Raw genomic sequence first — 115,343 nt, forward strand, 5'->3', positions numbered from 1 at the left:
AACGGCCTTCGCCAATCAGATTACCTAGCGTGGGAGTCGGCGGCTGAATCCCCATGCCAAGAAAACCTACCGAGGCTTCCAGCACAATCAGACGCGGAATATCCAGCGTCAGTAGCACCACCAGCGGGGTTAGCAGGTTGGGCAGAATGTGGCGCAACAGGATGCGCAGCGGCGAGAATCCCATCGCCTTCGCCGCCTGAATGTATTCCAGCTCGCGGATTTCCAGCGTTTTGGCGCGGGCCACGCGCGCATAAATCGCCCAGCTGGTCACTCCCATAATGACGATGATGTTGGTGGTGGAGGTTCCCATCAGCGCAATCACCAGCAAAATCAGCAGAATAAACGGCACTGCCAGCTGAATATCGATCAGGCGCATAATCAGGGCATCGACCCAGCCACCGGCGTAACCGGCAATCATGCCGAGCGCGACACCCGCCACGGCACCGATTGCGGCGGCCAGCACCACTACCATCAATGAAAGGCGGGTACCTGCCAGAATGCGTGATAATAAATCGCGTCCCAGCTGATCGGTACCCAGCCAGTGACCGGCGCTACCGGGTGGCAGAAACATATCGGCCAGCTGATTGGTTAAGGGATCAGGCAGCGGCAGCCAGGGAGCGATCAACGCAGCCACAATCACCACCAACAGCAGCACGCTGCCGATCAGGGCGTCACCGTAGAACATACGGCGTGGGCGACGTTGTAAGGCTGCCGCTGGCGTAATCATTTCAGCCTCAGATCGTACAGCGGGATACGTGCATCGACGCGCCCTTTAAACGTCAGCTTATCGCTGTGCGCATACAGGGTGTCTTCGCGATAGAGCGGAATCAGCGGTTGCTGTTCGGCGACACGCTGCTGAATCTGCTCAAGCAGTTTTTTGCGTTTATCGGCATCCACTGTCTGGCGACTCTGATCCAGCAACTTATCCAGCTCAGGATCGTTGACGGTGGAGTAAGGTTCGCCGCTGTGCAGAATCGGGAACAACGCGGCATCGGCATCCAGCGTCTGGGTCGAACCCCAGGCGAGCATATACATCGGTGCCTGTTTCTGAGCGGCGACCTGCTGGGTATAGACCGACCACTCTGGCACTTCCAGCTGCGCTTTTACGCCAATGGCGCTGAGATCCTGCACGATAGCCTGTGCGACATCGGCGCTGGCGATATAGCGACGCGGAGCCTGGAAGCGCAGGGTAAAGCCATTCGGATACCCCGCCTGTGCCAGCAGCGTTTTAGCTTTCGCCACATCCTGCACCGTGGCCGGTACAGCCAGATAACCAAAGTCATTGGCACCGGCCATGGTTCCAGTTGGCGTGCCGTAACCGTGCAGCAACTGCTGGGTGTAAGCCTGACGATTCAGCGCCAGCGACAGCGCCTGACGGACGCGCACGTCGTTGAGCGGTTTTTCGCTGTTTTTCAGACCGAGATAGATGGTCAGTCCGCCGCCTTTCACCTGCTCAAGTTGTACGCCCGGCCGGTTCTTCAGTGCCGGGACCAGGTCAGCCGGAACACTTTCCACCAGCTGGACTTCACCGGTCAGCAGCGCGGTAATACGCGAGGTGGCTTCCGGGATCGGACGCCAGGTGACGCGATCAATCGAAGGCTTGCCACGCCAGTATGCATCGTTGGCGACCATCACCACTTTTTCATCCGGGATGAAGGTATCAAGCTTATAGGCTCCGCTGCCTACCGGCTTGCGGGCAAATTCGCTGGCACCCACTTTTTTCACGTAACCGGGTGGGACGATATAAGCCGGATAACGACTCATACGCGTTGGCAGCAACGGATCCGGGCCGTTAGTATGGATCAGCACCTGATAATCGTTGACCACCTCGACCGATTTGATGGTGCGAATGTAGGAGATGGTCGGGGCATGGTTGGCCGGGTCCAGAATGCGGTCGATGGAGAACTTAACCGCCGCGGCATTCACCGGCTCGCCATCGGTAAAATTCACCCCTTTACGCAGGTTAAATTGCCAGGTGGTATCATTGATGGCTTTCCAGTCGGTTGCCAGACCCGGTTGCAGCGACATGTCGTCGGCACGACGGACCAGGGTATCGAAGATGTTATCCACCAGGGTGGCGGCTTCTTTGAGAAAACCGGGGTCCATCGCCGTCGCTGACGCGGGTTGGGCAATGGTCAGTTCTGCTGCCTGCAGGGTGGTGGGCAACAGGGCAAACAACAATGCTGTAGTAGCAAACTTCACTGCAGGTAGTCTCATAAACTTCATCCCAAAATGCATTCGGTAACGTAGTGAAAAGAGTGGTGCTGCCAGGAATCTGTGCTTCGCTTGTTTTGTAATACATGATATATCCTATAGCGAGCATTGATGGCAACAAAACATTTAAACTTCTTACCATTTGCGCAATCCGGGAAAGGGCAAAACGCATGATTGAAATGGAAAAAGCACAACGGCTAAGCCTTACCGCCCAGGTTGAAGCCACCCTGCGTAGCGCCCTGATTGTCGGCAAACTGAAGCCCGGCGCCCGCCTTGTGACCCGGGATCTGGCCGCGCAGCTGGGGACCAGCATCACCCCGGTACGTGAGGCATTGTTACGCCTGGTGTCTGCCGGCGCGCTGAACGCCACTCCGGCAGCGGCGTTTCTGGTACCGGAGATGCCGTTGTCGCGTTATCAGGAAATCACGCTGATACGTAAGCAGCTGGAAGGGTTGGCAGTGAAGATAGCGGTGCCAAATATCACAAAAAAGCAGCTCACCGAACTGAAAAAACTCTGTAATCGCTTTATGCAGGCCAAGCTAAACGGGGAAGTGGAGGCCGCGCTGGAGGCTAACCGGGCGTTTCGTTTTACCTTGTATGGTTACGCGCAGATGCCGACGTTAGTCGCGTTAATTGAACAGCTCTGGGTGCAGATTGGCCCCTGCCTGAATTACCTTTATCCGCAATCAACTGAGATGGTGAAAGGCCACAACTACGATCGCTTGCTGGAAGCGATTCAGGCGCAGGATATTGCGGCGGCTGAACAGGTGGTGTTAAAGGCGATCGATGATGGTACGGCGATTTTACTGAAGAAGTATTTTGTTTGACTGGTTTAGCCAGCAAATTGAATAAACTTTTCCGCCTCTCCGGAAGGGAGTAAATAAGACTCCCCGGGATTTTTTTGTGAGGTGATGACCAGGCTTCGTAACCTGTCATTACCCATCAACCTTCTACTGCATCCTCAATCAGTATTTTCAGCCTGCATATGAGTTTTGCCCGACCGGGCATCGACCCCATCTCGCTTTTTAAGAATGTTCCTGGAATTTATCAGATCCAGTTAAAAATATTGAAACAAAAATACGTTAAGGTTACTTATTAATCACGAAAATTATCTCAAACCTCCTGAGGGAATATAAAATGGCAATAGATACTTTTTTAAAGGTTGAAGGTGTAACCGGCGAGTCAAACGATTCAAATCATAAAAACTGGACAGATGTACTGTCATTTACCTGGGGTGCATCCCAGCAAGGTAATATGGCGGTGGGCGGTGGCGGCGGGAGTGGCAAGGTCAATTACCGCGATTTGCAAATCCAGGCACTTATCGATAAATCAACACCCTCCATTTTAAAATTCTGTTCCAGCGGTAAGCACGTTAATAAAGTTGAAATTTCCATATGTAAAGCGGGCGGCTCTCAGGTGGAATATTCCCGCATCGTATTGGAAGAGGTGCTGGTGACGCTGGTCGAGTTTGCCGGTGTCGGTCACACTGACACGATTGTTGTTAACTATCGATTCCAGGCGGCGAAAGTGACGCTGCATTATTGGGAACAGACCGAGCAAGGCACCAAAGGTGCTGAAACTCAATCCGGTTGGGATATAAAACAAAATAAAGAAATATAATTTAACCACGAGGAGATGCTATGGCAGACCCAACGCTGGAAGTCGAGTCCGTATTAAGGGGTAGCCTGCTCAGTGAGGACGACCTGCGAATTATTCTCACTTTTGTTAATGAACTGGATAGCGAAACCCTGGCACAGTTCGAAAGTGACACTGACTCGGGTATCATGAACGAATTCATGAAATTACAGCTCGCCAGTCAGCGCCGGATCGCAGAGGAAGATTATGCACCGCATCGGGATGAGGAGGAGAGAATAGGCCTGAGGAATATGGCTGGTAGCACCCTGGATAATAATCAGGACGTTTTCCAGAATTATTCAACCTCAGTCAAGGGATACGGCGGCAATGTGTATGACGATACACAAAAAAGTAATTATTCCATGGCTGCCCAGGTTGTGTCTGTCATCGGTGCTTTCTCGGGAGCAGGTTCCCTTTTTGCTACAACGGCCGCCGCTCAGGCTGGCGAAGCGCTGATGAGCAATATCTATGTGCGTTATACGCTGGGAGCCATTGGTGTACTGGGAATTTCAGGCGGCTGCGCGCTGGCGGTGCGTAACTTACTCTCTGATCGCCAGGTCGCAACCAATAAAAAATTGCTGGACGCCATGAAGAAAATGGCGAAAGCCAGAGTCAAGCTCACGACATTTTTTAATGAGACTCGCGTTAAAATCCTCAAGGATGAAGAGAAGGCAAAGAAAAGTGCTTTACTCTATATGAACCGTCGGCCAGTTAATCTTGCTGGCGCAGGGAATGTTCAGGCGCGGATGGAAAAGTTATTTTCTAATGTGTTATTAACCGACACATCACCATTGACGGCGAAGATATTGCTGAAAAGCAATGACTATTATGTCTCTTTGAATGATGACAGTAATCACCCAACGACTATTTCCAAAGATGACCTGAAGCTGATGGGTGAAATTGCAGGTATGTTTTAAATGGGGTCAGAGGGCCAGGCGTATATTTTGCTACGGTTGGCCCTCTGATTCATCGTCTGCTACGCAATGCTAATCAATATGTCAGGGAACTAACTTCCCCAGCGACTGCGCAGATAATTTACCGCCTCCTGTGTCTGCGGCTGGTTAAGATAGTTTTCCCGGAACAGAATCGTGCCACTAATCTGTGGTACTGATTCATTCAAATCGAGTTGTTTTTTCAGCTCCGGCACACCGCCATTCACTGTCCAGTCAGGTTCATTTTTTGACGGTTCACCCACTTTGTAGAAGGCGACGCCAATGTAAAGCCGGGTATGGGTGGGTTTCACCACATTTGCCCACCAGTTTGCCAGCACATCATAACGGGCAGCCTGTCGGGAGAAGGGCCAGTAAATTTGCGGGGCGATATAATCCAGCAACCCCATCTGTACCCACTGGCGGGTATCGGCATAAGCCTCATCATAGGCCGCTGCACCACGCGTGTCAGACCCCGCAGGATCATGGGAAATATTGCGCCACACACCGGCCGGGCTGACACCGAATTCCACACCGGGCTTTAGCTGTTTGATAGTACGCGATACCTGCTCAATCAATTGCTGGGTATTGTGTCGCCGCCAATCCGCTTTGGTCGCAAATCCCTGACCATACTTTCTGAAGGTCTGGCTGTCGTAAAGGGTGGAGCCAGCCGATTCCGCATAGAAATAGTCATCAAACTGCACGCCATCAACCGGATAACGGGAAACCACTTCGGCGACGATGCTGGTGATCCAGTCCCTGACCTCCGGGATACCCGGGTCCAGCACAAAACGGTCGCCTGCGGTGCGGATCCAGTCACGGTGCAGGACAAATACGCTGGCGGGATTAAGTGACAGTGTCGCGTTGAGCTCCGCTACGGTTGAGGGTTTGGTATTGACGGAGACCCGATAGGGATTGAACCACGCGTGGACTTTCATACCACGCTTGTGCGCTTCATCCAGCATAAACTGCAGCGGGTCATAGCCAGGATCGGCACCTATTTTTCCGGTCAGCATATCTGACCACGGCAAAATCTTTGATGGCCACAGCGCTGTGCCATCGGGTTTCACCTGGAAGAAAACGGTATTGATGCCAAGGCTTTTTAGCTTATCCAGCTTGTCCGTCAGCGCCTGCTGTTGTTGGCTGATGCGACTGGCAGCACTGCTGGCATTGACGGAAGCGACGGGTGGCCAGTCGAGACGGGAGACCGTCGCCAGCCAGACGCCACGCACCGGTTCCTGACTCGCTACGGGGTGCTGTGCTGGCAGAGGCTGTTTCGCTACCGGAGGAAACGGGGTAACCAGCGATTTAGGGGGTTCGGAGGAACAACTGGCCAGCAAAAGTGCGGTGGCGACCACGCCGCCGAACCTGTTAATGAGAGAGGCGATGATAAGCTCCAGTGCTTTGCGTTAATCGCGCGAAGAGGAACATTCTCTGACTCTGCGAATGAAAGTCAAGATGACTTACCCGCAATAGTTTCTACCAAACGTTATGTTATTCTTGATGCAAACTGATGCTTAAAGCCACGGGTTGGCGGGCCATGGCTTTAAGCGTTTGACAGGATCCTGCAGGGCAATCATTGAAAATGGTGGCAGAGAAAACAGGTATCTCTCGTGCGACTTATTCTCGTCTGAAAAGCGTACCAATTAAGTTGGTAGCTTTACTTACCGCAAGTATCTCTGTCCACATAAAAACTAATGCAAATGCGTGCTAAAGTAGCATTGTTATTTATGGAATTAACGGAAAATATCAGTTCAATAACTGATGACTGCTACCAAATGGAAGGGGAATAAGGATGAGTATAAGAAGCGAAATTATTGATGGTAACCTGGCACAAAGAAGTTCATACGGGTTGATATATACGGAAGTATTGGGCTGGGTGGATCTCGGACATGCGCAGGGTACAGATATTCGAAATTTGTGGGCGATAATGCTGCGCGGCGAATCCCAAAACACACCAACTTATGATGTTACATATAAACAATCCATGATTGGCCTTAAACGTCGTCTGACGATCGGTAAATCAATTACCTGGCGTCTCAAAAAAGGTCTGTCATATCATCAAAAGCAAAGCATTGCTCTTGCCATGATGATGACAGTAGCCCGAAGATTTGAGGGGCTTCAGGGCTCTTTCCCTTTTAGCTGGGCTACCGATAGCGGATTCAGTGGTGAAGATCTGGTATCAGACCTGCTCGGTTTTTACCGGGTTATGTCGTGTATGAACAATGTGTTTGGCTACCTGAAACCGGTAAGCAAGGATGAGGCTTTAAAGCGGTGGGACCATTACGGAAAAATAGGTTCGTGGAAAAATGAAACTTTCAAACCGCTGCTATTCCCTGACCCAGCCTATTCTCCCAACGGCAGGCCATACTTTGGGCAATTACCAAACTTCATGAAAACTGTCATGCCTTATAACAGTTGGACATCTGAAGATGTCGGTATTGTTGACCCTAATCGGGGTTTTATCCATTTTGGCAGGGGAGAACCACGTACATGAAAAAATCACTAAAAATTATGCTGGCCGTTCTGGTTGTCTGTGTAATTGGTCTTTTTTATGGCTTGCAATATCTTAGTATGGAATTCGCTGACGGTGCTGATTACACGGAGCAGGATAAGAGGGAGTATAATTTTTATACTCCGGAATTGCTAAAAAACATACCCCGCATTAGCAACGTCTACAGTTTCCATTACAGCAATGTGTCCGGCCCCAATCCCGCACTGATTTATCAGGCGAGTTTTTCCGGTACAACGGATACAAGCAAAATTGACACTTACCTGGAAAAAAACGGGTATAAAAAAACAGGAATGTGCAATACAAACGGAGATTGCTGGATTGGCAAAGATCCCAACATAACAGTATCGGTGGGTTTTGAGGAAAACCCGAACACCATTCGTGTCGAGATGGTAGATAAGACGGGATACAATTGACGATATTTGGCAAGGAATAGCGAAAGACCCAACTAAGTGTGGTTTTTACATCATTGGACCTCGAATATTGAATTGAACATCAGATTTCATAGGGTCTCCAATTGCTATACACCGAACCATGTTCATATCTATGCCGGTATCCGGATACTGATCGCACAAGAATCAACATCACGCCTGGTAATGACGTTAGCATAGAGAGACTTATCATCAGGAAAAAAACCATGGACCACCCAGATAATCTTGCGTTATTCGCCCCCGCGGCCCATCTCACCGGCCTCTTTTTGCCAGACCTGGAGATGTTGCAGGTTCTGCACCGTACCTGGCCGCAGACCATTCCGTTTGAAAATATTGACGCGCTGCTGAGTCGCCCGGTGAGTATCGAGGTGGCGGATATCGCGGAAAAAATGTTGATTAAGCGCCGTGGCGGCTACTGTTTTGAACACAATCCACGGTTTCGGGCCGTGGCTTGCTTATAAGATGTTATTCAAAGGGAGAAACAGCGTTCTTTCCTGTGAGGTTGAAGCTTTAAATCCATGATGAAGGTAAAAACTTTTTGCCCCTTCTGTAAGTGCATGAACCATGATAGCTCGCACTCCAATATTTTCCGCCACACGATATGAGCGTAAAATTGCGTCATGAAGCAGGTCAGCACCTAGTCCCTTGCCATGAAACGAGGTATCCACCCCTAAACGTGCCAGGATAATGATGGGGATTGGGTCGGGCATGTTGCGACGAAGGCTTCCGGTTGCCGTTGCATGATTCACGCTGCCGGTAGCAAGTGAATAAAATCCAACAACCTCTTTGCTATTCGATCTGCAAACCACAAATGTTCTTGCTGCTCCCATCGCCTGATTTTTTAATCCACGTTGCCTGAGCCATTCATCGAGAACTATTTCTCCACAATGGAACTCCGCGAGTTGGTGGGTTGAGTCAAGTGGGGCAGGGATCGTTATCTGTCCCATTGTGGTTTTCTGGCCAGCAGTTTATCCAGCGCCGGATTAGTTGTTACCGGGGCATCAAGCATGTCGATAAACTCAGCATATTGTTCATCGTTAAGATTAAACACGCGGTGATCAAGAATAACGTTTTCCGCTGCGTGACAGGCCATTTCCAGAATGAAGTCGGTTCGTGATTTATGAAGCAGTTCAGCAGCGGCATCGATTAACGCCCGCTGAGATTCTTTAGCCCGAATATTGAGCTGAACATCAGATTTCATAGGGTTTCCTTTTGTATAGCAATTGCTTTACAAACATCATACTCGCCTTGTAAAGCAATTGCTATACACCGAACCATGTTCATATTTATGCCAGCACCGGATACTGATCGCACAAGAATCAACATCACGCCTGGTAATGACGTTAGCATAGAGAGACTTATCATCAGGAAAAAAACCATGAACCACCCAGATAATCTTGCGTTATTCGCCCGCGCGGCCCATCTCTCCGGCCCCTTTTTGCCGGACCTGGAGACGTTGCAGGTTCTGCACCGTGCCTGGCCGCAGACCATTCCGTTTGAAAATATTGATGCGCTGCTGAGTCGCCCGGTGAGTATCGAGGTGGCGGATATCGCGGAAAAAATGTTGATTAAGCGCCGTGGCGGCTACTGCTTTGAACACAATCTCCTTTTCAGACAGATTTTGCAGCAGGTGGGTTTTGCCGTGACGCCACATCTGGCGCGGGTGGTCTGGGGGCTGGAGCAGCCGGAAGTCCGGCCACAGACCCATATGTTGCTGCTCGTCACGCTGAACGGTGATAAATACCTTGCCGATGTCGGATTTGGCGGCGTCAGCCTGACTGCACCGCTGCGGCTGGAAGAGGGCGAGCAACAGGGGATGTTGCTGGAGCGGACTGGTGACCAGTGGCTGCTTTCGCTGGGCGATGACGCTGGTAAAAAACTGATGTACGTGTTCGACGAACGCCCATGTGAGTTACCCGATATCCTGGTTGCCAGCCATTTTGTCGCGACGCATGAAAGCTCGCTATTTCGCCATAACCTGGTGATGGCCGGACTGCGTAACGGTGAGCAGTACAATCTGTTCAATCAGCATCTCACTATCCACGGACGTGAGAAGACCGAACAGCAGACGCAGACATTTGAGGAATTTGCGCGTGTTGTCAGCCAGTTTTTTAGTCGCCCGGATGTGGTGGGTCATGAAGACATGCAGGCCATTTTCGCCAAAGTGGGTTTAGCTCAGTAGCCCGGCCCCGACATTCACCGATAACCCCAGAATCGCCAGATTGAAAACAAACGAAACCACCGACTGGAGCAACGCGATTTGTCGTATGTCGGTGGTTCCGGTCGCCACATCGGCGGTTTGTGCCGCCACGGCGATAGTGAAGGAGAAATAGAGGAAATCCCAGTAACCCGGTTCCTGTGGCTTTTCCGGGAAGATCATCGGCGTGACGTCTTTACTGCGGCGCAGGTAGTGATGATGAGCGTAATGCATAGCAAAGGCGGTGGGCAGCAAGGCCCAGGAGACCACCAGCGTGGCGCCAGTCAGCAGCAGATGCATCAGCCGGGGTGTCCCGGAGAGATGTTTGAGCGAGGGCAGTTCAAGCAGGATCGCCAGAATACTGACCATGCATCCGAGAATCACCAATCCCAGCACCAGCCCCGCGCTTTCATCCTGCATTCTGGCGATATGCGGAATATCTTCTACCCCGGTGCGTAACATGCGCAACCACATAAAAAACAGATAGAGCCATGCCAGCACATTCCAGCTAATCAGCAGCCGCTGCAGATAGCCTGATTGGGCGGGAAGGGCAAAAAAGCACACCACGCCAGCAAGGATAGCCATCAGCAAACGCGAGCGGGCGTGATAATAAGTTCTGAAAGAAAAAGTCATGATGTGAGTGACTTAGCGGTGGAACGATAGAATAACTGTAGACGCCAGCGGCAGTTTCCTCCTCCCGCTGCGTGACATCATCATTTCCCGGCCTGTAACGCTGCCAGGCTTTGCTCCAGCAACTCCTCACCCCTTGCCAGCTGGCGGATATATTGCGTCTCCAGCATCAGCCAGTAGCGGTCACTACAGGTCTCACGTCGGTGACCACACAACAGCTGCATCCCCGGAAAGGCCCCGCCGTGATAACTCAGGTCCGGATGGTAATCATCGCTGGCGCGGTAACGCAACCGATGCCAGAGGGCAATGGCGGTATGCAGGCTCCCTGGGTGATGGGGTGAGGCACATTCCTGTTGCAAAGCATCGAACCATCTTGCCCAGGATTGCAGGGAAAACGCCGGATCGACCGCACTTTGCAACTGCGCCAGCGCATCGCTCATCTGTTGCAGATAATGTTGCGGGTCCAGCGGTAGCGCATCCTCATTAAGCAGCTGCTGCAACCAGTGGTAATGAATCTGTGCATCACGCAGCAACAGGTCTTCATCCACTTTATCCTGTGTATCTTCTTCCGTATGCCACCACCAGCCACCACCGCTGCCAGGGGACAGGGTGGTGCGCACCTGCGGGGTTTCGCGCAAGGCGAAGTGCAGCGGGATGCTGACTCCCCAGAAAGATTGATCGGCCCCTTTGCCGAGCGGCGTAATGCGCTCAGCCGCTTTTCCGGTCACGGCATACACCGCCTGATTCAGCCATGCGGGCGATTCGGCACCGCTGGCATTGATCACCAGTTCAACGCCATCGACACAACCCGGCGAATCAACATTGATATGCGCCACGGCATGACGCAGCAGTTCGGTGCGATGGCTATCGGCATACCATGCCGAGCCGCCATAACGTGCATTCGAATGCCCCGGCCACCAGGCAATGCGCAGACCGCGCTTTAGCGGCTGCGGATAGCGGGAAAACGCCAAAGCCATCGCCAGACATAACGCATTACCCGTAGCATTGTCGGTGAGGCCCTGGTGCCATGAGTCGTAGTGTGACGAGAGCAACACAAACTCATCGCTTTCACCGGGAATGTCCACCACTGGCAGTGAACAGCGTGCAACATGCTCACGCACTTCCGTGGTGATCCTCGCCCGCAGCGGCTGCTGCTGTAACAGGCCCAGCAGCATCTGCCCTTGATGCTGATTGATGGAGATGACCGGGAGGGTGGGATAACGCACCGCATCATCCGGCACCGGTGAACCCCAGATCGGCCCGACGGTCTCCTCATGCAGCGCGGTTTCCGCGGATCCCCAGATATGAATCAGTCCCGCTGCGCCCGCCTGCATCAGCCGCTGCACATAATCTTCAAAGCCCTGGTCGGCCACCACCAGTTTGCCGCGTACTGATGCGGCCCAGGTGGCAGCCGCCGCATCGGTGACAAATGACATCGACTGGCGATCATAGAACAGCTCTGCTTCGCAGCCCTGCGGGCAGCTGGCAGAGAAAGAGCGGGTTTTGGCCTGAAACTGCATGGCAGGAAAGGCCGGCAGGCTCAGGCTGGCGGAGAGAGGATCGCTCAGCAACAGCGTACAGCTTTCACGCGTGAAGGGGATACCGTGCAGCTTCAGCAGCGAGCACAGTACCTCTGCACTTTGCTCGGCATCTTCACTGCCGGAAAGTCGGTGCAGATCGGCAAATGCATCCAGCAATTGCCGCATGATGGTCTGCCACTCACTGGGCTGCATTCACTGGCTCCGTGCGCGTGACTTTCATCTCCAGATCGCCGAAGTAATGCTGTTTCACTTTTTCCCAGGTGCCATCGGCCATCACTTTAGCCAGCCCGGCGTTGAGGAGTTTCTGTATCTTTTCATCACCTTTGCGTACACCGTAAGCCGAGCCAATGCTGAACAGCAGGTCATCACGCACTTCCGGGCCGATCAGCGCAAAGTCTTTGCCTTCCGGTTTGTTGAGGAAGCCGTAGGTGACCGCCACACCGGGGCTGAGCGCACCATCGAGACGCCCTGCGGCCAGATCCTGATAGATCACATCCTGATCGGGGTACATCACGATATCCACCCCTTTAGGTGCCCAGTATTTATTGGCGTACATCTCCTGGATTGAGCCCTGTTGTACAGCGATGCGCTTGCCCTGCAACGAGGTGGCATCGGGTTGCAAGTTACTGCCTTTATGCGCGACCAGTTTGGTGGGGATATGGTAGATAAAATCGCTGAAATCAATCGATTTCTGACGTTTCGCTGTGGCTCCCAGGGGGGAGATAAAATCCACTTTGCGCGCCATCAATGATGGAATCTCGGCATCAAAACTGCTCACCACATACTCACACTTCACCTGTACCGCTTTACATACCGCGTTGGTGATATCGATTTCAAAACCGGTCGGAGTACCTGATGCATCACGATACTGGAACGGGGGATAGCTCAGGTCCGCGCCGACGCGCAGCGTTTCACCGGCCGACCATGCCTGCGCACTCAGCGCCATCGTCATCAGCGTTAACAGGGTTACAGCAGACTTCATTGGGATTCTCCAGCAGGATAGTGAACAGAACGCCAGGCGGTGAATTCATCACGAACCGCCTGCAAGGCCGCAGGGTCGAGCAAATCGAGTGCCGTCATCGCCATGGCTTTGGCGGCATTCAGCATGGCTTCCATGCCCGCATCCGAACCGGCTGCGGCTGCAAATTCCGGCGTATGTGGCACCACATCGCCAATACGCAGGTAAGGGTGGATGGCGGCGGTGATCTGGCTGACATTGCCGATATCCGATGAACCCACGCCGCCACGCTCCGGTGGCGCTTCGGCAGTCAGTCCCAGCTGTTCCAGGTTGCGCTGGAATAGCCCGGCCAGCGCCAGATTGTTATTGCGTTCGGCATAGGTCAGCCCTTCTTCAATTTCCAGCCGTGCTCCGCTCATCGCTGCCGCCGCTTCGGCCGCCGCAAACACTTTCTGCCGGACAATGTGCAGACCACTCATGGTGGCAGCGCGCAGCAGAAATTTCGCTTCCGCATAGGCCGGGACGATATTAGTTGCGCTGCCGCCGTGGGTGATGATGCCGTGCACACGGACATCGTCGGTAAAGAACTGACGCAGTGCGTTCACCCCAACGAAGGTCTGAATCACCCCATCCAGCGCACTGATACCCAGATGCGGAGCCGAGGCGGCATGTGCCGCTTTACCATAAAACTTAAACACCGCATCCACGCAGGCCAGCGCGCCGCGCGTCACCATGTTTTTCTCGCGGGGGTGGAACATCATCACGGCGTCTGCTCTGTCAAACAACCTGGCATTGGCCATGATGATTTTGCCGCCGCCTTCTTCTTCGGCCGGGGTGCCCATCACTTCCAGGCTGCCGTGGGTCAGCGTACCGCTGTTCACCAGCGCCAGCGCGGCGGCTACCGAGGCACTGCCGATCAGGTTATGGCCACAGGCGTGGCCCAGTTCGGCCAGGGCGTCATATTCCGCCAGCAGCACCAGGCGGGGGCCGGGATGACCGGTGTCGTAACGAGCACAAAAGGCAGTGTCCAGTCCGGCCAGCGGTTGCGTCAGTGCAAAGCCAGCGGCCGCCAGCGGTGCCTGAAGCCGTTGTGCCGCACGATGTTCCTGGAAACTTAGCTCCGGATCGCCGTGAATCTCACGCGCCAGCGCGCTCATCGCATCGCGAATCGCTTCTACAGCATAAATAATTTTTTGCTTTTGCTCGGTCATGGTGCAGTGCAGACTCCATAGGTGCCAAATTGGTGCATCTAATTTATTGAATTAAATCCTGTTATTCAGATATACCCCGCTTTGTCATAAAAGCCCAATTGAGCTTTTTTATTACTTGCGTCATCAAGACAAAAATTATTTTATGGATGAGTGAAAACAGGAAAGCAGAGATGAACGAAAAAGACTGGCTGATCATTTTTACCGTCTGGCAGCACCAGAACATCACGCGTGCGGCGCAGCAGCTGTATACCTCACAACCCGCACTGAGTTATCGGCTGAAGCAGATTGAGCGCAAACTTAATGTGCAATTGTTCGAGGAGAGCGGTCGCAGCCTGATTTTCAGCGCCCAGGGGCGTTATCTGGCGCAGCACGCCGGTAAGATGTTGCAGGAATCGCAACAGCTGCGGCAGACCCTGCACAGCCTCAGCCAGCCACGCCAGGGGGAATTGCGCCTTGGCGTCACCAGCAACTTTGCTGCCTATCGTTTGCCCGAAATTCTGGCGCGCTTCAGCGAGCAGCACAGCGGTATCCGCGTCAATCTGGTCAGTGGTTTAAGTGAAGAGATGTATCAAAAATTACAGCGTGATGAAGTGCATGCCGCGCTGGTGAAAGATGATTATCACTGGCGTGATGGTAAGCGGCTGGTGGACATCGATGATTACTGGCTGGTCAGCCAGCAGCCACTCGACCTGCGATTATTGCCGCAGCTGCCGCAGATACGTATCAATCATGGCGGCCATATCACTCATCTGATTGAGCGCTGGTGGAACGCCAATTTCACCCTGGCACCGCGCGTGGCGATGCAGGTGGATAAGCTGGAGGTCTGTCTGGCGATGGTGGAGCGCGGCCTCGGTTATGCCATTGTATCGAGCTACCAGCCCCTGTCAGAACGGCTGTGGTGCCAGCCGTTGCAGGTGGCGGGGGAGACGCTGAAAAGCCGCACCTGGCTGCTGTATCAGCACGCCAGTCACGATGCCTCGGTGATCATGCCTTTCGTCGAGATGTTTGCTGATTTAAACCTCTGAAGCCCTCAGAGGTTGCCAATCTTACCGGTCAGCTCCAGCCCGATGGGATGCTGATGGTCTGCCAGCCATTGCAGCAGTGACATAAAATCCGCCTTGTAGCCATCATTGCTGCAAATATCATCTTCGGATGCTCGCCAGACTTGCTGAAGTAAGCTGGCAAGACGGTCTTTTGCATCTTCCTGGTCTTGCCTGTGCCAGACGGCATCTGCTGCTTCCGGCAGCTGAAGCAAAAGATGTAATCCCTCAATCCGCAAGGCTTCAGCCGCCGGGGTCCCCAGCCAGCGAGCTACCGTAGTGAGATATGTCACATCAGCTTTGTCAGCCTCGCAGTGCCCGCGAATATTGTTCCATACCAGCGGTGCGAAGTCGGCGCAGTCACGCGTCCAGCAATCAAGCAGTGAACCTTTTATTCCGCTTAACGATTGCCAGATATCATGATGGCTTCCCCATTTTTTATCCTCGGGCAGGACCACAACCATGTTGTTGTACCGGTCAATTAACAGCGCAAGTTTATCCCGCGATAATTGGTCAGTGAGACCGTGCCTGTAAAGATCTGACAGAAAATAGTCGCACCAGGATGCACAGGACAGGGGAAGACTTAACAGTAGCCCCCAGCAGTACTCGGGCTGTTCATCAGGCTTCAGCTGTAAACAGGCTAAAGCTATCTGATTGATCAGGTCGATGTCAGCGGATGGCAGATAGGCCGCATCTGACGATCGTTTTTCTGGCAGCGCGTTGATTAAATCAATACGGGATTTAAGCGCGTTAAACAGAAAGTTGATTCTGTAACGTCGCTCAGCCTTGGGGAGCGCGTCGTCCAGAGAACAGGTGGTTTTGTTAGCATCCCAAATCAGTTCGAAATCCAGACCTCGGTTGTAACCCGATCGATTAAAATCGTCATCGTAAGCTGCGAGGTAAGCAGAGGTATCCATATCTCGCCAGTCCGCAGTTGGGCATTCCAGCTTGCCTTCGACGAACGCGGCAAGAATATCGTGGAACCAGAGATTTACGTTGTCGTCCTCAGCGGTGAAAAAAGCCTCATCGGGTGCGGAAGGTAAATATTGTATCCATCTTCTGCGTTCAATACGGCTGCGAAGCCATGCTGATTCATAAAACAGCCTGCGCAGCCTAAATATGTCCTGATAAAATTCAGGTCCTAAACGCGTGGCTGCTTCTGACAATTGCTTAACGGCTTCGTTGTGGAATGAGAATGCCATCCGTGCCACCAGAAGGCGCAGACCTGCATCATCCTGATCCGCTTGCCATAATGCCATCGCAGCCTGTGCAGCCGAGACATCCCAGCTCCAGTCAGACCCATTGGTATGGGTGTGAATAGCATTGAGAGGAGGGGGAGAACGAACCAGTTCCAGCAAGGTATCCCGACACCAGGCCAGCAAAGAGGCATCGGGTTTGCTCTGTTCACCGTAATAGCAGAGGATAACGGCAATCCCTCCCGCCAGGGCATTAGCCGATGCAGAGATTTCTACGAAATCCGCTGTTTCGACATGATATTCACTGGACATATCCTCTCGCCATAACGGTTCGACAAATGATTTCAGATGTTCAGCAATGACTAAAATATCTGATTCATCTAAGTTTCTGATGTTTCTACGTATCGTCTGGCATTGAAATGTGAACCGGGTCAGTTCACCAAAACGCTCAAGTGACCGGTATTCTGCGGGCATCTCACGTTGTTTTAGCGCTGCCACTCTTTTCCAGTACACCTGTCCATCGTCCTCTTTTCCCTTTTGGTAATGTGCAGCCGTAAAATAATCGATAAGATCGGTATACATCTCCCGTTCTTCCCCCGCGGGCATGTTCTCCACCTTTTTTTGCCATTGCGCTGTTTTGCCATCAAGACAAGCGCGGACTTTCTCGTTCTCAAGGTATAAAAACAAGGCCAGGGGATGCTGTAGCTTTACATTACGGTGCGGCAGATGATTAAAATCACGCTGATTTTTTATCTGACCCGCGTTCATATAAATCGAGGGAATATCAAGATGAGCGCGTCCCCGGAACTCGGTGCGTAGCGTCCAGTTAAACAGTTCCGGTAAGGTCAATAACGGCATCAGCGCATCAGTAAATAACGCCGTGCGCTTTTTACCCACATCAATGAGTATCTGCAAAAAGGGCACTGACTCTGCGCTGTGCCATACCGCGCGCAGGAAAGGCTCTACGTCTTCATTATTATCCATTTTATCGTAGAGAAATTTTTCCAGCGCCATCAGCGCGGTGGTCATAACGCATTCCGGTGATGGATCACCTAAATAGGCTGACCAACCCAGGATGCGGCCATTTCCCCACAGTGTTTTACGGACGCCAAACAGTTCGACATCAAGTTTCAGTGAGGTATTGAGACCAAAAAGCGTTGAATCAGTGTCTGCGTTATTTTCTCCTGCGCGTCTGCTACACCAGCGATGGGCCAGGGTATTCACCAGACGGCTAATCAACACCAGACCTTCTTCAAAATTGATCTCAAGAAACAGGCGGAAGGGGCCATTTCCCCAGTACGGACTGGTGTTCTGATAATCATGTATCAGGTCATATCGCCATTCATCGTTCCTGCCACTGCGCTGCAGCTTTTCCTGTTCAGAGACATAAAGGCAGGCCAGTACTACTTCCCGGGCAACGGCTGGCCGGGAAACTATCAGCGGTAACAATGACACGCCATCCATAACCACGTAACGGAAATCATCATCTACCGGATTACGGGGGCCATCTTCAAGCGCTGTCAACTCCATGGCTTCATCTGAATAAGGTAACAGAAGGGTAAATTGCCTGTCGTTACGCAGTGCGGTAGTGCGTTCGGCAAGAAACAGCGCCAGCTGCGCCGTTTTATCCGGCAATTCGTGCGCGGCCGAGAGTGCGACGGTGAACATGGCGCGTTTGTCAGAGGATGTCAGCTTCCGCTGTTCGATTGCATAACATCCCAGCCGTAATGCCAGCTCACTGATTTCCTGACGCAGCATGCCGCCATGTTGGGTGAACTGTAGCCACATGCTGGTGATGCGAGTGACCTGCGAGGGGGCAAGTGGAACCACGCGTTCAGCGTGTTCATATAAGAAAGACAGCACCGGTGGCCACCAGAGTGGCACGGGCAGACGGAAGCGGGCAGCAACCTGATTGTCGTCGAGGTTCATACGGCGTCCTGCCGCAACTATCATTGGATCCGGTTGCGTGGCAAAGGCCAGGAAGCGGGTCAGTAATCGTTCCAGCAGCGGTTCTTTCTCATCAAGGAGAAGTTCCGCCACCACCGTGAGATTGGCTGATGCGTTGCTGCTGAAAAAAAGCGATTCCAGCAATAAGTCGGCCGCCGATTCGCCCGCCGCCGCTTTTAATTGCCGCAACAGTTTTTGCCATTCACGGTGCGTGCCTGCGCCTTCCAGTAGATCGCAACCCAGCAGGCGGACAGCCCGGTGCCATAAAGGCGAGGATAAGCGGGGGGTTAAGAAGGCGATCAACTCTCTGCCCTGAGACTTAAGCATTGCCAGCCTTGCCCAGTCGCCAAACAGGTCATGGGCAAAAACCACGCTGCGGTTATTTTCAACTGCCAGCAACTGATGAATCACCACCTCATCAAGGCTGGTGGCATCGTTTAGCACATCGTCAGTCACGGAAACCGCCGAACAAAGCGAATCAGCCATTTTGGCTGCCAGATTCATTAACAGACGACTGCGCCCCTGAGCGCGCTGGCCATAGGTAATCTCGGTATCCCAAAACCATGCAGCAACCTGGCTTTCGCCGAGCAGGGCATCACACGTGACGGGATTGCCGTTCTCACTATTTCGCGCTATCAGGTCAAGTATCTTCAGGTTCTGGCAAATTGAGGTCAGGCGGGGATCGTGAATGATATGTTCCACTGCCGGGATAACCTTCAGCAGCTCGGCTAACTCAGTCTGATCGGGGGCGGGGCACTGAATGATTTTCCAGCCGGAGATGTCCACGCGTGCCTTTCGCAACTTAGCTGAGACCCCCTCCCAGTCAGAGGTCTGGCAGGTAATGATAAACTGGCATGCCAGTTGAGGTTGTTCTGTGGTGAGCCTGTCTCTTAAATCGGCAATCATGGCAATGGTCTCATTGCCATGAAAACGGGCAACACCATCAATGACAACCGTCACCGGGCCCTGATGCGCTTTTAACAGGGATGCCAGCGGCTGCCTGATGCCGATATCACGTTGCAGTGCAGACAGATCCGACCGTTCCAGCCAGGAACCGCCAATCCACAACGTCAATCCACCGGCATCTTCCAGCATTTGCGTATGTCGACTGACCAGCGCCGATTTACCCGCGCCGGAACTGCCCAGCAACACCACCGTTCTGCTTTCCCCCAGCGCATCCTGGAGAGACTGCAGCGCTGGCTGGCGTGGCATCTGATAACGGTTGATATCCATACAAATTCGGCGGCGGGCAAGCCGTGAAAATTCGGCGATACTTTTCCAGTCCGCGTCTTCATTGGGCAACAGGGTTGATACCGACTCTTCAAGGCGGTTCAGTTTTTCTCCCTGTTGTTCCACCGTTTCACTGAGCAACGATTGCCAGCTGTTAAGGTGAACCAGTCCAACTTGTGTCGCCCAGCTCTGCAATGACGTTGCGATACTGGTGACAAATTGCGTGAGCAGTGCCTGGGTTAAACATCGGCTGGTCACGTCAGCTTTTGATGCGGCCAGCAGAACCTGATACGTCAACGCTCTGGCAAGTTCCGATGCCGGGAGGTCCTGAGTGTCAGCACGGGACGCCAGCGTGCTTTCCAGGGTGTCCATGCTGGCAGCCACACCCTCGATACCCAGTTTCCAGGAGACCGCGAGAAAAAAGCGCTCCCACTCGTCTTGTTCATCCAGCCAGCATATTGCCTGCTGAACGTCTCTGGCGTGCCGGGCCTCGGCCGTTATCTTTTCATCATTTTCACCGGGAAGGGAGGTGGATAAATGACGAATAAACAGGGCGCGTACCGCGGATGTCAGCCTGGATATGTCCTGCGTTTGCTCCGACGCCTCACGGCTGGCAAGGTTTTGCCAGACGGGAATGACCTCGATTTCGAAGTCCAGTTGCTGGCCAGCGCCGGTCTGGCGAATGCCAGTGGTGGCAGCCGTCCGTTGCTTCAACAGTTGGGATGTGGCAGCAAACAGTAATGTCACCTCGCGGCCATGACTGCGATGGAAGTGCCAGGAAACCAGAAAATTAAAAATGGATGCCCACACTTCATCTGAACGGATATTGATTGCCTCTGCCAGATCTTTAAGTTGTGTTTCGCTTACTTCATGAATACAACCGTCTTCCCCGATCAGGAAGCGATCAACATCTTCCCGTCCTTCAACCACCAGCACTTCATTCTCCGCCAGGTTTAACCATTCATGGACAGCGTAGAGCATCTGGGTCAGATATCCCCTGATACTGGCATGCGCGGAACGATCCAGCGTGCCTTGTATGGTTGCAATTGGCCCTGATGGTGGTTGAGTTGTGTTCGAATCTGATGGGTTCAAAGCAGGTCATTCCATGTTGCATTGACAGGACAGAAGGGGGGAGCCATTCGGCTCCCGTCCCGATAAATAGTCACACATCCAGACGATGGATGACATTAACAAATTCGTGCACGCCGCGGTTGATTTCGCGCAGGCTGCGCGAGAGATCGCTGATTTTATCCTGCTCGGTCACCACAAAATGTTTGACCTCATCCAGCTGTTGATACATTTGCTGGATCAGGCGCGCATTCTCTTCCACCACTTCGGTGATTTTTTTCGTGGCTGTTGAGGTGGAAGCCGCCAGCCGTCGCACTTCACCCGCGACCACGCTAAAACCGCGACCGGCTTCGCCAGCCCGTGCCGATTCAATCGCTGCGTTCAACGCCAGAATATTGGTTTGCGAGGCAATCAGGTTAATCGACTCCACCACTTCACTGATGCTTTTGGCGGAGGCGTTCAGCTGTGCACCGATCTCGGTAGCGGCATTTACCTGCTGTGCCACCAAGCCCGAATTACGGACGGTCTCATCCAGCACTTCATTGGCATTGTGGGTGATTTGCGAGGTTTGTTCCGAAGTGGTCACCGCGATATCCGCCACGCGTTTTGCGGCTTCAACGCGGCTGGTAATGTCCGACGCAATCTTGATGACCTTGTAAACCTTGCCATCGGCGTCATAGACAGGATTGTAGCTGGCTTCGAGCCAGATACGTTCTCCGCTGGCAGTTTTGCGCTCAAAGCGACCGACAAAATGCTGGCCTTTACTGATTTTTTGCCAGAAGTCAGGGTTCTCACGGTAAAAATTGTCGTAGCAGAAGATGCGATGATGTTTGCCGATAATCGCGGGCAGCTGATAACCCATGTGGGTGAGGAAATTGTCGTTAGCGCCGATGATATGCCCGTCGGGAGTAAACTCAATCACCGCCATTGAACGATCCAGCGCGGTGATGACGGCTTCTTTGTGCTCCAGCTCCTGATGCCGCGCGGTAATGTCAGTGGCGACTTTAATCACCTTGTAGACTTTGCCTTTATCATCGCTGACCGGGAAGTAGGTGGCGCTGAGATAGAACCGTTGCTGCTGCTTATTAAAGCGTTCAAAAATACCGTTGACCGACTCGCCTGTGGCCAGTGTCTGCCAGAAGCTGCGGTATTCCGGCGACTGGCTGTAAACCGGACTACAGAAAATCCGGTGATGTTTACCCTGTATTTCACTCAGGGTGTAGCCGGTAACCTCAAGAAACTGCGGGTTGGCGCTAAGTATTTCGCCATCAGGCAAAAACTCAATCCATGCCACATGCTGTTTGATCGCATTAATATCCTTCACTATGTTGCCATCTTTGGAGAAATGCAGCGCAAGGCTCAATTTTTTTACACCAAACATAAGACACCCCAGGAGGTTATCGCTATTCCGTTGAATAAGACATGTGCAGTGCCTTCTCTGGCTACGCTGACAAGGGCGTAACCTTCATGGCTTGCTGCATGATTTTTCCCTGCCGGACATGACGGATGCCTCTTCTGCACATCGCTGTGCAGGCCGGGATATGGTTGTCCTACCTACCTGGTGTTTTTCAAAGCGAGCTAAAACAGACCTGTAAAAGTCTATGCTGTGATCACTATCGGCAGAGGCGGGAAGAAGTTGAGTAAAGATTGAGAGATCGTCGTCAAAAATTTAAGATCTCATGCGTTCGACAGGTCCACATCCAGCAATGGCTGATCGTTGCGCTCATTAACCAGTTGGACCAGCCCATGGTCGTCCAGTGCATCGAGCATTTTTTCATAAAGCTCAGCAGGTACACAATAAAATGCGGGTTGATTGCGGTTCAGTATCGCCACCGGAAAGCCATCTCCGGCACTGACTGTTGCTATAGGATTTTTCTTTAGCTCACTGATGCAGGCACAGATATCACTCAGAATAATATGCGGCATACGGCCTCTCTTATGATTATTTAAGTGGTCTTTAATAGTATTGAACCCAAAATTTGTTAAATAGTCACGGATTTGAAAGAATGCCCTCCCTGGTTAGTTACAACAAACTTTTATGTACATAAAAAAACACACTAAAAATTAAACACTGTGCCCCTGATTGTTCAGTAAGAAACATGTCGAATCAGAGAGTTACAGTTTTTCCGCTTACCTCCTTAACCTGTTTATTCACCATTTGGATTGCGGTCGCTATTCTGAGATCCCGAGTAGTATCTCATTTCCTGTGGACTGAACTTAAATGCGTAAAATCTCGATCCTGGTCATCACTTTGAGCCTGCTGATGTCCGTGACTTCCCAGGCACAGGCAAAAGGATGTCTCAAAGGGGCAGCCGTCGGTGCTGCGGTAGGGCACCTCAAACATCATGCCGTTATTGGCGCAGCCGTTGGATGTGTTGTCGGCCATCATATGGCAAACAAGCAGCAGAAAAGCGCTGAACAAAAATAGCCGGGAAGGAGGTAGCGAACATTGTTCGCTACCTTTTGCGATTTAAGCGCGAACCACAGCGGTGATATCTGCTGAGTTAACTCTCTTAACGCCAGCGGCCTGCATTTTATCCCAGGCGTCAGCGAGAGAACCGTCCAGATCAATCCCTTTCGTTGCATCTTCAATGACGCTGACGTTAAAGCCTTTTTTAACCGCATCCATTGCAGTCCAGCCGACACAAAAGTCTGTCGCCACACCCACCACATAAAGTTCGCTGATCCCGCGCTCATTCAGATAGCCTGCAAGTCCTGTTGGCGTACTGTGATCGGCTTCTTCAAAGGCAGAATAGCTGTCCAGCTCTATGTTGTAGCCTTTACGAATCACTAATTGTGCTTTGTCCGTTTTTACCTGCTTGCTGATTTCAGCCCCTGAGCTGCCCTGCACGCAATGATCGGGCCATAAAACCTGCGGACCATAGCTGGTTTCAATAACATCGAGCGGTTTTTTCCCTTCGTGACTGCTGGCAAAAGAGATATGTCCTGCCGGATGCCAGTCCTGAGTTACAATAATATTATCAAACTTATCATACAGGCTATTTATGACTGGAATAATCACGTCGCTATCCTGAACCGCAAGCGCACCGCCAGGAAGGAAATCATTCTGCATATCAACAATGATCAATGCTCTTTTGCTACTCATTTTATTTCCTCTCAATGATGTCTTGTTACTCTCACCACTTTTCGCAAAAACACTCCCCGTTGCAGCCAGTGCCGTTGCTCCTAAGGAAGCTACGATTAATTTTCTTCTCGATATATTATGCATTTTATTCCCTTAATTTATAATGAATGATTTATTTTTACGCCATCCGTGCCTTTGGTATTGGCACGGCAATGAATACAACCCATTAGCTGTAACAACATTATTTTATGAGCAGCCATTGGGGGAGTGAAGTTCGTTTGCAATAATTTACGGCCAACAAGATGAGCCGTGATAATCATTAAGTCATTCCTTAATAAAATAAAGAACCCTCTTATTTTTTCACCGCCGTGTCCGGGGGAATCATTACCCTGTCGATACTGAAAACTTATTTTAGATCTCTTTTTATGCGGCCATCTCAATATCCGCAGGCAGCGTTGATCGCTCATACCGGAATGATACGCCAGCGTCACCGAGGGTGGTGAGCCACTGAGGTAAGGGCCTGATGACATCAGAGTCAATTATCATCCTGTTTTATCGGCTTTTCATGTCCACTAATTATCAGGCTTTACTGCTTTTTTCAATCGTACACGTATTGTATACTTTCCAGTAAATGTCTTGACGGTGAGTACCAAGTGACCTCAGTAAAACAAGCCTCTGCAGAAAAGTTAGGCGAAGTGGCCTATCAGATGCTTCGCCGTATGATCCTGGAAAAAACCCTCCGTAGCGGCGGGGCGGTAGTTGAAGGTCGACTGGTTGAAGAACTTAATATTTCCCGGACACCGCTGCGTGAAGCGTTGTTGCGACTCGAAGGTGAAGGGTTGCTGGTCAGATCAAGCGCACGTTCCTATTCCGTCCGCTTCATTAGCGCGCAGGAATATTTTCAAATCATGAAAGTCCGCGAACTGCTGGAAACCGAAGCGATTGCGCTGTCCATCAACAAAATTGATGCCGGAGTGATTGATCAACTGGCTGATCAGGTTCAGTCGTTATCTGCTGGTCAGCCCGAGCAAGCCTACTGGGAGGTTGATGATACCGTACATACCCTCTTTGCTCAGCATTCAGGCAATGCCGTACTGGCGCGGATGATTGAACAGGCCCGCACTCAGAGCCGGATGTTTGAACTGATCACCCCCTTTAACCGCATCGAAGAAGACCGTGAAGAACATATGGCAATCCTGCGAGCCTGGCAAAGCGGAGATGCCACAGCGGCCAGCCAGGCAGTGAGAACCCACCTCAGAAACCTGTCGACATTCGTGATGAAAAGGATCACCGAAGGCAACTAGCCGCGCGAGGGTCTGCGGCGGACGCATACCCTCGCCACGGGGATTACTTGATCTGCCCCGGGCAGCAGGGGCACCCCTCCACATGTAACGGATTACGGACCTCCGCGCCCGGTTTACTGCGCAGTAACACCGGCTGGAAGCTCAGCTTCCTTTCAGCATGTTGCGAGCAGACCGGACAGGGTGCCGGTTGATCGCGTTCCGCCACCGAGCGACGCAATTCAAACGTGCCGCAGTCCGGGCAATGATAGTCATAGTAAGGCATCACGTTCTCCTACCACTTACCCACTTCACCACGTTGAATGAAACGTCCCTGGCCGGTTTTGCCCACCCACTGGTCATCATTAACCAGCAGCTCACCACGTAATAAAACCTTCTTCACTTTGCCCTGAACCTGATGTCCTTCGAACAGCGTGAAGTCAACGTCGCTATGCTGTGTCGCAGCACTGATGGTGTGCTTTTCATTCGGATCGAAGATGACGATATCGGCATCGCTGCCCACCGCGATGGTGCCTTTTTGCGGGAAAAGACCGAAAAGCTTGGCCGGGGCCGTGGACATCAGCTCCACAAAGCGGTTCAGCGAGATACGACCACTGCGCACGCCGCCGTCATACACCACGGTCATACGCGTCTCGACACCGGGCACGCCGTTAGGGATTTTGGAGAAATCATTCGCGCCCAGCGGCTTCTGATTAATTTTTCCTAAGTGACCTTCTTTCATGCAGTAGGGGCAATGGTCGGTGGAGATCAATTGCAGGTCATCAGTTTTCAGTGCTGTCCACAGGGCGTTTTGTGCTTCTTTGGATCGCAACGGCGGGCTCATAACAAAACGCGCGCCATCAAAGCTGTCGGACTCATCGCTATCAGCGTAAGAAGACTCATCAAAGAACAGGTAATGCGGGCAGGTTTCGGCAAACACCGGGATGCCCAGGTCACGCGCTTCCACCACATGTTTAAGCGCTTCTTTTGCTGACAAATGCACAAAGTAGACCGGAGCTTCGGCCAGCTCTGCCAGTTTGATACCACGGTGGGTCGCTTCACCTTCCAGCAAGGCGGGACGCGTCAGGGCATGGTGGCGGGGGGAGGTGTGGCCCTGAGCCAGCGCTTCCTGAATTAACAATTCAACGATGGTGCCGTTTTCCGCATGCAGCGCGACCATGCCGCCATGCTGTCCCACCATGCGCATGGCCTGGAAAATGGCAGCATCGTCTGACATCACCGTACCCGGATAGGCCATAAACATTTTGAAGCTGGAAACACCTTCATGACGGATGGCATAGCGCATATCTTCCAGCACCTGTTTGTCCACCTCGGTGATGATGACGTGAAAGCCATAATCAATGCTGGCGACGTTGTCAGCTTTCGATTGTGCGCGTTCGATGGCCTGCAACGGGCTGGTACCATGATTTTGCAAAGCAAAATCGATAATGGTGGTGGTACCGCCAAATGCTGCCGAGCGGGTGCCTGATTTAAAGTTATCGGCGGTCACGGAAGGGCCAAAGGTATTTTCCATATGGGTATGGCAGTCGACACCACCGGGAAACAGCAGCATCCCGCTGGCTTCAATGATCTGGCAGTTTGCACCGGGTTGCAGGTTCAGCCCGATGCTGACTATCTTTTCATTCTCAATAAGAATGTCGGCGTGATAATCGTCGACAGCAGTGATAATGCGCCCACCGCGAATCAGGGTACTCGTCATGTTGTTCTCCGCTTGCAATCAGGAAATGGCAGTAAAGGATTGTGCAAAAGCCAGCGCCTTCGCTAACCGCTGGCGCTGCGCGTCATCAACGGCAGGCACGGGCGGGCGGGGCATGGCGTGGGGAAGATGCCCGGCAATATGCAGACAGGCTTTCAACCGCGCATTGGCATGGGTACCGGGCCAGGTGCCGTAAATCTCCTTCGCCAATGGATAAACAAACTGGTGCAATCGTTGCGCTTCAGCGAGGTTCTGTTCCTGCATCGCGTTGTACAGCGCCACCACCAGTTCCGGGACGACCGCCGCCAAGCTCACCAGGCTGCCATCGGTGCCCAGCGCAAAGCAGGTCAGCAGATGCTCATCACCCGAAGCCATCACTGCGACGTGCGGGGCAACCTCGCGGACCAGGCGCAGATTCGCCTCATAGGTGGCGGTTTCCCAGCTGCCTTCTTTCACCGCAACCACGTCAGGTAAACAGACCAATTGCTGCAGCAGGCTCGGTGGATAAGCCATGCCGCCGCTGCTCACCCCCGATTGATACAGCATCATCGGTAAGGCGGCGTTTTGGTTGGCGATCCGGTGGTGATTGAGTACCGTTTTATCGTCGGTAGAGAGCGTCCAGGAATAGGGGGGGAACAGCAGAATGGCGTCGGCCCCTGCGGCTTTCGCATCATCGGCCTGAGCCTGAGCATCGTAACTGTCCTCCGCATTCAGACCCGCTACCAGCAGGGTGTCTGGCGGGCACACCTGACGTGCCAGTGTCACCACCCGGCGTTTTTCCGCACGTGACAGCGCGAAGTTTTCGCCCGCATGCCCGTTAATCAACAGTCCGCGAATCCCTTCCACCTGAGAAACCTGGCGCAAATGCGCAATCAGGCTTGCTTCATCAATGTATTTGCCCGTCTCATCCATCGGACAGACCGTCGCCGCATACACACCCTGGTAATGGTGTAACTCTTTCATTTTGTTATTAGCCTCTGGAAAAGGAAGCGACCGCGTTGTTTTCAATGGATAGCAGTCGTGAGGGGTCGAAAAGGGGCATTTCCGGTTGCTGGCCTAAAATCTGCTGAGCCAGCAACTTGCCCATATAAGGGCCGCTGGTATAGCCGGAGTGGACGCATCCGATAACGTAGAGATCCGGGTGTTGCGGCACTGGCCCAATCATCGGCATCGCATCCGCGGTTTCGGACTCAAGACCGAGCCAGATACGGGCGACGCGGGCGGAGGCCAGCGCCGGCACTGCATGCTGTCCCAGCCGCAGGTTACCGATCAGGTTCTCGGGAATCGTTTCTCTGCCGCCCAGTTCACGTGAACCGATGCCCTGCCAGCCACCGCCAATCACCACGGTGCCATTGGCAAACTGCTTCATGGAGAGCAGGCCATTGGCGATGCTCAGGACCGAACGCATCACCGGCGGCATTCTTTCGGTGACAATCAGTTGGTTGATCAGCGTTTTCACCGGAATAGTCATGCCGACCATCTTCAGCATCGGCTCCAGCCAGACACCACCCGCCAGCACCAGCCGGGAGGACTCAACAGACTGACTACGATCTTCGCTTGCAATGCGATAACCCGCGCTTTGTCGTTCAATATGTCCAACCGGGAATTGTTCCATGATGGTCACTCCGGCTGCGCGTAATGCCGCATGAAACGCACGGCCAGTCAGATAGGCGCTGGCGAAACCGTCTATTTCACAGAAGGCTGCCGCCTTGATGGAGCCATTGATACCTGGATCGATCCTCATCGCCGCCTGCGGGGAGATTATCGAGATATCTGCGCCATATTCACGCCGCGCGGCGGCACGTTCTTCCAGGATTGCCACTTCGGCATCGGTAAAGGCGAGAGATAAACCGGGCGCATGGGTCGCCAGTACGCCCTGTCCCAGCCAGGTTTCTGGCTGCATCCACATTTCCCAGGCCTTTATGGCGTAGGGCACCAGTGCCGCGCGGGTCATGTGCAGCGTTAAGGTCCCGGCATTAACGCCGGATGCGCTGCGGCACAGGGCATTGCGTTCCAGAACCACCACGCGCATCCCGGCTTTGGCCAGAAACAGCGCGGTGGAGCAGCCCATAACGCCGCCACCCACGATGCACACATCAAAGCGTGATGAAGCGTTAAGTACACTCACAGGGGGGCCGCCTTGGGAATTGGAATGTCTGCATAGTCGTAGTCACCGGTCATATCGCTGATGGTGAGAGGACGAAGAGGAGTACGGGGAGAGAAGATCCCGACAGATTCACGCGAAACACCCTGTTTGTTTGCCAGCAGTTCGGCAGCAATGTCACCACAGGTGCGCCCCTGGCAGGGTCCCATGCCACAGCGCGTCCAGGCTTTTAGCTGGTTAACCTCCCGCGCACCAGCCTCGCAGGCCTGTTCAATTTCCGCCCGCGTCACGTCTTCACAGCGGCACACCACGGTATCCTGCGGGATGCTCTCAACATGTCCTTCACGCAGCGCCATCATCGCGGCCATCTTCTGCCCGAAACGGGCGGCATGCTGCCAGGCTTTGGTCAGGTTCTCTGCTTCAGGTGCGGGCATCGTTTCACCGCGAATGATGGCCACGCAGGCCAATCCGACCCGCTTACCTGATTCAACGGCCGCAGCGGCACCGCGAATACCGGCGCTGTCACCGGCCACAAACAGCCGTTCACGGCTGGTCTGGCCATTCTCATCCGTCCGGGCAATCCAGCCTCCCGCTTCGCGGGAATAATCATGCTTTGCATGCAGCAGACGCGTAATGTCGGAGGAGGGCGTCAGGCCATGACCCACGGCAACACAATCCACCAGAATCCGTTTAGTCGGGCCAGCGATGGGCCGCGCCGAAGCATCGCACGGAGCGAGTTCAGCCAGTAACTGATCGCCTTGCGCACTGACCTTCACCAGGGTATGGCGTGAGTAAATGGGGACTCTGGCGCGCAAAATCGGCAGGCCATAACTCAGGCTTTGTTTGAAAATGGCCGGGCGGGCCAGCAACGTAGCGGCTGTGCTGCACCACTCGCCCCGCGACGCAATATCCACAATCCCCATCACCTTGCCGCCTGCTTTGAGGGTATTACCCGCCACCGCCACCAGCAAAGGCCCACATCCGGCGACCAGGGTGGTGTTACCCGGCAAGGTGCGCTGCGATTTGAGTAAAATCGTGGCGGCGGCCAGGCCAATGACCCCCGGCAGAGTCCAGCCCTCGAAGGGGACAACACGTTCGGTGGTGCCATTCGCCACCAGCAGCACCGTCGTGGTGCAGGACATCGAACCGTCCGGCCCGAGCGCATCAACACGATAATCGCCGGTTACCGCCCACACGGTATGCCCTAAAAAGAGGCACACGTTGCTCCGTGATAGTTCATCACGCAGGGTTTCACCGGCCCTGAATTCTGCGCCGTCCATTTTTGCGTCTGGCATGATCGGTGCGCGATAAACCTGGCCACCGGCAGCGGAATTTTCATCGAACAGCGCGACACGCAGTCCTTTCGCTGATGCCAGCAGTGCGGCAGAAACACCCGCTGGACCGGCACCCAGGACGATCAGGTCATAATGATTCATAAGGATCGATATCCGGTACAGAGTGAACAATCAGATCAGCACTGGCCTCAGTTTTGCAAGCTAATACCCGCTTACCCTCCACCATGACCAGGCACTCCTGACACGACCCCATCAGGCAAAACATGCCTCTGGGTTGATGTTGGTGAGGACTGAAGCGCAACGTTTTGACGCCACTCGAAAAAAGTGCGGCGGCAATACTCTGGCCCGCTAATGCCATATATCCCTGATTGTCAAAAACGAAACGGACGTTTTTCCCCGAAGTGTGCTGCATAAAAGTCACCCTTTTTGGTCGACAACTGCTCATTGAGACTTGACAAGATGGAAGGCATGGTATCGTATACCAATCGTATATGTAAAGCATACGAAGTTTATATCGTTGGTAATTTGCCAACACCAGGGTAAGCAATCAGACGACACGGGGATTTAAATAATGAGTAAAATGAGTATGTTGGGAAAGATGGTCATCGCGAGTTGTATTGCCAGCGCGCTATTTGGTGCCGCAACAGCTAACGCCAGATCGCTGGATGAAATCATGAAATCCAAAACGCTGATCGTCGGCGTGAATCCAAATCTCCCACCGTTAGGGGTGTATGACGATAAAAATCAGATCTCAGGTTTTGATGCGACCGTAGCGAAAAAAATTGCCGATTCAATGGGCGTGAAACTGGAACTGGTTGCGGTAGGATCGAATGACCGTGTGCCATTTATCATGTCAGACAAGATTGATGCGGTGATGGGCGGGATGACCCGTAATGATGATCGCATGAAGGTGGTAGATTTCACTGATCCGGTCAACACCGAAGTTCTGGGCATTCTCACTACCGATAAAAAGCCATACAAAAAATGGCAGGATCTGAATGATCCGTCCGTGAAACTGGTGCAGGTGCGCGGCACCACGCCAATCAAATACATCCAGGACAATATTCCCAAGGCACAGTTGTTAATCCTCGATAACTACCCGGATGCCGTTCGCGCCATTGCCCAGGGCCGTGCCGATGCGCTGATTGACGTGCTCGATTTCATGCTGGATTACACCAAAAAATACCCCACCAAATGGCACGTCGTGGATGATCCGATTGAGGTGGATTACGACTGTATCGCCGTCAGCAAAGGCAACACAGCGCTGCGCGAGAAGTTAAATACCGAGATCGCCTCGCTGCATAAATCAGGCTTTATCGGCACCAGCTGGAAGAAATGGTTCGGTCACGCCATGTTGCATGATCCCACCGCCTCGCCAACGAAATACTGATTTTCGTTCTGACTAAATCGGGCGCCCGGAAGGTCAGGGCGCCCATGTGTGATTGAGCATTGTTCTGATGAACCTGAATTTTTTCCCTATTCTTGATCAGCTGCCTTACCTGTTAGGCGGAGCCTGGATTAGCCTGCAACTGGCAGTGCTGGCTTTCGCCTTTGGTATGGTTATTGCGATGATTTGTACCAGCATCCTGCGCTATGGCCCCAGACTGGCAGGCAAATTTATTAACGCGTATGTGATTTTTGCCACCAATACCCCTCAGCTGGTGCAGATCTATTTTCTGTTTTTTGCTCTGCCCGAAGTCGGTATTTTGCTTTCGCCCTTCACGGCGGTGCTGATCGGTGCCACTTTCAACGCCGGTGCCTATTTGTGTGAAATCCAGCGAGCAGGTTTCGATTCTGTACGCCGCATGGAAATCGAAGCTGCAGAAGTTCTGGGATTCTCACGTATCCAGATCATCCGTTACGTCATTCTTCCGCACGTGATCAAGGTGATGTTTCGCCCCCTTTCGAACCAGTTCATTGTTATGACTCTGGGTACCTCGATGGCTTCAATGTTTGGCGTCGAAGAACTCACCGGTCGCACCTATAACCTGAGTTCACAAACTTATTTGTCGGTGGAATCCTTCTCCGTGGCTGCCGTTATTTATATCGCTATCACCATCCTCGCCACCTTTGCTCTGGCCATTATGGGACGATTTCTGTTTCGCGCCAGGACGGGGGTATTTTGATGAGTTACTTCGACTGGTCGGAAATTACAGGGTTGTTCTCATATTACAACCTGTTGTTGTTATTGCAGGGGCTGGGGATCACGCTGGCGCTGTCGGCGTTTGGTTGCCTGATTGGTTTTCTTGCGGGCTTCGTGCTGGCAGTGACCATCAATACCAAAGCGCCGCTGCTGTCACCGCTGCGCGGAGTGGTACATGTTTATTTCTTTATTTTCCGGCGCATTCCCTTTCTGGTGACGTTATTTCTGGTGTTTTTTATCAGCCAATATTCCGGGCTGCGTTTTTCCACCTTCACCGTGGCGTTGATCAGCGTATGCATTATCGCCGCTGCCTACTTAGGGGAGATCATCCGCAGTGGATTGGAATCCGTACATCATAACCAGTGGGAAGCGGCGGTAACGCTGAATTTTTCCTATTTACAGACATTGCGTTACGTGATCATTCCGCAATCCCTGACGGTGGTGATTCCGCCAACCTTCAGTTTCTTCGTTATGTACATCAAAGACACGACGCTTGCCTCGCAGATTGGTGTGATGGAACTCACCTCCGCCAGCAAAATCCTTTCTGATAAAGGTTACTCGGCCACGCTGGTCTATGCCGTTGTCCTCATGCTTTATTTCATTGTGTCTTATCCGTTATCGCGTCTCGGTAAGCGTCTGGAGAGAAAAATTGCCACAGCTCGACATCATTAATTTAAAAGCCGCCTATAACGACCAGCCCGTGCTGGAAAATGTCACTTTATCGGTGGAGAAGGGCGACATCGTCAGCCTGATCGGACCTTCTGGTTCTGGCAAAAGTACCTTGCTGCGCGTGCTGATGGGATTGCTGCTACCGAAAGAAGGGCAGGTTTTGCTGGAAAACAGCGCGGTGAATTACACCAATAAAAACGAGTTACGTCAGCTGCGAGAGTCCATTGCTATCGTCTTCCAGCAATACAACCTGTTCCAGAATATGACAGTGCTGGAAAACGTGATGATCACACCCACCAAAATTAAAGGCTGGTCAAAAAAGGAAGTGGAGCAGGATGCACGGCGTCTGCTGGAACGAGTGGGGCTGTCACATCGCATCAATGCTTATCCTGATCAGCTCTCCGGCGGACAACAGCAACGTGTGGCGATTGCCCGCGCACTGGCGCTAAAGCCGACCATTCTGTTGCTGGATGAAGTTACGGCGGCACTTGACCCTGAGATGGTCAACGAGGTGCTGGATACTATCCGCGAGCTGGCCTCTGAAGGGATCACCATGTTTATCGTTTCTCATGAGATGAGTTTTGTCCGTGAGGTGTCGTCGAAGGTGGTGTTTATGGCAGATGGCCAGGTGGTGGAAACAGGTTCACCACAACAGGTGTTTGATGCCCCGACTCATGAGCGTACCCGCCAGTTTGTCAGCAAAATATTACGTCACTAACAGCAGGAATTTTCTTTGAACAAGCAAGTTTTCGGCCAGATAAATCCCCCGCAGCGCCTGTTAATGGGGCCAGGCCCAATTAATGCTGATCCCCGCGTATTACGGGCGATGTCAGCACAACTGATTGGGCAGTACGACCCGGCGATGACGGCATATATGAACGAAGTCATGATGTTGTATCGTTCCGTGTTCCGCACCACAAACCCCTGGACCTTGTTGGTTGATGGGACTTCACGTGCGGGCATTGAGGCGATTCTGGTGTCGGCCATTCGGCCAGGAGATAAAGTTCTGGTGCCGGTTTTCGGTCGCTTTGGGCATTTATTGTGTGAAATTGCCCGTCGTTGCCAGGCGGAGGTCCATACCATTGAAACGCCATGGGGTACGGTGTTTACCCCAGACCAGATCGAAGATGCCATCAAGCGCGTCCGGCCAGCCATGTTGTTAACCGTGCATGGCGATACATCGACCACCATGCGACAACCGCTGGAAGAGTTGGGGGCAATTTGTCAGCGTTATGGCGTGCTGTTTTATACCGATGCCACTGCCACCCTTGGCGGCAATGCCCTCGAAACAGATGCATGGGGTTTAGATGCTGTTTCCGCCGGGATGCAAAAATGCCTCGGCGGATCCGCCGGCACCTCGCCGGTGACACTGAGTGAGCCGATGGCCGACTACATCCAGCGACGTCGTCACGTTGAAGAAGGCATTCGCGATACCCGACATCATGATGGCGACGAACCCATCATCTCTTCCAATTATTTCGATCTCGCCATGATCATGGATTACTGGGGGAGTGAACGGCTTAACCACCATACCGAGGCGACATCAGCGCTGTATGGTGCGCGTGAGTGCGCCCGCCTGATTGTGCAGGAAGGCCTTGATGCAGGTATCGCCCGACATGCACTGCATGGCAATGCGTTACGTGCCGGAGTTGAAGCGATGGGGCTGGAAGTGTTCGGTGATCCTCAGCATAAAATGAATAATGTGATGGGTATTAACATTCCTGATTGCCTGCATGACCAGCAAATCCGTGAATGTATGCTTAACGATTTTGGCATCGAAATCGGCACCTCATTCGGCCCATTAAAAGGCAAAATGTGGCGTATCGGCACCATGGGCTACAACGCGCGCAAGGACTGCGTACTGCAAACCCTCGCGGCACTGGAAGCGACCATCAACCGTTATGGCTATAAAACTGTGCAGGGGAAAGCCATGGAAGCCGCGTGGAATATATATTCCTGATTAACTGACCAGTAGCGGCGCGATTTATCGCGCGGGTTTTCCATCATCAGGGCTGGAAGATGCGCGATAAATCGCGCCGCTACGGGAGACATGCTTTCAGGTATGTTGTGCTGACCTGTCAGGAGCTATATACAATGTTTTAATGGCGCTGACATCAGTATCCTGCTGAGCATGCCACAGATCATAGCCTGATTGCATCGCAAGCCAGTGTCGGGCAGTGCCAATTCCGGCAGCTTCGAGCTTCACAGCCATTTCAGGGCTTATCGCCGTCTCTCCACGCAAAACACGTGAAAGGGTTGAGGGTGCAACACCCAGCGCACGTGCAGCTGTATTAATTGATAACGCTAAATCTTCCAATGACTCAGCGATAATGCCGCCAGGATGTGGAGGGTTAAACATAGTCATCAGTGGTAATCCTCTAGATCTAAAATGTATGCGTCACCGTCCTTGAATTCGAACGTGATTCGCCAGTTTGCTCGAACGGTAACTGAATATGTTCCTTTTCGGTTCCCCGTCAGTGGGTGAAACTTATACTGAGAAAAAGCTGCGATCTCATCCAGTGTATCGGCGTTATCGATTACATAAAGACGTTGCCGTATCCGTTCCACATCTTTCTTATCGCTTAATACTCCTTTTGGATTGCCTGTCATAAAAAGTTGTTGTAATCCCTTATGTTTCCAAGTTTTTATCACTTCTCTTTTCCTGATTTTTTGCACGATGTTATTATAAATAATCATTGCGTGATGCGCAACGAGCAATGATTTCGATAAAGAGTACGCTGCAGGAAATCATGCAGGCAGCTGCAATCGCCGGGGTTTTCGCGCCGTTACGGGAGAGGTGGTATTCCGGAATGAATGGGATAGTTAATTTAACATAATTCACGTTACGCGTATTTTTATAACATTTTGATTTTTATATAAAAACACCTCATGGTTGAGCTTTCAGGCAATCGTGAGTGCGTTGCGTTGGCAGACCAGATTACGTGTGTTGACTGGAGAGTCAGAAAAGTGACAAAGAAAGGAACAGTCACCGCTTCGGAGCTTTCAGATATAAGAGCTAAAGCCAGAGCACTCATTGGCTAAGCCATTCCTGAGTGCTTTGTTTTCTTTAAGGCGGGTTCATCTTACATTTAACGCCATGCCTTGTGACCTCTGTCAATTTCGATGGCTGTGCACAAGTTGTATTGGCTCTTCATATTTTCCGGTAACTTTTTCGCGATGAAGCATTGAGTCAACAACGTTTCCCTGCACGGCAATCTGTGAGACGAGTTCGTCAAAAGATGTTGAACTGACAATGGGATCTTTCATGTAATTGATGTAGATGTAGCTTTTGTTGCCATCACCTTTAACATAAAGTATTGAATCCCTTTTTATCAGGTACTTACAACCTCCAACTGCATTAATGCAAAGCATAAGATCAAATCCAAAGGAAACGAAAGGTAAGATTATTCCTAATCCCACGAGCGGGATATGATCTCGCATAATCTTTTCGTTTTCTTTAAATAATGACACTGATGGAAAGGCTAACAGGTTCGATTCCGCTCAGTGACAGAGTCGAACCCGGATGTGAAGCCAATCAGCCGAGAGCAATGCCGGTCAGCGGCCCAAAGCTGGCGATAAGCTTAAGCGGTTGATCTGAATTCAGTTTGTATTGCCATAAATTGCCGCCCAGGTCGGTAATCCAAATCACCTCACGATGATGATCTAACGCCAACCCAATACCTTCGTCTAAACCCGTAGCAAGGATACGATGATGGCTAAACTCGCCATTGTGTACCGACGCACAGTTTAACGTGTTTCCCCCTTTCAGATTGTCTCCTCTGTCAGTCCAATACATCAGGTTATTGCTAAAATCGTATTCCAGATCAATCGGTTCCGGTAAATTTTCCATTACCGGCTTGATATCCTGACGTGTAGATGCCGTTTTTCCTGCAGGGAGAGTGAGCGATGCACGCATAATGCGCCCCTTCCCACCTTTTGAAGGCCCTTTTTGGGTCCAGTAGAGAAAACCCTGTTTTGAATCAATAGCGATTCCCACACAATGGCGCGTATAGTCTCTGGCATCCTGAGGAAAAACACCGGTCTGAATGAGTACCGACGGATCTGAACCCTCTTCTTTCGAGCGAAAAACACGCATCCCCTCGCGATCGCACCAGTAAAGATACCCATTTTCACTATCATGGATAAGTTGCTTACCCGTCACGAAAAGCCCATTTTCTACTAAGCGTTTACGGTCAGAACCGTCCAGGTTCGCGCTCTCAACACTGCCATCTGCCTGGAAAAATTCCAGGGTTTCAGGCTCCTTGTTCTCCCCCATATTTGTCCAATAAATCTTCTTATTTTTCACATCAACGGCAATACCATCTGGATGAGATCGCAGGCCTGAAATGATCGAAACACGCTCCCCGGTTTCAGGATTAAACCTAATGATGCTGCCATCAAGCGGTTGTAATAGATAAAGATTACTGGTGTTCATAACATCCTCTTCATAATTCATGCTGTAACCATGACCCAGGTTCCGCTTTCATCCCGGCGCTCAAATACTTTATAAGCATCAGTCGGCGAAAAATAAGTGCAAAGTGTGTCAACAGCATTTACCCAACCAATACCAGCTCCCTGACGCAGGAAAGTGTCCAGCGAGGGTGAAACGAAGAGAGTATCAAAAGTTGACCTGACTCCACATGGCCGATGTTATGACCAGAGAGCGACACGGCGCAGTAGAAAAATTAGGCTATGCTTGTTTACGGTAGTCCCACACATAAACGTAAAACTCTGGGGCTGTGGCACAGACACTGTAATGCATTGTTCTTATGGCATTTTCAGTCAGTATAAGGTTCTAATACATGTCGCCATTCACAACGTTGTCTTGTATTCCTTCGCGACCACGCCAGACCTCTCTCTGCACTAAGGGAAGGTACCCTGTCACTTTTCCTGCCTTATTTTGTCTTAATTTTCTCGTGCTGCGTTCTGACAACCATAATTAAATCGGACATCAAAATGCTTAAGACAATAAACCAGTACCTGGTACTTTCTTTATTGGTTATGGCTTTCATGAGCCAGGCCAGCGAGATAAATCTCTATTCTGTCAATACCGGTTCCTTTGTTTACCATCTGACGGGAAATCATGGGCAATACACCGAGAACTTCGAAAACAATTTCTTCTCTGTCGAACGCAAACTTTCTGAAGACTCAAAATACAGTATTCTCATCGGAACGATGAAAAACAGCTTCGATGACCGCTGTCTGGCGATGGGTGTGAGGAGAGACTGGAAAGACTGGGATAATGGCTGGGTTTTCAAAGGGGTATATGGCTATACCGGCGAGTTTTTCTTCGATGCATTCAAAAACTGTGGCGATCACGGTTCCTATCATGATTTCAAAAAGGCCACCGGGATCGGCTTCTCTCCCTATATCTATCATGGCTTTCAATACAATTTCACCAGTTATTTCGGTATCGAAACCGGCATCATTATCCCCAGCGTGTTTGTCATCACTGTGCAGTGGAGTTTCAGATAAAATAAACTCAGGAGGCGTCATTCCATCTGCGCCACCATCACTTCTTAAAAATTGTGACCTACCCCTCATACCTTTCCTTCTGCCTCGAAAAAATTATTGATAATAAAAACAAAATAATAGGAATACATAAACATCCATTAAATATGACAACTGTCACAAATTCATAATCAGGTCACTATTTTCCAGAAAAGGTTTCTTTTTTACTATATCTGCACTCAGGCAAACGGTGAAAGATACCGCCCACGAGGGAGATACCGATCCCAGGATTACGCTTCAGGAGTCAAAATGGTCATGGACATCACCTGGCAATGCGAACTGAACGAGGGGATCCACGCCAGACCCGCCGGACATATCGCACGCCTGTGCAACAGCTTCCAGGCCGACATTGTGTGGCAAAACACCCGAACACAGCTGGAAGCGAACGCAAAAAGTGCGCTCTCTCTGGTCGCCACCGATACATTGCTGGACGATAACTGCCGGATCACGTTGAGCGGACCTGATGCACCAGCCGCCGCGGCCGCGCTCCAGGGGTTGCTCTATCGCCTGTCGGCGTTCAACCTCGAACAGGAGTCCGGGAACGGGTTAGTCGCCGGTTCCCTTCCCCGCTGTTTACACGAGTTACATCCTCAGTATCTTTGCGGAATTCGCATCAGTGCGGGAATTGCGGTCGCCAAACCCTTCTTTATGACAGGCGTGACCTTTACTGAGTTGCTGGTGCGCAGCCCCGCAGCCCCTTTCAATCCGGAAAGCGAAAAACAGCGTCTGACCAAAGGGTTGGACGATCTGCGCATCGCCAAAATGGCCGCGCTGGATAAAGCTGACGGTATTGAATACGACCTGATTGAAGCGCACTTATCCTTTATTACCGATAGTGCCTTTCAGGAAAGGATGATCGGTTATCTTGATGACCACACCAATGCGTGGTCGGCTATCGTCAGGTCAGCTATAGATTTCAGCGCCATACTCGAACGATCCTCCAGCCATTACATTCAGGAAAGAACCCTGGATCTGCTGGATATCGCGACCCAGTTGCTGACCGGGATCTATGGCGAACAGTCACTGGCCCAAAACCTTCTGCTGCCAGATGTACCGGTGATTGTTTTCGCCAGTTCGCTCACCCCAAGCCAGTTTCTGGCTATCAACAAAACGCACCTTGCCGGGCTGGTATTGTCATCAACCGGGGCGACATCACATACGGCGATTCTGGCACGCTCACTGGGCATCCCTGCTCTTGCCGATATTGATTTTGCCACCCTCACCCTTTCCCCCCGGCAGGATATCGTTCTCGATGGTGATCAGGGCATCCTGGTTACCGCGCTGGATGAAAAAATCCGCCGCTATTACCGCCATGAAATGAATGTACAACAGCAGATGCGGCAAAAGTTGCAGGAATTTGCCCTGCTTCCCTCCGTCACGGCTGACGGGCATCACATCAGCATCGCCGCCAACAGCGCCAGCGTCGAAGAAGCACAAACGGCTTTTGCTAACGGGGCGGAAGGTATTGGTCTGTTTCGTAGCGAAATGGCGTTTATGGCGCGGCAAACCCCGCCCGACTACCCGGAACTGGAGGCGCTTTATCACTCGGTGGTAACCCTCGCGGCGGGAAAAACCGTGGTATTTCGCACCTTTGATATCGGCGGCGATAAACCCGTGGCCTGGCTGGCTTCCGGCAGAGAGGATAACCCCGCGCTGGGTTATCGCGCCGTGCGCAGCTATCCGCAACACCGCCAGCTGTTTGCCATGCAGCTAAAAGCCATCCTTAGCGCTTCCGCTCACGGGAAGGCCAAAATTCTGCTGCCGATGATCGCACGCATTGAAGAAGTGCTCTGGTGCCGGGAAGTATTGGCATCCGTCAAACAGGAAATGCGCAATGAAGGACTTCCTTTCGATCATGAGATCGAATTGGGGATCATGCTTGAGGTTCCTGCCGTGCTGTTTGCCATCGCGGGCATGGCCGAACAGGTCGATTTCTTCAGCCTTGGCAGTAACGATCTGGCGCAGTATTTTTTTGCTGCTGACCGGGGTAATCCGCGGGTCAGCGAAGTGTATGACAACTATGCCCCGGCTTTTTTACGTGCTATGCATCAGGCCGTCACTGACGTTCACCGCGCAGGCAAACGCATCGCCCTTTGTGGTGAGCTCGCGACGGATGACGCTCTGCTCCCGCTATTAGTGGGTATGGGGTTTGATGAACTGAGCATGAGCGCCAGCGCCATTCCCGCCGTAAAACATGCGTTGAAATCGTTAAACTTCACGCATTGTCAGGCGCTGGCGCGACAGATAAGTCTGACTCACTACTCTGCACAGGCCGCCGCGCTGCTGCAATCCGCGGCAACGAAATCCCACACTGGCAAGCCATTGCTGACACCGGAAACCATTCTGTGGGAACTGGATGCGGCAGATAAAAACGAAGTGATCAAAAAAATGGTCGACAATCTCTGGCTGCACCAGCGCACCGACTGTCGGGACAAGTTGTGTCAGGATATCTGGGCCAGAGAGCTCCCCTTTCCTACCGTTGCCGGTTCCGGTTTTGCCATCCCTCACGCACGCACGGATGCCATCCATGATTCCACCATCAGCGTCGCCACGCTCCGGCAACCGGTATCCTGGGGCGGCGTACCCGTGAATAAAGTCTTTATGCTGACGATCAGCCAGGCAGCGGCGGAAAACGAACATATGAAATATTTTTCAACGCTGGCACGGATGCTGATGAATGAAGAGTTTGTCGCCAAAGCACAGAGTGTTGCTACACCCGAAGCGCTCTGTGACCTGATAATCAGAGCCTTATCTTGCGAGTAGCCGAATTATGTTATGAGGCGGGTATGTTAAAACTATTAAAAAATACCAAACGTCATTTTATGACCGGTGTGTCCTACATGATCCCCTTTGTGGTCGCTGGCGGGGTTTTGCTGGCACTGGCGGTGATGTTCAACGGCCAGGCGGCAGTGCCCGATCACGGGTTTCTCAAAGCGATGTCGCAGATCGGCCTTGCGGGATTGACCCTGTTTATTCCGATTCTGGCTGGTTTTATCGCCTACTCGATGGTGGATAAGCCCGGCATTGCCCCCGGAGCCATTGGCGGCCTGATGGCATATCAGATGGGTGCCGGGTTTTTAGGCGGAATGCTGGCGGGTATCATTGCCGGGCTGATTGTCTGGTGCCTGTTAAATATCATTGCCTGGCTGAAAATCCCCCATTTTATCAGGATGGTACTGCCGATCTTCATCATCCCGCTGGCCGGGACTTTCCTCACCGGGATGGCAGTATATTACATCATTGGTGACCCGGTTGCCGGGCTGATGAAATGGCTGAGCGTCTGGCTGGGCAATATGCAGGGGGCTTCTTTTATCATTCTCGGTACGGTGCTGGGTGGCATGATCGCCGTCGATATGGGCGGTCCGATGAACAAAACCGCTTTTTTCTTTGCCGTCGCGCTTATCTCCACCAATCCACAATTGATGGCGGCTGTCGCTGCCGCCGATTGCACCCCACCGCTCGGGCTGGCGCTCGCCACCTTCATGTTCAAAGGCATTTTTAATGATGTCGAACGGGAAGCGGGTAAACCGGCAGTCATCATGGGTTTTATGGGGATCACCGAAGGGGCGATCCCTTTTGCCGCCGCCGATCCCTTACGCGTAATCCCGGCGATTATGCTCGGCAGCGCGGTCGCGGCGGTGCTCTCGCTGTGGTTTGGCGCGACCAATGCTGCGCCCTGGGGCGGACTGATCGTCCTGCCGGTGGTGAGCAATCATCTGGGATACATCGTCGCGGTAGCCGCCGGAACCTTAACCACCGCCATCGCGGTTAAGGTACTGAAAAGCGTCGTCAAACCGCAGCCATAAGGAAGGCAGATTATGAGCGCATTTATACAATCGATTTTGAGCGAATTCAGCATCCAGTGCTCCACCACAGAAAGCGTGCTGGTCGCCAATGGCAACGCGCTGGCCCCCATCATGGCTTACCATCTGCATGTGCCACGTATTGAGCTGACAGTAAAAGGAACGCTCACCATGCTGCTCCCCAAAGGGGAAGATAAGATCGTCAAATGCCAGCGTCCGGTGGGCACCGTGACCTATATTCCTGCCGATAGCTGGAACTCGCCGTTGTGGGGGGAGCCGGTGATCTGCATGTCCATTGTCTTCTGGAAGCAGGATGTCGGGTTCAGCATCAGCAACTGGGACGGGACGCAGTTCAAAGAGGTGGAGAAATTTAACCTGCAAAACTCCATCAGCTCGGTGCGTGATCGCCTGCTTGAACTGGCGGAGATCCTGGCCAGGACGCAAAACCACACCAGCGAAACCTTTGCCCATATTGTCTATGCGCTGCTGAATGATCTGTTGTACCAAATCACCGACGGTATGAATAATCACAAACAACCGCTCTCCCTGCTTGATGAAATCAAAAGCCATATCGATAGCCACTACCAGACAGATATTAGCCGGGAGAGCGTTGCCGAGACTTTCAACATCTCAGCGGGCTATCTGTCGCGCCTTTTTTCCCGTGAGTCAGACGTAAAATTTAATGAATACCTCAAATTAGCCCGGATCTCACGTTCGAAAACGTTGCTGACAAACACCAACCTGAAAATCAATGAAGTCTCAGAGAAGTGTGGTTTTGCTGATACCAACTATTTCTGCAAGGTGTTCCGGGATATCAATGACTGTACGCCGCTTGAGTACCGGCGTAAGAACAAGGGAGTAAGTTTATAATGGCCCGAACAGCAAGAGATGAAGTACAGCCTTTTACCAGCGAACGCAACCTGCATATCGTGGCAGTGACCGCCTGCGCCACCGGCGTGGCACATACTTATATGGCCGCCGAGCAGCTGGAAAAGCTGGCGAAAACCTACAATTTTTCAATCAAAATAGAAACTCAGGGCGTACTGGGATTAAAAAATCCGATCACTGAGAAAAATATCCTCGACGCCGAGCTGGTCATTATTGCCTCTGATATCACCATCGATAATGCATTGCGCTTTGAGGGTTGCCGCATCCTGAACATCTGCATCAACTCCCTGCTGCTGAAACCGGCTGAGGTGGTGTCAGCCATCCGTAAATCACTCAGTCTGCCCAGAGGCAACGTGATCGAGCTTTAGCAATGCATCAATCTCCGCAATCCTCCCACCGCCGTGACGTTCGAGAAATTCAAGCACGCGCCACGGCGAGGCATTAAGAATCCGCTCGGCGGTCAGTGAGCCGTCTTCATATTGCCTGCGCCACTTGAAGATCTGATTAGCATTGATACCATGCAGCCGCGCGACGTGAGACACGGTCATGCCCGGCTCCATAGTCTGCTGAATAATGGCAGTTTTTTCCTGCGGAGTACGGCGCCGACGCCGTTCCGGTCCTGATAACACTTCAACCATCTTATTATTCTGACTGGTGTTAAACATAGTTCCAAGACTATCTCTTATTTTAAGAGAGTCGAAGTGTCTGGTGATCTAAGGGGCTAATCTAAAAAGTAGATAAGCTATCAAAAGATAAAGTAGTGGTACTTGATGATTAATTTTATCAATTAATTCGAAAATCATATTTGGCTTCAACACCTGTACCAGGAAGTTTTGCAGAACATTCCCATGATGGTACAGGCATGAAGTTCGTTAATCATATAACCATTTACCAGCTTTAGCACTTTCTGCAAGCATCATCAGGGTAAGTGGTTTGTGTGGGTCTGGTTCCTTCGAACCTAAGAACTCTGGATTGAAGTAGTCGAGTACTTCAAAGTTCGCACGGTCAACATTCCAACGTTTGAAATACTCATCAATCAGTTCTACGTTATCTTCATAAACGAGTTTCAGATCATCCCTGATACTAATATCAAGGGTGATCTCTTTCTTTGGTCCAAAGAGGAAGTACTTTTTCGTGTTATACCCTTCGTCTATAAAGTTGATGATCTCTTGTTCGTAATCTCTCATCAGAAGTACGTCCACTGTATGCGATCTTTTGGTAAGGCGATCTTGTTGTATGTGTATTTAATGTCGTCCTGAATCTGATAGATCGTCATGAATGAAAGAACCCAACCAAGCCAGGGAACATTACGACCAACGAAACGCCCCAGGTTGTTAGTACTCGTCCATTTGAGAGAAGCGATTGATTTACCAGTGAGAGTAGGAAGACGATAGCCGCGTGGTAGTTGATAGTTCAACCATTTACTTAGGTATTTGGAGGCAATAGAAGTGCCTGGCGTTGCATTGCCGGGTTTTGCTCTGGTTCCAAGTATTGGTTGTCCTGAGATGATTAGAGAGGCATCTACTACTGAGATTTCAAGGTAGTCACTAACCACTACGACAGTGATGGCCCACCATAGTTGTTGTGGTGTCAAATTAGTCATACCACCGTAGAAGTAAGTCCCTTTGAGGGCTTCTGTCGTATCCATAGCTACAATCCTTCGTTGCTCATTGAGTGACCGATCATAACTGATGAGATGGGATAGTACAAAAATATTAATGAATTGCCGATGACAAACGATGGTAGCTATATAGTTTACGCCTCAATTACACAAGCCATTATAAATCAATAAATTACCTGGTGTGTATAAAAGTCTTTCGGGTTGCCGGGATGGCTAATGATATGCACCTTGCCGCTGGCAATCACCGCGATCATCGCATCGGTATGCGTGACGATATCCACCGGGGCGAACACCCGCTTGTGGAACCCGGCAATATTCTCCTTCAGTGGTTAACCCTGAGAGAAAAATCGGCACCGCGCTGAGGCGTCACCGCAAGGTCGAGGTAATGGCTGATGCTGGCGTAAGTCTCGATATCATGGACGCTCGCCTGGGGTGTCAGGACCTCCACCACCACACTCCCCGCCGCGCTGGCTGCGCGCAAACCCGCCTCAGAATCCTCAAAAACGATGCAATCGGACGGGGAGACATTGAGTTTCTGCGCACCTAGCAGAAAAGGCTCCGGATGGGGTTTACCATGCTGAATATCCTCACTGGTCACCAGCACGCCAGGGAAGGGAAAACCGACCTGGTGAATACGTGCAGAAGCGACCCGCAACGAGCCAGAGGTGACAATTCCCCAGGGAACATGCAGTGCGTTGAGCCGGGTGAGGAATTCGGCTGCGCCAGCAACCGGGGTAATCCCCTCGGTGTTGCGGGCTTCATAATCTTCCAGCGCCAGGAACTCCTGCCCGATAGCCACCTCGCTGGCCTGTGGCATAAAATGGCGCAGCGTGCTGATGGCCGGTTTACCGTGCAGGAAATTGCGTACCTCCAGAGCGTTAAAACCTTTTCTATTCGCCCAGTCGCTCCACGACGCTTCGACGAAATCAAGTGAGTTGACTAAGGTCCCATCCAAATCAAATAACAGCCCACGAAAATACATATTATTCACCATCAGGGGAATTAAAGAGATATGTCTATTATTTACCCCTCTATCCGCCAGCCATGAAAGAGTAAAAATGAAGCTTTAATAGCAATTACGGCACCACCTCAGGCAACAACAATTAATTTATGACCACGCTCACAAAACAAAAACAGGACGCCTTTTTTCAAGTAAAGGGCACATTTTTTCTATTCAATCTCTCGGTGAAACGCGGAAGGATATAAAACATCAAATGCAGGACGTCACATCGACCTGGCAAAATTAATCAGCGTTGTACTTAGCGATTTATTGGGAGTGGTTATGTCAGAATTAATAAGCTATCAATGTGAGCTTAAGGACGGAATTCATGCCAGACCGGCAGGCCACATCGAGCGTCTTTGTAATTACTTTCAATCTACTGTACGCTGGAAAAATATCCGTACCGGCCTCGAAGGCAGTGCAAAGAGTGCCCTTTCGATTGTCGCAACCGATACTTTATTAAATGATTGCTGTGAAATTACCCTCAGCGGTGATGATGCACGTGACGCCGCAAATCAGCTGTCGGCTTTACTGGAAAAACTGCCTTCCTATGAAGTGACGCAGGAAGAGGAATCCGCAGCGCCAGCAGGTTATCTGCCGCGTTCCCTGCGGGAAACACAGCTGAGTTTTATCCAGGGATCACGCATCAGCGGCGGTGTGGCGATTGCCAAACCGGTGGTTATCCAGAGCCTGACATTGCAGGAGATACTGGCACGCACTCCGGCACAGGAACGCACCGCTGCACAGGAAAAAGAGGCGGTGATTACCGGCCTGGAATCGCTGAAAAAAGAAAAGATTGCTGCTCTGGAGACGAGCAGCGGTGTCGAGCACGATATTATTCAGGCGCATTTATCGATTATCACCGATGCCACTTTCCAGAGCGCCATCACTGGCTTTATTGATAACGACAACAATGCATGGTCAGCGATTACACTTGCCGCTATAGAGTTCTGTGAAATACTTAACCGCTCATCGAGCAAATATATCAGAGAAAGAACCCTCGATGTCCTGGATATTACCAGCCAATTATTAATCACCCTGTATGGCGCTAACGCGTTACCACAAAATAACCTGGTACTGACAACGCCGTCGATTATTCTGGCCGACAACCTGACGCCGAGCAAATTTCTTGGCATCAACAAAAACTGGCTGGCTGGCCTGGTATTATCCTCGACAGGTAAAACCTCGCATACTGCGATCCTCGCGCGTTCACTGGGTATTCCCACGCTGACAGATATCAACTTTTCCACGCTGAACCTTGATCCGCAGCAGGATATTATTATTGACGGTAATCCGGGCATTCTGATCACCGCCCCGGATGAGCGGGTGCTGCGTTATTACCGTCATGAGATTGCCGTACAACAGCAAATGCAGCAGCAGATGCTGGCAAATGTCCACCAACCCGCCGTCACCGCAGACGGACACGGCATCGAGATTGCCGCCAATATCGCCAGCCTGGCAGAAGCGGTTGCCGCGTTTGACAATGGCGCAGAAGGCATCGGTCTGTTTCGCACCGAAATGTCGTTTATGGACCGCGCAACCCCGCCTGATTATGCCGAGCTGGCCACGCTTTACACCGATGTCATGAAGTGCGCAGCGGGCAAACCGGTCATCTTTCGTACCTTCGATATCGGCGGCGATAAACCGGTGGACTACCTGAATATCGGTGACGAAGAGAATCCCTTTCTTGGCTTCCGCGCGGTACGTACCTATCGGCTTTACCGGGATCTGTTTGCCATGCAGCTGAAGGCGATCCTCACCGCTTCTGCGCATGGACCGGCCAAAATCATGATTCCGATGATCTCGAACGTCGATGAGGTTATCTGGTGTCGTGAGGTGCTGGCTGCGGTGATGCAGGAGATGGATAACGCCGGGTTGCCTTATAACGATGGCATCGAATTAGGCGTGATGCTGGAAGTGCCTTCGGTTATCTTCGCCATCCCTGAAATCGCCGCCTGTGCCGACTTTTTCAGCGTCGGCAGCAATGATCTGACGCAGTACTTTTTTGCCGCTGACCGGGGTAATTCCCGGGTTGCCGAGGTGTATGACAACTACGCCCCGTCTTTCCTGCGTGCCATGCAATTTGCCGCCGAAGAGGTACATCGTGCCGGTAAATGGATTGGCATCTGCGGTGAACTGGGAGCCAGCCAGGACTTCCTGCCACTTTTTACCGGAATGGGCTTTGACGAACTCAGCATGAGCGGTACCGCCATTCCGGGCGTCAAACACGCGTTACGCGAGCTGAACTTCACGAAATGCCAGCAGCTGGCGCAGCATGCCGTCACGCTCAAACGTTCCGCTGAGGTCAAAGCGACGTTGCAAGCACCCGATGTCAAACAGGTCAGCAGCAAACCGATCCTGGCACCGGAATTTATTCTCTGCGGCTTGCAGGCCAGTGATAAAAATGAGGTCATCAAAATGATGTCCGATAATCTCTGGCTGCACCATCGCACCAATAACCGGGAACCATTATGTGACGATATCTGGGCAAGGGAAGACGCCTTCTCCACCGCCGTTGGCTATGGTTTCGCCATTCCGCACACCAAATCTGATCATATCCGTTATTCGACCATCAGCATGGCCACCCTTGCTAAACCCATTATCTGGGGTGACCAGCAAGTTGAGACGGTCTTTATGCTGACGGTGAATAAATCTGCCGACCCTAATCAACATATGAAGTATTTCTCCATCCTTGCCAGAAAACTTATGCAGGAGGAATTTCGCAATGAAATAAAACACGCCGATAACGTCAGCGTACTCTACAACCTGATGACCAAAACATTAGATGTATAAAGTCAGGATTACGCAATAACACTTGAAATAATCAGCCAAACAAATAAAAGACCAGGAGTCAGTAATGAAAATCGTCGGAGTCGCAGCATGCATTACAGGCATCGCGCATACCTACATGGCGCAGGAAGCCATTGAACAGGAATGCAAAAAAAGAGGTTATGACGTAAAAGTCGAGACCCAGGGCGGCATGGGAATTGAAAATGAATTAAGCGAAGAAGAAATCGCCGAAGCCGATGTGGTGATTCTGGCGGTCGCCATCGGTATTGAAGGCGTGGAGCGCTTTGAAGAAAAAGAGGACGCTGGCCGGATTATTTCATTAAACCCGGCTGAGGTTATTCGTAATCCGGCGGCGATCATTAATAAAGCCGAACAGCTTGCACAATAATCCTGCGTAAAATTGTATTTATTTTTCGCAGAAACCCGCGTGCATTACAACGTTAAATAAATTTCTGTGACCTCCGTCATTTCTGTGTACAGGCCATTACGCCTGCGGATTTATTCGGCCATAGCACTGAGATCGCGGCGATCGGGAGGAATAAAAATGTCGGATACGATGAAAACCATTAAGGATGATTTAGTCAAAGCATTCAGCACCGGGGTGTCTTATATGATGCCTGTGGTGGTGGTCGGCGGGATCTGTCTGGCGCTGTCGCTGGTGGGTGGAGAACCCACGCCAGGCAAAGGCATTGTCGTCACCAATCCATTCCTGCTAAACCTTGGCGCTATCGGCAGCGCCGGGCTGGGCATGATGATCCCGGTGCTCGCCGCTTATATTGCCTATTCCATTGCCGGCAAACCGGGTCTGACCCCGGGCGTAGTCACCGGATTTATGGCCGCCACCCCGCTCGGCGAAGCGCATGTGGTCACCGGATTTCTCGGTGCAATGCTGCTCGGCATCCTGAGCGGCTACGTAGCGAAATGGGTTAAGACCTGGAAAGTCGGCAAAGTGCTGATGCCGGTAATGCCGATCCTGATTATCCCTATCGTGACCAGCTGCCTGGTCGGCATGCTTTATTTGTACGTGCTGATTGGCCCCATCGGTATGGCGATGAAATGGCTGGTGGCGATGCTGTCGAATATGCAGGGCGGCAGCGGCCTGGTGCTGGGTTTAATCCTCGGAGCAATGGCTGCCTTTGATATGGGCGGACCGGTGAATAAAACCGCGACGGCATTTACCCTGGCGCTGATGGCCGAAGGGATTTATGGCCCGAACGGTGCCTATCGTATCGCCTGTGCCATTCCGCCGCTGGGCATTGCGCTTTCAACGTTTATTTCGCGCCGTAAATGGGCTGAAGATGAAAGACGCATGGGCACCTCTGCGGCGTTTATGGGCTTAATTGGTATCACCGAAGGTGCTATTCCCTTTGCAGTTAAAAACCTCAAAACCGTTCTTCCCTCAATTATTATCGGCAGCGCCGTGGGTGCCGGTCTGGCGATGATTCATGGTGTGGAATCGATGGTCCCGCACGGAGGCTTAATTGCCATCGCTGGCGTGAATAAAGGCGCGATGTGGTACGTCATTGATATGGCCATCGGCGTCATTATTACCGCCGTGTGCCTGCATATTCTGCGACCCAATATTAGCGAAGTCGTTAAAAAAGAACCCGCTAAAAAACCTGTCACTTCCGATTTAAATAAAGCGTAAGGAGTTATTATGAAAAATACCATGAAACAGTACGTCGATTATATTGTTAACGGTGGAAAATCAACGATGCTGGGTATCGGCCCCATGTCACCTGCGCTTATTCAGGCGTGCTTTGAACTGGGTAAAGAAAAAGATCTGCCATTGATGTTTATTGCCAGCCGTAATCAGGTCGATGCCGATGAATTTGGTGCGGGTTATGTCAATAACTGGGATCAGTTCCGCTTTGCGGCAGATTTAAAAGCGATGGCAGAAAAAGTCGGTTTTGATGGCGACTATTTCCTCTGCCGTGACCACGGCGGCCCATGGCAGCGTGACAAAGAACGTAAAGACCATATTCCGGAAGCAGAAGCCATGGAACTGGCGCGCCGCTCCTATCAGATTGATATGGATGCCGGTTTCGACCTGCTGCACATTGACCCCACCAAAGACCCGTATGTCGTGGGGAAAGTGATTGATATCGAGCTGGTTCTGAGCCGCACGGTTGAACTGATTCGCTTCTGTGAAGAATACCGTAAGGCCAACAACCTGAAAGAGTTTTTCTATGAAGTCGGCACTGAAGAAACCAATGGCGGCCTGACCGATATCAGCGCTTATGAAGGCTTTATTGTTGAACTCAATAAACGCCTGCTGGCCGCAGACCTGCCAAAACCGTTATTTATCGTCGGCCAGACCGGTACGCTGACTCGCCTGACAAAAAATGTCGGACATTTCAACGAAACACAATCGGCTGAACTCTCGGCGATCAGTACCCGCTACGGTGTGGGTTTGAAAGAGCATAACGGTGACTATCTGCCGGATGACATCCTGCTGAAACACCCGGGCCTGGGGATCACCGCGATGAACGTTGCCCCGGCGTATGGCACCATCGAAACCCGTGCCTATCTCAAACTGGCCGAAGTTGAAAAAGATCTGGCTGCCAAAGGTTTTATCCAGACCGCTTCTAATCTTAAAAGTGTGCTGACCCGTGAGTGCGTGCTGAGCCACAAATGGGAAAAATGGATGACCGATGAGCATAAAAACAAGTCAGAAGAACAGATCTTTAATGAGCCGGAATTGCTGAAAGAGATTCTTGAACTCAGCGGCCATTATAATTATGAAAAACCGGATGTCGTCAAAGAGATGAAAACCCTGTTCGCCAACTTGCGTTCATTTGGCGTGGAGCCTGAGCGTTACGTGGTGAACAAAATTAAGGACATAATCCAGAATGAAGCAGAATGCTTCAATATGCCGGGTCTGACCTCACGCGTCGCTCACGCAAAATAATCTTTTGATGCGATTAACCGGGAGCGGGATGCTCCCGGTTATCCGGATAAACCCATTACCGAGGTAAAAAGAGTGAACCAGCTTGAGCAATTGAAGCAGCAGACCATTATTGTCGCTGACAGTGGGGATATTGATAGCATTCTGGCTTATCAACCCGAAGATGCCACCACCAACCCGTCATTAATTTATAAAGCAGCGCAGCTGCCGCAATATCAACAGCTGATAACAGATGCGGTCACGGCGGTAAAGATGCGTCAGGCTGGCAAAGACGTTCTCCCTTCCGCTATCGCCGATTATCTGGCTGTCAGCATTGGTGCACTGATCCTGCAAAGCGTGCCGGGGCGTATTTCAACCGAAGTTGATGCCCGCCTTTCTTTTGACACCGAAGCCAGCATTCATAAAGCGCGGGAAATCATCGCCCTCTATGAAGAAAAAGGTGTCACTAAAGATCGCGTGCTGATCAAGCTGGCTGCCACCTGGCAGGGAATTCGTGCCGCCGAGGTGCTGGAAAAAGAAGGCATCAATTGTAATCTGACGCTGCTGTTTTCCTTCGCCCAGGCCAGAGCCTGTGCCGATGCCGGGGTGTTTCTGATTTCGCCTTTTGTCGGCCGGATCTATGACTGGTACAAAAAGAACAACGCAGACACCGTCATGACCATCGATAACGATCCTGGGGTTGAATCAGTGCGCAATATCTACCAATTCTACAAAATGCACGGTTATAAAACGGTGGTGATGGGAGCCAGCTTCCGCACCCCGCAACAGGTGCTGGCGCTGAACGGTTGCGATCGCCTGACTGTCTCGCCAAATCTGCTGGCGCAGCTGCAGCAAAGTGAAGCCAGTGTGCCTGCCCCGCTTGCCTGCGAGGGAACTCAGCAACCCAAACCCGCTGTCATCAGCGAAGCCGAATTTTACTGGGCACACAATCAGGATGCGATGGCAGTCGAAAAACTCGCCGAAGGGATTCGTCTGTTTGCCATTGACCAAAATAGTCTTGAGGCGTTGCTTACTCAGTATCTTTAATGGCAAGTCTAACGCATCGGGTAACACCTGCCCTCGGGAGATACCGGACAGGTGTTTCCCCGTGATGTTAACTATTACAACACCCTTTGCAGCCACCGCATCCCGCACTATTCCCCGGTGCGGGTGTATTGAGACGGTGTTCTTTGATCCGTTTACCCCATTTACGCAGTAACGTAATAAGCACCACATTCACCACGATGACGCTGAACAGGCAGGTTGCGCTATAGGCCGGATGCTCATTAAAGGTCACGCTTTGATAAAACAGGGTGGCGATAGAAAACGCCACATTCAGACCCCAGAAGAACGAGAACAGCATCCAGTTTCTGCCGGCTTCACGCGCGATCGCGCCCATGACCGAGACACAAGGCACATACAGCAGCACGAAAATCAGGTAGCTGTAGGCGGCAAACACGCTGCCAAATTTCGCGCTCATCACCCCCATCTGCCCGGCAGCCATCTCACCATCCCCTTTGCTGGCTTCAATCGGGTTGGCTAACGCCCCCAGACTGACCGCGGCTTTCAACCCTTCCCAGGTAGTAGTCAGCGAGCCTGTCAGTTCCGAAAGCAGATTAAATTCCTCAGGGTTGAACCCACCACTTTGCACATCTTCACCGGTGTACAGGCTATTAAGCGTCCCTACCACCACCTCTTTTGCCATGATGCCTGTCACCAGCCCCACGGTGGCCTGCCAGTTATCATCCGTGACCCCAATGGGTTGGAGAATCGGAGTAATCACTTTGCTGGTCGCTGCCAGCGCAGAGCCATTAATGTTATTCACCGTATTGCCGCTAAAGGAGAAGCTGCTCAGTACCCCGATAATCATACTGACGAGGATAATCACCCGACCTGCGCGGATAATAAACATTTTCAGGCGTTGCCAGGTCTGAATCAGCAGGCTTTTAAGGTGGGGGCGATGATAAACCGGCAGCTCCATAATGAAGGGAGAGGCTTCGCCGCGCAGCAACGTATGTTTCAGCATCAACCCGGTGATGATCGCCACCACAATACCCAGCACATATAACGAGAACACGAGACTGGCACTGTGGGCACCAAAAAATGCCGCCGCAAACACGGCGAAGATGGCGAGACGCGCACCACAGGACATAAAGGGAGCGATCAAGACCGTAATCAGACGTTCACGCGGTGTATCCAGCGTGCGCGCCCCCATCACTGAGGGCACATTACAGCCAAAGCCGACAATCAGTGGCACAAAGGATTTACCCGGTAACCCCAGCGCCTGCATCAGGCGGTCCATCACGAAAGCCGCCCGCGCCATGTAACCGGAATCCTCCAGAAATGACAGGAACAGATACATCAGGCCAATCTGCGGAATAATCGGCAGCACCGTATTGATACCCGCACCAATCCCCTGCGCGAGAAATACCGTCAGCCAGTCGGGGAAATGGCAGGTGTAGCCGAGCCATTGCGTACCGTGGATAAACAAAGCCACCGAACCGCTATCAAACACCGGTTGCAACGCGGCACCGATATTGATCGACAGTACAAACATCAGGTACATCACGCCGAGGAATATCGGGATCCCTGCCCAGCGGTTAAGCACCACTTTATCGATCAGACCGGTAAGCCGACCAGGTGCAGACTGATGGATATTGCTGACGGTAGCGCAGAGGTGAGTGATGGCGCGAAAACGATAATCGGCAATCACCATTCCCGGATCGCCACCGGCTTCTTTGCTGATCTCCGGCAAATGTGGCACCACGCCCGGACAGATTTTCTGGCTATTAAGATCACCTTCCAGCAGCTGCAATGCCAGCCAGTATTGCTTTTGAGCCGGGATAGCCGTTGGCATCATGGTGCGCAGCCGGGTGACCATGGTTTCAACCTCAGCCGGATATGCCACCCATTTCATCGGCGCACGGTGATGGTGACTGTCAATGGTCTCCTTGAGACGGGCAATCCCTGCGCCACGGGTTGACGTCAGGGATACCACCGGACATCCCAGTTGGCTGGAAAGCGCATCAATATCAATGCTGATATTCTGACTGGCAGCAATATCCTGCATATTCAGCGCGATAATGCAGGGAACGCCTAACTCCAGCAGTTGCACTGTCAGAAACAGGTTACTTTCCAGATTCGACGCATCGACGACATTGATCACCAAATCGGCCTGGTCGTTAAACAGGTACTGGCAGGCAATACTTTCATCAATCGAGGTATCCGCCGAAATGGTGGTGAGCGAGCGAGTACCCGGCAAATCAATCAGATGCACATCTGATGACGCGGTAAAAAACTGCCCTTCTTTGCGCTCGACCGTCACTCCCGCCCAGTTACCCACCCGTTGCCGTGCACCGGTAAGCTGGTTGAATAAGGTGGTTTTGCCGGTATTAGGGTTACCGATCAAACCAATGACTAACTTTTTCATGCGGTCATTTCCTCAAGGAGGATGGCCGCAAGATCCTGCTGCCGCACCGCGAGGCTGATGCGCCGCGTGCGAATTTGCACCGGATCCCCCATCGGCGCCACGCGGATAACTTCAATCAGCGCTCCGGGGATCATTCCCATCGCCAGTAGTTTTTGCCGCCAGGCAGGATTAATCGGGCTTTTATAGCCTGCAATCCGATAAACGCGGTTCGTTTTAATGTGCATATCATCAGCCAGCTCGGTAACAAGGAGCTGACGATTATATAAATGATAACCATTCCCACTTTTGATCCAGGATCAGGTTGTAGCGAACAATCAGCCTTTAACTTCAATGGCGGGTTAACAATGGGCAATTTCTCAGGAAAAGCGAATATCACCGTCCAGCTCTGAAATTATCAGACAATTCAGAGATGTTCATAAAGAATATATGACAAGTACCGATGCCGGGATTTGTCATGTTAATTTTACAACTTAAAAGTATGTTGTAATTATAAACTATCTGCACCAGACATCGTATCAGATCACAGCTTCCGGTTATCGGGAGTGGTAACCTGGAACAACGGGATGAAACAGCGCTTTCCCGGTAAAGTTTTACATTCTGCCACGCACAAATTACCCATTCGTTTATCTGTGCCACTGGTCACTCAAAACAAGGAGGCTTTATTATGCCTATAGATGGAATTAAAGGATCTGGACCAAGCCATGCATCCACCTCAAATATTGCAACCGACGAAGAGATTACCCAACTGACAAAACTCATCGAAGAAATCTCCGCCAATAATCGGCTGAGAATATCGAGTATGAATATACTCGAAGATATGGCTGGGGGTGACGAAGTTGATGGCGTATATGAACATGCCCCCCCGGTTGAGGTTGCGGACTTTGGCAAAACCATAGAACACGTTAACGAGATAATTAACGAGAAAATCAAACAACGCCGGGACACCGGACGGCCAGATCCCTTTTTTATCCTGGCATTTGATTTTGATGACACTATTAAAGAACAGGAATGGGGTTTTTGTCCGGTTGAAAAAAAACCTGCCATGATACAGTCAGTGGTGGGTTATAAGAACAGGGATGCCTCTCATATTGCTGATGAGTTTTCCAGCCTCGCGCAAAGAGCCATCTGTACATGCGTCATTTCCAGCCGCGGTGGTACTGCGGCAGATCGTCATAAACTATGGACGTTTCTGGACGAGACAGGTTTTGCGAAATCACTCAGCAAAGATCTTTTCCTTACTCAGGAAAAGAGCAGTCTGGAATATGAAGTCAAACCTGATTTTATCGACGGTTATCATCATATTCCCGGTGCATATCTGAATGCGGCTTTCGGTGGTGGTGTCATTCTGGAAAGAACTGGCGGATTCAAAGGAGGCGTAATTTCGGATATTGTCGCCGCCAATAGTCAGAAAAGAAATATTGATGAGGAAAATGTGATTGTCATCTTTATTGATGACAGAAAAGAACAACATGACAGTGTTGCCAGTACAGTGGCAGCCACCCCGCAAAAGTATGAATGTGTTTTGGTTAAAGTAACGCCACCGGCGGGAACGAGGTACTAAGGATACTCAGCACCTGGCCTGAATCCTCTGGTCAGGTGTTGTTCAGAAAGGTATAGGTAGTACAGGTGGGCGAAGAACTTTCACCCGCGAATGCAGCCAAATCTCTACAACTCACCGCGCTTTCTAGCCGTGCACTCCAAGCCGCATCGCCCAGTTTGTCAGCTCTACCGCGCTGTGCGCTTGCAGTTTGCGCATCAGGTTTAACCGGTGAGTCTCAACGGTTTTTATCGTAATAATGAGCTTTTCCGCAATATCGCGATTACGGTTGCCTTCAGCGATAAGTTTCAGGATTTGTCTTTCACGCGTCGTCAGCTTTTGCTGCCCCTCAGGCGAAGGCGCTTCGGTGATCTGCTGCTGATTGAGCGCAGGATCGAGGAACGTACGTCCCAGCGCCGCCATCTGTAATGCCGTGAGCAGGATCTGCTGCGAACTTTTCTTGAGGATGTAGGCGATAGCCCCTGCCTCCAGAGCGGCCCGTGCGCGGTGTTCAGCACTTTCCGCAGTCAGAACAATGATAATCATCTCTGGCCAGCGCTGTTTCAACTGACGAATTACTTCATTACCACTCATGCCCGGCAAACCTAAATCCACCAGAGCAATATCCGGCGTCAAACGCTGACAGGCAGCATAAGCTTCAAGTCCGTCGGCTACTGCGCCAACTACCTGATAATCCGGCAAAGATGAGAGCAGCAGTTTTATGCCATCACTGAGGAAGGAATGATCCTCAATCAGCAAAATTCGCTTTGGGTTGATATTGGTATTCATCAGTTAAAATTCATAAAAAGTGGTTGACATCCCTATGGTAAAACCCGCCTTTCACAAAAAAAACTAACCGAAAATAGGGGGAACTGGTCATTAAGTCAGATTCAGGAATCAGATTAATGACGTCATTTTTTCTGAGCGCTCCCACCCTTACACGATTAAGATCAGGTGATCACCGGATACTGTGATCACCATTAAACGAAGAAGATGACATCCGCTAAATACAGTTTAATGGAGTAATGATGTCAGCAATTCGGTTTATTATCACACACGATATCGTTACCCTGGAGAACCAGGGTGAACGTTATTCAATACCTGCTAACAGCCTAATTGTTACCGATAATCATGCTCGCCTGGTAAATAAAAGTTCTGCAGTCCTGATGGATTTTCATAGTTCCTCGTTGCAGCAACTTTATACCGAAGTTGAACAGTTGCTGGCGAAGAAGAACGGATCACAATTCACCCTTGAGAAGGTCAAAGTGGTTCGGGCGGAGGAAAAGGTCATTGATTTGTTAATTTCTTTATCTCAGCTCTCAGCCAGCAATTTTTTGCAATTTTGTTATGTTTACTGCCTCAATATGGAAAGGGATTATTTTTCCGATTTGTTACGGCAAGGTGTTTCCGGGCGAATGGATTTTTGTGAGTACATTGAGAATAGCTTCCTTGAGCAATTATCAGTGGCTGAGCTGGCGGAAAATTTTGATTTACCATTACGAAAGTTTAATCAGCTGTTTCAGGATACCTATGGTAAACCAGCAAAACGCTGGCTACTTGAACGTCGTCTTGAACATGCACGAGAACTATTAATTAATACTCCGATGCGCATCATTGATATCGCACTGGAATGTGGTTTTTCTAATCACGCGCATTTTACCGATACTTTTCGCCGTCATTTTTCCTGCAATCCAAGCCAGGTACGACAGCGAAAATCCAATTCCGGCGAAGCGCCCCAACCCATTGAGGATTAAATGTGGATATTGAAGCGGTCACTAACCAGCTGTCACAATTGGTAGAACAGGCTGGGAATGATGTGCAGTCCAAAATTACGGCTGCCGATATGAATGATCCCGGGCAAATGCTGAAAGCACAGTTTGCTATTCAGCAATACTCGACGTTTGTCAGCTATGAGAGTGCCATTATGAAAGCCGTAAAAGATATGCTTTCGGGGATTATTCAGAAAATATGATTACCCTGGAAACATCCTTACGTCGCCTGATTGTTGAAATCGGCCTGGTTGCAGTCAATCACGGCTTTCAGCACCAGGCCAAATGTATTCTCTCAGCCTTACCGAACTTAACGGATAACGCGCACGCGAAGAATATTATCACCGCCACGCTGCAAATTGGTCTGGGTGATAGCCCGGCGGCAATGCAAACAATTAAAGGCGATATTTCTGACGAGGCTGCGTTATTACGCCGTCTGGTCGTCAGTTCATCCCGTTAACTTATCGTTTTAAAATGGAGTCAATTCATGGAAATCAACGCAATCAACCTCGAAGCACTGTCTGCTGCACAAACTGAAGTCCAGGCCGTTCCCGCCGTACCTGAAGCCGCAGACGTTGAGGCTTTTACCCGTTCACTGTTCGGTAAAACCAACCTGACTCCGGAAGAGATCGCCACTGCCGCAGTGCAGGAAAAGTCGCTGGTGATTGGTGATGCTGTCAGTGATGTGCGTTACACCATCGATGCTATCAACGATCCGGCCACCATGCGCACCGTCGCTTCGGCATTATCCAAACAGACTCTGGAAGTGGATTTTATCGCAAAGGTGGCAGGTTCACTGGCGCAAGGCATTAACAAGCTGTCGAGCATGCAATGATTGGTTCCGTTAAACGTTATGGCGGCCTGCTGCTACTGGTTTTATGCCTGAGCGGCTGCAAAGTCGAACTTTACAGTGGCCTGACCGAAACTGAAGCCAACCAGATGCTGGCGCTGCTGATGCTGCGCAACATTGACAGCGACAAACAGGTCATTAAAGAAGGCAACGTAGCGCTGCGGGTGGAAAAAGATCAGTTCTCTGACGCGGTAGAAGTGCTGCGTCAGCATGGTCTCCCGGCACGTAAAACGGATGATATGAACGATATCTTCCCTTCCGGGCAACTGGTGACATCGCCGGTGCAGGAACAGGCCAAGATCAATTACCTGAAAGAGCAGCTACTGGAGAAAATGCTGCGCACCATGGATGGCGTCGTCAGCGCCCAGGTTTCGATCGCCGAAAGTATCAGCAACAACCGACGTGAAGTGCCGGTTCCCTCTGCCTCGGTATTCATCAAATATACCCCAGGCGTGAATATGAATAACCGCGAGGCTGATATCCGTAGCCTGATTCAGAAAGGTGTGCCGAATCTGCGTGCGGAAAATATCTCCGTGGTACTCCAGGTGACGGATTACCGTTATCAACCGCCGAAACCGGCAGCAGAACCCTTCCAGTTGAAAAAATGGGCACCCTGGCTCGGCGTAGCCTTCACCCTGCTGGCGGGTAGCATCATTGGTGGTGTGGTGTGGTGGCGACGCAGGACGAACAAACCATGTGCATAACGGTCAGCGCGTCGTTGCAGCGCTTGCATCAGCTGGCCTGGCAGCCAGGCCAGTGGATGGATAGCGAGTGGTGGCAGAGTATGTCACTTCAGCCCTGGCAGGAGAGTTATCGCCGCCATCCAGCACTTCGCCCCGCGCTGGATGCGCTGATCGTCAGCCGTCGCGGTTTTCCGTTACAGGCGCTTCCCGCCAGTCTGACGCCGCTGCAGGAACAGTTACTGGCCCTGGAATCACGTCTGCCCCGTCTGTGCATGGCGCTTGGCTTGCTGGCGTTATCCTGTCCGGATTATCTGCTAATGGGAGATTACCGGCGGCAGCTCAGCAGCGTGCTGGGCACGCATGGTTGCGACCTGTTGCTGGCGCTCGGCGGGTTTCCTGACCAGCAATCACCCACACTCACCCCCGAAGAACTGGCAGCCAAGGCGCTGGCGCGTGGTATCGCGTGGTTACGTCATTCCGCTGGGGATTGTGTCGTCTGCCAGACTCTGGCCATTACTTTACCCCCCGAACCCGAACTGGCGGTGCCTGAACTTGGCCCGGCGTTTCCCTGGTTGTTACGGATAGGACGCTTTTTATGAGCAGACTACGCATCAAAGTTGAGTCATTACCCCTGTCCGCCCCTGCTGGACTGCTGATCAGAGCGAATGAACTGGCGCAATACCAGGAGGCGCAGGATATCATCCAGCAAGCCCACGAGCAGGCTGCGCGCATAAAACAGGAAGCCGATGACCTGTTATGCCGCATCCAGCAACAGCGTGATGAAGCTTGTGAAGCAGCACGCGAAGAAGGGCTGGTACAGTTAAAAGAAGAAGAGGCTAACTGGCGACAACAGGCCGTTGCTGAGACGGTGCAATGGCTGCTTGACGAGCATGAACTGGAGTGCAACGTCATCAGACGGCTGGAGCCGCGACTGCGTTCGATGATGACCCAGGTTTTTAAACAATTTTACCAACAGCAGGATGGCTCACGCTTATTAATGGACCGCCTGCGTAGCGCGATTGATTCCCTGCTGACCGAAGACAGCGCGACGCTTCATGTCTGTCCTGCACAGTGGGATACCCTGCAGCATGCTTTTGCCGCATGGCCTGGCCTGAAGGTGAAAAGCAATCCTGAGTTGACGATCGGCCAGGCGACGTTAAGCAGCCCCATGGTCACATTACAGCTTGATTTAGAAGAACAGCTCAATGCCATGCTGTCCTGTCTCAATAAAGATGAAACCGAGGTAGATGATGATTATCAAGATTGATGGCAGCCAACGCCCGCAAGCCCCCGTCATTCAACCACAGCCGAAGTTTAACCCACTACAGGATGCTAACCGGGCCGCCAAAGCGGTGTACCAGGTTTCAACCCCTCAGTCGGCACTGGCGATGGCACAAGCCGAGCTGGCGGCCAGTATGAATCAGGACACGCCGACGATCTTCCCCGGCCAGGATATTTTATCTGAAGCCCAGGAGAATATTAGCCTGGTGGCCGGGCGCATGCAGCGTAATCAAACCGGGCGAGCGGCGCCAGGTGAAACGGATCGTTCACGTCCCCGTGCCATGCTTCAACGTCTGGCGAAGCAGGTCAGCGAAGTTAATCCTGAAAAAATGCATCAATATATGCTCGCGGTGGGTCAGATTGAAGATCTTGATGATCTGCTCGATTCATTTAAACGCCATCAATACGACCCTGGGGAGATTGCGCTGATTCTGGGCCATATGCTGAATGAAGCTGGCATCACCACCAAACGCCGCAGCCAGCTTGAGAAGATGCTGAATGAGCAGATGGACGATGAAGACTGGATGTTGAAGCTCTTTGGCTGCCTCGAATTTGGTGCCATCAATCGCAGCGGACTTAGCGAATTACGCCGGTTGTATCAACGGGCCAGTGACTATAAAACCGGGTTAAATTACTGGTTTTCTCAGTTCCGCAAATTACGCGATAGAAAACGTAAACTGAAAACGTTAATTCGCGCATTGTCGTTTGAATTAGCCGCTGATAACAATGTTGAGGATATTCATCTGGCGGCAGTCATTAATGACCTGAAACGCATTCTGCAGTTTTTAACCGTAGAAGACCACAGCCAGCAAATGGCAGATGAGCTGGCATTCCCCGATCTGACTGCCGATGTCGTTATGGATGAACTCATAGAGATCGCCCAGCAAGCCTGGATCTATGAAGGCTGGCTGGGTGAACGTGCGACAAAGCTTTTGCCGGAAGACCAGCCCCAGTACGGCTATGCGCGTCGCATGTTTGAGCTGGTCAGGATGTTGCCTGAAGCATGCTGGGAAGATTCTGAACAGCGTGAAGGCGTGATTAACGCATTTGATGCCTATAAAAACCAACTCGCAATACAAGAAGAAGAAGGTCAAGAGTAAAATAAAGCGGGTCTCAACTCGACACCCTCTGATTAAAGAGGGTGTATGAATGAATGAGGAAATAATTAACTCATACCGTTCTTCTCATACGTAAATCATTCCATATCATGTGGGCAGTCGCTGGCGCTGCCCACATTTTCAACAAAAAATCAGAACGTTGATTAACTCATCGCCATAACATAATGCTCTGAAACCATCCCGTATTAAAAGTTAAGGACTATTATGATTTCAGGTGCTACAGGTGCGGAAATTGCCAATGGGGTAAAACCAAATGAGACGGCGACAATGTCAGCCAGCAGTAATCTGTTCTCATCCCATGTTACCACTATAAACCAGACAACCACTCCCTCGCCGCAGTCAGCGGCACCTGCCACTCCGGTTATGAGCAGCAAATTATACGCATTATATGAAGAGGCCAAAAAAGGATGTATCCACAGTTATCTGGCTTATGCTGAGTATCTTTTCGCCAATCATATTCAACCCGATCGAAGGTTACGTCATTTAGATCAGGTACATCTCCCCACGATGGTTGCCACTGTTAACCGGTTATATCCGGGGATAAATCTTCATTTTGGTGACATTGATCAAATACACGAACTGATTATGAACAATCAGGAAGGCAACCAACGCTTTCGCTTCCTGAAAAAACAAATGCCGAGGCATTTTAGCTTCTTTGATATTTGTATAAGACCCGGCTTACCGGTCAGGATTACCGGCATTGATGCAGCAGGTATGCCAACGGCGAACCTGATTTGTAGTGAGATGGCAATACCCTGTCAATCCTTCGATTACGAAATAAAAACTCAGAAATCGCCAGAAGACTGTACTATTTTTTCCTTAGAATTTGCCATTCAATGCCACATAAATGAAAAAGCATTTGATCTTACAGTGGATAATATTATCACCCACCATTTCAGGGAGAAGAACAGCTATAACACGAATAAAATAAAGAACTCATGGACCAGTTTGCCTGCTGATTTCTATATTCATACCCAGGCAAGAAGTACCCTGAAAGACACTTGCCTTGAACATAAGTATGTTGAAAGTATAAAAATGACGCTTTCCGCATGGCAGGAAAAACATCTGCGTCCGCTGACAACTTCCCTGACTTCGATTGATGCCCCTAAATATTATAATTCGTCTATCGAGGAACGACGCCTTGAACTTATCAGGATGATAATTCCCCAATAACAGCAGAAATATCTGCATAGCCATGACGCCCTTTCGGAGGCGTGTTATTACGCCTCCCGCCATATTGAGAGGAAATAATTCAGGTCCTCACCTGATGCCTTTAATCCTCCCCTCCGCACAAAATAGCCCCATGTTTTTTAACCCTACCGAGTTCCTATGAAACTGCCTGATGCACTTGCCGCCCTGGATTGGGTCCGGGTGCAGGAATCGCGGAGCGATCGCCTGTTACTGGAGATTTCGGGAAAAAAAGCCTGGTGCGCCAGTTATCCCCAGGGGGTGTGTCTGGCGATCGATACCGGCGTGGAAAGCGGCGATATCGATTGGCTGCATTCCATGTGTCTGTGGTTCGCCGCGGAACGTAACTGTGCCGATGATGCGTTACTGATCGAACAGGAAAACCTGGTGCTGATACGACGTTATGACGCCGACCTGGACGGCACGCTCTGGGAAGCATCGTTGCAGCAGCAACTCATGGTCGTCGACTGGCTGATTCAAAACCACTCTTCAACCGAATTACCGGCCCGATTTTAATGAGGCAGAGAACGATGAAAATTCTGTCAGTTTTGACCTTAACGCTGGCTTCTGCGCTATGCAGCCCAACCCTGCAGGCAAGTATTCCCTGGCAGGGTAATGAGCCGTTTTTTCTCTCCAGTCGGGGGAGCAAGTTAGCGGATATCCTGCGTGATTTTGGTGCCCATTACGCTATCCCCGTGGTGGTGAGCAAACAGATCACCGATCCCTTTATCGGCGTGATCGCCAGTAAACCTCCGGCACAGGTGCTGGATCAGCTGGCGCGCCTGCATAACCTGGCCTGGTATTACGATGGTCAGGCCATTTATGTCTACAAATCCAGTGAAGTGGGCCGTCGCCTGCTCACGCCAACTTATCTGCCCATCAACACCCTGGTGCGTCAGTTAAAGGAGAGTGGATTACTGGATAAACGCCAGTGTCAGGTGCGCGCCATTCCGGGTTCCAATGCATTGCAGGCTGAAGGCGTGCCCATTTGCCTCGAACGGGTTGAAGCACTGGCGAAACGGGTTGATGAGCAGAAGTTAACGCAGGATCAAAACCAGGAAGAGATTCGTCGCTTCCCGCTGAAATATGCCAACGCGGCAGACAGCAGCTATACCTATCGCGGACAGCAGGTCATCATTCCTGGCATGGTGTCGATGCTGAAAGAAATGGCCCAGGGACGTACCCTGCCGCTGGAAGAAAGCCAGGCGCTGGAGCAACAAACCGATCGCGCCCTGCCGATGTTTTCGGCGGATGTACAACAAAACGCGGTGATTGTACGCGACCGCCGCATCAATCTGCCGATCTATCAAAAGTTGATCGCAGATTTTGACCGCAAACCGACGCTGATTGAAATTTCGGTGATGATTATGGACGTCAATACTCAGGAATTGAGCAAGCTGGGTATTGACTGGTCAGTCGCTACGCAAATTGGTGGCGGCAAAGTCAGTTTCAACAACGGTGGTCAGCCGGCATCAAATAATTTTTCGTCGATTATCTCGAACACCGGCAATTTCATGATTCAGCTCAACGCGTTGCAGGAGAATGCCAAAGCGCAGGTGTTGTCTCGTCCTTCTGTGGTCACGCTGGAGAATACCGAGGCAGTGCTGGATCGCAGTGTCACCTTCCATACCAAATTGCTGACGGAAAATGTCGCCAAGCTGGAATCCATCACCACCGGTTCGATTTTACGTGTGACGCCGCGCGTCATCGAAGAAAACGGATACAAGGAAATGATGCTGAAGCTGGTTATCCAGGATGGCCGCCAGCTTAGCGCCATCAGTGAGCAGGAACCGTTGCCACAGACACTGAATTCAGAGGTCTCAACCCAGACCTTATTGCGGGCCGGACAAAGTTTACTGCTGGGTGGTTTTATTCAGGATGAACAAAGCGAAGGTGAGCGCAAAATTCCGTTGCTGGGTGACATTCCCTTTATCGGTAAACTTTTCACCACTACCCAGAAAAATAACCGCAGCACGGTACGCCTGTTTTTAATTAAGGCCGAACCTTCATTGCAGCGTTGATGCCGGAGTAAAAATGGAGTTTTTATTTAAACTCAAATGGTTAAATGGCCCACTGGCGGGACGCGAGCTGAACCTGCCCGCCGGTGAAACAACTATCGGCGGTGATGATCCGGATATTGCCCTGCCGCTGGAAGATGGCGTTCAGGCAGTAATCACCACCAGCACCGATGGAGTGACACTGTCACCGGGTGTTCCGGTTTGGGTCGAAGGGATCATCCGGGACACCGAACAGCCGCTACCACTGGCTCAGGTGATCGATATGGCGGGACTGGGTTTTATCCTGGGAGAACCCGAAAGCGAACTTCCTTCGGTGCCATTGCCCGCACGCATCGAGCCACAGTCAGAAGAAAAGCCGCGCAAGAGCTGGCGTTTCTGGACCGGATGCGCACTGGCTTTCGCGTTACCTGTTGCACTGGGTATCAGCATTCACCATTTTGCACCGGATCCTCCACCAGCTTTCAATGTTCAGCACTGGCTGGAGGAAACCTTGCAGGCAAGCGAATTCGCCGGGCTGGAAGCGCATATGGACGAATACGGTAAGGTCAAACTGACCGGGATCACCGCGCATGCCAAAGACACCGCACATCTGCGCCAGCTGTTAAGCCAGCACCATTTACTGGTACAGGATGAAAGCATGGCTGCCGACAGTCTGCGTCTGATGGTTCGTCAGCTACTGGCTACCTATGGTTATCAGGATGCCGAGGTGGTGAGCGGCCATACCCTGGATAGCATTGAAATACATGGCAATATCCAGGCGGATGCTAACTGGCAGGCCACAACGGCACGTCTTAACCAGATCAGGGCGCTGGGCAGCTGGCGTGTGATCAACGATCAGGAAGAGTTGTTTCAGGCTCTGCTTGAGACCTTGCAACAGCAGAAGCTAATGGAAGGGCTGAGTATCGCGGTGGTCGGCAAAGACCTGATGGTAAATGGGCAGCTGTCGCAAAAGCAGGAAAAAAAGGTCGTCGCCGTGCTGGATGCGTTCAACAACGAAAAACAACCGCGACTGCGTGCCAAATTCCTCAACATCCCGACACAAACCAGAACCGCAGATATTCTGCCGTCGGCAGTGGTCAGCGTCGGTGGCAGCAGCAGTTCCGCCTGGTTACAGCTGGCCAACGGCATGCGTTTACAAACCGGGGCGATTTTACCGGGGAATTACCGTATCTATGCCTTAAGTCATCAGAGCATGACATTTATTCGCGGACAGCGATTGATCTCTGTTCCCCTTAATATTCAATAACGCAGGAAATACATTTTGGCACGGCTTACCGAGTTAGAGAGAACATTGCGCCGTGACACCGACGGTGTCGTACGGGATAACCTGATGAAACAGCTGAAAAAAGGTGAAACTGAGATCATGCAGCAGTTGCGGCAGATCGAATCCGAGCAGCTCCCGCTGCAAGGGCTACTGCTGCTCCAGGCCTGCCAGCAATCCATGCTGGTGATTACCACCCTCTGGCAGCGCTATCATCCAGTACAGGAAAACCCGTAATCGGTGAGCCAGGCCCTCTGGCTCCCCTCTGCCTCCCTGAACATTCCTCATTGCCCCTCTCTGAAAAAATCCCAACCTGTGATCCTGCTCAATACTTGCCATTTTCCCTGAAAGAGAGCTGAGTAAAAACATAAATTCCCGTAGAAAAACATAAGTATTAAATAATCACTCCCCTTATACATACAAGGAAACTTAAACCACGTATAAACACCCGCACCAGGATTCTACTATGCAAAAAAAATTGCCCGACGTCTCTCTACCCCATTTAACCGATGAAGAAAAAGCGCAGATGGTTGCTCAATTTCTCGAAGGGAACACCTCTATTGCAGAACTGAGTAATATCTCGCGTAAGGAGCAGGAAGAAATTTATTCCCGTGGCTATCAAGCCTGGAATGAAGCGGATATGCGCACAGCAACCTATTGCTTCGCTTTTCTGACGCAAATCAACCATCTGGAACATCGATTTATCTTTGCCCTTGCCTGTGCACTGAAAGTCCAGGAACAGTACCAGCACGCCGTTAACCTGTTTAACCATGCATTACAAATGGAAAGCGAGTACCCGTTTACCTACTGGCATAGCGCATATTGTCTGGAAAAACTGGGGGAAATCGATGCAGCCCGTGATGCCCTGAATAGCACCATTGAGCTTTGTTACGCCCAGAATAATAACAACCCCCAATACAGCGAGCTGCGGCAAAAAGCCGAAAGCATGTTGCAAACTTTCAATATTTAAAAAGGTTCAATCAATGATAAGTTCAAATATCTCAGCTGCCGCAAGTTTTGTGCAAACCCGTACCGTTCAGCATGTACCAGACCGGGCATCCGGCACAGCCGATGCATCTTCTGTTCCAACGGCTGATAATATGGGCATGGTAACAGTCTCAGAGACGCTTGAGGGGCTTAATTTATCCTTAAAAGAGATGGAGGCAAAAATAAAAGAGATTGACGTCAAACTGGCGGCAAACACTTTTATAGAGAGCACCTCCAAGGCCCTGTTATCATTAGCCGATGCAGCCGTGACAACCGCCTCCGCTGCGGTATCAGACACAGGGTCGGTACCCGCAATAACAAAAATTGTCATGACAACAAAAGACATATTTAAAGCCATAATAGATGGCGTTAATGTATGGCGTGCAAAAGACGGTGAAAAAGCGCTGAAATCTTCAACGGATGCGTTTACCTTCGCGATTGACAATATCGGCACCAGCATCGGATGTTCGGCAGAAACAACAGCAAAAGCTTCCAGCTTTGGTGGCTATATCCTGAATACCCTCTCTGACCTTGCCGGTACCTTTTCCGGACTGGATCCAGCAATATTGCCATCCGATCAGAAGAAGGATATCCAGTATGTGACCTTTGGTACCGCAGGTGCCAAAGGGTTGGCAGGGATGTCAAAACCGTTTAACGAAGGTTTAAAAGCGCAGAAAGCTAAGTTTGAAAAAATGAAGGGCGAAATTGAGGAGTTAATCCGCCAGAAAGAACACGAAATACGCAACCCACCTAAAGTGAGTGCAGGAACACAAAATAGCATCGAATCCAAAGAGCAAAGCGTTGATACCAAAACGTTGACTCAATTTAAGAATAAAACCACTTATACCCGAACTAAAGCGGAACCTGAGTCTGAACCTGCAAGCACCGACATCAAGGCAATGTTCAACAGACACAAGGGACATACTAAGGCTTAACTCAGCCTCTGATTAAGACATTCCCCACCATATAGTGCAAAATACCCTGGCGCTTTAAGGGATCAACTCTCTTATTGCGCCCAGCCGCCATATGAAGCGGACAACAACAAGAAATAGCTACCCATTATTTTTCAGGACCCTACATGATCAACCTTGCCCTGATTGATGACCATCTGATTGTTCGCTCCGGTTTTGCCCAATTACTGCGGCTGGAAGCGGATTTCCAGGTCGTTGCCGAATTCGGGTCCGGTCGCGAAGCGCTGGCGGGATTGCCAGGCCGGGGAGTTCAGGTCTGCATTTGCGATATCTCCATGCCCGATATCTCCGGACTGGCGTTGCTCAGCCAGTTGCCGCGAGGAATGGCCACCATCATGTTGTCGGTGCACGATAGTCCGGCGCTGATCGAACAGGCACTGAATACGGGTGCACGCGGTTTTCTTTCCAAGCGATGCAGTCCCGATGAACTGATTGCCGCCGTGCGCACGGTGGCGTCAGGAGGCTGCTATCTGACACCGGATATCACCAGCAAACTGATGACCGGACGCCAGGATCCGCTCACCCGCCGTGAACGCCAGGTCGCCGAGAGGCTGGTGCAGGGCATGGCAGTGAAAGAGATTGCCGCCGAGCTGGGCTTATCCCCCAAAACCGTCCATGTTCATCGCGCCAATCTGATGGAAAAAATTAACGTCAGTAATGATGTGGAGCTGGCGCGCCGCATCTTCGATGGCTGGTGATGGCGACCCTGCTTGTACGGTGCATCGCCGTCGTCGCCAGTTTATTGATCTTTTGTGCGGCCTGGTTCTCACTGTGGAGCATCAGCCTGCATTTGGTCGATAACCCCACGCTGGCGGTTTTGCTGTTTCCTTTTGGTCTGCGTCTTGGATTGATGTTGCAATGCCCCCGCGGCTACTGGGCATTGCTGCTGGGTGCCGAATGGCTGTTGCTGGGCTTTCTGACACAGGAAATCGCCCTGCCGCAATTGCCGCTGTTAATTGTCGGCGGGTTGCTGACGCTGGTGCCGCTCTGCCTGGTCTATCGCTATCGCCACATGCGGGAAAGCCGGACGTTGTTGCAGATGGCAAGCGTACTTATTGTCTGCGCGTTGTTACAATCGCTGCCGTGGGCAACAAAGGGCCATGATGGCCTGACCGTGCTGCTGTTAACCCTGACAGGCGGCCTGACGCTGGCCCCAACCTGTCTGGTGTTCTGGCACTACCTGACTCGCACCGCCTGGCATCCCCTGACGCCCGCGCTGCTCTCTCAGCCCATCCACTGGCGCGCCCATCATCTTATTCGCTATTTGCTGCTGTTTGTGGTCAGCCTGTGGCTGCAACTGGGGCTTCCCGCCGAACTGGCCCGCTTCACCCCGTTTTGTCTGGCGCTGCCGATTATCGCGCTGGCCTGGCACTACGGCTGGCAAGGGGCGCTCATCGCTTCCCTGATGAATACCATTGCCCTGATTGCCAGCCGTACCTGGCACGATCATCCGGTGGATTTACTGCTCTCGTTGCTGGCACAAAGCCTCACCGGATTGCTGCTGGGGGCGGGTATCCAGCATCTGCGCCAGCTGAATCAATCGCTGCAAACCGAGCTGGCGCGTAATCATCAGCTGGTCGGGCGTCTGCTGGAGACGGAAGAAAGCGTGCGACGCGAGATCGCGCGGGAGTTACATGACGATATCGGCCAGACCATCACCGCGATTCGTACCCAGGCGGGAATTGTGCAACGTCTGGCAGCAGACAACCCTGCGGCGAGGCAAAGCGGCGCGCTGATCGAACAGCTGTCGCTGGGGGTTTACGATGCAGTACGGCGCTTGCTCGGCCGCCTGCGTCCGCGTCAGCTGGATGATTTGTCGTTGCAGGAGGCGATCCAGGCGCTGATGCGCGAGATGGAACTGGCCGGACGCGGCATTATCAGCCATCTCGACTGGCGCATTGACGAGTCGTTATTAACTGAAGGACAACGCGTGACGTTGTTTCGTGTCTGTCAGGAGGGGCTGAACAACATCGTCAAACACGCCGGCGCCAGCGTGGTCAGCATCCAGAGCTGGCAGCATGAGGAGGAACTAAGGCTGGTCATCGTAGATAACGGTTGCGGTCAGCCTTCAGCCCACGGGCAAGCGGGCTTTGGTCTGACGGGCATGCGTGAGCGTGTCGCGGCGCTTGGCGGGACGATCACCCTTTCCTTCACGCAAGGAACACGCATCAGCGTCACCCTGCCACACCAGGGCGGATAAGGAGCAGTATGTTTGATTTTACCCGTGGGCAGTCAGCGCTGGATCGCCGCTATCATTACTGGCGATGCCGTATCCTTGCCAATATCTGGCTGGGGTATGCGGTTTTTTGCTTTACCCGCAAAAGTTTTAACGTCGCCGCACCGGAAATCCTCGCCAGCGGCGTGCTGACGCGCACCGACCTCGGCCTGCTGGCCACGTTGTTCTACTTCACCTATGGTCTGTCAAAATTTTGCTCCGGCATTATCAGTGACCACTGCAGCGCGCGCTATTTTATGGGGCTTGGGCTTATCGCCACCGGCATGGTGAATATTCTGTTAGGGTTTTCCACAGCGTTATGGGTGTTTGTCCTGCTGTGGATGATGAATGCGTTTTTCCAGGGCTGGGGTTCTCCGGCCTGCGCGCGTTTGCTGACCGCATGGTATTCCCGCACCGAGCGCGGAGGCTGGTGGGCGCTGTGGAATACGGCGCATAACGTCGGCGGTGCGCTGGTGCCGATCATCGGCGGCGCCGTGGCGCTGCTCTACGGATGGCGGACCGGCATGATGATGGCCGGTGGCCTGGCGATCTTTACCGGTTGTTTGCTGTGCTGGCGTCTGCGCGACCGTCCGCAAACCATAGGCTTGCCCGCTGTGGGCGAGTGGCGCCAGGATGCACTGGAAGTGGCCCAGCAGCAGGAAGGCGTCGGACTCACCCACCGGCAAATCCTGTACAAATATGTGTGGGCAAATCCCTACATCTGGCTGCTGTCACTCTGCTATGTGCTGGTGTACTTCGTTCGGGCCGCGATCAATGACTGGGGCAATCTGTTTATGGCGGAGACGCTGCAGGCAGATATTGTCACCGCCAATTCTGCCGTCACCCTGTTCGAGCTGGGTGGATTTTGCGGTGCGCTGGTGGCGGGCTGGGGGTCGGATAAACTGTTCAACGGGAACCGCGGCCCTATGAACCTGATCTTCGCTGCCGGGATTATGCTCTCTGTCGGCTCGCTGTGGCTGATGCCGATTGCCAGCTACACCATGCAGGCGGCCTGTTTCTTCATTACCGGCTTTTTCGTTTTCGGCCCGCAGATGCTGATTGGTATGGCCGCGGTGGAATGTTCACATAAAGCCGTGGCAGGTGCGGCCACCGGATTTGTCGGGTTGTTTGCCTACCTGGGTGCATCACTTTCTGGCTGGCCACTGGCAAGGATCATTGATATCTGGCACTGGAGCGGCTTCTTTATCGTTATTACCCTTGCCGCCGGTATATCCGCCCTGCTCTTGCTGCCGTTTCTTCATGCTCAGACGCCGCGTGAGAGCGATTCTCAACCTCAATAGATCACTTTCTCATTGGGTCAGATGATAGATCTGAAAGATTATCTTGCTATGAGCAGGACGGGTAGAAAAAGACAGGAAATAGACTGAGTTAATCAAATTTTGGAGATTTATCTCTGATAATTCCCGCCACTTATGATGATGTCTTTATCATTCCCTTTTGATTTAAAAAAATCTTTATTTGTAAAGATAAATAACAAAACTGATATTTGCTTCATAACCAGGCAATTGCCATGTTTACATAATTAACATTGCCTATGCTACCTTAGATATCAATGCAGTAGGTAAAAACATATCATCGCCAAAAACGAATATTTAATAATTACTTCACAGAATTGACATTTTATTATGTATTCATTGATGGAGAAACTAAACCAAGGTGCAGGAGAGAGATTAAAAAACAATCTTTACAATAGCATCAGTTCACCCTCTTATTTTTCACCGATGCCCACTGAAAAACCTGAAGCGATTATGCAGCGCGTAAAAATCTTGCCAGAAAAAATCATTTCCCGCTATTCGCTGACTTCATAATAATCCAGTTGTCATTTACTAATTGAACACCAGGCAACACGGAGCACATTATGGCTATCAATTTCGGTCCAGGGACCAGTTACGCAGTAAGCCCGCTGACGACTCAAGGCAGTGAAAAAGCCAATACGAATAAACCACACGGGATTACGTTGACATCGGCACGTAATTCCCAGGATATACCGGGATCCAATAGTTCCAGCGCCAGCGGCAGTCATTCTGGCGAGTTTAAATTGAATATCGAGGGGAACAGCTCCAGCGATAGCGGTATTGGAATGACCCCCAGAACGGTGATGCGAGCAGTCACAAAATTTAATCATGAGAAGACTCAAGCGGAAATTGCGAAGCAAAAACGAGAAAGTGAATTTATGAATACGTCATCGTCATCTGCCTCTGACGAAACAGAATCCACGCCGGAAATCGAAGAGCCAAGATTAAAATTTAATTCTGAGCAACTTGAGCATGCAGCTGCTGAGCTAACTAAAAAAATAACCGAGTTAAAGAAAAAAGCTGAACGGATCAAAACCTACGAGCAATACGCCAAAACCTTTGCAACTCTTACTGATTTGGCGACCACCGTTGTTCTGGTAGGCATTGCAGGAACGGCGACGGGAGTTACAGCAATCCCCTTGATTATTAAATGTATTAACCTGGAAAAAGACCTCAGCAATGCCGTGTTGACCCATGAGAATAGCAACCGTGTAAACCGGGACTTACCTCCTGTCAAACATGGCACCGATTTCTTTGAGGCACTCGGCCGCACAATCGGTAAGTGGGGTGGGCTATCGGAGAACAACGCAGTGTATAAGGGAAAATATTTTGCCAAATGTGTGAATGGCGCTTTGGATGCGGCGGCGACGGCTTCTACCATTTATACACCTGTCCTCAGCGGCGCATTGAAAAATATCAACTGGTATACATCCATAGGAAGAGTCATGGTTAACTGGTTAATCAGTACGGTCATCGCAAAAGGAGACGCAAAAAAAGAAGAAGCCAAACACATGGAAGATGTTCTGAAGGTTGTCGTTAAGCATCAGGAAATCATTCGCGACATTAAAAATGCCGAAACCGAACAGAACCATGCAGAGACGGTGGAAAAACTTGACGAGGCGAACAGGGTGCTTGGAGAAACGCAAATTGTTGTTGAGAAGAAGACCATAACGATTACCGAACTCATCAGCGAGTTAACAGAAAAAGAAAAAGACCTTGCTGAAAGTCAGACCCAATATAAAACCAGTGAACAGCTGTTAGCCGATGCTATGGACAAAATTGAGGACCTGGAGAAGTTTTCTGCAAATCTGGCAATACAATTGGCAAATAACAGGGAGCAGCTCATGCAGGCACAGGCTGATAATATCAGTCTCCAGAAAGAGGTCACCAGCGCTAACAAGTTTATTTACAGCTACAATCCATCACCCGAAACTAATCTTAGACAACGACCGCGACGTAATTCGATGCACTAAGACTCAGGCAATCCCGATAAAATTGGCTGAGCGTGCCAGCGGAGATGTTATTCTGCTGATGCTCGGCCACTACGCAATGTGATACATCTCAACTTTTTAAGCCATAAGTAGCAAATCTAAGAAATTTTCCAGGTTGCAATGCGAGGCTGTCTCAGGGTGGTTGCCCTCCTGCCTTTTTACACTGTCTGCCATTGATCAGACATTACAAAATCAGGAGATATCCATGCTGGCCTTTCTTCAACAGGTGCGTAAGCCACCGCTGAACCTGCCGCTCGATGTGCGGCGGAAGATGTGGTTCAAGCCCTTTATGCAGTCCTATCTGGTGGTGTTTATCGGCTACATGACCATGTATCTGATCCGCAAAAACTTCAACATTGCCCAGAACGACATGATATCAACCTATGGGCTGAGCATGACGCAGCTGGGGATGATTGGCCTGGGCTTTTCCATCACCTACGGCGTCGGCAAAACCCTGCTCTCCTATTATGCCGATGGCAAAAATACCAAGCAGTTCCTGCCCCTGATGCTGATTCTGTCGGCAATTTGTATGCTCGGCTTCAGTGCCAGTATGGGTACCGGTTCCGTCAGCCTGTTTCTGATGATCGCCTTCTACGCGCTGAGCGGTTTTTTCCAGAGTACCGGTGGCTCCTGCAGCTACTCCACCATCACCAAGTGGACACCCCGCCGCAAACGCGGCACTTACCTTGGCATGTGGAATATCTCCCATAATCTCGGTGGCGCAGGTGCGGCAGGCGTGGCGCTATTTGGCGCTAATTTTCTGTTTAATGGTCATGTGATTGGCATGTTCATTTTCCCCTCGATCATCGCGCTGGTGGTGGGCTTTATCGGCCTGCGTTATGGCAGCGATTCGCCGGAATCCTATGGGCTGGGTAAAGCCGAGGAACTGTTTGGCGAGGAAGTCAGCGAAGAGGACAAAATCGCCGAAGATGATTCGATGACCAAATGGCAGATCTTCGTCACATACGTGCTGAAAAATAAAGTGATTTGGCTGCTGTGCTTCGCCAACATCTTCCTGTATGTGGTGCGTATCGGCATCGACCAGTGGTCAACCGTCTATGCCTACCAGGAACTGAAACTGTCGAAAGAAGTCGCCATCCAGGGCTTTACCTTGTTTGAAGCCGGGGCGCTGGTCGGCACCCTGTTATGGGGCTGGCTGTCAGATCTGGCGAATGGACGTCGCGGGCTGGTTGCCTGTATCGCGCTGGCGTTGATTATCGCCACGCTGGGTATTTATCAGCACGCCACCAATGAGTTTGTCTATCTGGCTTCCCTGTTCGCGCTCGGTTTCCTGGTGTTTGGCCCGCAGTTGCTGATTGGCGTGGCGGCGGTTGGCTTCGTGCCGAAAAAAGCCATCGGTTCCGCCGACGGTATTAAAGGCACCTTTGCCTATCTGATCGGTGACAGCTTTGCCAAACTGGGGCTGGGTATGATCGCCGATGGCACCCCGGTATTTGGTCTGACTGGCTGGGCGGGCACCTTCGCCGCGCTGGATGCCGCCGCCATTGCGTGTATCCTGCTGATGGCGATGGTGGCGGTGCTGGAGGAGCGCAAAATCCGCCGTGAGAAACGCCTGCAACAGGTGAACGCTGCCTGATGATACAATCAGGCGCGGATCAACGGATCATGCGCCTGAATCCCTTTGTCATAATCTGAAAGTAACTGTCTAAATCCGAAAGAACGTCGGCATAGCGCTGAGTACGATGCTTGCCAACATTCAAAACTTCAGGATTAGCAGATGACCTTAAAGATATCCCCTATTCAAATCCCCCCCACCACCCGATTCGCTGATGCTAAACCCGAAAACATGGGTGATGAGCCGCATCAGCAGATAGAAAAGTTATTAACGCCACAGACGCACCGGGATGGTTTAGCTGAACAGGGTTTCAGCCTCGGGAAAATGTCCGATCAACTCGGGAATATTCTTTATCAGGACACCCATGATCTGGAAACCGGCCTCGGTACCTTTTTACAAGAGGAAAAAAAAGGGTATCTCACTTTAGTCTCTGTGGATGAAAAAGATCATCTTTCTTCTGCAGTAACCATAAAAACAGAAAAGAACGGTGAAATAACGTTTAAGCAATCCACCCTGAACCCGGGCGGGGTACTTTCTGAAACCAGGACGGGCAGTTTAAATAATGCGACTGATAAGCACGATTTACTGCGGACACTAAGTTCAGACCGCTTTGAAGTTCTGTCAGAAGTAAAAACAGATTTCCAGCATGTAGATAATGACATTCAGCCAGGATCCACTGAGCACCCAGCTGTCAGCCCGAAAAAATCCATTCTCAAACGTCAGCAGACGGGCGCAGAACAGCCTTCTCACGCCTCTGAAAAAGTGAAAAAAACCGTCGGATTTTCACCTGATACAGTCACGTTTTCAGAGACAGGGACAGATCGCCCCTATGTTTGCATCGAGAGAAAAGATCAAAAAGTCGTGGGCGCGATAAATACAAAAAATGAGAACATGACTTTTGACAATTGTGAGATTTTTCATAAATCAGGTGCCAATGAAAAAAAACCGGTGCTGAAAACAGACAGCGGTGATTTAAATGTAAGAAACGACAGCTTTGTTCTTGGTAACCTCGCGAGTTCAACCGGAAATATTACTATTGATAATGCCAGGACCAGCAAACACATCATCAACCTCAGTGGCAAGACCCAGCTGCATAACATGAGTCTCTGTTCAGGCACCCTATATACTGATACAGGAAAAATAGAAGTCAGCTTATCCAGCGCGGGCGGAATAATTAATAAACATGGTGAGACTTTACTCAGTATGGCTACCATCAGAAATAATGTTGATGCCGGCACAGGTACACTTGCCATCCATTCCTCGGTCATCCATAAAGATGTCAATTCAGGCAGCTGTGCATTTGCTATCAGTTCATCCAAAGTCAAAGGCACACTTACGGCGCAAAGTGACAATCTGAGGATAGGAAATAAATGTGAAATCAATAATCTGGTTATTAAGAAAGAAGACCCATCTGGCGAATCTTCTGTTCAAAACATCACCCTGGGTGCCGGTACCACGCTGAACACAATTGCATTTGATGCCGACGTTTGCTTTTTAACGCTGGAAAAAAACGCATCCTATACCGGCCCCCTTATACCTGGTCTGGAGATTACCAGGGTTCCCTAAACCAGCTGGTTACAGAAAATATTGTCTCATTTCCGATAACAGGTGCCGAAATCCGAAAGAACGCCTGATGAGAAATGAATACGATAGACACAACCTATTAAGTTCATAAGGATTTTTTTATGTCAGTTAATTTACCTGTATCACAGGCTACCACTTCTCCTTCTTCTTACTCTAACCCGGTTGACACCGCCAGTAAGACTGAGAACCCACATGATCTGATGCGTGACATCATGGGTGTGGGTACAAATGTGAATCGAAGTCAATTATCAGAAATGGGTTTCAATATTAGGGTTATGCCTGAGGAACTCGATATGTTAATCAACAACGCAGAGGTTAGCAATCTCGAAGCCGAACTGTCCGCTTATATGGAAAAGAATGGTATTAACTCCCTCACCTTTATCAATCTGGATGATGACGGTAATATTTCCTCGGTCGTTACGGTCACCAGCGGAAAAAATAGCGAAATTAATTACCAACACTCCTCACTGGATTTTGGTGTCTTGTCCACTCCCACCACCGGCTGTTTGCATAAAGCGGGAGAGGATGATTTATTCCTTGCTCTCCTGCGTTCGGCAAAACCGGGCATACTGAGCAAGGCCGGGGAGGAAGATCATATACCACAAGATACGCCATCGTCTTTCAGCCTCACCAGACAGGAGACGGGGACTTATTCTTATACCGCGGACAAGCTGACAGGAAACAGGGAACGCCCAAACCCTGAAAACGTTGCTCATTCCACTCAAACAAATGCCCCACAGCAGACTCGGCATAAGCCAAAAGTCAATAATTCTGACAGCTCCTCGTCCAGAACCACACACAAAGGCACCCACGACGCGGCTAAAACCAGACAGACCCACAGACAGCAAGCCGGATTTAAAACTAGTTCATCCGAAAATGTAAACAGGACACCACACAGCCTCAGGGAGAGCCTGAAATTTAAAGTTAAAGCCGAAGGAAATACAGTTATTCAGAAACTCCATATTGGAAATGTGATTAACAACACGTTGAATTTCTCAGATGCTCAGATTAACAAGGGTTCTGTTTACAACATAAACCAGACTGTCACCCAAGACAGGGATGGAAACCTGACAACTTCCCAAACCATAAATGGTAAATCCGATGAGGGGCTGAATACAAGCAAACCAAGTAAAACGCGTCCCAGCACAGTAGAAAATGATACCGCCAAGGCTAAAATAGATATAAAGATCGGTGGAAACACCAGGGTGGGCAACCTTAAGTTTGATCCAAAATCTGACGTCACGATCGAGATGGGTGAGAATTCTTCTATTAGTCACGAATTACATGAAGGTGTGAAATTTCGACAGTCTTCGAAACCTGACGTATACGAATTTGATACACCGGAAGGCCCCGTTCAACACACAATCGGAGATAACATTACAAACGAAATAGGACCCATTTTTGGCAACGGAAGCGATGTTGTGATGGGCAAAGTCACGCAAAAATTAAGTTCATAATTCAATAGGATAGAAGCACGGATGACGAAAACCGACTCCGTGCTTTCTCTGAATCCTTTTTTTCCACACCCGCCACAGGGATTACCTCAGCGTAATAATTATTTAATTACTCTGATAGTACTCTGAACTCATCTCTTTATTCGTTGTGGCACCCGCTTGTTTCCATTGAAATATCCCCCGTGATGCCAACCCTCTGGACGTACATCACATTTGCTATTTTTTTAATATTAATGGGGAAATATCCATGTATAGCGTGTTATCACAACTGCAAGCGCAGGAAATTACCGGCGGCAATGATCTGATTTATAAATGCTGGGACAGCCGCGGTAATGAGTACTGGTCATCCATTCCTAACTCAGAAGGTTGCCTGAACAGCCAGACGGGGCAGATGGAGTACGGCACCTCAGGACAGCCGAAAAAAGGAGAAGGCAGCCCCGGTAACCGCGGTAAATAACCTGCAGGCCGACGGCGGATTGTCGTCGGCCTTTTATCATGGCAACAGAAGGCAGCTATGACCGCGTTTTCTTCCCTGCGCTTTTTACTCATTACCCTCCGGGTAAGTATCGCCTGGCATCACAGGCAGTTTTCCTGTTGGCTGGGCAGACGGCTGTGGCGCAGCCGTCTGCTGCGTCTCCCGGCGTTAACCGGCGTGCTGGTCCGGTTGCTGGAAACACACATGCGCCTGAAATCTGGCTGCCGCACGCAGCAAATGCGCGCAGACATTAACGTCAGGCGCACCGCTGGCGACAGGTGCCGGGTGAGTTATTACCGGCAATGGTCGGAAAAACGTCTGCTGGATAACGCGCTTTATCACAACGATGCCCGGTTGCTGGCGCAGCTGCATGCCTGTGGTGCCGAGCTGACGGACTACCTGCGTCGGCATACCGACCCAAACCGTCCGGTGATCCTGTCACCGCTGCATATGGTGTCGGATGTGCTGGCAAGCGTTTTGTGCGCACTGATTAATCCCGGTGAGACGCTGGTGATTTCAACCCATGCTGATGACACGCTCGGTAACAACGAAGCGCAGTCGTTAGAAGCGATGGGCGTGCGGCTTAAAAAGCTCAACCCGCTCGCCAGTGATGGTCCGGCGCTGAAAGCGCTGCTGCGCAACGTCAGGTCACGCCAGAGCCAGCTGGTGATTTTTGCCGATGCACCACCGGAAGTGACTCTGCGCCTGACGCGCAAAGCCATGCGCTGCGATGATTATTTACTCTTTGGCCGCCCCGCCAGATTGCACGCAGGTGTCAGTGAACTGGCCCGCCTCAGCAATGCACAAGTGGTGTTTTTCGGCCTGCACCAGCAACACCGTCGTCTGCAGCTGGCATGCTTTGGCGTCGCGGATGCCAGCAACTTAAAACACGCGCTACCCCATGCCATCGAACAGGCATTGTCCCGTCATCCTGAATCCTGGCTGCTGTGGCATAGCCCTTCTTTTTTTTACTTCAATGCTAAGTAAGCGGCCGTTATGAAGAACAAGACCCGCAAGACCTTCATCCCAGAGATGGTTTTTCAGCAGGAAACCGCCGAGTGCGGCCTGGCCTGTATCAGTATGTTTGCTGCGGCATTGGGACAGCAGGAGGATCTCCCCAGCCTGCGCGCACGCTTTCCCCTCACCAGCGCGGGTGCCTCGCTGCACCAGCTGACGGATATTCTCGGCCAGCTCAATATTAACGTGCTGCCGATCCGCTTTGATGTGAAAGAGATGGAAGCGCTGCCGTTACCGGCTATTTTGCATTTTGGTGGTAACCATTTTGTGTTTATCGCCGCACGCAAAGGGCGTTACGTCCACCTGTTTAATCCTGCTTCTGGCGAGGCGGTGTACCGGCTGGATACCTTACTGGAACACTTCACCGGCTACGCGATCATTGCCGATTATTCCAGCCAGGTGACGGCGGCTCCTGCGGAAGTACGCCCGCGACGCAGACCGTTGCTACCCGGGGTGCAGATCCCCTTTCGCTGGCGCATCTTTACCGGTTCGCTGCTGGTCGGGATGCTGGCTTTTTTGCAGCCCCTGCTGTTTTCCCGCGTACTGGATAAAGGGGCCTTTCCGCAGAATTTTGGTCTCTGGACACCTTTTATCGTCGTTACCCTGGCGGTGGTTCTCTCAGCATTGCTCGATCTGGGGCTGGTGCGGCTGGGCATCGCGCAGCAACGCAGCCTGTCGCGCAATTATATCCCTGGCCTGTTTAATCAGCTGCTGCAAAAACCGATGACCTGGTTTGAACAGCGTTCCGCTGCCGATATGAATCAGCGGTTCTCTTCGCTGGCCCGCATTCTGGTGCAACGCGGCGGCCTGCTTAACACGCTGTGGATAGCCTTGCTGACCACCCTGCTTTCCACCATCGCCATGTTCTGGCTGCATCCGTTGCTGGGATCTCTGGCACTGCTGGTGATCCTGATTTATGGCGCGATCAGCAGCTGGTACAGCAGCCAGCGTGAGGCATTACACCACGCCACGGAGAACTTATCAGGGGAATATCAGGCATTTACCTATGAAACCCTGAATTGCATTGGGCTGGTTAAATCGGCGGGTCTGCAACATGAACGCTGCGCAAAGTTCGCGCAGAAAAACGAAAACCTGCTCAACAGCGTGACGCAACTGCAATGGCTAAGCGCCAGACAATCACGCAGTTATCAGTTGCTCGCCAGCCTGGAAAATATTGCCATGCTGGGCGTGGCGATGTATCTGTTTGCCCAGCAGGCGCTGACCGTGGGTCAGCTGTTCGCCTTTGTGATGTTTAAACAGCTGGCACTGGGGGCCGCCACCCGCTTTTATATGGCGTGGATTCAGGTGAGAGAAAGCCGGGTGATGGTACAACGCGCGCAGGAGCTGCTACCCGAGGCAACGCCCGCGTCCCCCACAACTTCAGCCAGACGGCACTTCTCGGCATTACGCTGTGAAAATTTCAGCTTTGCTTACACGCCAGGCCGACCGGTTTTTACCCGCTCAGACCTTCAGTTCCAGGCCGGGGAAAAAATCGCCGTCATCGGTCTCTCCGGCAGCGGAAAGAGTTCGCTGCTGAAAGTGCTGTGCGGCTGGTATCAGCCACAGCAGGGGCAGCTCACGGTGGATGGGGAGACCGGCAACTGGGCGGATTTGCAGCAGCTGGCTTTTTATCAGCGCAGCGAAGACACCCTGTTGCAGGCCAGCGTGCTGGACAATGTTCTGTTGTTTAACCAACGGGGCAAGAGCGGCCAGGCGATACAACTTCTCCACCAGCTGGATCTCGAAGCCTGTATCGCGGCACTGCCACATGGTCATCGCAGCCAGATCTCCCACCGCAATCCGTTACTTTCAGCCGGGCAGCAACAGCGTCTGATGCTGGCGCGAGCACTGTGCAGCGACAAGCCGTTGTTACTGTTAGACGAACCGACCGCCAACCTCGATAAACAGGCCGCCACCCGCGCTATCGATGCCATCCTGGCGAGCGAGAAAACGATTCTGGTGGCGCTGCATGACAGGCAGCTGGCCCAGCGTTTTGACCGGGTGATTAGGTTGCAGGACGGCAAGTTGCAGGTGATGTCAGGTGATGCCTGCGCCATGGGAGAGCGGCCAGCATGAGGCTGCGGAAAACGCTGTTCAGCGTCGGGTTACTGCTGGCCGTGATCGGCACGGCTCTGGGATGGCGCTTGATGGTGCATCAGGACGCACCGCTCACCACCGCGCCAGTCATGCAAAAGGACCTCGAACATCAGGTGCTGGCCAGCGGCACCCTGTCACTGGCGAAACAGGTGAATATTGGTGCGCAGGTCAACGGACAAATCACGGCGTTGCATGCCAGACCGGGCGATCAGGTCAAAAAAGGCGATTTGCTGGTTGAGATCGATCCTGTCTTGCAGGAAAACGCGCTGCGTAAAGCGCAGGCCAGCCTGAACAGCACGGCGGCACAACTTACCCTGCGCAGGCAGCAGGTTAAACATCTGGCACGGATTCTCCAGCGGCAAAAAATCCTGCGCGCTGCCGAGGGGGTGTCGCAGGCCGATGTTGAACGCGCCGAAATGGATCTCATCACCGCACGCCAGGAAGTGGCGGTGCTGGAAAGCCAGCGGCAACAGGCTCTGGTGGAAGTCGACAGCGCCAAAGCCAATATCCGCTACACACGGATCACCGCGCCGATGGATGGAACGGTACTCAGCAATGTCGCACAGGTGGGGCAAACCATCGTCTCCGCTCAGGCGGCACCGATATTAATGGTGCTGGGTGATCTCCATAGCCTGCTGGTCAAAGCAAAAATCTCTGAGGCCGATATTACTCAGGTCGCGGCAGGACAACCGGTGTGGTTCACGGTGGCCGCTCAGCCCGATAAGAAATATGCCGCACAGCTCGACCTGATCGCAGCCTTGCCCGAGAGCGCCACCGCTGGCGCGGGGACGGCTCCTGCCCTCGCCGGTCACAGTGACGAAGCGGTTTATTATCACGCCACCTTCCAGGTGGATAACCACGATGGTCAGTTACGTCCCGCCATGCATGCTCAGGTACGGATTATCACGCAACGTATCGCTGATGCGTTAGTCATCCCGCTGGCAGCCCTCGGCGCCAGGCTGGAAGAACAACGCTTTGAGGTGCAGGTTGCCGACAGCCGGGGGAAATCACAGCCGCGTCAGGTCACGGTGGGGTTGATTAATGGTAATGACGTACAAATTGTCGCTGGCCTGGCAGCAGGCGAACGCGTGGTGATCCCGGCATTATGAAAACCACGATAGCCAACGAACCCCCGTTGCTGCAGTTATGCGCGGTGGCAAAACATTATGGTGACGACGATAACCGCACCACGGCATTAAGCCAGATTTCTCTCAGTATCCAGCGCGGTGAAATGGTGGCCCTGATGGGACCTTCCGGTTCCGGCAAATCCACCCTGTTGAATATCCTGGGGTGTCTCGACGCTGTCAGCGCGGGAAGCTACCTCATTGAAGGGCGTGATACTCAGCATTTGTCGGCTGACGAGCTGGCGTGGCTACGGCGTAAATATTTCGGCTTTGTCTTTCAGCGTTACCAGTTAATCACGCGCCAGAGCGCCAGCGATAACGTCGCTCTGCCCGCCATCTATGCCGGGTTACCCCGTGCACAGCGCCAGCAACGGGCACAGGCACTGCTGGCCCGGCTGGGGCTGTCGGGACGTGAACACGCCCTGCCCGGCCAGCTCTCCGGCGGGCAGCAGCAGCGGGTCAGCATTGCCCGCGCGCTGACCAACGGTGGTGAGGTGATCCTTGCCGATGAGCCAACCGGCGCGCTGGACAGGCAAACCGGGGCAGAAGTGATGGCCATCCTGCGCGATTTACAACGCCAGGGTCACACCGTGATTATCGTGACCCATGATGCCAGCGTGGCAGCCTTAGCCGATCGCGTTATCCGTATCTGTGATGGCGCGATGGTCGCCGATGAGCGTAGCGCCCCGCCCGGTAATCCGCCGCGCTTAAATCCCCCCCAGCCTGCCACACTCTCCCGTCTCGACGCATGGTATGAAGCATGGCGCATGGCACTGGCGGCGCTTCGGGGTCAGCCGCTGCGGGCCGCATTGACCATGCTGGGCATCGTGATTGGCATCACTGCGGTGTCCTGCATGGTCGGGCTTGGCCAGGGCGCCAGGGAGCGGGTGGTCGCCGATATCAAAGCGATGGGGTATAACACCTTCACCCTGTATCCGGGCAGCGGCTGGGGAGATCGGCAGGCACGCTTTCTCACTACGCTGACGGCGCAGGATGCTGCGCTGTTGCGCACGTTTCAGGGCATCGAGCAGGTGTCACCGCTGATCAACACCTCCGCTGTGCTGCAAAACGGTCGCCGCCAGATCCAGACGCAATTGCTGGGCGTCAGCGAACATTATTTCGCCCTGAACGGTAAACAGGCTAACCAGGGGGCGTTATTCACCGCAGAAGATGTGCGGCGCAGCCATCCGTCGGTGGTGATTGATGAGAATACCCGCCGTGCGCTGTTCGACCCGCTCGATAATCCCGTCGGTAAAACCCTGCAGATTAATGATGTGATGACCACGGTGGCCGGCATCATCCCGAACGATAGCTTCCAGAAGAATGCGGTGGTCTATCTCCCCTTCAGCGTGTTGCAGATGCGCCAGCGGGTACGGCGGGATGTCGATGCCATCATGTATAAAGTCAGCGATGGCGCAGATACGGCGCTGATCAGCGCCCGCGTTACCCAGGCGGTGACACTCTGGCACGGCAAACAGGATTTTTTCATTTTCTCTGCGGAAGAGGTCACCAAAGCGGTAGAAAAATCCGCCGCGACGCTGACACTGCTGGTGCTGACCATTGCGTTTATCGCGCTGTTGATTGGCGGAATTGGCGTGATGAATATGATGCTGGTTTCCGTCACCGAGCGCACGCATGAGATTGGGGTACGCCTGGCGCTGGGGGCCAGGCAGCGCGATATCCTGCAACAATTTCTTAGCGAAGCATTAGTGGTTTGCAGCGCCGGAGGTCTGATTGGTGTGCTGCTTTCCGCCCTGATTAGTCAGTTCTCCCCGCTGTTATTCGATGAAATCCCCCTGCTGTTCTCACCGCTGTCCGTGGCGGTGGCGGTGATGTGCTCAATGGCAACCGGCCTGGTGTTCGGTTATGTCCCTGCACAGCGGGCGGCCCGGCTTCATCCCGTCGTTGCACTCAGCAGGGAATAACTGATGCAGAAGAAACTCACCTGGCTTTACGCCCTTGGCCTGCTGGCCGGTTGTCAGCAGTCATCCGTACCGGATGTGGACAGCGTCAAAAAGCAGCTGGAGATGCCGACATCATGGCAGCATGGGCAATCTGCCGCGCAACCCTCATCATCCGGGCAGCAAGCCTGGTGGACAACCTTTAACGATCCGCAACTCAATAAGTTGGTGGCGGCGCTGCTGGCGCGTAACAACAACCTGGCGGCGGCGGTTTACCGCCTGCATGAAGCGGAGCTGAATGCCGGTCTGGCCGATAGCCAGCTGCTGCCTGATGTCTCTGCGGGTCTGGATGGTGCGGTGGGTAAGCAGGTCAATACCGGGCAGCCGAGCCGACGCGCTTACAGCGGTAACCTGTCGCTGCGCTATGAGCTGGATATCTGGCAGAAGATCGCCGCCAGCCGCGATATGGCGCACTGGGAAGCCACTGCCACCGGTTTCGATCTGGCCGCTGCCCGCCTCAGACTCACGGGCAGCGCGCTGGAGTTATACTGGCGGCAACAGTATCTGCTGGAGCGGCTGCAACTGGAGCAGCGTAACGCGGATGCTCTCGCCCGGCTGCATCAGATTGCCCGTGTCCGTTTTCGTCTGGGTGAAGGCAGCAGGCTGGAAGTGCTACAGGCGGAGCAGGATCAGCTCTGGCAACAGCAACAGCAATCTCAGCTGCGCTATCTGCAGCAGGAGAACCTGCGGGCGCTGGCGATTCTGTTTAATCAGGCTCCCACAGCCCCACTCCCCTGCACCATTGCCCCGGCCAGTAAGCTGACGCTGACGCCACTGACAGCCCCCTTACCGGCATCGATCCTCGCCAGACGCCCTGACTTGCAGGCAGCGGAGTACCGGCTGCGCCTGAAGCTGACCAATATTGGCGTCACGCAGCAAAGTTTTTATCCCACTCTGGTATTAAACAGCAACCTGAGTTCTGGCGGCGGGCGTGATCTGATGAAAGTCCTGCACGACCCTGTCGGCACGGTGGGTGGCGCGATCCTCTTCCCCTTTTTGCATTTCAATGAGATGCGCTTAAAGACCCGCGTCGCTGAAGATCAATATTCTCAGTCTGTAGCGCTGTTTAAGGACGCATTTTATACCGCGCTGAAGGAGGTCGAAGATGCGCTGGCCTCACGTCAGCGTTATTACGAGGAGCAACTCAGTCTGCAACGCGCGGAGGAAATGGCTGAACATACCCTTACCCTCGCGGAACTGGCCTGGCAGACCGGGCAGCTTTCCCTGAAAGAGGTGCTGACACAACGCCAGGCGCTGGCCAGGCAGCAGCAACAGCTGGCGGAAAATCGAATGAATCGCAACCTGGCAGAGATGAAACTGTGGCAGGCGTTGGGTGGTGGGGGTTAATGCGTTGCCGCAATTAGCCGGATATCTGACCACAGAGCCGGACAATCGCCCGGCTCTGTACTTTATGTCTTACCTTCAGGAACTGCTGCGTCTGGATTTCAGCGTCGATATATTTTTATAAGATTCTGCATAAGCATCCACATCCTTTCTCCAGTGCCGCGAGAGCGGTTCATTCATCTTTTTCATGCGTTCATCACGCGTCAGCTCATGGTCAGTGAACACCATACAATCATTAGACTTAGCTCTCCAGTCACTGGATTGTGACATGTATATATCCCACTCTTTTTGTTTCTGGTCCAACCCCTCTTTACTCATTTCTTCCGTCAGAATCTTATGTTGTTTAAGCAGCGATGCTTTTGTTGGATGCATATCATGATCGGTATGATGTCCAAATATCATATTACCGCAACCTATTGGATTCGCTTCAGGCCACCAGCCTTCTTTAAAAACATCGATGCCAGTCATACTCATGGTGCCCTGAATGCGTCCTGATTTTGTTGTCCTTTTTACATCCCAGACATCAGCCGCTTCAAAACGTCTTTTTCTTTCGAATGTGAACATATCATTAAAAGCGTAAAAGGAATCGTCAGTTTTTCTTGGCAGGCAGGTATAATTTTCGTTAATAGTCTGAAGTGCCGCAAACAACGCAGGACTCTGTTTTATCGCTGTAATGATCGGGTTGCCATAGGTTAATATTCCACTCGTTCCTGGCTGATAAGGGTTATATATCGGACACTCGAATTTACCCGTCATATAAACATCAACATCAAAGTAGGTTCCGCCGAACTGGTATAAAGCGGCAAGCCGGGTAATATCTGACGCCGCCGCCTGATTATTAAAACATCCCGATGTCTCCCTGGCCCATCCGGCAGAGACCCCAGCCCCGATACCAGAAAAAAGCTCACGAGGATCAGTCGTTTGAAGAAAAAGGCATCCATCTGATCTATCGCTAAAGTTAAAGGCCAGATAGCGGTATTCCGCATTTTCACCATTTAACATCTTATCCAAAGTACGGTTAATCGATGCCGGACGGGTAGTCCAAATCTTCACTGCAAAATCAGGGTTGAGTCGCTTAAAATTCAGAATATTAAAAAGGTGTTTTTCAGATATATTTTTCCCTTCCCACACGAAATGGGCTATTTTGGGGATGGTTATCTTACCGGGCTGCCCTTGTTCTCCGATAACCGCTGAACCTGAAGCGCCGCTGAGACACGAAATATTAGAATGTAAATCGGACATTGTCACATTACTAATAAACGCCATGTTCGATGGCGCATTGAAAGCAGATCCGGCATTTGACAGGGTTAAAGATGAAGAAGTAATCGGGATAGAAGTATTTGAAACAAAGCCTGTTTGAGTCATTATTTTCATCCTCTGAAGGGTATAAGACTATTTATCGGTAATGATGCAATGGTCACTAGAATGACCGAAAATATCCTCTCTGATTTTAAGATTTTTATGGCGAACATGAGAACACCCTGGGTGTTCTCATATTATTGGCTATCACCTTGCCGAATCAGCGCTGAAATCCAGCCCCGCGATCAACGCACCACACGCTTTCCCGGTTTCACTGGTCGATTCAAACCGGATGGTATAATCCTGATCCGCCCCTGTGGGTTTAAAAGCCAGAGAAACGGTATGCCACTGCGGATCCATCCAGCCTGAGGATGCTGGCTTTTTCTGCGCAACACCGATGTTAAACTCTTTATCGGCTACAACCTGCAAAGAGCCTTTGTCGATAATGCTTACCCTGACGCGCTGATCGCCCGCATAACGCGTGTCCGGATAGCCATTGCGCGCATCGGTACACCAGGTTTGTGGGTTATTCCCGAGCCGGAAAGCAATCTGATTCCACCGCCCGCTGTTACTGGCGAGGCTGTCACTTCTGAAGTCCTGTTCGATATATCCGGGCGAACCCGGTCCATATTTGCTGCTACGGTAGTCATGCAGGTCAATGGCCTGTGCCGCGGTGTTCAGCAATTTACGCCTGTCGCTCAGTGCGGCCAGCGACTCTGATACCAGCGTGACATTGCCCGCAGTCCATGCACCATATTTTCCATTTAACGCCTGCCGGGTATTTCCTGCCAACGCCGGACCTGCCACAAATTCGGTGTCCTGCAATGAGGTTTTTTGAAAGCTGCTGCATCCTTGCAGCTGAGGCGTGTCGGCATAGGATTCTGACGCCGATATGACGATGCGGCGGTTAGCCTGCATGCTGGGAGAGACCATCAGACAGGTGGCGCTGGTTAACCATTTATCCATGTCGTATACGCGCCAGCGAACATGCAAAGGATGACCCGCTTTATCATAAGCCTCTATTTTTGCTGACATCTGATCAGGCAGACGATAAATGCCATCCTCGTGAAATTGGCCGTCAACCTTCAGAATGATATCGGCAAACTGATTGCCGGTAGTGGTCACCATGATTTCCTGCTGATTTTCCGGCAAGGGCTGGTAACGATGGTAGTTGATATTGTCTTTATATCCGGAGGGGAAGGTGCTGCCTGGCACTTCATTTAAATACGCACCACGGATATAACCGGTCTGGATCCCTCCCAGCATGGCCACTTCCTCCCAGACGGCGCCAGCAGACATGCCATAAGATCCGTTAACATCCACGCCTCCCGGTGGGTCGAGAACATAAGCCGCCGGCTCCCGGTCACCCTCGGCGGCAGCGCCAAAAACCATCGCCACGCCAGGACGATAGGATGTGCTGGTCAGCGCCGATTGATGATTCGATCCTGGCGTGAGGAGGAGTGGCGGTGACCAGTCCTCGCTGGCCGCCGCACTGTCTGGCTCATTGGGAATCAGACCCACGGTAAAAATGCGTGCGACGTTGGTACTGACATCACCACGAAATAACCAGCGATGATCGGTACGTAATACTGTTTTCTGAAACTGGCCATTTTTTGCATTATCCCGCTCCAGGTTCATCGGGTTAACACAATAGGTTGTGGTGCTGAGTTTCCAGTTCTGATACCACTTTTCCTGGCGAATTTCTGCGCTCGCCCAGTCAGGATCGCTATCAGCCTGAGGCAGGCAATGCGGGGGAACATCTTTGTTATCGATGCCATACGTTGCTGGAACTGTCTGTGCGGTAGCAGACATACTGGCACAGGCCGTCATGACCAGCACTGACAGTGGATTCCGCCATAAGCGGAGGCGTTTGATTGCGGACATAAAATTTCCCTTTTAATAATCCGTGTGCTTGCAGCGTCCACAATGTTAAGCGATATGCAGCAGAATAATTTGATACAACTCATTAATATTATGAGGTTTCACATCAAAATCCTGGTATATCCTCCGGAATGGGATAGTGATCCCATCCTGCGCTTCTCGCTATGCGCTTTTCACCATTTCTATTTCATCACTGATCAGCGCGATAAACGCATCCAGCCGTCCCCGCTCCGGCCAACGCCCGGCGCGTAAATCCGTCTCAAGCAATTCTGCCGAACGATAAAGTTCCGGCATATTACACAGCCCGGCGCTGCCTTTGATGGTGTGCATCATATCCGTGAGTTCTTCCGACTGATGATTTTGCCAGGCGTGATTCAGCTCCTGAATAAAACTGCGGAAGGTGACGGCGACTTTGGCGCGTAACTCCTCATCCTGGGTCAAATCCACCAGCGGTTTGTAGAGGGCGGCGTTGGGGGTCAACTCCCTGCCCTGACTAAGCTGGGTCACCATCACTTTTTCCAGTGCATTGAGCAGCTTTGCCATCTCAAAGGGTTTGGTCAGAAAACCCACCATGCCGCATTCTCTGGCCCGCTCGCGTTCGCTTTTCAGGGCATCGGCAGTCAGGGCGATCACCGGGGTTTCTGCGTCAAGAATGTTCCAGTGCGGATCGCGCCAGTTACGCGTGGTGGTGTAACCGTCCATCTCCGGCATCCGCAGATCCATCAATACCAGATCATAGACATGCTGCTGACCGCGTTTAAGCGCCTCTTTACCGGATGCCGCCGTTTCCGCTTCGTGCCCGAGATGACGCAGGGTCTTCTGAATGATGTCGCGGTTGACGGCATTATCATCCACCACCAGGATCTTCAGCATCCACGGGCTGACCATCATAGGTTTGTCGCTGGGTTCGGTGAAATGTTCCCCCTGTAGCAACATCGCCAGCAGGCGATACAAACGGCCCGGCTGGAACACCAGCGCCGGTGAAGTGAGCGCGGGGTCCTCGCCGGCAAAGGCGGTTAATCCCCACATTTCCAGCTGCTCGTGCAACGCTTCCGGCGCTTTCACCGAACCGGTAAAGGGTTCCAGTGGCTTGCCACCCTGCTGGATCGGCAGCAGCAGCGTGAAGCAGGATCCTTTACCCGGCTGGCTGGTGAGCTGAATCTCGCCACCCATCGATTGCGCCAGCATCGCCGAAATGGTCAACCCCAGACCATTCCCCCCGGAATGTTCGCTCACCCGCGCAAAAGGACGGAAAATTTCCTGTTGCTGGTTTGCTGCGATCCCTTCGCCACTGTCTTTCACCGCAAACACCAGCAATGATTTGCGTCGTTCAACGCGCAAATGCACATAACCCTGATGGGTAAACTTGATGGCATTACCCAACAGGTTAATTAAAATTTGTTTAACCCGGATACGGCTCAGCTCCAGATCCAGCGGCACACCCGCAGCAACGATGCAGGTCAGCGCCAGGCCTTTCTCCTCAGCGCGTAAATGTACCGTGGTCATGACCTTGTCGAGCATCGGCAGCAGGTCAACCTGTTCCGTCGAAAGCTCCAGCTGCCCGGTTTCAATGTGGTTGTAATCCAGCAGGTTGTTAATCAGAGACAACAAGTAGTCGGACGAGGTGCGCGCGGTTTGCACCAGATCGCGCTGTGCCGGGGTCAGATCCGAGTGATGCAGCAATTCCAGTGCCCCCACCACGCTGTTCATCGGTGTGCGGATTTCATGGCTGGCGCTGGCGATATGCTCGCTTTTGCGCTTACTCATCTCTTCAGCAATATCCGTCGCCTGCTTCAGCATACTGGTCCGTTCCTGCACCCGGCTTTCCAGCGTACTGGAGTTGGCTTTCAGAATGCTGAGCATCCGGTTATAGGCCTTGGCAATCCGTCCCAGTTCGTCTTTGCGCCCTTCGGGCAGCGCCAGCGTCCAGTCGAGAAAACTGTGTCTTTCGATCACCCTCATTAAATGCCGCAGCGGCATGCCAAGCAGGCGATCAAGCCCCCAGTAAAGCAGGAACAATAATAACAGCAGCGCCAGGAGCACCGGCGGCAGCGTCCACAGCTGGCTGCCCAGCGCACTCAGCGCCACCTGACGTTCCGGGTAGCGCACCACCATCCACCACGGCGGCCCGGTAAAATCTTCGCAGGCGAAATGGTAGTTACCCACCTCAACCTGCCCTTGTGACTGGCAACGTGACATGGCCTCGAAGGGAAACTCGCCCACCGGAATGGCTTTTTCAAAGGTGGCAAGCGGCAGGAATTGATCGTTCTCGCCCAGCATGGCAAAGCGGATGTCGTGCTGTAGTTCATGGTTAAGCATCGGCATACGCCAGACCTGCACATCCATCCCCACTACCACGCCGGTACGCGGATCGCGGGTGGTCAGTGGCACATACAGCTGGCCAGTATCTTCACGCCGGAAAGGGGTGCCCCAGTGGAAGCCCGCCTCGCTTAACCCGGTGCTTTCGGCCAGTAAGGTATGAGCGCGTTGCAGACTCGCCTGTTCTGAGGTTCCTGCTGACTGGAAATACGCCATCCCCTGCTGGGGCAGCAGAATAAAAGCCTCTTCCCCCATCTCTTCACTGGAGTGTCCAAACAGCTCCACCAGCGCCAGCGCTTTTTGTTGCTGCTCAGGATTGATTCTGGCGTCAGGTAACGGGATGAACACCGCATGCTGCGGAACAACCGCCAGATTGCTGCGATCCGGCGTGGAGAGCCACAAATCCAGCAGCGTACTCAGGGTACGTTGCGCTTGCAGGTAATGATTACTCTCGCGGCTCACCGACGCGCTGAGTTCAACCTGCAGATCATTTTTGATGGTGTTGCGCGCCGTGGCGTAGCGGGAATAGAAATTGACCGATTCGATAATGAGCCAGAACAGCGCAATGGCGCATCCCAGCAAAACAATGATTTGCCTGAGCAGAGATGAGCGCAACCTGAAATGTTTCATATGTTCTTCCGGCAAGCCCGCTGGCTTGTATTACCCATAGCTTAGCTCAGGGTTCAGGTGTTCACCCGATAGTGCCCGACGCCAACTTTCCCGATCATAGCCGCACTCTGGTCAATGTCACCAGGCTCCTTCAATCCCACACCAATTCAGAGAGATCGGATGGAATTACAAACCGAACGGCGGCTGGAACAGTTCCTGCAATTAGCCGAACTCCCCGCATCGCAGATTTCGTCACGGATGGAGTTCGTTATGCAGCCCTTCCGACTCTATATCGAATGTCTTGACCGGCATATTTTACTGACGCTGGGGCAGGAAGTGGAACCCGCTTATCAGACGCAGATTCTCAGAAAATCCCTCAAAGCCTGTCATCCGGCGCGAACTCAGGGTTCGCCGGTGCGTGCCTGGCAAATGCGTGGACAACAAATGCTGAGCTGCTCCCCGCTGAAGGAGAGTGGCGTCAATCACTGGCTGGCGTGTCTGAACAGTTTACGTCGCCTGCTGGAGATGCTTAACGGAGGCCAGCGATGAATCAGATGGCAAGAAAATGGCTGCTTATTATTGCAGGCCGCCAGGACGTGATGCTGGCGGCAATGCTGCTGCTGGCGGTATTTATGATGATCATTCCGCTACCCACCGGGTTAGTGGATTTTATGATTGCCGTGAACCTGACGATTTCCGTCATCCTGATGATGATGGCGCTGTACATCAAAAATCCGCTGGAGTTCGCGACCTTTCCCTCGGTGCTGTTGATCACCACGCTGTACCGTCTGGCGTTAACCATCAGTACCACGCGTCTGATCCTGTTGCAGGCTGACGCGGGCGACATCGTTTACACCTTTGGTGCCTTCGCCGTTGGCGGCAATCTCGGTGTCGGTCTGATTGTATTCCTGATCATCACCATCGTGCAGTTCATCGTTATCACCAAAGGTTCAGAGCGTGTGGCTGAAGTCGGCGCTCGCTTTTCACTGGATGCGATGCCCGGTAAGCAGATGAGTATCGATGGTGACCTGCGTGCCGGTTCGATTGATGCCGCTGAAGCCAGCCGTCTGCGTGGTCTTGTTCAGAAGGAGAGCCAGCTGTACGGTGCGATGGATGGTGCGATGAAGTTCGTTAAAGGCGACGCCATCGCGGGCATCATCATCATTCTGGTGAACATCTTTGGCGGAACCGCTATCGGCGTGATGTCGCGTGGCATGAGTGCCAGTGAGGCGATGTCGGTCTATGCCATTCTGTCGATTGGTGACGGTCTGGTCAGTCAGATCCCGGCACTGCTGATCTCGATTACCGCCGGTATTATCGTGACCCGCGTCGCGGGTGAAGACAAACTCAACCTTGCGGGCGATCTGTCGAAACAGCTGGGTCGCCAGACCCAGGCGATTACCCTGGCGGCGGTGGTGTTGCTGGTGTTTGCCATGATCCCTGGTTTTCCCGCCATCTACTTTATTATGCTGGCTGCCGGGCTGCTCGGGCTGACCTTCTGGTTCAAAAAGCGCAACAAAGCTGCGGGTGAGTCAGGCGGTAAGGCCGCTACCGTGGGTGAAGACGGTGGCACGGAAGGTCGCACCATGACACCAGGTGCAACGCCATTGATGCTGCATCTTTCCTCTGATTTAGCCGCCTCCGCTAAGCTGGCCGCCAAAGTGGATGCCTTTCGTTTCAGCAAATTTGAGAAGCTGGGTATTCCGTTACCCGACATCCAGATACAGCGCGATCCGGGGCTGGAAGACGGCACCATGAAGGTGATGCTGTATCAGGAACCGGTGCTGACCGTCGCGATCCCCAAAGGATTGCTGCTGGCCGATATCACTTCCGCGACACTTTCGCAGGCTGAACAACGCGTAAGGCTGCCCTTTGGTTCACTGGATCTACAGTGGATTGCCCCTGACGAAAAAGAAACCCTGCGGGCGCTGGGGACAACGTTGTATGAGGACGATGACCGTCTGATTCACTGCCTGTCGCTGCTGATTGACAGGCATGCCGGGGATTTCGTCGGCGTGCAGGAAACACGCTTCCTGATGGACGCAATGGAGGGCAAATATTCCGACCTGGTGAAGGAAGTACAACGCCAGCTCCCCATTGGCCGCATTGCCGACGTCCTGCAACGTCTGGTAGCGGAAGGGGTATCCATCCGCGATTTACGTACCATCTTTGAAGCCCTGATCGAATGGGCGCCGCGTGAGAAAGATCCGATTATGTTGGTGGAATACGTGCGTATTGGTTTACGTCGCCATCTGCTGACCCGCTTCCAGGCAGGACAGCCCTGGATTAGCGGCTGGACCATTGGCGACAACATCGAACATATGATCCGTGAGGCCATCAGGCAGACTTTCGCCGGTTCCTACTCTTCGCTGGATCCGGAACTTAATCAGGCGATCCTCGAAAGCATTCGTGAGTCGGTGGGTGAGGGTGATCGTAAAAACCACGTTCTGTTCACCGCCATTGATGTGCGCCGTTTCCTGCGTAAGGTGATTGAACGCGAATTCTACAATTTGCAGGTCCTTTCCTTCCAGGAAGTGGGTGAAGAGACCGAATTGCGCATTATCAGTAACATCGACCTGATAGGTGAGTACTGATATGCGTCTGCCATTTGAACAACTGCTGTGCCAGGAACTGGAGAACCGGCTGCGGTTACCGCGCGTGTTGCCAACATCCAGCTGCAAAATTGCGGGCAAGATCGTGGAGATCGGCCCAACCCTGATGAAGGCATCACTGCCGGGCGCCAGCCTGGCGGAGCTGTGCACGCTGGAGCCTTCCGGTATCCCGGCCGAAGTGGTGGCCATTGAGGGTAACTACGTTAGCCTGTCGCCGTTTGCCGAACCGCTCGGGGTCACCACGGGCAGCAAAGTGGTACCGACGGGTAAGGCACACCAGGTGGCGCTGGGGGATTTTCTGTTGGGCAGCATCGTGGATGGACTGGGACGGCCGCTGGACGACGTGACGTTCCCTGAGGATGCCGATCTGCGTCCACTTGACGCGCCAGCCCCTAACCCACTGACACGCCAGATTATTGATACCCCGTTACCACTCGGCGTGCGCGCCATCGACGGCATTCTGACCTGTGGTATGGGGCAGCGTATCGGTATTTTCGCCGCCGCCGGTGGCGGGAAAAGTACCCTGCTGGGAATGATTTGTGATGGCAGCCTGGCAGACGTCATTGTACTGGCGCTGATTGGCGAAAGGGGCCGTGAGGTGCGCGAATTCCTCGAACATACCCTCAGTGAAGAAGCCCGCTCGCGTTGCGTGGTGGTGATCTCCACCTCGGATCGTCCGGCGCTGGAGCGTCTGAAAGCGGCTTACACCGCCACCACCATCGCCGAATATTTCCGCGATCAGGGAAAAAACGTGTTGCTGATGATGGATTCATTAACGCGTTTCGCCCGTGCTTCGCGTGAGATCGGCCTCGCCGCTGGTGAGCCACCCGCTGCGGGCAGTTATCCACCCAGTTTCTTTGCCCGCCTGCCCCGGCTGCTGGAACGCGCCGGACCCGCCGAGACCGGCAGCATCACCGGCATTTATACCGTGCTGGTTGAAGGTGACAACCTTAACGAGCCGGTGGCTGATGAGGTGCGCTCCATCCTCGATGGTCACATCGTGTTATCGCGCAAGCTGGCGCAGGCCAACCACTATCCCGCCATCGACATTGCCGCCAGCGTGAGTCGCGTGATGGGTCAGGTGACGGAAAGCGATCATCGCGCTAACGCAGGCAAACTGCGTCGGCTGATGGCGGCATGGAAAGAGATCGAGCTGCTGGTGCGCGTCGGTGAATACCAGCAGGGCAATGATGCCCAGGCAGATGAAGCACTGGCACGTAAAGACGCCATCCGCGATTTCCTGTGTCAGGAAACCACGGAAAAGAACAGTTTTGAAGAAATCCTGGAGAGATTATGGACGACAGTAAACTGACGCTCACCGCTTTACTCCAGTTGAAAGAAAGACGCGAAAGAAAAATTCGCAGTGAGATCACCCGGCTGGAAAAGGAACTGGCGGCGAACGAACAGATGCGCGAAGAACTTTTGCAGATCCGGCAGGACTTATGGCACCAGTGGCGACAATGTGGTGATGAAGAAAAACTTCTCGACCCGCTGGAATGGCGCGCTTACCGGGTGGAACTGGCGAGATATTACCAGTATGACCACGACCTGATGACGCAGCTGGAAGCCGCCAGGACGCAGAGCCAGATGCTTGAGATACAAAAAGACGCACAACAACAACTTTTGCGGCAAAGCATGATGGAACAGGAAAAGCTGAAAATCATGATGGAGGAATAATGCATATCCCTATAAATCGATCGCGTAGTGCCTTCTCCCGCCACGCGGGTGACGGTGAAAGTCACTCAGCAGATGAGCAACAGGAAGAGGCGTTCGCCCGGCTTTTTAAAACCGCTGCGCCAGTCACCGACAATCACCAGGATGCAGAAGCGCGTTCCGGTTCGGGGAAAAAAGTCCCCTTTACGGAGGGGCCAGCTTCCCTGCTGTGGCAACAGTTTCTCGGTATCGGCGCCATGTCGGCCACCCATTGGCTGGCCTGGCGTCTGACCAATGGGCCACTGGCCGGGCTGGAAATTGAAGCACGCAGTCATGATGGGCAGATTATTATCCGTCTCGCCGCGGCAGACCTGGAAAAATTACAGCGTCGCGCCGGTAAGGAGCCGCTGGAGCGGACGCTGGCACGGCAGTTCGCCTGTCGGGTGATTATTGAGGTGAACAATGATGAAAAAAATTCCACAGATAAGTAAAGCAGCTGGCCAGCTGATAAACCAGGTGGGAGCCGGACTGATGCTTTCTGATGGCGAAACCCACCTGCGTATCGCTTATTGTCAGCGTGAAAAAGCGCCAGGCTTACTACTGCAGACGCATCTTAATGACGCAGCAGCCACTTTCTGGCTTGATGAAGCACAGTGGTGCCAGTGGGTAGCGCCGATGCTGGTTGTCCCCTCGTGGCAGCGAGTACCGGAGGAGTTTCGCCATCTGCTGATGCTGTGGACGCTGGAAGACGCCGGGCGTGTGCGGGGCTCGAATAATCTGCCATGGCCTGCATCAGCCTCTCTTGAGAGTGGAGAACGCGAAGCCGGTCTGTACTGGCATCTGGCGATCACCTGCGAGGAACGGCAGCTGGATCTTTATCTGCCGCTGGAGAACACCGCGTGGGTCGCCCAGCTGGCTGACTATGCCTTCCCTGTATCTGCTGGAGAGCAGCAGACGGTGAAAATCCCGGTACAGGCTTCCCTGCTTGCCGGGTGGTTGCGCACCAACTGCGCCACGCTGAACAAGGCACAACCCGGTGATGCACTGCGGTTACAGAAGCACTGGCCGGTACAAAACGGGACCCTGTGTTTATATCTGGATCGCCCACTGGCGGTGGTTCGCCAGGACGATCATGAAGACAATTATTTTTATGTTGAGGAAGTAATGGAAGATTTTGAAGACTGGATGGAGGTGGAGCCGGAGATTGATGATGAATCTGAGATTAATGATGAGTATGAGGTTGATGAGGAATCTGAAATTGAACCAGTCTCTGCGCCCTCCCTTTCCCCGGAAACACTGGTTGCCAACGCAGCGATAACGGTAACCGTAGAAGTGGCGCAGATTGCCACCACCATTCAGGCACTTGGCACCTTAGCGCCGGGGGCGATGTTGCAGGGAACGGCAACCCATGATGGGGCAGTTACCTTGAAAGTGGCGGGTCGCGCCTTTGCGCGTGGTGATTTACTGGATATTGACGGCGCGCTGGCGGTGAGAATTACCGCGCTGTGTTGATTGTTGAATTAACAGCCTATCAGGAAAGATATTATGGGAAATTGCATATCCAATGCGCTACGTTCATTAACCTCCGGGCCAAGTCCCCTCTCTCAGTTCAGCGATGGGACAGTGAAAGAAACTCCACCCTGTTATGACAAGGGGGCTAAGCTGCTCGGCAAATCTGCTGATGCGCTGTGCAAAAAAGATCCACCAAAGCTGAAAGAGATGGATGATGAACTACGGGAAATATTGCAGGGAGGAGATGGCGCGAAGATAGAGGATGAACTCCGGAGATATATGTCTGACCATCGTTACCAGACGATATCCTTTGCCACTATCACCGATGGCAACGTTTCTGAAATTCGGACGATAACGTTACCGCAGGAACCGAAAACTGGTGGATTAATTCTGAATACGTTCATCGGATCATCCAAAGATGACTGTGAATTTGTGCAGAAAAAGTATACCGACCCACGAGATATAAAGGAATTAGCTGAGTTACTGTCCCAGCCAAATACACAGGTTGAAAAGCAAGTTGAGCCGGAACAGGAACTCCCACCTGCTCATAAGCCGAAAGCTAAAAAGAATCCGTACGATTTGCTGGCGGGTTCTACACAGTCCGCGAAAATACCTGCCAATAATCACACATCAATTATGATTCTCACTCAGCACCATAACGACTAACTTCATCTCTTTGCATTCCAAATGCGCAGCATAGATTGATGCCGCGCATTTACGATTTCTACAGGATATTACGTGCCTCCCGTAGCTGCGTGATTTATCACGCGGTCTTGATCTCTATCTAATGGTTTACGTTCAATATTGGCGCACTCAACTTACCTTTTTCTAAAATAATTAACTGGCATCAGGGTGAATTTTTACTCAAGACAGGCTGTCGAAAAAGGAACAGAAATATCGCTGTTAATGTTATTTATCGTAAAGATGTTCTGAGTGGGCATTGAGCGGATCAGTAGATGAAGCAAATCTCTGCGCACTGCATTGTTTATTTGTTCTTTGCCGCTAAAACGTGGTGCCGGGTAGCATGGTAGCCCATGCTCCCGGCTATATCTTTCCGCCTGCTTAACTGCTTCTGGGACCTTGTGCCAGGCCAGCCGGTACATTGAGTTTCAGACCTCCCGGGAGAGTATCAGTACGGTATGCATAGAGGTCGGCAATATCGGGGTTAGCCTGTCTGATATGTTCAATCACGGTATCAACATCGGAACCAGGGAAATACACCAGTTCGCTCTGACCAATTTGCTCCCAGTCTTCACCCCCATCAGGAATAATGTGAAAACCATTGGACACAGACGCTTCATTTTCTATCTCAGGCATGGCAAGTAATGTGCGCAAAGGAAGAGGTGCTGTTGAGCTTTCGGTTGTCGCAAAAACATTGGGATTTGCCGCCTGAATAAGAGTAAGCACCTCCGCTTTCGTTTTGTTGGGATATCGGGAACTATTCGTCTCAACCACCGAATCCCAGGTATCACCTGCAACCGTACGGACAAATGCAACAGGCTTGACGTGACTTTCTACAGCAGGAGTAATAATTTTCGTTTTTACCGGAGGACTATCTGTTAAAAGAGGACTCGCCGTAGTGATATCCGGGTTGGCAAGTTGCAAAATTTTTGCAATTTCGTCATGCGTTCTTCCCGGATATTTATGTGCATTCTTTTCTGCTATTGAGCGCCAGTTTTCACCGGTGCCGGTTACGTAAACACCCGGGGTATTTTCTACTTCGATAGCCGATACCGGAATTTTACGCCCGGTAATTTGCTCAAAATAACTCTCAACCTCTTCAACTTTATCAGCTTCGGCAATCACACCGATAATGGCATTCTTGGGAATATCACCGGAAATCGGTCTACCTGGTCGATAGCCCGGAATTTTGCTTTTATCAAGAACAAGGATAACAGGGGCATTTAATCCTGATACATTGACGGTTCCGCCCAGTGTCACCTGGATACGTTTCCCATGTTTATGCAGGAGGTGATCATTAGCTTGCCGCTGTCCGGTTTTAATACGTTCATTAGCAGCATCATAACTGACTTCTTTACTTTTTAACGCGTCGCCAGACGCAGTAGCGACATTGGTATTCGCATTATAAGGTAACATCGAGGTGTTGGTTCTTCCTTTCGCAACACTATAGACTCTCACATTCTCTGCATCATTTTGTTCGGACGGCCCCACCAGATGGGTTGAGGTTCCTATCAGGATGGTTCCTTCTGGTGCGTCTGAGAATCTCACCGCTGGGTCTGTTGCATCAACCTGTGATTTTAGATTTTTGAAAGAAAATGAATCATTGTCTTCAGACTTTAATTGATTGCCCACTGTAGTACCAAAGAAATAAACGCTTGAATCATTCGCTGCTACACCTTTTACAGCTTCAGCAATTGTACCATCGGCGCTTTCAGTCTCGATTTTTGACTGTGAATTACTGCACGTGGTCATTTTGCTTTCGAGGCTTTCCAGCGACTTTTTCTTCAGCCAATCCGGTTTATTAATTAAATCTGAGGCTGGCACCGAAGATCCGGGATCCACAAAATTATCCACCCACCTTATCTTAACGTAATCTTCCCCCAGCCCCATCTCAGTAATATAATTATCTTCGAATTTTTCTTTATTAAATACTTTAGCACCATGTTCCTCATTAAACGCAACTCCTGTGCCCTCAATGGCCTCGTCCTGCACGTTGTTTTTAAAATAAACGTAACCATCCTCGTAACCGGGTCGGGAAGCTTTTAACACGATGTTTTTACTTGTGACACCCGCCTCATTCGTTACTGAAACGAATCCTACTTTAACCTGGTATCCTTTATCTTCTAATAATTTTACCATAGTACGGTACTTCATTTCGTTTTGCAGACCAGCTCTACTCAGAGAACCAAATCTTTTCTCAAATTTCCCCAGCTCCTGCGTAAAATTGCCGGCTATTTTTTTGAAATGGCTATCAGGGACTTTATTAACAACTTCAACATCATCAATAAATTTAAAATGGTCATATTTAGGACCAGAACCGAAAGAACGGTTGCTATCGGCTGAAATCACTGAGGATGTCGTTTGTTTCGATGATACTGAGATGTCATCTGAGCCTATTCTTTTCAGGTAATTACTTTTTCTTGCGTTAATCCAATCGGTTACCCTTTTGCGGGTTTTGTCGCTCAGCTGTTCTGTTGTCACCGCAAACTTCTTCGCTAATTTACCCAGTGTATCAACCGATACCTTGCCCAGTTCATATCCCCCAAATTCAGCCAATAATGACATCCACCCGTCTATCATCTGAGTTTGCGCTTCACCTGGTCTGTCAGCGAACTCAGCCTGTCCGAATTTTGGCAAAACTCCGCTTCCTAGCGTCAGTGCAAAGCTAAAACCAGGTCGAGCCAAAACGGACAATACTTTAGCACCTAAAGACACCCCCGCACCGACTCCAGTTCCCGCGAAGGGCAGTGCATAAACACCAATAATAGTCCCTACTTTACCAATCAAATCTATCCATTCGTCGGCATTAGCTTCCTCAGGTGATTTGATGGCAAAATCGATGTCCTGCTTAAGGTTCGTAATGGTATGATTGTATAATCTATCCTGAAATGAACCTCCACTATCAACAAGGTCGATTCTCCTCTGTGAACCGGTGATCCATTCTACAAATGCGCTAACTTTGTGTGTCGGCGCATCAGACATTCTTGCCAGATTATCCACTGTGCCGTCATCCTTAACTCTGACAGCACCTGAAACCTTCATGTTGTATACTGACAATCCCGACCGCAGTTGCGCATGAAAACTTAGCGCTTCGTCTTTATTTTTAAACTTTATCGAATTGTGTTCACTATCAAATTTGACTTCGTATACCTTTCCATCATTAAGCGATACAAAAATATGTCCACCATTGTTATCGGTTTTAATGCAGGCAACATTTGCAGCATTATAACCATCCAGTTTGAATGTTTTGACTTCGCCTCGTTCAATTTTAGCCTGAATTTCTTTTAGATTGTATCCCACTGGCGAAATGGAGTATTTGCTGTGTTCGCTAACGGCCATTTTTAATTTTGCCGCGTTTACTTTATTGGCCATGTCTTTAATTTCCGGCTTGCCGTAATAGTCAGAAATTGCAGCGATATAATCATTCTGTAAATTGGTTTTTTCTAAAGCCTTCAATATTTTTCTCGCGCTCGCAGTATTATACTCTGGCACAAGTTTAAAATTTCTTTTATCTCCCCATCCTTTTCGCAGATGCACGCCCATCGAGTATTCACGGAATGTGATGGTACCGAGAAGCTCATCCGGCGGTACATAGTGACCGTTCATTCTCGAAAACTCTGCATCTTCCGTTTTATACACTTGAATTCTGTCATCCCAGTCAAAAGATTCTCCAGAATTAGGCGGAATACCCTTACTTGTAAGCGTGTTATGATTATATTCATCAATCCACTTCTGAGGATCGGTGATAACACCTTTTTTATCTTCAGGGGGGTTAAAAGTGCTTTCCAACGCTTCCTCTACGCTCTCCTCAATGTCTTCATCCGTGACATTAATCTCGGTAACCGTAAGCTCAGCCCCTTCCCCGGCAATCTCAGCATCGTCGAGAGCTTCAAAATGCTCAAAATCGGCAGCAACCTCTTCTCCCCGAATATCATCGGATCTTCGCCCATCGGAAATGGGTATGTCTTGGGAAGTCTGCGTTCTGACCATCGGAGTATTACGTTTGAAACGCTTCAGAACCGTCTTATCTTCTTCTTTCAGCTCCTGAGCGATATCTGCAAACGCCTTCTGCACTTCCGGCCGGGTGATATCATAGGTTTTAATCAGCTCAGCCCTTTTCTCCGGAGCGCATTGACGTATCTTCGCTTTAATATTTTCAGCTTTGAGATTCAGTGCATTTACTTTCGCATTGATGCCATGGACCCCACCAGCGACCGGCGTTATGAACATCAGGTCAGACGGCAGTTTATCCGCCGCCTCCTTCAGCACATCGCTGAGACCTTCGGTGTAGATATGCGCCCCGGTCAGGGCGGCCCTGATCGCTGTTTTACCGACCGGGATCACACTGGTCATCAGTGTTGACAGCAGTGTCTTGCTGATTTCCTGCTGCATGAGATCGCCTTTTATACCCTCGCGCAGCGGCTTACCTGGCATCGTGGTTTCATTCAGCTTACTGTTAGCCTTGACCAGCGTGAAAGACAGCATTCCCAGCTTTAAGGCAATTCTGAGTCCACCGACAACGGGCAGCGTAGTATTCAGTACCCCATCAACGCTGCCCGTCAGCAACGCATACAGGGCCTGCCCCTGCAGGCCTTTAACCCCGCCCTTTATCACGTATTCCGGCAGTGAACGGTATTCCTGTAAAACCTCTTCGGCGGTTTTCGCTTTCACCTGCTCCCCACCGCGCGCGCGCCGGTACTCCTCCTTCAGCCCGGCGGCAAAAAAGTCACCTTCCGGATCGCTCGGTTTTTTAAATTCATCCTTCATGGTATCAATGACCATATTTATGGTCTGGTCATACAGTTCCCGGTCTTCTTCCGCTATTTCATCACGCTGCTCATTAAGAAATTCAGCAATGTGTTTCATTATCCTGGCGTCTGTGGACATGGGGTTCACATAATTCTGCGTCACGTGAGTAAAGGCATATTGGTAATCCTTTACCTGCGTGGTGGCTTCGCCAGCAATGCGCTGCGTGACATTGACGAAGTCATCAAATCCGTCGGAATCCGGCATAGCATGTTGCTGCGATACCTTTTTTGTCCGCCAGACGGCGGTTATATCTTCAACTTCTGTCAGTTTTTCCAGCGCGACGGTAATCGGGGAGTGGATAATCTTTTCCCCGGTGCTGCCCTTTGCAGCATTCAGACCGGCTTCAAGCTGCTCCAACGCACTCAGGGCCCCCCCGATGTCGGGTACCGCTTTTTCCAGGCAGGTCTGCGCGCTGGCTAAGCCCTGCTGCGCCTTGTTTAGGCCATCAGCGACGCCGGCCCCTAACGTCTTTGCCATTGTCAGCCCGTCAGTCATCGCCACCTGGATACTTTCCAGCTGATGACGGACCAGCACAACGTCTGCCCCGTTCCCCTCCGGCAGTGCCACCGGCAGATTCAGTTTCCCCATGGCCTGTTTCAGCGACGATGTGGATTTTTCAACCCAGCTGACCGTGTCATTGATGCGTTTACTCAAAGAAGCAGTTTTGGCCAGGTTCAGCGGATGTGGATATTGCTTTTCTATTTCACGCAGCCCCGCGAGTGCCTTATCTGCTTGTGCAGCACAGCTCTCCAGTACCTTCAACGTCTCGGGAAACTTATGTTCCAGCCCGGCCAGTTGTTGTGTTTTTTTATCCACTTTCTGTGCGGCTTTCGTCGCCCCCAGATTGCGCTTTGTCTTTGCCAGGGCATCCTTGAAGCGCTTCGTACCGAACGCTTTTTTGCTCTTCACCGCCAGGGTCAGTTCAGCCATTTTTCGGTTGCATAACTCGACACTGTCCATCATCCGCCGGACTTCCAGTTTTATCAGGTTGTCCCGGACTATTTTTTGCTCAGGGTACGATCTCGATTTCTGTCCGGTGCTGAGAATACGTGCCCCCGCATAGGACGCCGTCGTGCTGCTGAAGGTTTTAACTGCACTGCCTATAGCAGAGGCTTTCTGGTCCAGATACTGACTGAGCTGAATGGTTTTTTTCACCATCAGTTCACCCGGATTGATTTCCGGCCGCAGACCGTGCTTGACGTCCTTAAATCTGCGGATGGCCTTCTCCAGCTTCGCTTTATGGTAAGTCGTGCTTGCGGCAATATCCTTAAAGTCCATAGAAGTATCAGTATCATGCACGCTCCCTGTTTTCAGCGTGCTGCTCTTTTTGCTCAGCGACTCTACCGCTTTTTCAGCGCGTTCAATCAGCTTCTGCAGCTTATCGGCCGTGAACTCGGCCAGATTCGGGTTACCGCCATTGTGGAGAAACTCCGCGGCCCCGGGCAGCTCTGCCTCCATATCCGTCAGCACCGCAGACATCTCATAGACCGATGCGGCAGCCTCGTTAAGACGGATGCGGTCAGTCTTTTCCTTCACATGGATGTTCGCCATTCTGACGTCATAGCAGATTTCCGTTAACGCATCGGCCGCGCTGCGGATGGCGTACTGTGCCTCTGCCAGCCTGCCGGACGCCTCCGATGGCACAGGTACGCTGCCAGTTACCGCCAGCGCCTTTTCGGTCTTTTCCAGCATTGATGACTGCAGCGCCGCACTCCGGGTTAACTCTCCCTTTGCCTGCATCAGCGTTGCCTGGATATCTTTACAGGCGGCTTTAAGCGGCTTGTGATGTTTGTCCAGGATGGGCCTGAAATCCATCAGCCAGTCAAAGTGGCTCATCTGTCCCAGGGTTTTGATGGTCCCGTTCATCCCGTCAGAAGCCTGCTTCAGGGCCATGCTGGCGGCGTTCAGGGCGCTGTACACGCCAGCCGCCTGATGCGTCTGTTCCGCCTTCTCTGACCCGCTCCATGTCGCTTTCTCCGTCAGCGCCGCCTCCGCAGACTGCAGTGCCGCAGCAAGCCCGGACACGCCCAGCAACGCTTCACGGGTGTTCATCTTCTGCTCCCCGTTCTCCAGCGGAACCGTTGCTCCCGCCAGGTTCGGAGACAACACATCAATAAAGCCCTTCAGCGCCTTCGCCGCCGTGCCCACTCCAGCGTGCGTGCTTTTCTCCAGCCCGGCCATCTGCGTGGACAACCTGTCAATATGACCAAAATCCACCGTCACGTGCTCTTTGTTGGTCCCGAGCGAGCGGAATTCCTGCAGCATATCGATCTGGCCTGCCCAGCTGTGGAGGACTTTCTCCATTATTTCTGCACCGGACTGGCGGATGAACTGCTCTAGCTCTTCTGTAAAGGCGACGTATTTCTGCGCAGCAACAGCATCGGATGAATTTTCTCCTGACGGCGCTTTAATATCGTCAGTCCTGACTTCAAGCTCGATGGAATCAATTGCCATACGCAGCGCATCCTTTTCCGCCTCTGTCAGGTGCAGGGAATCCAGCGGAACAGGTTCACCGCTTTTCAGGAGCGGCACACCGGACCGCTGCGTCAGCAGTTCTCCCAGCGCCGGCTCACTTTTTATGGCATCGACTAGGGAAGTACAGATGTACTCATGCCGGGTCCAGTCAGGGCTGTGGGTAGCGGCCAATGTCACCGCCTTGTGCAGCGTCATAATCTGCGCGGCGCTTTTCTTCAGAACGTCAGGTTCAGAATTCGCGCTGGTTGGTTTAACGGTATTTTGAAGTGATACATCCGCTGCGCGGACGGTATTTAAGGTGTCGTGGACAGACATTGTTGTTTTACCTGTTGATCCTGGAATTTATAATGCAGAGGGTACGCGAACTGACCACGGGGGATTTTCAGAAACAGGTAATAACTATCGGTTTTATTGCAACCGAGGGAGGGTTCTGGCGAAGAAAGGTAATAACAGAAAGCGACCAGCCCTATGACTTTCATTATATCTGATGCAATAACCTTCCTCATACTTAATTAACTGAAGAAATATCTTATCAAAAACGAAAAAATGGCTGGTGAATTAAATTCAGCCAGCCAGCAATTTATGATTGTTAACAGTATGGGCAGTAAATCATACTGCCCGTCTTTCGGTTAAAAAATGATACTTTCTCTCTGGTGGCATGTGTTTAATATTGGCCCACTCAACTTGCCTTTTGCAAACGTCGTTGATCGGGTATGGTTAAGACTTTATCGGCCGGAAGTGGATCCTCAAGTCCGGTAAATTCAGTAAAAGAATCCAGGTTTTTGATTCTTATTAAGTTTGCCGCTACCTTAGCAGGTGTTCCTTTAGCAAACTGGTGCATATATTTTGCTGCAAGTTTTTGCCAGGTATCACCCTTGACCGTGACGTGGGTTTGCGTTGATTCCCTGACATCCCTTTTAACACGCCCGATTCTCTCTTCCTCCACCGGGGCGCCAGTTTCAACAACAGGAGCGGCTGCGTTTGGTCGGGGTTGAGCAACTGTCTGAGGAGGTACGTAGTCTACGTAGGGTATTTTCAATTCTTTTCCAGCCGGAAGCGTATCATCCTTATCGTAATCGTCGAGATTATGCTGGCGGTTAGCCGCTTTAATCATGGCAATAGCCGCGTCAGTTGTAATGCCTTGATACTGTCGCCTGTATGCCCTGACAATATCCTTCAATGAATCGTCATCACTCGTTATAAGAGTGTTATATCTCGGGGTATTATTGTCAGCGACTTCCACCGGTTCATAGCTTATCGTTGCCTCCTGAGCAGAAGTCTCCACCTGGGTAATATTTGCAGGCGACTGCGAGACAGAGGCATCGCTGTCAGGCTGGCCAGGAACCTTCACGGGAGGAACCGGTGGTATCAGCAGTAATGTGCCCGTAGGAAGTGTTTCTTTTGAATCAGGATATTTTACAGCAATGTCTGGGTTCGCAGCCTGAAAAAGGACACGTACCTCGTCATCCGTGTGAAGCGGATATCTCGTACTAAATTGTGCGACGATACTGTCCCAGTTTCCATACGCTGGAACATGAGTGAACTCCATTGATTCTGAATAGGCTTCGGGATCAGGAAGATAAATTATGGTGTTTTCCGGGATATTGTCCCCCAGAAAACGGGATGTAGCAGAGACTTCCCTGTTTGCGTGTTGCAAAATATAGGCAATTTCGAGATTATCTTTACCAGGATATTTATATCCATAATCAGCGCCCAGAGAGAGCCAATTATCTTCTCCGGTCGTTGTATGAAAACTCCTTTCAGTCGGGCTTTCAGATACCGTTTCAGACTCAACCGACGTCGCGGTTTCCGGCTGAGCCGAAGCTACGTTCTCCCGAGGAGCGATCTTCGCCGGTATTCTCATTTTTGTATTGGCTGGCAAGGGAGTATTATTGTCAGGATAATTCAATGAAACATTCCGGTTCTCATTTTTAAGATGCGCAATCGCTTCATCGAGATTATGGTCAGGGGAAAGGTTGAGCAAATTATTGCCAAGCGACTCCCAGGTTTGACCTTCTCTGGTGATGAAATGACCATTTACCGGAAGCGGCCTCTCCTTTGCCAACGGTATTATCACTTGTTTACCCTCTGTAAGTGGCTCATTATCGTCAGTATGTTTCACATACATTGTGGGGTTCGCAGCCTGAAGAAGACCGACTATCTCTTCAATTGTTTTTCCCGGGTAATGTTGGCTATTCCTGGTGGCGATGGTTTTCCAGCTATCACCAGAGGACACTCTTTCCGTCCACATGGGGATCGCATCGCTTTTCGGATCAGGCGTCACAATTCTGGTGTTTAGCGGGATGCTATCCGAAAGACCAGAATTTGCCTTCGCTATCTCAGGGTTTGCATGTCGCAAAATATGGGAAACTTCAAGATTAGTTTTACCCGGATATTTATCGCTATGCGCTATACCCAGCGAGAACCAGTTGTCTCCTTCTTTGGTTCTGACAACGCGCTCGGAGTCCTCCACGATTATCGCCGTGACAGGAATTTTTTTCCCGCTAACTTTCTCAAAATAAATTGCCGTCTCTTCGATTCTGTCTTTCTCAGCAATCACACCAACAATCGCGTTTACAGGGATATCGTTTGGCAGAGGACTGCCTGGGGTATATCCCGGAATTTTACTGGTATCCACCACCAGAACGACCGGCGACCTCAGGTTGTCAACCTTTTCATTAGAATCCAGGCTAAATTTAGTTTTTATCTTACTGGCATGGTCAATCAATTCCTGATCATTGGCATCTGAAGTTCCACCTGAAATACGACTCTGGTTATCAGCATAATTCAGAGCTGCACTATTCACTGCCTTGTTGACAGCATTACCAACATGAGTGTTCGGGTCAGAAGCTAACGATGATGCATTGGCCTTGCCTTGTGATTCATTGTAAACCGTAATCGTTGTGGTGCTATTATTAGCCGATGGCCCAACCATATGTAATGATGTACCAACAACCACTGTTCCTTCTGGTGTATTTTTAAATTTCACCAGAGAACCATGCGTATTCTTTCTGTCTGCTGCTAATTCATCGAAATTTTTAGCATTGAGAGGCTCTGTAACAACGGGATCATTTGGTCTGGTGGTCACAGCAGGCGATTGCGTAACAGGGTTACTGGCCGGACGGGCTTTATAACGTTCTGTATCTATCGCCTTCATATGGTCACCAATTTTGGTAGCCGTATCACCACTCGTATTACCAATAGCAACACCCAACGGGCCTCCCCGGCCAACACCAATTAAATCATTACCGTTGAACTTCCCGATACCACCCCGGCGAGCTGAATTTTTTCTTTCAAGATCTTCTAAAGAACTTTTTGTCTTCCAGTGCGGCGTATTGATTATCTCAGCGGGTGCTGTAGCAGTACCCGGATCAATAAACGTATCATTCCATCTTAAGTTTACATAATCCTCATTAATCGCCATATCAGAGATATAGTTTTTCGCAAAATCTTCACGATTGAATATTTTTCCGCCATGCCTCTCATTAAAAGCGGTACCACTGACTCCGGGATGACCACCCTGTAAATTGTCTTTAAAATAGAGATAACCATCTTCCACGTCAGGCCTGGAGACTTTCAGCACGATATTTTTGGAAGTACGACCGGTTTCATTGGTCACATTGATATAACCGACCTCAACCTTATAACCCTCACGCTCCAGTAATTTCCTCATGGTGCGGTATTTTATCTCATTATGCACAGATGAAGCAGCTACATCACCATAATGACTGGTGAATTTATTAATATCCGCATCAAAATTCTTTGCTATTCTGCTGAATTCACTGTCTTGTATCTTAGCCAGATCCTCCCCCTCGTCTGCAAAGGAGAAGGCGTCATATTCTGCCCCGGAGCCAAAGGGTCGATTACTGCTATCTGCGGGTGCGGTAGCCAAATCTCTGGATCCCGCAGGAGCGGCAGATATATCATCTCCCCCTTTCCCTATTCTTTTCATAAAATTTTTATAGCGGTTATGAAGCGCATTACTCATCCTGTTTTTAAACTTAACGGGTAAAGAATCTTCCGTAACCTGGAATTTTTTAGCAAAGTTCTTTAATCCCTTCCCGGATATTTTAGATATTAATTTTCCTGCCCCGTAGCCAATTCCTTCGCCTAAAAGCGCCATATATGCGTCAGTCAACGCAGCATCCCTCTCTTCAGGATCGGTTGCTGCCATTGACTGCGCTAACTTCGGCAGAACGCCTGAAACGACAGTCACTCCAAGACTAAAGCCAGCACTCGCAAGAACGCCAAGTACCTTGGCTCCTGTGGTAACGGCTATCGTTGAAGTACCGGCGGTAAAGGGAAGGAGAAATACGCCTATCCAGGTACCGGCTGTGCCAATCATATCTACCCAGCTATCAAACGTTTGTTCTCCTTGTGAATAAATCGCTGAGTCAATATCTGACTTCAAGTTCGCCACCTTGTTGGAGTACAGCTGTTCGTGAAATGGCGTTTCACTAGAAGTGAATGTCAGTCGTTGATTATTGCCAAATGCATAGACCAAGGTTTTAGCCAGGTTGCCTGATGGGACCATATCCGTCGGAAGCTCGGCCATATTCTCTCCTGAAAGTGCAATCAATACTCTACCATCATCAGTAATTTTGAGTGGTTTAGTATCCTTCGCATTAAAATAGGATAAACCCGCTTTTATCTGGTCATGACAATCTGTCGCCTGCTCTTTATTTTTGAATTTTAAACTATTATCGTGTGCCTGGTACGTAACTTCATAAACCTTCCTGGTTCTTAAAGAAACAATAACAAAACCATTGGTCCCATCGGTACTTATACAAGCCATGTCAGCGATATTTTTACCGTCGATCTTCAATGTCTTAACATCGCCGCTGTCTATTTTTTTCTGAATGTCATTGACATCATAGCCGACAGGTGAGCTGGAATATCTTGAGTGTTCGCTGACAGCCATTTTCAGCTGCGCAATATTGACAGCTTTCCCCATTTGCCTGATTTCAGGCTTGCCAAAATAGTTTCCAATTGCCTTAATATAATCACTCTGCAGGTTTGTCTTTTTTAAGGCAGCGATTATAGCTCTCGATGCTTCACGATCATCATCCGGGACAAGTTTTAAAGCATTGGCATCTCCCCAGCCTTTTTTAAGATGCAGCCCCATTGAGTATTCGCGGAATGTTACGGTACCGAGATATTCATCCTCTGGCACATAGTAACCGTATTTTTTTGCATTCGATGCATCTACCGTTTTATAGACCTTTATCTTTTCATCCCAGTCATATGAATCTTTGAAGGTGGGCTCAATCCCCTTACTTTTAAGAATGTTATGATTATAGTTATCAATCCATTTGAGTGGGTTTTCGACAGCACCTTCTTTATCCACCGGAACCTGGAAAGATTCCGCAAGTGCCTCATCCAAACTTGCGTCGATTTTTGCATTAGTCTCCGCATTCCATTGATATCTGATGCTTTGCGTATCTTCCGCAGTCGTCGCACCTCGTTTGACGCGTTTGAAAGTTTTCTCTTTTTCCTGCGCCGCCAGTTCTTCTTCTTTCAGCTCCTTCGCAAAGTCTGCAAACGCCTTCTGCACTTCCGGCCGGGTGATATCGTAGGTTTTGATCAGTTCTTCCCTTTTATTCGGATCGCATTGACGTATCTTCGCTTTAATATTTTCAGCTTTGTGATTCAGTGCATTTACTTTCGCATTCATGCCATGGACCACGCCGGCTCCCGGCGCGGCGAACATCAGGGTAGTCGGCAGTTGCTCAAGCGTATCCTTCACCACTTCTTTCACGCCTGAGGTATAAAGATTCGCACCCACCAGGCCTGCCCTAATCACGGTTTTGCCGACTGCGGGCACGCTGGTCATCATGGTTGACAGCAGGAGCTTGCTAATTTCCTGCCGAATGAGACCACTTTTTATCCCATAGGCCAGCGGCTTTCCGGGCATAATCGTTTCATTCAGCTTACTGTTCGCCTTTAGCAGCGTGACAGACAGCATGCCCAGCTTTAAGCCTATTCTCAGCCCGCCGACCACGGGCAATGTGGTCTTCAGGAACCCGTCGATGCTGCCCGTCAGTAACGAAAACGCGGCCTGGCCCGTCAGCCCTTTCGCCCCACCCGTTATCAGGTATTCCAGCAGGGATTTGTAGTTCTCTAACACCTCTTCGGCTGTTTTGGTGTTCACCATCTCACCGCCGATCGCCCGCTGGTACTCCTCCTTCAGTCCCGCGGCAAAAAAGTCACCTGCCGGATCGCCCGGTTTTTTATAGTCATCCTTCATCGTATCGATGACCATATTGACCGTCACGTCATACAGTTCCCGGTCCTCTTCCGCTAGTTCATCACGCTGCTCCTTCATAAATCCAGCAATGTGTTTCATTATCCTGGCGTCTTTAGACATCGGGTTGACATAATTCTGAGTCACATCAGTAAAGGTATACTGGTAATGCTTTACCTGCGTGGCGGCTTCGCCGGCGATGCGCTGCGTGACGCTGACAAAGTCATCAAACCCGTCTGAGTCCGGCAGCGCATTCCTCAGCAATTCCTGTTCTGTCTCCCAGCCAGCGGTAATCTTTTTAATTTCTTTCAGTTCTTTCAGGGCGAAGGTAACCAGGGTCTTGACTCTCTTGTCCCCGGCGTTCTCCTGTACAGTTTTTAGGCCGGTTTTCAGCCGTTCCAGCGCACCCAGAGCCCCCCCGCGGTCCGGCTCCGCTTTTTTCAGGCAGGCCAGCGCATGGGCCAGGTCCTGCTGCGCCTCGCTCAGGCCATCACCGCCGCCGGACGCCGCGGCAATGGTCAGCCCTTCAGTAATCGGCACCTGGAGGTTTTCCAGCGCATGTCTGGCCAGCAGCTCGTCTCCCCCGTTCCCCGCCGGCAGTTTCCCCGGCAGACTCAGTTTCCTCATGGCCGCTTTCAGCGACGATGTGGTTTCTTCAACCCAGCTGACCGTTGCATTGATGCGTTTGCCCACCGCTTCTGTTTTGGCCCTGTTCAGCGGGTGCGGATACTGTTTATCTATTTCCCGCAGCCCCGCGAGCGCCTTTTCCGCTTCTGCAGCACAGCTCGCCAGTGTCTTCAGCGTCTCCGGAAGCTTATGCTCTAGCCCGTCCAGCTGTTGTGTTTTTTTAGCCACTTTCTGCCCGGCTTTCGTCTCCCCCAGTGTGCGCGTTGTATGTGCCAGTGCATCCTTTAAGTGTTTCGTATTGAATTCTTTTTTACTCTTCACCGCCTTGGTCAGTTCAGTCACTTTCCGGTTGCATAACTCGACGCTGTCCAGCATCCGCTTGACTTCCAGTTTTATCAGGTTGTCCCGGATTATTTTTTGCTCAGGGTACGATCGTGATTTCTGTCCGGTACTGAGAACATTTGCGCCAACATACAACGCCGTTGTGCTGCCCAGGGTTTTCAATCCACTGCGGACAGCCGCGGTCTTTTGGCCCACAACACTGGCCACCCTATCTAAACCTTTCACCCCCTTCTGAGCCAGATTGATTTCCGGGCGCAGACCATGCTTGACGTCCTTAAATTTACTGATGGCCGCCTCAAGCGTGGCTTTATGGTAAGCCGTGCTTCCGGCAATATCCTTAAAGGCGCCGCCGGTCTTAGCATCATGCGCCTGAACTTTTTTCAGCGCGTCGCTCATTTTGCTCAGCGACTTCACCCCCTTTTTCCCGCGCTTTATCAGCTTCTGCAGCGTATCCGCCGTGAATTCTGCCAGTTCCGGGTTACCACCCTCCGTGAAGTACGCCGCAACCCCGGGCAGCTCAGCCTCCATCTCCGTCAGCACGTCAGCAATTTCATAGACTGAGGCGGCAGTTTTATTAAGACTGGCGCGGTCAGTGTTGTCTTTCACATGAATATTCGCCATTCTGACGTCATGGCAGATAGACGTTAACGCATCTGCCGCGCTGCGGAGGGCGTTCTGTGCCACAGCCAGCTTGCCGGACTCCATCGATGGCACCGGTACGCTGCCGACCGCCGCGAGCCCCTTCAGGGCCTTTTCCAGCAGCACTTTCTGCATCTTCGCACTCTGGGTGTACTGGCTCTTTGCCTGGTTCAGCGCTGTCCCGATATCTTTGCAGGCTTTTTTAAGAGGTTCATGGTGTTTCCGCAAGGCCGCTTTGAACGTCAGCATCCAGCCGTATTCGCTGGTCCCTCCTGTTGTTTCGATGGTCTCGTTCATCTTGTCAGCAGCCTGCATCAGGGTTGCCTCAGCTGCATTCAGCGTGGTGTACACTTTAGCCGCCTGCTCAACATTGCCTGAGGTGCTCCATTGCGTTTTCGCCGTCAGCGCCGCATCAGCAGCCTGCAGCGCATCGACCAATGCGCATGCGGCCCGCGCCGCTTCACGGGTATTCTGCTTCTGTTCCCCCGTCCCCAGCGGTACCGTCGGTCCCGGCTGCTGCGGAGACAGCGTATAAAGAATGCCCTTCAGTGCCTTCGCACCTTCCCCCACGACATAATTTGACGATTTCTCCAATCCGGATATCTGCGCGGCCGCGCCGTCAATCTGCTGAAAATCCACCGTCACATGCTCTTCATTAGTCCCGAGGGAGCGGAACTCCTGCAGCATCTCTTTCTGGTCTTTCCAGCTGTTGAGGATAGTCTCCATCATTTCTGCGCCGGAATGGCGGATGAACTGCTGTACCTCTTCGGCGAGCTCCGGGTTGATTTCGGGCTGCACGTTTTCACCGCTGTCTGCGGCGGGGGTTTTCAGCCTCGCTGTAAACGCGATGTATTTCTGCTCG

Annotated in this window: 96 protein-coding genes and 2 pseudogenes (2 of these 98 cut by a window edge); 61 read left to right on the forward strand and 37 right to left on the reverse strand. The window is 51.5% G+C overall.

Annotated features, from left to right (window positions below; genetic code table 11):
• Both CUN67_RS23865 and CUN67_RS23870 read right to left on the reverse strand, forming a co-directional pair.
• A protein-coding gene (locus tag CUN67_RS23865) for an ABC transporter permease (RefSeq protein ID WP_208717970.1) crosses the window boundary here: on the reverse strand, positions 1-727 show its 5' portion. It extends 122 nt beyond the left edge of the window; only the first 727 of its 849 coding nucleotides appear in the window; the start codon lies at positions 725-727; the stop codon falls past the left edge of the window.
• Positions 724-2,217 (reverse strand): ABC transporter substrate-binding protein, encoded by a 1,494-nt coding sequence (locus CUN67_RS23870; protein ID WP_208717971.1) that lies wholly within the window; start codon positions 2,215-2,217, stop codon positions 724-726. The genes CUN67_RS23865 and CUN67_RS23870 overlap by 4 nt, the downstream gene beginning before the upstream one ends.
• Positions 2,218-2,384: 167 nt before the next feature.
• Here CUN67_RS23870 and CUN67_RS23875 point away from each other — a divergent pair, with 167 nt between their 5' ends.
• From CUN67_RS23875 to CUN67_RS23885, 3 genes are all read left to right on the forward strand, one after another.
• Positions 2,385-3,041, forward strand: coding sequence for a GntR family transcriptional regulator (locus CUN67_RS23875; protein ID WP_208717972.1), 657 nt, complete (start codon positions 2,385-2,387; stop codon positions 3,039-3,041).
• 310 nt (positions 3,042-3,351) lie between these two features.
• Positions 3,352-3,834 carry an Hcp family type VI secretion system effector gene (locus tag CUN67_RS23880; protein WP_208717973.1) on the forward strand — a complete coding sequence of 161 codons (483 nt, stop codon included), beginning with the start codon at positions 3,352-3,354 and terminating at the stop codon, positions 3,832-3,834.
• 20 nt (positions 3,835-3,854) lie between these two features.
• On the forward strand, positions 3,855-4,766 hold the full coding sequence (locus CUN67_RS23885; protein WP_208717974.1) for a hypothetical protein: 912 nt from the start codon (positions 3,855-3,857) through the stop codon (positions 4,764-4,766).
• Positions 4,767-4,855: 89 nt separating this feature from the next.
• Here the strand turns inward: CUN67_RS23885 and CUN67_RS23890 are convergent, their stop codons facing one another.
• Entirely contained in the window at positions 4,856-6,178 is a 1,323-nt protein-coding gene (locus tag CUN67_RS23890) for a glycoside hydrolase family 10 protein (RefSeq protein ID WP_208719452.1), read from the reverse strand.
• 395 nt (positions 6,179-6,573) lie between these two features.
• Here CUN67_RS23890 and CUN67_RS23895 point away from each other — a divergent pair, with 395 nt between their 5' ends.
• The 3 genes from CUN67_RS23895 to CUN67_RS23905 all read left to right on the forward strand — a co-directional run bounded on the left by CUN67_RS23895 (position 6,574) and on the right by CUN67_RS23905 (position 8,182).
• Entirely contained in the window at positions 6,574-7,275 is a 702-nt protein-coding gene (locus CUN67_RS23895; protein WP_208717975.1) for a hypothetical protein, read from the forward strand.
• The gene (locus CUN67_RS23900) at positions 7,272-7,706 is read left to right on the forward strand and encodes a hypothetical protein (protein WP_208717976.1); all 435 of its coding nucleotides are present in this window, start codon (positions 7,272-7,274) and stop codon (positions 7,704-7,706) included. Before CUN67_RS23895 ends, CUN67_RS23900 begins: the two co-directional genes overlap by 4 nt.
• Before the next feature lie 221 nt (positions 7,707-7,927).
• The gene (locus tag CUN67_RS23905; protein WP_208717977.1) at positions 7,928-8,182 is read left to right on the forward strand and encodes an arylamine N-acetyltransferase; all 255 of its coding nucleotides are present in this window, start codon (positions 7,928-7,930) and stop codon (positions 8,180-8,182) included.
• Here the strand turns inward: CUN67_RS23905 and CUN67_RS23910 are convergent.
• Positions 8,177-8,668 (reverse strand): GNAT family N-acetyltransferase, encoded by a 492-nt coding sequence (locus tag CUN67_RS23910; RefSeq protein WP_208717978.1) that lies wholly within the window; start codon positions 8,666-8,668, stop codon positions 8,177-8,179. The two genes, CUN67_RS23905 and CUN67_RS23910, sit on opposite strands and share 6 nt — an antisense overlap.
• A complete protein-coding gene (locus tag CUN67_RS23915) occupies positions 8,656-8,922 on the reverse strand; it encodes a DUF1778 domain-containing protein (protein WP_208717979.1) in 267 nt (88 codons plus the stop codon). Before CUN67_RS23915 ends, CUN67_RS23910 begins: the two co-directional genes overlap by 13 nt.
• Before the next feature lie 177 nt (positions 8,923-9,099).
• On the opposite strand from CUN67_RS23915, the gene CUN67_RS23920 reads away from it, so the two are divergent.
• The gene (locus CUN67_RS23920) at positions 9,100-9,903 is read left to right on the forward strand and encodes an arylamine N-acetyltransferase family protein (protein WP_208717980.1); all 804 of its coding nucleotides are present in this window, start codon (positions 9,100-9,102) and stop codon (positions 9,901-9,903) included.
• On the opposite strand, the gene CUN67_RS23925 is transcribed toward CUN67_RS23920, so the two are convergent.
• From CUN67_RS23925 to CUN67_RS23940, 4 genes are all read right to left on the reverse strand, one after another.
• Positions 9,892-10,551 (reverse strand): DUF1345 domain-containing protein, encoded by a 660-nt coding sequence (locus CUN67_RS23925; protein WP_208717981.1) that lies wholly within the window; start codon positions 10,549-10,551, stop codon positions 9,892-9,894. The genes CUN67_RS23920 and CUN67_RS23925 overlap by 12 nt on opposite strands.
• A gap of 80 nt (positions 10,552-10,631) precedes the next feature.
• Positions 10,632-12,281: a M28 family metallopeptidase gene (locus CUN67_RS23930; RefSeq protein WP_208717982.1), complete on the reverse strand. Its 1,650-nt coding sequence runs from the start codon at positions 12,279-12,281 to the stop codon at positions 10,632-10,634.
• Complete coding sequence (locus tag CUN67_RS23935) at positions 12,268-13,071, reverse strand: transporter substrate-binding domain-containing protein (RefSeq protein WP_208717983.1); 804 nt, start codon at positions 13,069-13,071, stop codon at positions 12,268-12,270. The genes CUN67_RS23930 and CUN67_RS23935 overlap by 14 nt, the downstream gene beginning before the upstream one ends.
• Positions 13,068-14,258, reverse strand: a complete 1,191-nt coding sequence (locus CUN67_RS23940) for a M20 family metallopeptidase (RefSeq protein ID WP_208717984.1) — start codon at positions 14,256-14,258, stop codon at positions 13,068-13,070. The genes CUN67_RS23935 and CUN67_RS23940 overlap by 4 nt, the downstream gene beginning before the upstream one ends.
• A gap of 170 nt (positions 14,259-14,428) precedes the next feature.
• Here CUN67_RS23940 and CUN67_RS23945 point away from each other — a divergent pair, with 170 nt between their 5' ends.
• A complete protein-coding gene (locus tag CUN67_RS23945; protein WP_208717985.1) occupies positions 14,429-15,283 on the forward strand; it encodes a LysR family transcriptional regulator in 855 nt (284 codons plus the stop codon).
• A gap of 5 nt (positions 15,284-15,288) precedes the next feature.
• On the opposite strand, the gene CUN67_RS23950 is transcribed toward CUN67_RS23945, so the two are convergent.
• The 3 genes from CUN67_RS23950 to CUN67_RS23960 all read right to left on the reverse strand — a co-directional run bounded on the left by CUN67_RS23950 (position 15,289) and on the right by CUN67_RS23960 (position 22,665).
• Positions 15,289-20,652 (reverse strand): hypothetical protein, encoded by a 5,364-nt coding sequence (locus CUN67_RS23950; protein WP_208717986.1) that lies wholly within the window; start codon positions 20,650-20,652, stop codon positions 15,289-15,291.
• A 181-nt stretch (positions 20,653-20,833) separates the two neighbouring features.
• Positions 20,834-22,120 (reverse strand): methyl-accepting chemotaxis protein, encoded by a 1,287-nt coding sequence (locus tag CUN67_RS23955; RefSeq protein WP_208717987.1) that lies wholly within the window; start codon positions 22,118-22,120, stop codon positions 20,834-20,836.
• Between the two features lie 296 nt (positions 22,121-22,416).
• The gene (locus CUN67_RS23960; RefSeq protein WP_208717988.1) at positions 22,417-22,665 is read right to left on the reverse strand and encodes a type II toxin-antitoxin system Phd/YefM family antitoxin; all 249 of its coding nucleotides are present in this window, start codon (positions 22,663-22,665) and stop codon (positions 22,417-22,419) included.
• 295 nt (positions 22,666-22,960) lie between these two features.
• Here CUN67_RS23960 and CUN67_RS23965 point away from each other — a divergent pair, with 295 nt between their 5' ends.
• Positions 22,961-23,167 carry a glycine zipper domain-containing protein gene (locus CUN67_RS23965; protein ID WP_208717989.1) on the forward strand — a complete coding sequence of 69 codons (207 nt, stop codon included), beginning with the start codon at positions 22,961-22,963 and terminating at the stop codon, positions 23,165-23,167.
• A 42-nt stretch (positions 23,168-23,209) separates the two neighbouring features.
• On the opposite strand, the gene pncA is transcribed toward CUN67_RS23965, so the two are convergent.
• Positions 23,210-23,968 (reverse strand): bifunctional nicotinamidase/pyrazinamidase, encoded by a 759-nt coding sequence (gene pncA, locus CUN67_RS23970; protein ID WP_208717990.1) that lies wholly within the window; start codon positions 23,966-23,968, stop codon positions 23,210-23,212.
• Positions 23,969-23,982: 14 nt separating this feature from the next.
• The gene (locus tag CUN67_RS23975) at positions 23,983-24,363 is read right to left on the reverse strand and encodes a hypothetical protein (RefSeq protein ID WP_208717991.1); all 381 of its coding nucleotides are present in this window, start codon (positions 24,361-24,363) and stop codon (positions 23,983-23,985) included.
• Between the two features lie 114 nt (positions 24,364-24,477).
• On the opposite strand from CUN67_RS23975, the gene CUN67_RS23980 reads away from it, so the two are divergent.
• The gene (locus CUN67_RS23980; protein WP_254711474.1) at positions 24,478-25,128 is read left to right on the forward strand and encodes a GntR family transcriptional regulator; all 651 of its coding nucleotides are present in this window, start codon (positions 24,478-24,480) and stop codon (positions 25,126-25,128) included.
• A 43-nt stretch (positions 25,129-25,171) separates the two neighbouring features.
• On the opposite strand, the gene CUN67_RS23985 is transcribed toward CUN67_RS23980, so the two are convergent.
• From CUN67_RS23985 to CUN67_RS24010, 6 genes are read right to left on the reverse strand one after another with little or no spacing between them, the layout of a single operon-like run.
• Positions 25,172-25,390 carry an FmdB family zinc ribbon protein gene (locus tag CUN67_RS23985; RefSeq protein WP_208717992.1) on the reverse strand — a complete coding sequence of 73 codons (219 nt, stop codon included), beginning with the start codon at positions 25,388-25,390 and terminating at the stop codon, positions 25,172-25,174.
• A gap of 9 nt (positions 25,391-25,399) precedes the next feature.
• The gene (hydA, locus tag CUN67_RS23990; protein WP_208717993.1) at positions 25,400-26,824 is read right to left on the reverse strand and encodes a dihydropyrimidinase; all 1,425 of its coding nucleotides are present in this window, start codon (positions 26,822-26,824) and stop codon (positions 25,400-25,402) included.
• A gap of 18 nt (positions 26,825-26,842) precedes the next feature.
• Positions 26,843-27,784 carry a dihydrodipicolinate synthase family protein gene (locus CUN67_RS23995; protein ID WP_208717994.1) on the reverse strand — a complete coding sequence of 314 codons (942 nt, stop codon included), beginning with the start codon at positions 27,782-27,784 and terminating at the stop codon, positions 26,843-26,845.
• 7 nt (positions 27,785-27,791) lie between these two features.
• Positions 27,792-28,949 (reverse strand): NAD(P)/FAD-dependent oxidoreductase, encoded by a 1,158-nt coding sequence (locus CUN67_RS24000; RefSeq protein WP_302882667.1) that lies wholly within the window; start codon positions 28,947-28,949, stop codon positions 27,792-27,794.
• Positions 28,946-30,361 (reverse strand): NAD(P)/FAD-dependent oxidoreductase, encoded by a 1,416-nt coding sequence (locus tag CUN67_RS24005; protein ID WP_208717995.1) that lies wholly within the window; start codon positions 30,359-30,361, stop codon positions 28,946-28,948. The genes CUN67_RS24000 and CUN67_RS24005 overlap by 4 nt, the downstream gene beginning before the upstream one ends.
• Entirely contained in the window at positions 30,348-30,632 is a 285-nt protein-coding gene (locus CUN67_RS24010; protein WP_208717996.1) for a (2Fe-2S)-binding protein, read from the reverse strand. The genes CUN67_RS24005 and CUN67_RS24010 overlap by 14 nt, the downstream gene beginning before the upstream one ends.
• Before the next feature lie 159 nt (positions 30,633-30,791).
• Here CUN67_RS24010 and CUN67_RS24015 point away from each other — a divergent pair, with 159 nt between their 5' ends.
• From CUN67_RS24015 to CUN67_RS24035, 5 genes are all read left to right on the forward strand, one after another.
• On the forward strand, positions 30,792-31,610 hold the full coding sequence (locus tag CUN67_RS24015; protein WP_208717997.1) for a transporter substrate-binding domain-containing protein: 819 nt from the start codon (positions 30,792-30,794) through the stop codon (positions 31,608-31,610).
• Between the two features lie 67 nt (positions 31,611-31,677).
• Complete coding sequence (locus CUN67_RS24020) at positions 31,678-32,346, forward strand: amino acid ABC transporter permease (RefSeq protein ID WP_084878969.1); 669 nt, start codon at positions 31,678-31,680, stop codon at positions 32,344-32,346.
• A complete protein-coding gene (locus CUN67_RS24025; RefSeq protein WP_208717998.1) occupies positions 32,346-33,035 on the forward strand; it encodes an amino acid ABC transporter permease in 690 nt (229 codons plus the stop codon). The genes CUN67_RS24020 and CUN67_RS24025 overlap by 1 nt, the downstream gene beginning before the upstream one ends.
• Positions 33,013-33,750, forward strand: a complete 738-nt coding sequence (locus tag CUN67_RS24030; RefSeq protein WP_208717999.1) for an amino acid ABC transporter ATP-binding protein — start codon at positions 33,013-33,015, stop codon at positions 33,748-33,750. The genes CUN67_RS24025 and CUN67_RS24030 overlap by 23 nt, the downstream gene beginning before the upstream one ends.
• 63 nt (positions 33,751-33,813) lie before the next feature.
• Positions 33,814-34,992: a pyridoxal-phosphate-dependent aminotransferase family protein gene (locus tag CUN67_RS24035; RefSeq protein ID WP_208719458.1), complete on the forward strand. Its 1,179-nt coding sequence runs from the start codon at positions 33,814-33,816 to the stop codon at positions 34,990-34,992.
• A gap of 96 nt (positions 34,993-35,088) precedes the next feature.
• On the opposite strand, the gene CUN67_RS24040 is transcribed toward CUN67_RS24035, so the two are convergent.
• The 4 genes from CUN67_RS24040 to CUN67_RS24055 form a co-directional block, all read right to left on the reverse strand.
• Positions 35,089-35,397, reverse strand: coding sequence for a HigA family addiction module antitoxin (locus CUN67_RS24040; RefSeq protein ID WP_208718000.1), 309 nt, complete (start codon positions 35,395-35,397; stop codon positions 35,089-35,091).
• The gene (locus tag CUN67_RS24045) at positions 35,397-35,684 is read right to left on the reverse strand and encodes a type II toxin-antitoxin system RelE/ParE family toxin (RefSeq protein WP_208718001.1); all 288 of its coding nucleotides are present in this window, start codon (positions 35,682-35,684) and stop codon (positions 35,397-35,399) included. Before CUN67_RS24045 ends, CUN67_RS24040 begins: the two co-directional genes overlap by 1 nt.
• A 462-nt stretch (positions 35,685-36,146) precedes the next feature.
• Positions 36,147-36,473, reverse strand: a complete 327-nt coding sequence (locus CUN67_RS24050) for a hypothetical protein (protein WP_208718002.1) — start codon at positions 36,471-36,473, stop codon at positions 36,147-36,149.
• A 94-nt stretch (positions 36,474-36,567) separates the two neighbouring features.
• Entirely contained in the window at positions 36,568-37,488 is a 921-nt protein-coding gene (locus CUN67_RS24055) for a hypothetical protein (RefSeq protein WP_208718003.1), read from the reverse strand.
• A gap of 545 nt (positions 37,489-38,033) precedes the next feature.
• Here CUN67_RS24055 and CUN67_RS24060 point away from each other — a divergent pair.
• The 5 genes from CUN67_RS24060 (at position 38,034) to CUN67_RS24080 (ending at position 43,602) form a co-directional block, all read left to right on the forward strand.
• Positions 38,034-38,507 (forward strand): hypothetical protein, encoded by a 474-nt coding sequence (locus CUN67_RS24060; RefSeq protein WP_208719460.1) that lies wholly within the window; start codon positions 38,034-38,036, stop codon positions 38,505-38,507.
• Between the two features lie 285 nt (positions 38,508-38,792).
• Positions 38,793-41,306, forward strand: coding sequence for a phosphoenolpyruvate--protein phosphotransferase (ptsP, locus tag CUN67_RS24065; protein WP_208718004.1), 2,514 nt, complete (start codon positions 38,793-38,795; stop codon positions 41,304-41,306).
• Between the two features lie 23 nt (positions 41,307-41,329).
• Positions 41,330-42,349: a PTS fructose transporter subunit IIC gene (locus CUN67_RS24070; protein ID WP_208718005.1), complete on the forward strand. Its 1,020-nt coding sequence runs from the start codon at positions 41,330-41,332 to the stop codon at positions 42,347-42,349.
• A 12-nt stretch (positions 42,350-42,361) separates the two neighbouring features.
• Positions 42,362-43,216 (forward strand): helix-turn-helix domain-containing protein, encoded by an 855-nt coding sequence (locus CUN67_RS24075; protein ID WP_208718006.1) that lies wholly within the window; start codon positions 42,362-42,364, stop codon positions 43,214-43,216.
• Positions 43,216-43,602 carry a PTS fructose transporter subunit IIB gene (locus tag CUN67_RS24080; protein WP_208718007.1) on the forward strand — a complete coding sequence of 129 codons (387 nt, stop codon included), beginning with the start codon at positions 43,216-43,218 and terminating at the stop codon, positions 43,600-43,602. Before CUN67_RS24075 ends, CUN67_RS24080 begins: the two co-directional genes overlap by 1 nt.
• A gap of 87 nt (positions 43,603-43,689) precedes the next feature.
• On the opposite strand, the pseudogene CUN67_RS24085 reads toward CUN67_RS24080, so the two are convergent.
• From CUN67_RS24085 to CUN67_RS24105, 5 genes and pseudogenes are all read right to left on the reverse strand, one after another.
• Positions 43,690-43,872, reverse strand: a pseudogene (locus CUN67_RS24085) (transposase); the annotation flags it as partial.
• Positions 43,873-44,106: 234 nt separating this feature from the next.
• A complete protein-coding gene (locus CUN67_RS24090; RefSeq protein ID WP_208718008.1) occupies positions 44,107-44,421 on the reverse strand; it encodes a DUF1493 family protein in 315 nt (104 codons plus the stop codon).
• Positions 44,421-44,882: an STM2901 family protein gene (locus CUN67_RS24095; protein ID WP_208718009.1), complete on the reverse strand. Its 462-nt coding sequence runs from the start codon at positions 44,880-44,882 to the stop codon at positions 44,421-44,423. Before CUN67_RS24095 ends, CUN67_RS24090 begins: the two co-directional genes overlap by 1 nt.
• 167 nt (positions 44,883-45,049) lie before the next feature.
• Positions 45,050-45,169 (reverse strand): annotated as a pseudogene (locus CUN67_RS24100) (phosphatase); the annotation flags it as partial.
• 8 nt (positions 45,170-45,177) lie between these two features.
• Complete coding sequence (locus CUN67_RS24105; RefSeq protein ID WP_208718010.1) at positions 45,178-45,837, reverse strand: HAD-IA family hydrolase; 660 nt, start codon at positions 45,835-45,837, stop codon at positions 45,178-45,180.
• 300 nt (positions 45,838-46,137) lie between these two features.
• Here CUN67_RS24105 and ptsP (CUN67_RS24110) point away from each other — a divergent pair, with 300 nt between their 5' ends.
• From ptsP (CUN67_RS24110) to tal, 5 genes are all read left to right on the forward strand, one after another.
• Positions 46,138-48,648, forward strand: coding sequence for a phosphoenolpyruvate--protein phosphotransferase (gene ptsP / locus CUN67_RS24110; RefSeq protein ID WP_208718011.1), 2,511 nt, complete (start codon positions 46,138-46,140; stop codon positions 48,646-48,648).
• 64 nt (positions 48,649-48,712) lie between these two features.
• On the forward strand, positions 48,713-49,033 hold the full coding sequence (locus tag CUN67_RS24115) for a PTS fructose transporter subunit IIB (protein ID WP_208718012.1): 321 nt from the start codon (positions 48,713-48,715) through the stop codon (positions 49,031-49,033).
• A 156-nt stretch (positions 49,034-49,189) separates the two neighbouring features.
• A complete protein-coding gene (locus CUN67_RS24120) occupies positions 49,190-50,293 on the forward strand; it encodes a PTS fructose transporter subunit IIC (protein ID WP_208718013.1) in 1,104 nt (367 codons plus the stop codon).
• Positions 50,294-50,302: 9 nt separating this feature from the next.
• Positions 50,303-51,556 (forward strand): class II D-tagatose-bisphosphate aldolase non-catalytic subunit, encoded by a 1,254-nt coding sequence (locus tag CUN67_RS24125; RefSeq protein ID WP_208718014.1) that lies wholly within the window; start codon positions 50,303-50,305, stop codon positions 51,554-51,556.
• A gap of 72 nt (positions 51,557-51,628) precedes the next feature.
• Positions 51,629-52,579 (forward strand): transaldolase, encoded by a 951-nt coding sequence (tal, locus tag CUN67_RS24130; protein WP_208718015.1) that lies wholly within the window; start codon positions 51,629-51,631, stop codon positions 52,577-52,579.
• A gap of 67 nt (positions 52,580-52,646) precedes the next feature.
• Here tal and feoB read toward each other — a convergent pair whose 3' ends face one another.
• Together feoB and feoA are read right to left on the reverse strand one after the other, a co-directional pair.
• Entirely contained in the window at positions 52,647-54,962 is a 2,316-nt protein-coding gene (feoB, locus tag CUN67_RS24135; protein WP_208718016.1) for a Fe(2+) transporter permease subunit FeoB, read from the reverse strand.
• Entirely contained in the window at positions 54,959-55,186 is a 228-nt protein-coding gene (feoA, locus tag CUN67_RS24140) for a ferrous iron transporter A (protein ID WP_208718017.1), read from the reverse strand. Before feoA ends, feoB begins: the two co-directional genes overlap by 4 nt.
• Before the next feature lie 440 nt (positions 55,187-55,626).
• Between feoA and CUN67_RS24145 the strand changes: the two genes are divergently transcribed.
• A complete protein-coding gene (locus CUN67_RS24145) occupies positions 55,627-56,523 on the forward strand; it encodes a hypothetical protein (RefSeq protein WP_208718018.1) in 897 nt (298 codons plus the stop codon).
• A 123-nt stretch (positions 56,524-56,646) separates the two neighbouring features.
• Here CUN67_RS24145 and CUN67_RS24150 read toward each other — a convergent pair whose 3' ends face one another.
• Positions 56,647-57,288, reverse strand: coding sequence for a two component system response regulator (locus tag CUN67_RS24150; RefSeq protein ID WP_208718019.1), 642 nt, complete (start codon positions 57,286-57,288; stop codon positions 56,647-56,649).
• A gap of 236 nt (positions 57,289-57,524) precedes the next feature.
• On the opposite strand from CUN67_RS24150, the gene CUN67_RS24155 reads away from it, so the two are divergent.
• The 28 genes from CUN67_RS24155 to CUN67_RS24290 all read left to right on the forward strand — a co-directional run bounded on the left by CUN67_RS24155 (position 57,525) and on the right by CUN67_RS24290 (position 86,782).
• The gene (locus tag CUN67_RS24155) at positions 57,525-58,253 is read left to right on the forward strand and encodes a helix-turn-helix domain-containing protein (protein WP_208718020.1); all 729 of its coding nucleotides are present in this window, start codon (positions 57,525-57,527) and stop codon (positions 58,251-58,253) included.
• 2 nt (positions 58,254-58,255) lie between these two features.
• Positions 58,256-58,471, forward strand: a complete 216-nt coding sequence (gene sctF, locus CUN67_RS24160; protein ID WP_208718021.1) for a type III secretion system needle filament subunit SctF — start codon at positions 58,256-58,258, stop codon at positions 58,469-58,471.
• The gene (locus CUN67_RS24165; protein WP_208718022.1) at positions 58,468-58,728 is read left to right on the forward strand and encodes an EscG/YscG/SsaH family type III secretion system needle protein co-chaperone; all 261 of its coding nucleotides are present in this window, start codon (positions 58,468-58,470) and stop codon (positions 58,726-58,728) included. The genes sctF and CUN67_RS24165 overlap by 4 nt, the downstream gene beginning before the upstream one ends.
• 27 nt (positions 58,729-58,755) lie before the next feature.
• On the forward strand, positions 58,756-59,103 hold the full coding sequence (sctI, locus tag CUN67_RS24170; protein WP_208718023.1) for a type III secretion system inner rod subunit SctI: 348 nt from the start codon (positions 58,756-58,758) through the stop codon (positions 59,101-59,103).
• On the forward strand, positions 59,100-59,822 hold the full coding sequence (sctJ, locus tag CUN67_RS24175) for a type III secretion system inner membrane ring lipoprotein SctJ (RefSeq protein ID WP_208718024.1): 723 nt from the start codon (positions 59,100-59,102) through the stop codon (positions 59,820-59,822). The genes sctI and sctJ overlap by 4 nt, the downstream gene beginning before the upstream one ends.
• Complete coding sequence (locus CUN67_RS24180; RefSeq protein ID WP_208718025.1) at positions 59,813-60,400, forward strand: type III secretion system domain-containing protein; 588 nt, start codon at positions 59,813-59,815, stop codon at positions 60,398-60,400. Before sctJ ends, CUN67_RS24180 begins: the two co-directional genes overlap by 10 nt.
• Complete coding sequence (locus CUN67_RS24185; RefSeq protein WP_208718026.1) at positions 60,397-61,068, forward strand: hypothetical protein; 672 nt, start codon at positions 60,397-60,399, stop codon at positions 61,066-61,068. Before CUN67_RS24180 ends, CUN67_RS24185 begins: the two co-directional genes overlap by 4 nt.
• Positions 61,049-62,182 carry a TyeA family type III secretion system gatekeeper subunit gene (locus CUN67_RS24190; protein WP_254711475.1) on the forward strand — a complete coding sequence of 378 codons (1,134 nt, stop codon included), beginning with the start codon at positions 61,049-61,051 and terminating at the stop codon, positions 62,180-62,182. The genes CUN67_RS24185 and CUN67_RS24190 overlap by 20 nt, the downstream gene beginning before the upstream one ends.
• Positions 62,183-62,404: 222 nt before the next feature.
• Entirely contained in the window at positions 62,405-63,373 is a 969-nt protein-coding gene (locus tag CUN67_RS24195) for a YopJ family acetyltransferase (protein ID WP_208718027.1), read from the forward strand.
• Between the two features lie 156 nt (positions 63,374-63,529).
• Positions 63,530-63,904: a hypothetical protein gene (locus CUN67_RS24200; RefSeq protein ID WP_208718028.1), complete on the forward strand. Its 375-nt coding sequence runs from the start codon at positions 63,530-63,532 to the stop codon at positions 63,902-63,904.
• A 14-nt stretch (positions 63,905-63,918) separates the two neighbouring features.
• Complete coding sequence (locus CUN67_RS24205) at positions 63,919-65,409, forward strand: EscC/YscC/HrcC family type III secretion system outer membrane ring protein (protein ID WP_208718029.1); 1,491 nt, start codon at positions 63,919-63,921, stop codon at positions 65,407-65,409.
• A 13-nt stretch (positions 65,410-65,422) separates the two neighbouring features.
• Positions 65,423-66,652: a type III secretion system inner membrane ring subunit SctD gene (sctD, locus tag CUN67_RS24210; RefSeq protein WP_208718030.1), complete on the forward strand. Its 1,230-nt coding sequence runs from the start codon at positions 65,423-65,425 to the stop codon at positions 66,650-66,652.
• A gap of 15 nt (positions 66,653-66,667) precedes the next feature.
• The gene (locus tag CUN67_RS24215; protein ID WP_208718031.1) at positions 66,668-66,904 is read left to right on the forward strand and encodes an EscE/YscE/SsaE family type III secretion system needle protein co-chaperone; all 237 of its coding nucleotides are present in this window, start codon (positions 66,668-66,670) and stop codon (positions 66,902-66,904) included.
• 229 nt (positions 66,905-67,133) lie between these two features.
• Positions 67,134-67,637, forward strand: coding sequence for a SycD/LcrH family type III secretion system chaperone (locus tag CUN67_RS24220; protein WP_208718032.1), 504 nt, complete (start codon positions 67,134-67,136; stop codon positions 67,635-67,637).
• 13 nt (positions 67,638-67,650) lie between these two features.
• A complete protein-coding gene (locus CUN67_RS24225) occupies positions 67,651-68,589 on the forward strand; it encodes a hypothetical protein (protein ID WP_208718033.1) in 939 nt (312 codons plus the stop codon).
• Between the two features lie 143 nt (positions 68,590-68,732).
• On the forward strand, positions 68,733-69,323 hold the full coding sequence (gene uhpA, locus CUN67_RS24230) for a transcriptional regulator UhpA (protein WP_208718034.1): 591 nt from the start codon (positions 68,733-68,735) through the stop codon (positions 69,321-69,323).
• The gene (uhpB, locus tag CUN67_RS24235; protein ID WP_208718035.1) at positions 69,323-70,825 is read left to right on the forward strand and encodes a signal transduction histidine-protein kinase/phosphatase UhpB; all 1,503 of its coding nucleotides are present in this window, start codon (positions 69,323-69,325) and stop codon (positions 70,823-70,825) included. Before uhpA ends, uhpB begins: the two co-directional genes overlap by 1 nt.
• An 8-nt stretch (positions 70,826-70,833) precedes the next feature.
• Positions 70,834-72,141: an MFS transporter gene (locus CUN67_RS24240; RefSeq protein WP_208718036.1), complete on the forward strand. Its 1,308-nt coding sequence runs from the start codon at positions 70,834-70,836 to the stop codon at positions 72,139-72,141.
• A gap of 578 nt (positions 72,142-72,719) precedes the next feature.
• Positions 72,720-74,129, forward strand: coding sequence for a hypothetical protein (locus tag CUN67_RS24245; protein ID WP_208718037.1), 1,410 nt, complete (start codon positions 72,720-72,722; stop codon positions 74,127-74,129).
• A 223-nt stretch (positions 74,130-74,352) separates the two neighbouring features.
• Positions 74,353-75,744: a hexose-6-phosphate:phosphate antiporter gene (uhpT, locus tag CUN67_RS24250; protein ID WP_208718038.1), complete on the forward strand. Its 1,392-nt coding sequence runs from the start codon at positions 74,353-74,355 to the stop codon at positions 75,742-75,744.
• 141 nt (positions 75,745-75,885) lie between these two features.
• Positions 75,886-77,289, forward strand: coding sequence for a hypothetical protein (locus CUN67_RS24255; protein WP_208718039.1), 1,404 nt, complete (start codon positions 75,886-75,888; stop codon positions 77,287-77,289).
• A 119-nt stretch (positions 77,290-77,408) separates the two neighbouring features.
• A complete protein-coding gene (locus CUN67_RS24260) occupies positions 77,409-78,764 on the forward strand; it encodes a hypothetical protein (RefSeq protein WP_208718040.1) in 1,356 nt (451 codons plus the stop codon).
• A 244-nt stretch (positions 78,765-79,008) separates the two neighbouring features.
• Positions 79,009-79,218, forward strand: a complete 210-nt coding sequence (locus CUN67_RS24265; protein WP_208718041.1) for a hypothetical protein — start codon at positions 79,009-79,011, stop codon at positions 79,216-79,218.
• Between the two features lie 57 nt (positions 79,219-79,275).
• Positions 79,276-80,223 (forward strand): hypothetical protein, encoded by a 948-nt coding sequence (locus CUN67_RS24270; RefSeq protein WP_208718042.1) that lies wholly within the window; start codon positions 79,276-79,278, stop codon positions 80,221-80,223.
• A gap of 9 nt (positions 80,224-80,232) precedes the next feature.
• A complete protein-coding gene (locus CUN67_RS24275; RefSeq protein ID WP_208718043.1) occupies positions 80,233-82,329 on the forward strand; it encodes a peptidase domain-containing ABC transporter in 2,097 nt (698 codons plus the stop codon).
• Positions 82,326-83,459 carry an efflux RND transporter periplasmic adaptor subunit gene (locus CUN67_RS24280; RefSeq protein ID WP_208718044.1) on the forward strand — a complete coding sequence of 378 codons (1,134 nt, stop codon included), beginning with the start codon at positions 82,326-82,328 and terminating at the stop codon, positions 83,457-83,459. The genes CUN67_RS24275 and CUN67_RS24280 overlap by 4 nt, the downstream gene beginning before the upstream one ends.
• Positions 83,456-85,399 (forward strand): ABC transporter permease, encoded by a 1,944-nt coding sequence (locus CUN67_RS24285; protein WP_208718045.1) that lies wholly within the window; start codon positions 83,456-83,458, stop codon positions 85,397-85,399. The genes CUN67_RS24280 and CUN67_RS24285 overlap by 4 nt, the downstream gene beginning before the upstream one ends.
• Before the next feature lie 3 nt (positions 85,400-85,402).
• Complete coding sequence (locus tag CUN67_RS24290; RefSeq protein ID WP_208718046.1) at positions 85,403-86,782, forward strand: efflux transporter outer membrane subunit; 1,380 nt, start codon at positions 85,403-85,405, stop codon at positions 86,780-86,782.
• A gap of 75 nt (positions 86,783-86,857) precedes the next feature.
• Here CUN67_RS24290 and CUN67_RS24295 read toward each other — a convergent pair whose 3' ends face one another.
• The 3 genes from CUN67_RS24295 to CUN67_RS24305 form a co-directional block, all read right to left on the reverse strand.
• Positions 86,858-88,144 carry a TcdA/TcdB catalytic glycosyltransferase domain-containing protein gene (locus CUN67_RS24295; RefSeq protein ID WP_208718047.1) on the reverse strand — a complete coding sequence of 429 codons (1,287 nt, stop codon included), beginning with the start codon at positions 88,142-88,144 and terminating at the stop codon, positions 86,858-86,860.
• A gap of 141 nt (positions 88,145-88,285) precedes the next feature.
• The gene (locus tag CUN67_RS24300; protein WP_208718048.1) at positions 88,286-89,962 is read right to left on the reverse strand and encodes a scabin-related ADP-ribosyltransferase; all 1,677 of its coding nucleotides are present in this window, start codon (positions 89,960-89,962) and stop codon (positions 88,286-88,288) included.
• 159 nt (positions 89,963-90,121) lie between these two features.
• Complete coding sequence (locus CUN67_RS24305; RefSeq protein WP_208718049.1) at positions 90,122-92,908, reverse strand: two component system sensor kinase; 2,787 nt, start codon at positions 92,906-92,908, stop codon at positions 90,122-90,124.
• Positions 92,909-93,067: 159 nt separating this feature from the next.
• Here CUN67_RS24305 and CUN67_RS24310 point away from each other — a divergent pair, with 159 nt between their 5' ends.
• The 7 genes from CUN67_RS24310 to CUN67_RS24340 all read left to right on the forward strand — a co-directional run bounded on the left by CUN67_RS24310 (position 93,068) and on the right by CUN67_RS24340 (position 99,330).
• On the forward strand, positions 93,068-93,436 hold the full coding sequence (locus CUN67_RS24310; protein ID WP_208718050.1) for a type III secretion chaperone SycN: 369 nt from the start codon (positions 93,068-93,070) through the stop codon (positions 93,434-93,436).
• Positions 93,433-95,481 carry an EscV/YscV/HrcV family type III secretion system export apparatus protein gene (locus CUN67_RS24315; protein ID WP_208718051.1) on the forward strand — a complete coding sequence of 683 codons (2,049 nt, stop codon included), beginning with the start codon at positions 93,433-93,435 and terminating at the stop codon, positions 95,479-95,481. Before CUN67_RS24310 ends, CUN67_RS24315 begins: the two co-directional genes overlap by 4 nt.
• A gap of 1 nt (position 95,482) precedes the next feature.
• Complete coding sequence (locus tag CUN67_RS24320; protein WP_208718052.1) at positions 95,483-96,811, forward strand: EscN/YscN/HrcN family type III secretion system ATPase; 1,329 nt, start codon at positions 95,483-95,485, stop codon at positions 96,809-96,811.
• Positions 96,793-97,176, forward strand: coding sequence for a hypothetical protein (locus CUN67_RS24325; protein ID WP_208718053.1), 384 nt, complete (start codon positions 96,793-96,795; stop codon positions 97,174-97,176). Before CUN67_RS24320 ends, CUN67_RS24325 begins: the two co-directional genes overlap by 19 nt.
• A complete protein-coding gene (locus tag CUN67_RS24330; protein ID WP_208718054.1) occupies positions 97,176-97,643 on the forward strand; it encodes a hypothetical protein in 468 nt (155 codons plus the stop codon). Before CUN67_RS24325 ends, CUN67_RS24330 begins: the two co-directional genes overlap by 1 nt.
• Positions 97,615-98,664 carry a type III secretion system cytoplasmic ring protein SctQ gene (sctQ, locus tag CUN67_RS24335; protein ID WP_208718055.1) on the forward strand — a complete coding sequence of 350 codons (1,050 nt, stop codon included), beginning with the start codon at positions 97,615-97,617 and terminating at the stop codon, positions 98,662-98,664. The genes CUN67_RS24330 and sctQ overlap by 29 nt, the downstream gene beginning before the upstream one ends.
• A 111-nt stretch (positions 98,665-98,775) precedes the next feature.
• Positions 98,776-99,330 (forward strand): hypothetical protein, encoded by a 555-nt coding sequence (locus tag CUN67_RS24340; protein ID WP_208718056.1) that lies wholly within the window; start codon positions 98,776-98,778, stop codon positions 99,328-99,330.
• Positions 99,331-99,726: 396 nt separating this feature from the next.
• On the opposite strand, the gene CUN67_RS24345 is transcribed toward CUN67_RS24340, so the two are convergent.
• Entirely contained in the window at positions 99,727-106,944 is a 7,218-nt protein-coding gene (locus CUN67_RS24345; protein WP_208718057.1) for a hypothetical protein, read from the reverse strand.
• Between the two features lie 364 nt (positions 106,945-107,308).
• Positions 107,309-115,343: the 3' portion of a hypothetical protein gene (locus CUN67_RS24350; protein ID WP_208718058.1), read on the reverse strand. It continues 440 nt past the right edge of the window; the window shows 8,035 of its 8,475 coding nt (coding positions 441-8,475); its start codon lies off the right edge, out of view; it ends in the stop codon at positions 107,309-107,311.

Origin of the sequence: Pantoea cypripedii (assembly GCF_011395035.1) — a bacterium.
GTDB classification, from domain to species: domain Bacteria; phylum Pseudomonadota; class Gammaproteobacteria; order Enterobacterales; family Enterobacteriaceae; genus Pantoea; species Pantoea cypripedii_A.

What these genes read in the sequence shown, in the direction of transcription:
- CUN67_RS23870 (WP_208717971.1), bottom strand. Translation starts at nt 2,217, where the DNA reads ATGAGACTACCTGCAGTGAAGTTTGCTACTACAGCATTGTTGTTTGCC.
- CUN67_RS23875 (WP_208717972.1), top strand. Translation starts at nt 2,385, where the DNA reads ATGATTGAAATGGAAAAAGCACAACGGCTAAGCCTTACCGCCCAGGTT.
- CUN67_RS23880 (WP_208717973.1), top strand. Translation starts at nt 3,352, where the DNA reads ATGGCAATAGATACTTTTTTAAAGGTTGAAGGTGTAACCGGCGAGTCA.
- CUN67_RS23885 (WP_208717974.1), top strand. Translation starts at nt 3,855, where the DNA reads ATGGCAGACCCAACGCTGGAAGTCGAGTCCGTATTAAGGGGTAGCCTG.
- CUN67_RS23895 (WP_208717975.1), top strand. Translation starts at nt 6,574, where the DNA reads ATGAGTATAAGAAGCGAAATTATTGATGGTAACCTGGCACAAAGAAGT.
- CUN67_RS23900 (WP_208717976.1), top strand. Translation starts at nt 7,272, where the DNA reads ATGAAAAAATCACTAAAAATTATGCTGGCCGTTCTGGTTGTCTGTGTA.
- CUN67_RS23905 (WP_208717977.1), top strand. Translation starts at nt 7,928, where the DNA reads ATGGACCACCCAGATAATCTTGCGTTATTCGCCCCCGCGGCCCATCTC.
- CUN67_RS23910 (WP_208717978.1), bottom strand. Translation starts at nt 8,668, where the DNA reads ATGGGACAGATAACGATCCCTGCCCCACTTGACTCAACCCACCAACTC.
- CUN67_RS23915 (WP_208717979.1), bottom strand. Translation starts at nt 8,922, where the DNA reads ATGAAATCTGATGTTCAGCTCAATATTCGGGCTAAAGAATCTCAGCGG.
- CUN67_RS23920 (WP_208717980.1), top strand. Translation starts at nt 9,100, where the DNA reads ATGAACCACCCAGATAATCTTGCGTTATTCGCCCGCGCGGCCCATCTC.
- CUN67_RS23925 (WP_208717981.1), bottom strand. Translation starts at nt 10,551, where the DNA reads ATGACTTTTTCTTTCAGAACTTATTATCACGCCCGCTCGCGTTTGCTG.
- CUN67_RS23930 (WP_208717982.1), bottom strand. Translation starts at nt 12,281, where the DNA reads ATGCAGCCCAGTGAGTGGCAGACCATCATGCGGCAATTGCTGGATGCA.
- CUN67_RS23935 (WP_208717983.1), bottom strand. Translation starts at nt 13,071, where the DNA reads ATGAAGTCTGCTGTAACCCTGTTAACGCTGATGACGATGGCGCTGAGT.
- CUN67_RS23940 (WP_208717984.1), bottom strand. Translation starts at nt 14,258, where the DNA reads ATGACCGAGCAAAAGCAAAAAATTATTTATGCTGTAGAAGCGATTCGC.
- CUN67_RS23945 (WP_208717985.1), top strand. Translation starts at nt 14,429, where the DNA reads ATGAACGAAAAAGACTGGCTGATCATTTTTACCGTCTGGCAGCACCAG.
- CUN67_RS23950 (WP_208717986.1), bottom strand. Translation starts at nt 20,652, where the DNA reads ATGCTCTACGCTGTCCATGAATGGTTAAACCTGGCGGAGAATGAAGTG.
- CUN67_RS23955 (WP_208717987.1), bottom strand. Translation starts at nt 22,120, where the DNA reads ATGTTTGGTGTAAAAAAATTGAGCCTTGCGCTGCATTTCTCCAAAGAT.
- CUN67_RS23960 (WP_208717988.1), bottom strand. Translation starts at nt 22,665, where the DNA reads ATGCCGCATATTATTCTGAGTGATATCTGTGCCTGCATCAGTGAGCTA.
- CUN67_RS23965 (WP_208717989.1), top strand. Translation starts at nt 22,961, where the DNA reads ATGCGTAAAATCTCGATCCTGGTCATCACTTTGAGCCTGCTGATGTCC.
- pncA (WP_208717990.1), bottom strand. Translation starts at nt 23,968, where the DNA reads ATGCATAATATATCGAGAAGAAAATTAATCGTAGCTTCCTTAGGAGCA.
- CUN67_RS23985 (WP_208717992.1), bottom strand. Translation starts at nt 25,390, where the DNA reads ATGCCTTACTATGACTATCATTGCCCGGACTGCGGCACGTTTGAATTG.
- hydA (WP_208717993.1), bottom strand. Translation starts at nt 26,824, where the DNA reads ATGACGAGTACCCTGATTCGCGGTGGGCGCATTATCACTGCTGTCGAC.
- CUN67_RS23995 (WP_208717994.1), bottom strand. Translation starts at nt 27,784, where the DNA reads ATGAAAGAGTTACACCATTACCAGGGTGTGTATGCGGCGACGGTCTGT.
- CUN67_RS24005 (WP_208717995.1), bottom strand. Translation starts at nt 30,361, where the DNA reads ATGAATCATTATGACCTGATCGTCCTGGGTGCCGGTCCAGCGGGTGTT.
- CUN67_RS24010 (WP_208717996.1), bottom strand. Translation starts at nt 30,632, where the DNA reads ATGCAGCACACTTCGGGGAAAAACGTCCGTTTCGTTTTTGACAATCAG.
- CUN67_RS24015 (WP_208717997.1), top strand. Translation starts at nt 30,792, where the DNA reads ATGAGTAAAATGAGTATGTTGGGAAAGATGGTCATCGCGAGTTGTATT.
- CUN67_RS24020 (WP_084878969.1), top strand. Translation starts at nt 31,678, where the DNA reads ATGAACCTGAATTTTTTCCCTATTCTTGATCAGCTGCCTTACCTGTTA.
- CUN67_RS24025 (WP_208717998.1), top strand. Translation starts at nt 32,346, where the DNA reads ATGAGTTACTTCGACTGGTCGGAAATTACAGGGTTGTTCTCATATTAC.
- CUN67_RS24035 (WP_208719458.1), top strand. Translation starts at nt 33,814, where the DNA reads ATGGGGCCAGGCCCAATTAATGCTGATCCCCGCGTATTACGGGCGATG.
- CUN67_RS24040 (WP_208718000.1), bottom strand. Translation starts at nt 35,397, where the DNA reads ATGACTATGTTTAACCCTCCACATCCTGGCGGCATTATCGCTGAGTCA.
- CUN67_RS24050 (WP_208718002.1), bottom strand. Translation starts at nt 36,473, where the DNA reads ATGCGAGATCATATCCCGCTCGTGGGATTAGGAATAATCTTACCTTTC.
- CUN67_RS24055 (WP_208718003.1), bottom strand. Translation starts at nt 37,488, where the DNA reads ATGAATTATGAAGAGGATGTTATGAACACCAGTAATCTTTATCTATTA.
- CUN67_RS24060 (WP_208719460.1), top strand. Translation starts at nt 38,034, where the DNA reads ATGGCTTTCATGAGCCAGGCCAGCGAGATAAATCTCTATTCTGTCAAT.
- ptsP (WP_208718004.1), top strand. Translation starts at nt 38,793, where the DNA reads ATGGTCATGGACATCACCTGGCAATGCGAACTGAACGAGGGGATCCAC.
- CUN67_RS24070 (WP_208718005.1), top strand. Translation starts at nt 41,330, where the DNA reads ATGTTAAAACTATTAAAAAATACCAAACGTCATTTTATGACCGGTGTG.
- CUN67_RS24075 (WP_208718006.1), top strand. Translation starts at nt 42,362, where the DNA reads ATGAGCGCATTTATACAATCGATTTTGAGCGAATTCAGCATCCAGTGC.
- CUN67_RS24080 (WP_208718007.1), top strand. Translation starts at nt 43,216, where the DNA reads ATGGCCCGAACAGCAAGAGATGAAGTACAGCCTTTTACCAGCGAACGC.
- CUN67_RS24090 (WP_208718008.1), bottom strand. Translation starts at nt 44,421, where the DNA reads ATGAGAGATTACGAACAAGAGATCATCAACTTTATAGACGAAGGGTAT.
- CUN67_RS24095 (WP_208718009.1), bottom strand. Translation starts at nt 44,882, where the DNA reads ATGGATACGACAGAAGCCCTCAAAGGGACTTACTTCTACGGTGGTATG.
- CUN67_RS24105 (WP_208718010.1), bottom strand. Translation starts at nt 45,837, where the DNA reads ATGTATTTTCGTGGGCTGTTATTTGATTTGGATGGGACCTTAGTCAAC.
- ptsP (WP_208718011.1), top strand. Translation starts at nt 46,138, where the DNA reads ATGTCAGAATTAATAAGCTATCAATGTGAGCTTAAGGACGGAATTCAT.
- CUN67_RS24115 (WP_208718012.1), top strand. Translation starts at nt 48,713, where the DNA reads ATGAAAATCGTCGGAGTCGCAGCATGCATTACAGGCATCGCGCATACC.
- CUN67_RS24120 (WP_208718013.1), top strand. Translation starts at nt 49,190, where the DNA reads ATGTCGGATACGATGAAAACCATTAAGGATGATTTAGTCAAAGCATTC.
- CUN67_RS24125 (WP_208718014.1), top strand. Translation starts at nt 50,303, where the DNA reads ATGAAAAATACCATGAAACAGTACGTCGATTATATTGTTAACGGTGGA.
- feoB (WP_208718016.1), bottom strand. Translation starts at nt 54,962, where the DNA reads ATGAAAAAGTTAGTCATTGGTTTGATCGGTAACCCTAATACCGGCAAA.
- feoA (WP_208718017.1), bottom strand. Translation starts at nt 55,186, where the DNA reads ATGCACATTAAAACGAACCGCGTTTATCGGATTGCAGGCTATAAAAGC.
- CUN67_RS24145 (WP_208718018.1), top strand. Translation starts at nt 55,627, where the DNA reads ATGCCTATAGATGGAATTAAAGGATCTGGACCAAGCCATGCATCCACC.
- CUN67_RS24150 (WP_208718019.1), bottom strand. Translation starts at nt 57,288, where the DNA reads ATGAATACCAATATCAACCCAAAGCGAATTTTGCTGATTGAGGATCAT.
- CUN67_RS24155 (WP_208718020.1), top strand. Translation starts at nt 57,525, where the DNA reads ATGATGTCAGCAATTCGGTTTATTATCACACACGATATCGTTACCCTG.
- CUN67_RS24165 (WP_208718022.1), top strand. Translation starts at nt 58,468, where the DNA reads ATGATTACCCTGGAAACATCCTTACGTCGCCTGATTGTTGAAATCGGC.
- sctI (WP_208718023.1), top strand. Translation starts at nt 58,756, where the DNA reads ATGGAAATCAACGCAATCAACCTCGAAGCACTGTCTGCTGCACAAACT.
- sctJ (WP_208718024.1), top strand. Translation starts at nt 59,100, where the DNA reads ATGATTGGTTCCGTTAAACGTTATGGCGGCCTGCTGCTACTGGTTTTA.
- CUN67_RS24180 (WP_208718025.1), top strand. Translation starts at nt 59,813, where the DNA reads ATGTGCATAACGGTCAGCGCGTCGTTGCAGCGCTTGCATCAGCTGGCC.
- CUN67_RS24185 (WP_208718026.1), top strand. Translation starts at nt 60,397, where the DNA reads ATGAGCAGACTACGCATCAAAGTTGAGTCATTACCCCTGTCCGCCCCT.
- CUN67_RS24190 (WP_254711475.1), top strand. Translation starts at nt 61,049, where the DNA reads ATGATGATTATCAAGATTGATGGCAGCCAACGCCCGCAAGCCCCCGTC.
- CUN67_RS24195 (WP_208718027.1), top strand. Translation starts at nt 62,405, where the DNA reads ATGATTTCAGGTGCTACAGGTGCGGAAATTGCCAATGGGGTAAAACCA.
- CUN67_RS24200 (WP_208718028.1), top strand. Translation starts at nt 63,530, where the DNA reads ATGAAACTGCCTGATGCACTTGCCGCCCTGGATTGGGTCCGGGTGCAG.
- CUN67_RS24205 (WP_208718029.1), top strand. Translation starts at nt 63,919, where the DNA reads ATGAAAATTCTGTCAGTTTTGACCTTAACGCTGGCTTCTGCGCTATGC.
- sctD (WP_208718030.1), top strand. Translation starts at nt 65,423, where the DNA reads ATGGAGTTTTTATTTAAACTCAAATGGTTAAATGGCCCACTGGCGGGA.
- CUN67_RS24220 (WP_208718032.1), top strand. Translation starts at nt 67,134, where the DNA reads ATGCAAAAAAAATTGCCCGACGTCTCTCTACCCCATTTAACCGATGAA.
- CUN67_RS24225 (WP_208718033.1), top strand. Translation starts at nt 67,651, where the DNA reads ATGATAAGTTCAAATATCTCAGCTGCCGCAAGTTTTGTGCAAACCCGT.
- uhpA (WP_208718034.1), top strand. Translation starts at nt 68,733, where the DNA reads ATGATCAACCTTGCCCTGATTGATGACCATCTGATTGTTCGCTCCGGT.
- uhpB (WP_208718035.1), top strand. Translation starts at nt 69,323, where the DNA reads ATGGCGACCCTGCTTGTACGGTGCATCGCCGTCGTCGCCAGTTTATTG.
- CUN67_RS24240 (WP_208718036.1), top strand. Translation starts at nt 70,834, where the DNA reads ATGTTTGATTTTACCCGTGGGCAGTCAGCGCTGGATCGCCGCTATCAT.
- CUN67_RS24245 (WP_208718037.1), top strand. Translation starts at nt 72,720, where the DNA reads ATGGCTATCAATTTCGGTCCAGGGACCAGTTACGCAGTAAGCCCGCTG.
- uhpT (WP_208718038.1), top strand. Translation starts at nt 74,353, where the DNA reads ATGCTGGCCTTTCTTCAACAGGTGCGTAAGCCACCGCTGAACCTGCCG.
- CUN67_RS24255 (WP_208718039.1), top strand. Translation starts at nt 75,886, where the DNA reads ATGACCTTAAAGATATCCCCTATTCAAATCCCCCCCACCACCCGATTC.
- CUN67_RS24260 (WP_208718040.1), top strand. Translation starts at nt 77,409, where the DNA reads ATGTCAGTTAATTTACCTGTATCACAGGCTACCACTTCTCCTTCTTCT.
- CUN67_RS24265 (WP_208718041.1), top strand. Translation starts at nt 79,009, where the DNA reads ATGTATAGCGTGTTATCACAACTGCAAGCGCAGGAAATTACCGGCGGC.
- CUN67_RS24270 (WP_208718042.1), top strand. Translation starts at nt 79,276, where the DNA reads ATGACCGCGTTTTCTTCCCTGCGCTTTTTACTCATTACCCTCCGGGTA.
- CUN67_RS24275 (WP_208718043.1), top strand. Translation starts at nt 80,233, where the DNA reads ATGAAGAACAAGACCCGCAAGACCTTCATCCCAGAGATGGTTTTTCAG.
- CUN67_RS24280 (WP_208718044.1), top strand. Translation starts at nt 82,326, where the DNA reads ATGAGGCTGCGGAAAACGCTGTTCAGCGTCGGGTTACTGCTGGCCGTG.
- CUN67_RS24285 (WP_208718045.1), top strand. Translation starts at nt 83,456, where the DNA reads ATGAAAACCACGATAGCCAACGAACCCCCGTTGCTGCAGTTATGCGCG.
- CUN67_RS24290 (WP_208718046.1), top strand. Translation starts at nt 85,403, where the DNA reads ATGCAGAAGAAACTCACCTGGCTTTACGCCCTTGGCCTGCTGGCCGGT.
- CUN67_RS24295 (WP_208718047.1), bottom strand. Translation starts at nt 88,144, where the DNA reads ATGACTCAAACAGGCTTTGTTTCAAATACTTCTATCCCGATTACTTCT.
- CUN67_RS24300 (WP_208718048.1), bottom strand. Translation starts at nt 89,962, where the DNA reads ATGTCCGCAATCAAACGCCTCCGCTTATGGCGGAATCCACTGTCAGTG.
- CUN67_RS24305 (WP_208718049.1), bottom strand. Translation starts at nt 92,908, where the DNA reads ATGAAACATTTCAGGTTGCGCTCATCTCTGCTCAGGCAAATCATTGTT.
- CUN67_RS24310 (WP_208718050.1), top strand. Translation starts at nt 93,068, where the DNA reads ATGGAATTACAAACCGAACGGCGGCTGGAACAGTTCCTGCAATTAGCC.
- CUN67_RS24315 (WP_208718051.1), top strand. Translation starts at nt 93,433, where the DNA reads ATGAATCAGATGGCAAGAAAATGGCTGCTTATTATTGCAGGCCGCCAG.
- CUN67_RS24320 (WP_208718052.1), top strand. Translation starts at nt 95,483, where the DNA reads ATGCGTCTGCCATTTGAACAACTGCTGTGCCAGGAACTGGAGAACCGG.
- CUN67_RS24325 (WP_208718053.1), top strand. Translation starts at nt 96,793, where the DNA reads ATGGACGACAGTAAACTGACGCTCACCGCTTTACTCCAGTTGAAAGAA.
- CUN67_RS24330 (WP_208718054.1), top strand. Translation starts at nt 97,176, where the DNA reads ATGCATATCCCTATAAATCGATCGCGTAGTGCCTTCTCCCGCCACGCG.
- sctQ (WP_208718055.1), top strand. Translation starts at nt 97,615, where the DNA reads ATGATGAAAAAAATTCCACAGATAAGTAAAGCAGCTGGCCAGCTGATA.
- CUN67_RS24345 (WP_208718057.1), bottom strand. Translation starts at nt 106,944, where the DNA reads ATGTCTGTCCACGACACCTTAAATACCGTCCGCGCAGCGGATGTATCA.